Annotated in this window: 99 protein-coding genes; 60 read left to right on the top strand and 39 right to left on the bottom strand. The window is 69.3% G+C overall.

Annotated features, from left to right (window positions below; all coding sequences use genetic code 11):
* Positions 1-35 precede the first annotated feature (35 nt).
* Genes ACMXN5_RS49395 through ACMXN5_RS49435 form a run of 9 tightly spaced genes read left to right on the top strand, consistent with a single transcriptional unit; the run spans position 36 to position 8,786 of the window.
* Complete coding sequence (locus ACMXN5_RS49395) at positions 36-1,166, top strand: hypothetical protein (RefSeq protein WP_439681572.1); 1,131 nt, start codon at positions 36-38, stop codon at positions 1,164-1,166.
* Positions 1,150-2,229, top strand: a complete 1,080-nt coding sequence (locus tag ACMXN5_RS49400) for an enolase C-terminal domain-like protein (protein WP_439681573.1) — start codon at positions 1,150-1,152, stop codon at positions 2,227-2,229. Before ACMXN5_RS49395 ends, ACMXN5_RS49400 begins: the two co-directional genes overlap by 17 nt.
* On the top strand, positions 2,229-2,690 hold the full coding sequence (locus ACMXN5_RS49405) for a hypothetical protein (protein ID WP_439681574.1): 462 nt from the start codon (positions 2,229-2,231) through the stop codon (positions 2,688-2,690). The genes ACMXN5_RS49400 and ACMXN5_RS49405 overlap by 1 nt, the downstream gene beginning before the upstream one ends.
* Positions 2,687-3,394, top strand: a complete 708-nt coding sequence (locus ACMXN5_RS49410; protein ID WP_439681575.1) for an HAD hydrolase-like protein — start codon at positions 2,687-2,689, stop codon at positions 3,392-3,394. The genes ACMXN5_RS49405 and ACMXN5_RS49410 overlap by 4 nt, the downstream gene beginning before the upstream one ends.
* Positions 3,391-4,191, top strand: coding sequence for a class I SAM-dependent methyltransferase (locus tag ACMXN5_RS49415; protein ID WP_439681576.1), 801 nt, complete (start codon positions 3,391-3,393; stop codon positions 4,189-4,191). Before ACMXN5_RS49410 ends, ACMXN5_RS49415 begins: the two co-directional genes overlap by 4 nt.
* Before the next feature lie 59 nt (positions 4,192-4,250).
* Entirely contained in the window at positions 4,251-5,138 is an 888-nt protein-coding gene (locus tag ACMXN5_RS49420; protein ID WP_439681577.1) for a phytanoyl-CoA dioxygenase family protein, read from the top strand.
* Positions 5,075-5,725 carry an L-threonylcarbamoyladenylate synthase gene (locus ACMXN5_RS49425; protein ID WP_439681578.1) on the top strand — a complete coding sequence of 217 codons (651 nt, stop codon included), beginning with the start codon at positions 5,075-5,077 and terminating at the stop codon, positions 5,723-5,725. Before ACMXN5_RS49420 ends, ACMXN5_RS49425 begins: the two co-directional genes overlap by 64 nt.
* Before the next feature lie 15 nt (positions 5,726-5,740).
* Positions 5,741-7,858 (top strand): phosphoketolase, encoded by a 2,118-nt coding sequence (locus tag ACMXN5_RS49430; RefSeq protein ID WP_439681579.1) that lies wholly within the window; start codon positions 5,741-5,743, stop codon positions 7,856-7,858.
* 13 nt (positions 7,859-7,871) lie between these two features.
* Positions 7,872-8,786, top strand: a complete 915-nt coding sequence (locus ACMXN5_RS49435; RefSeq protein ID WP_439681580.1) for a phytanoyl-CoA dioxygenase family protein — start codon at positions 7,872-7,874, stop codon at positions 8,784-8,786.
* Positions 8,787-9,035: 249 nt separating this feature from the next.
* On the opposite strand, the gene ACMXN5_RS49440 is transcribed toward ACMXN5_RS49435, so the two are convergent.
* The 9 genes from ACMXN5_RS49440 to ACMXN5_RS49480 form a co-directional block, all read right to left on the bottom strand.
* Positions 9,036-10,178: an NUDIX hydrolase gene (locus tag ACMXN5_RS49440; protein ID WP_439681581.1), complete on the bottom strand. Its 1,143-nt coding sequence runs from the start codon at positions 10,176-10,178 to the stop codon at positions 9,036-9,038.
* A gap of 156 nt (positions 10,179-10,334) precedes the next feature.
* A complete protein-coding gene (locus tag ACMXN5_RS49445) occupies positions 10,335-10,940 on the bottom strand; it encodes an NUDIX hydrolase (protein WP_439681582.1) in 606 nt (201 codons plus the stop codon).
* A gap of 400 nt (positions 10,941-11,340) precedes the next feature.
* Positions 11,341-12,105 (bottom strand): PIG-L deacetylase family protein, encoded by a 765-nt coding sequence (locus ACMXN5_RS49450; RefSeq protein ID WP_439681583.1) that lies wholly within the window; start codon positions 12,103-12,105, stop codon positions 11,341-11,343.
* A gap of 421 nt (positions 12,106-12,526) precedes the next feature.
* Positions 12,527-14,458 (bottom strand): ATP-binding cassette domain-containing protein, encoded by a 1,932-nt coding sequence (locus ACMXN5_RS49455; protein WP_439681584.1) that lies wholly within the window; start codon positions 14,456-14,458, stop codon positions 12,527-12,529.
* 244 nt (positions 14,459-14,702) lie between these two features.
* On the bottom strand, positions 14,703-15,800 hold the full coding sequence (locus ACMXN5_RS49460) for a hypothetical protein (protein ID WP_439681585.1): 1,098 nt from the start codon (positions 15,798-15,800) through the stop codon (positions 14,703-14,705).
* Positions 15,801-15,804: 4 nt separating this feature from the next.
* Positions 15,805-17,859, bottom strand: a complete 2,055-nt coding sequence (fxlM, locus tag ACMXN5_RS49465) for a methyltransferase, FxLD system (RefSeq protein WP_439681586.1) — start codon at positions 17,857-17,859, stop codon at positions 15,805-15,807.
* A 49-nt stretch (positions 17,860-17,908) separates the two neighbouring features.
* Complete coding sequence (locus ACMXN5_RS49470; RefSeq protein ID WP_439681587.1) at positions 17,909-18,958, bottom strand: lanthionine synthetase C family protein; 1,050 nt, start codon at positions 18,956-18,958, stop codon at positions 17,909-17,911.
* Between the two features lie 14 nt (positions 18,959-18,972).
* Positions 18,973-20,928, bottom strand: a complete 1,956-nt coding sequence (locus tag ACMXN5_RS49475; RefSeq protein WP_439681588.1) for a lantibiotic dehydratase family protein — start codon at positions 20,926-20,928, stop codon at positions 18,973-18,975.
* A gap of 163 nt (positions 20,929-21,091) precedes the next feature.
* Complete coding sequence (locus ACMXN5_RS49480) at positions 21,092-21,274, bottom strand: FxLD family lanthipeptide (protein WP_439681589.1); 183 nt, start codon at positions 21,272-21,274, stop codon at positions 21,092-21,094.
* Positions 21,275-21,491: 217 nt separating this feature from the next.
* On the opposite strand from ACMXN5_RS49480, the gene ACMXN5_RS49485 reads away from it, so the two are divergent.
* Positions 21,492-22,829 (top strand): helix-turn-helix domain-containing protein, encoded by a 1,338-nt coding sequence (locus ACMXN5_RS49485; protein WP_439681590.1) that lies wholly within the window; start codon positions 21,492-21,494, stop codon positions 22,827-22,829.
* Here ACMXN5_RS49485 and ACMXN5_RS49490 read toward each other — a convergent pair.
* Positions 22,815-23,447, bottom strand: a complete 633-nt coding sequence (locus ACMXN5_RS49490) for an HAD-IA family hydrolase (protein WP_439681591.1) — start codon at positions 23,445-23,447, stop codon at positions 22,815-22,817. The genes ACMXN5_RS49485 and ACMXN5_RS49490 overlap by 15 nt on opposite strands.
* A 218-nt stretch (positions 23,448-23,665) precedes the next feature.
* On the opposite strand from ACMXN5_RS49490, the gene fxlM (ACMXN5_RS49495) reads away from it, so the two are divergent.
* Complete coding sequence (gene fxlM, locus ACMXN5_RS49495) at positions 23,666-24,919, top strand: methyltransferase, FxLD system (RefSeq protein ID WP_439681592.1); 1,254 nt, start codon at positions 23,666-23,668, stop codon at positions 24,917-24,919.
* On the top strand, positions 24,916-26,016 hold the full coding sequence (locus ACMXN5_RS49500) for a hypothetical protein (RefSeq protein WP_439681593.1): 1,101 nt from the start codon (positions 24,916-24,918) through the stop codon (positions 26,014-26,016). The genes fxlM (ACMXN5_RS49495) and ACMXN5_RS49500 overlap by 4 nt, the downstream gene beginning before the upstream one ends.
* A 122-nt stretch (positions 26,017-26,138) precedes the next feature.
* Here the strand turns inward: ACMXN5_RS49500 and ACMXN5_RS49505 are convergent, their stop codons facing one another.
* On the bottom strand, positions 26,139-26,984 hold the full coding sequence (locus ACMXN5_RS49505; RefSeq protein ID WP_439681594.1) for a 5'-3' exonuclease: 846 nt from the start codon (positions 26,982-26,984) through the stop codon (positions 26,139-26,141).
* Between the two features lie 707 nt (positions 26,985-27,691).
* Here ACMXN5_RS49505 and ACMXN5_RS49510 point away from each other — a divergent pair.
* From ACMXN5_RS49510 to ACMXN5_RS49520, 3 genes are all read left to right on the top strand, one after another.
* Positions 27,692-28,246, top strand: a complete 555-nt coding sequence (locus tag ACMXN5_RS49510; RefSeq protein WP_439681595.1) for a hypothetical protein — start codon at positions 27,692-27,694, stop codon at positions 28,244-28,246.
* 2,827 nt (positions 28,247-31,073) lie between these two features.
* Entirely contained in the window at positions 31,074-32,222 is a 1,149-nt protein-coding gene (locus ACMXN5_RS49515) for a ParA family protein (protein ID WP_439681596.1), read from the top strand.
* The gene (locus tag ACMXN5_RS49520) at positions 32,222-33,280 is read left to right on the top strand and encodes a hypothetical protein (RefSeq protein WP_439681597.1); all 1,059 of its coding nucleotides are present in this window, start codon (positions 32,222-32,224) and stop codon (positions 33,278-33,280) included. Before ACMXN5_RS49515 ends, ACMXN5_RS49520 begins: the two co-directional genes overlap by 1 nt.
* A 720-nt stretch (positions 33,281-34,000) precedes the next feature.
* On the opposite strand, the gene ACMXN5_RS49525 is transcribed toward ACMXN5_RS49520, so the two are convergent.
* The 3 genes from ACMXN5_RS49525 to ACMXN5_RS49535 all read right to left on the bottom strand — a co-directional run bounded on the left by ACMXN5_RS49525 (position 34,001) and on the right by ACMXN5_RS49535 (position 40,103).
* Positions 34,001-36,085: an ATP-binding cassette domain-containing protein gene (locus ACMXN5_RS49525; RefSeq protein WP_439681598.1), complete on the bottom strand. Its 2,085-nt coding sequence runs from the start codon at positions 36,083-36,085 to the stop codon at positions 34,001-34,003.
* Between the two features lie 215 nt (positions 36,086-36,300).
* Complete coding sequence (locus ACMXN5_RS49530; RefSeq protein WP_439681599.1) at positions 36,301-38,619, bottom strand: Helicase associated domain protein; 2,319 nt, start codon at positions 38,617-38,619, stop codon at positions 36,301-36,303.
* On the bottom strand, positions 38,616-40,103 hold the full coding sequence (locus ACMXN5_RS49535; protein ID WP_439681600.1) for a methionyl-tRNA formyltransferase: 1,488 nt from the start codon (positions 40,101-40,103) through the stop codon (positions 38,616-38,618). Before ACMXN5_RS49535 ends, ACMXN5_RS49530 begins: the two co-directional genes overlap by 4 nt.
* A 968-nt stretch (positions 40,104-41,071) precedes the next feature.
* On the opposite strand from ACMXN5_RS49535, the gene ACMXN5_RS49540 reads away from it, so the two are divergent.
* A complete protein-coding gene (locus tag ACMXN5_RS49540) occupies positions 41,072-45,007 on the top strand; it encodes a DEAD/DEAH box helicase (RefSeq protein WP_439681601.1) in 3,936 nt (1,311 codons plus the stop codon).
* Positions 45,004-46,206, top strand: coding sequence for a hypothetical protein (locus tag ACMXN5_RS49545; protein WP_439681602.1), 1,203 nt, complete (start codon positions 45,004-45,006; stop codon positions 46,204-46,206). The genes ACMXN5_RS49540 and ACMXN5_RS49545 overlap by 4 nt, the downstream gene beginning before the upstream one ends.
* Positions 46,207-46,721: 515 nt before the next feature.
* Here the strand turns inward: ACMXN5_RS49545 and ACMXN5_RS49550 are convergent.
* From ACMXN5_RS49550 to ACMXN5_RS49565, 4 genes are all read right to left on the bottom strand, one after another.
* Positions 46,722-47,606: an aminoglycoside phosphotransferase family protein gene (locus ACMXN5_RS49550; RefSeq protein WP_439681603.1), complete on the bottom strand. Its 885-nt coding sequence runs from the start codon at positions 47,604-47,606 to the stop codon at positions 46,722-46,724.
* On the bottom strand, positions 47,603-49,042 hold the full coding sequence (locus ACMXN5_RS49555; RefSeq protein WP_439681604.1) for an XRE family transcriptional regulator: 1,440 nt from the start codon (positions 49,040-49,042) through the stop codon (positions 47,603-47,605). The genes ACMXN5_RS49550 and ACMXN5_RS49555 overlap by 4 nt, the downstream gene beginning before the upstream one ends.
* A 227-nt stretch (positions 49,043-49,269) precedes the next feature.
* Complete coding sequence (locus tag ACMXN5_RS49560) at positions 49,270-49,518, bottom strand: DUF397 domain-containing protein (protein WP_439681605.1); 249 nt, start codon at positions 49,516-49,518, stop codon at positions 49,270-49,272.
* The gene (locus ACMXN5_RS49565; RefSeq protein WP_439681606.1) at positions 49,515-50,393 is read right to left on the bottom strand and encodes a helix-turn-helix domain-containing protein; all 879 of its coding nucleotides are present in this window, start codon (positions 50,391-50,393) and stop codon (positions 49,515-49,517) included. Before ACMXN5_RS49565 ends, ACMXN5_RS49560 begins: the two co-directional genes overlap by 4 nt.
* A 195-nt stretch (positions 50,394-50,588) precedes the next feature.
* Between ACMXN5_RS49565 and ACMXN5_RS49570 the strand changes: the two genes are divergently transcribed.
* The 6 genes from ACMXN5_RS49570 (at position 50,589) to ACMXN5_RS49595 (ending at position 56,427) form a co-directional block, all read left to right on the top strand.
* Positions 50,589-51,857: a helix-turn-helix domain-containing protein gene (locus tag ACMXN5_RS49570; RefSeq protein WP_439681607.1), complete on the top strand. Its 1,269-nt coding sequence runs from the start codon at positions 50,589-50,591 to the stop codon at positions 51,855-51,857.
* On the top strand, positions 51,854-52,351 hold the full coding sequence (locus ACMXN5_RS49575) for a GNAT family N-acetyltransferase (protein ID WP_439681608.1): 498 nt from the start codon (positions 51,854-51,856) through the stop codon (positions 52,349-52,351). Before ACMXN5_RS49570 ends, ACMXN5_RS49575 begins: the two co-directional genes overlap by 4 nt.
* Positions 52,351-53,745 carry a Tat pathway signal protein gene (locus ACMXN5_RS49580; protein WP_439681609.1) on the top strand — a complete coding sequence of 465 codons (1,395 nt, stop codon included), beginning with the start codon at positions 52,351-52,353 and terminating at the stop codon, positions 53,743-53,745. Before ACMXN5_RS49575 ends, ACMXN5_RS49580 begins: the two co-directional genes overlap by 1 nt.
* A gap of 11 nt (positions 53,746-53,756) precedes the next feature.
* On the top strand, positions 53,757-54,248 hold the full coding sequence (locus tag ACMXN5_RS49585; protein WP_439681610.1) for an SAM-dependent methyltransferase: 492 nt from the start codon (positions 53,757-53,759) through the stop codon (positions 54,246-54,248).
* 59 nt (positions 54,249-54,307) lie between these two features.
* Positions 54,308-55,546, top strand: coding sequence for a hypothetical protein (locus ACMXN5_RS49590; protein WP_439681611.1), 1,239 nt, complete (start codon positions 54,308-54,310; stop codon positions 55,544-55,546).
* 182 nt (positions 55,547-55,728) lie between these two features.
* Entirely contained in the window at positions 55,729-56,427 is a 699-nt protein-coding gene (locus tag ACMXN5_RS49595) for a 2'-5' RNA ligase family protein (protein WP_439681612.1), read from the top strand.
* 124 nt (positions 56,428-56,551) lie between these two features.
* On the opposite strand, the gene ACMXN5_RS49600 is transcribed toward ACMXN5_RS49595, so the two are convergent.
* Positions 56,552-57,562: an aldo/keto reductase gene (locus ACMXN5_RS49600; protein ID WP_439681613.1), complete on the bottom strand. Its 1,011-nt coding sequence runs from the start codon at positions 57,560-57,562 to the stop codon at positions 56,552-56,554.
* Between the two features lie 668 nt (positions 57,563-58,230).
* Between ACMXN5_RS49600 and ACMXN5_RS49605 the strand changes: the two genes are divergently transcribed.
* The 12 genes from ACMXN5_RS49605 to ACMXN5_RS49660 all read left to right on the top strand — a co-directional run bounded on the left by ACMXN5_RS49605 (position 58,231) and on the right by ACMXN5_RS49660 (position 67,294).
* Positions 58,231-58,908 carry an ATP-binding protein gene (locus ACMXN5_RS49605; RefSeq protein ID WP_439681614.1) on the top strand — a complete coding sequence of 226 codons (678 nt, stop codon included), beginning with the start codon at positions 58,231-58,233 and terminating at the stop codon, positions 58,906-58,908.
* The gene (locus ACMXN5_RS49610; RefSeq protein WP_439681615.1) at positions 58,905-59,576 is read left to right on the top strand and encodes a hypothetical protein; all 672 of its coding nucleotides are present in this window, start codon (positions 58,905-58,907) and stop codon (positions 59,574-59,576) included. Before ACMXN5_RS49605 ends, ACMXN5_RS49610 begins: the two co-directional genes overlap by 4 nt.
* Before the next feature lie 109 nt (positions 59,577-59,685).
* A complete protein-coding gene (locus ACMXN5_RS49615) occupies positions 59,686-59,892 on the top strand; it encodes a hypothetical protein (RefSeq protein ID WP_439681616.1) in 207 nt (68 codons plus the stop codon).
* 358 nt (positions 59,893-60,250) lie between these two features.
* Positions 60,251-60,622 (top strand): hypothetical protein, encoded by a 372-nt coding sequence (locus ACMXN5_RS49620; RefSeq protein WP_439681617.1) that lies wholly within the window; start codon positions 60,251-60,253, stop codon positions 60,620-60,622.
* Positions 60,623-60,758: 136 nt separating this feature from the next.
* Positions 60,759-61,007, top strand: coding sequence for a hypothetical protein (locus ACMXN5_RS49625; protein ID WP_439681618.1), 249 nt, complete (start codon positions 60,759-60,761; stop codon positions 61,005-61,007).
* Positions 61,008-61,375: 368 nt separating this feature from the next.
* Positions 61,376-61,534 carry a hypothetical protein gene (locus ACMXN5_RS49630; RefSeq protein WP_439681619.1) on the top strand — a complete coding sequence of 53 codons (159 nt, stop codon included), beginning with the start codon at positions 61,376-61,378 and terminating at the stop codon, positions 61,532-61,534.
* A gap of 124 nt (positions 61,535-61,658) precedes the next feature.
* Entirely contained in the window at positions 61,659-62,387 is a 729-nt protein-coding gene (locus tag ACMXN5_RS49635; protein ID WP_439681620.1) for a hypothetical protein, read from the top strand.
* Between the two features lie 172 nt (positions 62,388-62,559).
* On the top strand, positions 62,560-63,432 hold the full coding sequence (locus ACMXN5_RS49640) for a helix-turn-helix domain-containing protein (protein WP_439681621.1): 873 nt from the start codon (positions 62,560-62,562) through the stop codon (positions 63,430-63,432).
* A gap of 267 nt (positions 63,433-63,699) precedes the next feature.
* The gene (locus ACMXN5_RS49645) at positions 63,700-64,752 is read left to right on the top strand and encodes an endonuclease/exonuclease/phosphatase family protein (RefSeq protein ID WP_439681622.1); all 1,053 of its coding nucleotides are present in this window, start codon (positions 63,700-63,702) and stop codon (positions 64,750-64,752) included.
* A complete protein-coding gene (locus ACMXN5_RS49650) occupies positions 64,749-65,585 on the top strand; it encodes an SAM-dependent methyltransferase (RefSeq protein ID WP_439681623.1) in 837 nt (278 codons plus the stop codon). Before ACMXN5_RS49645 ends, ACMXN5_RS49650 begins: the two co-directional genes overlap by 4 nt.
* Before the next feature lie 200 nt (positions 65,586-65,785).
* The gene (locus ACMXN5_RS49655) at positions 65,786-66,196 is read left to right on the top strand and encodes an STAS domain-containing protein (protein WP_439681624.1); all 411 of its coding nucleotides are present in this window, start codon (positions 65,786-65,788) and stop codon (positions 66,194-66,196) included.
* 303 nt (positions 66,197-66,499) lie between these two features.
* Positions 66,500-67,294: a hypothetical protein gene (locus ACMXN5_RS49660; RefSeq protein ID WP_439681625.1), complete on the top strand. Its 795-nt coding sequence runs from the start codon at positions 66,500-66,502 to the stop codon at positions 67,292-67,294.
* Positions 67,295-67,551: 257 nt separating this feature from the next.
* Here the strand turns inward: ACMXN5_RS49660 and ACMXN5_RS49665 are convergent, their stop codons facing one another.
* Complete coding sequence (locus ACMXN5_RS49665) at positions 67,552-68,052, bottom strand: hypothetical protein (RefSeq protein ID WP_439681626.1); 501 nt, start codon at positions 68,050-68,052, stop codon at positions 67,552-67,554.
* Positions 68,053-68,979: 927 nt separating this feature from the next.
* On the opposite strand from ACMXN5_RS49665, the gene ACMXN5_RS49670 reads away from it, so the two are divergent.
* Positions 68,980-69,543: a hypothetical protein gene (locus ACMXN5_RS49670; protein WP_439681627.1), complete on the top strand. Its 564-nt coding sequence runs from the start codon at positions 68,980-68,982 to the stop codon at positions 69,541-69,543.
* Between the two features lie 832 nt (positions 69,544-70,375).
* Here the strand turns inward: ACMXN5_RS49670 and ACMXN5_RS49675 are convergent.
* From ACMXN5_RS49675 to ACMXN5_RS49690, 4 genes are all read right to left on the bottom strand, one after another.
* The gene (locus ACMXN5_RS49675) at positions 70,376-71,383 is read right to left on the bottom strand and encodes a hypothetical protein (RefSeq protein WP_439681628.1); all 1,008 of its coding nucleotides are present in this window, start codon (positions 71,381-71,383) and stop codon (positions 70,376-70,378) included.
* 189 nt (positions 71,384-71,572) lie between these two features.
* The gene (locus ACMXN5_RS49680) at positions 71,573-71,758 is read right to left on the bottom strand and encodes a hypothetical protein (RefSeq protein WP_439681629.1); all 186 of its coding nucleotides are present in this window, start codon (positions 71,756-71,758) and stop codon (positions 71,573-71,575) included.
* A gap of 175 nt (positions 71,759-71,933) precedes the next feature.
* Complete coding sequence (locus tag ACMXN5_RS49685; RefSeq protein WP_439681630.1) at positions 71,934-72,905, bottom strand: hypothetical protein; 972 nt, start codon at positions 72,903-72,905, stop codon at positions 71,934-71,936.
* A gap of 346 nt (positions 72,906-73,251) precedes the next feature.
* Complete coding sequence (locus tag ACMXN5_RS49690; RefSeq protein ID WP_439681631.1) at positions 73,252-73,755, bottom strand: hypothetical protein; 504 nt, start codon at positions 73,753-73,755, stop codon at positions 73,252-73,254.
* Positions 73,756-74,152: 397 nt separating this feature from the next.
* Here ACMXN5_RS49690 and ACMXN5_RS49695 point away from each other — a divergent pair, with 397 nt between their 5' ends.
* Together ACMXN5_RS49695 and ACMXN5_RS49700 are read left to right on the top strand one after the other, a co-directional pair.
* Positions 74,153-74,575, top strand: a complete 423-nt coding sequence (locus tag ACMXN5_RS49695) for a hypothetical protein (RefSeq protein WP_439681632.1) — start codon at positions 74,153-74,155, stop codon at positions 74,573-74,575.
* A gap of 1,153 nt (positions 74,576-75,728) precedes the next feature.
* The gene (locus ACMXN5_RS49700) at positions 75,729-76,112 is read left to right on the top strand and encodes a restriction endonuclease (RefSeq protein ID WP_439681732.1); all 384 of its coding nucleotides are present in this window, start codon (positions 75,729-75,731) and stop codon (positions 76,110-76,112) included.
* A 148-nt stretch (positions 76,113-76,260) separates the two neighbouring features.
* Here the strand turns inward: ACMXN5_RS49700 and dndC are convergent, their stop codons facing one another.
* The 7 genes from dndC to ACMXN5_RS49735 form a co-directional block, all read right to left on the bottom strand.
* Positions 76,261-77,787, bottom strand: a complete 1,527-nt coding sequence (gene dndC, locus ACMXN5_RS49705) for a DNA phosphorothioation system sulfurtransferase DndC (protein WP_439681633.1) — start codon at positions 77,785-77,787, stop codon at positions 76,261-76,263.
* Positions 77,788-77,931: 144 nt separating this feature from the next.
* Positions 77,932-78,453, bottom strand: a complete 522-nt coding sequence (locus tag ACMXN5_RS49710) for a hypothetical protein (protein ID WP_439681634.1) — start codon at positions 78,451-78,453, stop codon at positions 77,932-77,934.
* A 450-nt stretch (positions 78,454-78,903) separates the two neighbouring features.
* Positions 78,904-80,742 (bottom strand): hypothetical protein, encoded by a 1,839-nt coding sequence (locus ACMXN5_RS49715; protein WP_439681635.1) that lies wholly within the window; start codon positions 80,740-80,742, stop codon positions 78,904-78,906.
* Between the two features lie 575 nt (positions 80,743-81,317).
* Positions 81,318-82,109: a hypothetical protein gene (locus ACMXN5_RS49720; RefSeq protein ID WP_439681636.1), complete on the bottom strand. Its 792-nt coding sequence runs from the start codon at positions 82,107-82,109 to the stop codon at positions 81,318-81,320.
* 261 nt (positions 82,110-82,370) lie between these two features.
* A complete protein-coding gene (locus ACMXN5_RS49725) occupies positions 82,371-82,739 on the bottom strand; it encodes a hypothetical protein (RefSeq protein ID WP_439681637.1) in 369 nt (122 codons plus the stop codon).
* 44 nt (positions 82,740-82,783) lie between these two features.
* The gene (locus ACMXN5_RS49730; protein WP_439681638.1) at positions 82,784-83,140 is read right to left on the bottom strand and encodes a hypothetical protein; all 357 of its coding nucleotides are present in this window, start codon (positions 83,138-83,140) and stop codon (positions 82,784-82,786) included.
* 438 nt (positions 83,141-83,578) lie between these two features.
* Positions 83,579-83,764: a hypothetical protein gene (locus ACMXN5_RS49735; protein WP_439681639.1), complete on the bottom strand. Its 186-nt coding sequence runs from the start codon at positions 83,762-83,764 to the stop codon at positions 83,579-83,581.
* Positions 83,765-84,380: 616 nt separating this feature from the next.
* Here ACMXN5_RS49735 and ACMXN5_RS49740 point away from each other — a divergent pair.
* The 14 genes from ACMXN5_RS49740 (at position 84,381) to mihF (ending at position 99,941) form a co-directional block, all read left to right on the top strand.
* Positions 84,381-84,875: an ASCH domain-containing protein gene (locus ACMXN5_RS49740; RefSeq protein ID WP_439681640.1), complete on the top strand. Its 495-nt coding sequence runs from the start codon at positions 84,381-84,383 to the stop codon at positions 84,873-84,875.
* A 744-nt stretch (positions 84,876-85,619) separates the two neighbouring features.
* Positions 85,620-87,686 (top strand): hypothetical protein, encoded by a 2,067-nt coding sequence (locus tag ACMXN5_RS49745; protein ID WP_439681641.1) that lies wholly within the window; start codon positions 85,620-85,622, stop codon positions 87,684-87,686.
* A gap of 1,278 nt (positions 87,687-88,964) precedes the next feature.
* Complete coding sequence (locus ACMXN5_RS49750) at positions 88,965-90,476, top strand: ATP-binding protein (protein WP_439681642.1); 1,512 nt, start codon at positions 88,965-88,967, stop codon at positions 90,474-90,476.
* Positions 90,473-90,982: a roadblock/LC7 domain-containing protein gene (locus tag ACMXN5_RS49755; RefSeq protein WP_439681643.1), complete on the top strand. Its 510-nt coding sequence runs from the start codon at positions 90,473-90,475 to the stop codon at positions 90,980-90,982. Before ACMXN5_RS49750 ends, ACMXN5_RS49755 begins: the two co-directional genes overlap by 4 nt.
* Complete coding sequence (locus ACMXN5_RS49760) at positions 90,979-91,344, top strand: DUF742 domain-containing protein (protein WP_439681644.1); 366 nt, start codon at positions 90,979-90,981, stop codon at positions 91,342-91,344. The genes ACMXN5_RS49755 and ACMXN5_RS49760 overlap by 4 nt, the downstream gene beginning before the upstream one ends.
* Complete coding sequence (locus ACMXN5_RS49765; protein WP_439681645.1) at positions 91,325-91,933, top strand: GTP-binding protein; 609 nt, start codon at positions 91,325-91,327, stop codon at positions 91,931-91,933. Before ACMXN5_RS49760 ends, ACMXN5_RS49765 begins: the two co-directional genes overlap by 20 nt.
* Before the next feature lie 116 nt (positions 91,934-92,049).
* Positions 92,050-93,225, top strand: a complete 1,176-nt coding sequence (locus ACMXN5_RS49770; protein WP_439681646.1) for a cytochrome P450 — start codon at positions 92,050-92,052, stop codon at positions 93,223-93,225.
* 301 nt (positions 93,226-93,526) lie between these two features.
* The gene (locus ACMXN5_RS49775; protein ID WP_439681647.1) at positions 93,527-94,504 is read left to right on the top strand and encodes a cytochrome P450; all 978 of its coding nucleotides are present in this window, start codon (positions 93,527-93,529) and stop codon (positions 94,502-94,504) included.
* A 145-nt stretch (positions 94,505-94,649) separates the two neighbouring features.
* Complete coding sequence (locus ACMXN5_RS49780) at positions 94,650-95,531, top strand: SAM-dependent methyltransferase (protein WP_439681648.1); 882 nt, start codon at positions 94,650-94,652, stop codon at positions 95,529-95,531.
* 553 nt (positions 95,532-96,084) lie between these two features.
* Entirely contained in the window at positions 96,085-96,828 is a 744-nt protein-coding gene (locus tag ACMXN5_RS49785) for a hypothetical protein (protein ID WP_439681649.1), read from the top strand.
* Between the two features lie 249 nt (positions 96,829-97,077).
* Positions 97,078-97,692, top strand: coding sequence for a hypothetical protein (locus ACMXN5_RS49790; protein ID WP_439681650.1), 615 nt, complete (start codon positions 97,078-97,080; stop codon positions 97,690-97,692).
* 339 nt (positions 97,693-98,031) lie between these two features.
* Positions 98,032-98,199 (top strand): hypothetical protein, encoded by a 168-nt coding sequence (locus ACMXN5_RS49795; protein WP_439681651.1) that lies wholly within the window; start codon positions 98,032-98,034, stop codon positions 98,197-98,199.
* A gap of 1,053 nt (positions 98,200-99,252) precedes the next feature.
* Entirely contained in the window at positions 99,253-99,426 is a 174-nt protein-coding gene (locus ACMXN5_RS49800; protein ID WP_439681652.1) for a hypothetical protein, read from the top strand.
* Between the two features lie 200 nt (positions 99,427-99,626).
* Positions 99,627-99,941 carry an integration host factor, actinobacterial type gene (mihF, locus tag ACMXN5_RS49805; protein WP_439681653.1) on the top strand — a complete coding sequence of 105 codons (315 nt, stop codon included), beginning with the start codon at positions 99,627-99,629 and terminating at the stop codon, positions 99,939-99,941.
* Here the strand turns inward: mihF and ACMXN5_RS49810 are convergent.
* Complete coding sequence (locus tag ACMXN5_RS49810) at positions 99,925-100,338, bottom strand: helix-turn-helix domain-containing protein (protein WP_439681654.1); 414 nt, start codon at positions 100,336-100,338, stop codon at positions 99,925-99,927. The genes mihF and ACMXN5_RS49810 overlap by 17 nt on opposite strands.
* Before the next feature lie 45 nt (positions 100,339-100,383).
* Positions 100,384-101,034, bottom strand: coding sequence for a hypothetical protein (locus tag ACMXN5_RS49815; RefSeq protein ID WP_439681655.1), 651 nt, complete (start codon positions 101,032-101,034; stop codon positions 100,384-100,386).
* A gap of 108 nt (positions 101,035-101,142) precedes the next feature.
* On the opposite strand from ACMXN5_RS49815, the gene ACMXN5_RS49820 reads away from it, so the two are divergent.
* Entirely contained in the window at positions 101,143-101,547 is a 405-nt protein-coding gene (locus ACMXN5_RS49820; protein ID WP_439681656.1) for a RapZ C-terminal domain-containing protein, read from the top strand.
* A gap of 560 nt (positions 101,548-102,107) precedes the next feature.
* On the opposite strand, the gene ACMXN5_RS49825 is transcribed toward ACMXN5_RS49820, so the two are convergent.
* The 4 genes from ACMXN5_RS49825 to ACMXN5_RS49840 form a co-directional block, all read right to left on the bottom strand.
* Complete coding sequence (locus ACMXN5_RS49825; RefSeq protein ID WP_439681657.1) at positions 102,108-103,058, bottom strand: ATP-dependent DNA ligase; 951 nt, start codon at positions 103,056-103,058, stop codon at positions 102,108-102,110.
* Between the two features lie 289 nt (positions 103,059-103,347).
* A complete protein-coding gene (locus tag ACMXN5_RS49830) occupies positions 103,348-103,608 on the bottom strand; it encodes a hypothetical protein (protein WP_439681658.1) in 261 nt (86 codons plus the stop codon).
* Positions 103,609-103,970: 362 nt separating this feature from the next.
* Complete coding sequence (locus ACMXN5_RS49835) at positions 103,971-104,525, bottom strand: hypothetical protein (protein WP_439681659.1); 555 nt, start codon at positions 104,523-104,525, stop codon at positions 103,971-103,973.
* On the bottom strand, positions 104,522-105,022 hold the full coding sequence (locus ACMXN5_RS49840) for a hypothetical protein (RefSeq protein ID WP_439681660.1): 501 nt from the start codon (positions 105,020-105,022) through the stop codon (positions 104,522-104,524). The genes ACMXN5_RS49835 and ACMXN5_RS49840 overlap by 4 nt, the downstream gene beginning before the upstream one ends.
* 586 nt (positions 105,023-105,608) lie before the next feature.
* Between ACMXN5_RS49840 and ACMXN5_RS49845 the strand changes: the two genes are divergently transcribed.
* Together ACMXN5_RS49845 and ACMXN5_RS49850 are read left to right on the top strand one after the other, a co-directional pair.
* Positions 105,609-105,797 (top strand): hypothetical protein, encoded by a 189-nt coding sequence (locus ACMXN5_RS49845; protein ID WP_439681661.1) that lies wholly within the window; start codon positions 105,609-105,611, stop codon positions 105,795-105,797.
* A 96-nt stretch (positions 105,798-105,893) separates the two neighbouring features.
* Positions 105,894-106,664, top strand: a complete 771-nt coding sequence (locus ACMXN5_RS49850; protein WP_439681662.1) for a hypothetical protein — start codon at positions 105,894-105,896, stop codon at positions 106,662-106,664.
* A gap of 356 nt (positions 106,665-107,020) precedes the next feature.
* Here ACMXN5_RS49850 and ACMXN5_RS49855 read toward each other — a convergent pair whose 3' ends face one another.
* Both ACMXN5_RS49855 and ACMXN5_RS49860 read right to left on the bottom strand, forming a co-directional pair.
* Complete coding sequence (locus tag ACMXN5_RS49855) at positions 107,021-107,680, bottom strand: hypothetical protein (protein ID WP_439681663.1); 660 nt, start codon at positions 107,678-107,680, stop codon at positions 107,021-107,023.
* A 240-nt stretch (positions 107,681-107,920) separates the two neighbouring features.
* A complete protein-coding gene (locus ACMXN5_RS49860) occupies positions 107,921-109,180 on the bottom strand; it encodes an IS110 family transposase (RefSeq protein ID WP_439681664.1) in 1,260 nt (419 codons plus the stop codon).
* Between the two features lie 223 nt (positions 109,181-109,403).
* Here ACMXN5_RS49860 and ACMXN5_RS49865 point away from each other — a divergent pair, with 223 nt between their 5' ends.
* From ACMXN5_RS49865 to ACMXN5_RS49885, 5 genes are all read left to right on the top strand, one after another.
* Complete coding sequence (locus ACMXN5_RS49865) at positions 109,404-109,829, top strand: hypothetical protein (protein ID WP_439681665.1); 426 nt, start codon at positions 109,404-109,406, stop codon at positions 109,827-109,829.
* Between the two features lie 199 nt (positions 109,830-110,028).
* Positions 110,029-110,511, top strand: coding sequence for a hypothetical protein (locus ACMXN5_RS49870; protein ID WP_439681666.1), 483 nt, complete (start codon positions 110,029-110,031; stop codon positions 110,509-110,511).
* A gap of 279 nt (positions 110,512-110,790) precedes the next feature.
* Positions 110,791-113,223, top strand: coding sequence for a DnaB-like helicase C-terminal domain-containing protein (locus ACMXN5_RS49875; protein ID WP_439681667.1), 2,433 nt, complete (start codon positions 110,791-110,793; stop codon positions 113,221-113,223).
* 54 nt (positions 113,224-113,277) lie between these two features.
* Positions 113,278-113,859, top strand: coding sequence for a transcriptional regulator (locus ACMXN5_RS49880; RefSeq protein ID WP_439681668.1), 582 nt, complete (start codon positions 113,278-113,280; stop codon positions 113,857-113,859).
* Positions 113,860-114,061: 202 nt separating this feature from the next.
* Complete coding sequence (locus ACMXN5_RS49885) at positions 114,062-114,547, top strand: WapI family immunity protein (protein WP_439681669.1); 486 nt, start codon at positions 114,062-114,064, stop codon at positions 114,545-114,547.
* Positions 114,548-115,343: the final 796 nt, after the last annotated feature.

The following is a 115,343-nucleotide window of genomic DNA, read 5'->3' on the forward strand; positions in this document are numbered from 1 at the left end:
GGCGCCCCGGTGTCGACGACGGATGGGTTGCCGCCGTGACCGATGTCGACCACGCGCCAACAGTGCGATCCGCGCCGGGTCCCCTCTCCGGGGCCTGCCGATTACGGGACATCGAACGCGAGGCTCTCGCGCACGACGTCCCGGTCGAGGACGCGCTGTTGATCGCCGTCAACCTGTTCGGGATCTCGTCCGAACACCGCGACCGCCACCGCGCCCGGGTGATGCTGCGTCTGGTCCGCAGCCCCGGATACGCCTGGCAGGTGATCGTTCCGCTCAATCGGCCCGCGTCGCCGTTTCGCCTGCACGGGAGTGACCTGGTCGTAGACGGGCGAACCGTTGCGTACGTGGAGGGGATCGACGCCGACGAGGCCGTCGGGGGCTATTTCCGTGACGGCGGCCGCGCCGTCACGCTGAATCCGAACGCGCGCAGTCGTTGCACCGGATGCGCGTTCTGCCCGAACACCCTCGAGGCGGCAGCCGACCCCCGACTGGCCGAGGACCGCGGCCTGGACCAGCTCCTGGCCGCGCTGACCGCCCAACACCCGCGCCGAGATCTGTCCGAACTCGCCGAAGTCACCGTCTCCACTGGTTGCTTCGAACGCGAGGACCTCGCGGTGGCGCACCTGCTCGCGCTGCGCGGCGCGCTCACCCGTGCCCGGGTCGACGCCCGCATCGGCTTCCTGACCTCCGTGCTGCGCAGCGACGAGGCGTTCGCCACGCTCGCCGCCGCGGTGGCCCCGTTCGTGCTGCGCCTGACCAGTGAATGCTTCACCCGGCGCGCGGTGATGCTGAAGTCGACCAAGGCCGACCTGCGCCCCGGGGACATGCCGGGCCTGCTGGCCCGCGCCCGGACCCGCGGCCTGGACACCTCCTACACCTACATCGTGGGCCTGGACCCGCTGCCCGACCTCGCGCGAGGCATCGAGCGCATGCGCGACCACGTCACGGCATTCCCGAACTTCCAGGTCTTCCAGGCCCACAACGTGCTGATGGCCGGGCTGCGCACCGCCGGCGCCCAGTCCCTGGGCTACTACCTCACCGCGCGTGCGCACATCGAACGCGCCATGGCGCCCACCGGGCTGCGCCCGATCGCCTGGGAGTGCTATCGGCCCCTGTGGTACTTCACGTTCGCGGGAGAGGACCTCCTCGGTGTCGCAGTGCCTTGAGGGGGGAGCGGCGGGGCTCACGGTCGAGAGCGTCGACGTCGTGGGGCTGGGGCCCGGTCCCTTCGCGCCCGGTGACGGGCGCTTCGCGGTCGTGGCCCGGGCCGGTGGTCTGCGCGGCTGTTACGGACCCGTGGACGAGATGGTGGCCGCGCTGGTCGCGGCCCGCGTGGGTGGACTGGCCGTCGGGCGGCGCGTCGACGACCACGCGGGGACGCGGGCCGTGATGCTGCGCGCGTTGGGGCCCCACGCGCGCGGGTTGGGGGAATGCGCGGTGGGAGCAGTGGATTGCGCGCTGTGGGACCTGCACGGGCAGGCCGCCGGCGTGCCGGTGGCTCGGCTGCTGTGCCGTGAACCGGCGTCCGAGGTCCCGGCGTACGCCTCGTGGCTGTCCCTGGACACCGCCGCGGTCGACGCCTGCGATCGGGTCCGCGAGCTCGGCGGCAGGGGGTTCGCCTTCACCAAGTGGGGCCTGCGCCGCGGACGCGAGGCCCGCGGCGCGGAGCTGGCCGAACGCGCCGCCCGGCTGGCGTGCTGGGCGGGTGGCGCGGTCGCGGTCGACGCGCTGGGCACCTGGGACATCGCGTTCACCGACGCGTTCGCGCGCGCGAGCGGCCCGCGATCGGTGCTCTGGGTCGAGGACCCGCTCGCCGAGACTGACACCCGCGAGTACGCGGAACTGTCCCGACGGGCGTCGCTCTCGGGGGTCGGATTGGCCTTCGGCGAGCGTGTGACCTCGCCCGACCACGCCCGGCGCCTGCTCGCGGTGTGTCCGCCGGCGGCCTTCACGTTCGATGTGCTCTGGTGCGGCGGCATCACCGCGGCGATGGAACTGGTGGAGGCCGCCCGCCGTTTCGCCGTTCCCGTCTACCCGCACGGCCGAGCGCTCGTTCCCGGCCTGCACGTGGCCGCCGCGTGTGCCGACGTCGTGCGCGCGGTCGAGTACCAAGTGGCGTGGGAACCCCACCGTCAGGCGTCGTTCACGCACACCTTCGTCCCCGACCACGGCTCGATCCGCATTCCCGACCGGCCCGGCCTGGGCCTGATCCCACACGAGGAGCGGTGATGGCGCGCACACCGGTGGACCTGGACGTGAGCGGCGCATGGCGGCCCGGCCCCGGCGGCGAGGAACAGTTCGTGCTCACCCGACGCCTGACCGGGCGGGATACGTACCTGTCCGGGATGCTCGCCCTTGCGGGCACCCCGGCGATGCCCGTGCGCGTCCTGACCCTGGACGACGTCACCGTCCTGGTTCCCGACCCCGTTCCGGAGCCGACGGTCACCGGGGCCCCCGCCCCCGCGGCGCCGGAGCCCGTACGGGAAGGTGTCCTGCGGCTGCGGGCCGCGGGTCGGCCGGCCCCGGTTCCCGTCGACCTGGCCGAAGCCGCGGAGGCCGCCGGCCTCGACTGGGCCTCGCGGGACCCGATCGAGGTGCGACACCTGCTGGCGTTCCTGGCCGAGGCCCGCGGGGAACCGGTGCGCCGCGAACGCATCCGCGTGATCGTCGAATCGTTGACCCGCCCATGAGCAAGCCCCCTCCCGATACCGCTCGGGCCGGGCGGGCGCCGTGCCGGCTGGTCAGCCTGGACGTGGGCTGGACCCTGGGCGCGCCGCGCGGCCCGAGCCTGACCCGGCGACTGGTGGCCATGTCCGTCCTCCCGCAGGCCGAGGCCAAACGCATCGTGCAGCGACACCTGCACGTCGCCGACCCCACGCAGGCCGTCGTCGGTGCGATGTGCGCGCAACTGGGCATCGACCCGGCCCGGTTCCCCCGCGACCACACGCCTCCGGAGTTCGCGTGGTGGCCCGGGGCACGCGAAGCCGTGGCCGCGATCGCGGCGCGGGCACCGGTGGTCACCATGTCCAACGTGTGCCGACACGACGAGGAGTCGGCGATGTCGGTGACCGACGCCCTGGGTCCCCACCTGAGCGCCCATCACCCGTCCTGGCGGTTGGGATTCGCCAAACCGGACCCGCGCGCGCTGGCCGCCGTGGCCGCGCTGCACCACGTCGCGCCCGGCGAGCTGATCCACGTCGGCGACAGCCTCGACTACGACGTCGCCGGCGCCTTGGGAGCCGGCGCCCGAGCCGTGTGGATCACCCGATCCCGCCCCCGATACACGACGGGACTGCCCGACACCGTCACCGTCGTGCCCGATCTGGGCGCGGCCGTGGAGCACGTGCTCCACGAAATCGCCCACTCCCTACCCGGCAAGGAGCCACCCCGGTGACCACGTTCTCCGGCACCGCCGCCCACTACCGCGCCCACCGGCCCGGAATCCCCGACCGAGCCGCGGAACTCCTGACCGCCGCGGCGGCCGAACTCCCCGCACCGCGCACCCTTTTGGACCTGGGTACCGGCACCGGGCAGGTCCCCGCCGCGCTGCACGAATCGTTCGCGCGGATCGATCTCGTCGAAGCCGACGCCGACATGCTCGCCGAAGCCGAGGCCGACCTGCGGCCGCGCCTGCGACCGGGCACCGCCCTCCACGGCCATCACACCCGCGCGGAGGACTTCACCGCCCCGAACGCGTCCTGGCGAGCCGACCTGGTGACCGCCGCCCGCGCGTTCCACTGGATGGACCAGGACCTTGTCCTGGGCGTCCTCGACGGGTGCACGTCGCCGCGCGCCACCGTCGCGATCATGGGCGACGGCAGCCTGTGGACCGCGCGCACCGCCTGGACCGACGCCCTGCGCGCCCTCATCCAGGAATACCTCGGCGAACAACGCCGCGCTGGCACCGGCGCGACATACGCCGCCCCCGGCCGCCCGTACGCCGAGGTCCTGCGCGAATCGGCGTTCTCCGCCGTCGAGGAACACCACATCCCCATCGTCCGCACCTGGACCCCCGACCACGTCGTCGGCTACCTCTATTCGACGTCGTTCGCCAACCGCGCCCTGTTCGCCGACCGCGCCGCGGACTTCGAACGCGATGCCCACACCCTCCTCGCCGACCACGCCGCCCGCGGCGAGGGCCTGACCGAGCACGCCTCCTTCCAACTCCTGCTCGCCCGCCGCCCGCACTGACGACCACCCGCGCGCCCCGCACGCCGCGGGGCGCGCGGACACCCCGCAGGGAGGACCCCTTGGCGCACCGCAGCGCGCTCACCGACGACGACCGGAACACCTTCGCCCGGGACGGTGTCCTGGTGTGCCGCGCCCACGCGGACCGCCGCCTCGTGGACCGGGCCGCGCGCCTGGTCGACGCCTGGTACCGGAACACGATCACACCGGACCTCGACCCCGATCGACTCGTCGCCTACACCAACCGCACCTTCGCCCCGGAACTCGCCGACCACCGCGACCTGATCGCCCTCTACACCGACACCGGCCTCGCCGACCTCGCCGCACAACTCCTGCACCCCGCCGCCCCGTTGCCCGTCACCACGGCCCAGGTCCAGATCCGCGTCCCGCGGCGGACGGCGGCCCCGGCCGGGTCGCTCCCGCGGCAGCCGACCAAGGCCATGCACGTCGACGGCATCGCCTGCCCCCACCTGGACCCGGCCGAACTGCGCACCTTCACCCTGCTCGTCGGCGTCCTGCTCACCCCGGTCACGGCTGCCGACGGCGGAGCCCTGCACTACATTCCTGGAGGCCACCTGCGCATGGCCCACTGGTTCGCCCACGAACGCGCACCCGGCGAAGGCGCCCAGACACCACCCGACATCGCGTCCCGCACCGGCACGCCGCTGCTCGGCGCGCCCGGCGACGTCGTCCTGATGCACCACCTCGTCCCGCACCGCGTCGACACCAACCACACCCCCCTCCCGCGGCCGATCGTGTACTTCCGCGTCACCCACCCCGACCACCACGCCCACGTGGCCGACGCGCTGCGCGACCCCTGGCTGGAATACCCCACCCTCCGCGCCCACGCCGCCCGACACGCCACCCCCGACGAACGGAGCCACGCGTGCACGTCCTGGCCCCCGACGACCTCGACACCGCCACCGACCACCTCGCCGCCGGCCGGATAGTCGCCGTCCCCACACCCCGCTGGTACATGCTGTGCGCGCTCGCCGCCGACCCCGTCGCGTGCGCGGACATCGGCACCCTCAAACGCCGACCGCCCGACAAGCCCCTGCTCCTGGTGATCGGCCAACCCGCCCAGGCACGGGAGCGCTTCGACCTCGGGCCCGACGCGCACGCCCTGATCCTGCACCTGTGGCCGGGCGAACTCTTCCTGCGCCTGCCCTGGACCCACCCCGGCACCGCCCCGGCCGCCATCGGCTCCCCCGCCCTCGTGTCCTGCCCCACCGGCGTTCTCGGCGCCCTCGCCACGCGCGTGGGCGCGCCCCTGGCCGCAGCCGTCGCCTCGATATCGACTCCGTCGGCCGGCCCCGACGACCTGCCCGCCCTCACCGTCACCGCCGTCGCCGCCCTCGCCACCCAAGCCCATGCCGGCCACGTGATCGGCGCGGTCCTCGACGGAGGAATCTGCCCGCAGGGCCGTCACGCCACCATCGTGGACTGCCCCCGCGGCGCACACGCCCACCTTCTGCGCGAAGGGACCGTCCACCCCCGCGCCGTCGCCGCCGCCCTGCACCACCCCGCCCACCGGTGAGGAGCAACCCGCCACATGCATCCCGACACCGCGATACCCCAGTGGAGCCGGATCGCCGCCGCCGCACGCGAAAGCACCCCCGACGCCGCCGTCAACGGGGTCCGCGACGCCCTGGACTACCTGTGCCTGGCCCAGCTCTACCTGCGCGACAACCCGCGTACGCAGCGCCCCTTGACCCGCGAGGACATCAAACCCGCCCCCTCCGGACACTGGGGCGTGTGCCCCCCGGTCAACGCGGTCCTCGCCGCCCTGGGCCCACTACAGCGCGCCACCCACGCCCCGCATCGCATCGACGTCCTCCACGGAGCCGGACACGCCGCGCCCTCCGCCCTCGCCCACTCCTACCTCACCGGCCGCCTCGGCACCGCCCACCCCGCCCTGACCCGATCCGCCCACGGACTGCACACCCTGGTCACCGGCTTCCCCCACCCGGACCTGGGCACCGAGATCACCCCCCTCATCCCCGGACACCTCCACACCGGCGGACAGCTCGGACCGGCCCTGGCCATCGCCCAGGGCACCGTCCTGGACGCACCCCACCGCCTGGCCGTCGTCCTCATCGGCGACGGCGAATGCGAGACCGGCGCCACCGCCGCCGCCTGGCTCGGCCGCCGCGCACTCCACGACACCGGCACCCACGGCACCGTCCTACCCGTCGTCCTGCTCAACGGCCAACGCATGGGCGGCCCCAGCCTCCTCGCGGGACTCACCCGCGACGAACTCGACGCCTACTTCACCGGCCTTGGCCACCACCCGGTCCACACCGACGCCACCCACACCCCACAGCTGCGCGACGCCCTCGACCGCGCCCTCGAACTCGCCCGCCCTCTCCACGCAACCGGGCCCACCAGCGTCCTGATCGTCACCCTCCCCAAGGGTCACGGCGCACCCCACACCGTCGACGGCCACCGCATCGCCGGCACCCCCGCCGTCCACAAGACGCCGCTGCCCAATCCCCGCGACAACCCGGAACAACTCCACGCTCTCACCCGCTGGTTGGCCGGCTACCGCCCGACCGAAATCCTCACCCCTGACGGCCACCCCGCCCCCGCCCTGGGCCCCGCCCTGCCGACACCACCGATCGACGACGAACCCCTCCCGGCGCCGCGCGGCTGCATCGCCACCGGCGTCCACGCCGCCCACAGCGCACGTTCACTCCCCGACGTCCTCGACGACCGCGCCGCACAGGGGCCCTTCCGCGTGTTCAGCCCCGACGAACTCGCCTCCAACCGACTGACCCACGAGCACGGCCGAATCCCCGACTGGGCATGCGAAATCCTCAACGAGGAGCTGTGCCACGCCTGGGCCCAGGGCTACACCGAAACCGGCCGCCATGCCCTCGTCGCCACCTACGAGGCGTTCGCGCCCGTCAACACCAGCCTGCTCGTCCAACAACTCAAACACCGCGCCGTGCGCCGCCACGCCGGGCTCCCCGCCCTGCCCTCCATCGTGTATCTGCTCACCAGTCTCGGCTGGCACAACACGTTCACGCACCAAAACCCCGGACTGGTCACCACCGCCCTGGCCACAGGCGACCCCACCGTCCACGTCCTCACCCCGGCCGACCCCGACCGCGCCGCAGCCAACCTCACCATCGCACTGCGCAAGCTCGACCGCTGCACCCTCCTCGTCACCGGCAAACACCCCCTGACCCGACACCCCACCGACACCCTCGAAACCGAACTCCGCCACGGCATCGCCCGCTGGCCCCACCTGTCCGACCCCGGCGAACCCGACCTCGTCCTGGCCTCCGCCGGCGACCTCCCCGCCCACCAACTCACCGCCCTGGCCGGCGCCGTACACCACTCACACCCCCACGCGCGGGTGCGATACCTCCACATCAACGACCTGACCGTCCTCGGCGAGGCCGGAACCCGCCCCCTCGCCCTCGCGGACGACGACACGTTCACCGACCTGTTCACCACCCACGCGCCGATCGTGCTCGCCACCACCGGCAACACCGCGGACATCCACGCCCTCCTGGGACGCCGCCACCCGGGCCCACGCCTGCACGTCCGCGGCTACAACGACCCAGGACGCCCGACCACCACGCGGGAACTCGCCCGCCACAGCGGCCTCGACATCGAATCCCTCACCCGACTCGTCACGGAACTGCTCGACAGAGCCCAGTAGAAGGAGCCCGCCGATGACCGACACCGCACAGCTCTCCTCTCGCACGACCACCCCGGCGCGGCCACCCACCCAGGAGGCCCTCGACGAGTTCGACCACGGCGGTTTCGTCGTCCTGCGTGACGCCTACGACGCCCGCGACCGCGCGGACATGCTCGCGGCCGCCCGTCGCCTCCTCGCCTCCGACCTCACCCGAGGACGAGACCGGGGCGGAGACGGCAAGGACGGCTTCCGCGGATGCCTCACCCTCGACGACACCTTCCTGCCCCTCCTGGCCAACCCGCGCACCCTGCCGACGGTCACGGCACTCCTGAGCCCGAACATCCACCTCCTGTCCGCACACCTCATCGCCCTGCCCTTCGGACCGCCGCGCACCATCCGCATCCCCGAACGCACCGGATGGCACCGCGACATGTACGGCGTCACCGACGACCTCGGCGCCGACAACACACCCCGCCTCGCCGTCAAGGTCGCCCACTACCTCACCCCACCCAACCCGCACTGCGGCATCACGATGTTCCTCCCCGGCAGCCACCGCCTCGCCCGGCCGCCGACAATCCCGCCCGGCGAGATCGACCCACCCGACGCGGTCACCCCATCCCTAAGGCCGTGTGACGCCGTCGTGTTCGAGAACCGCACCTGGCACGCCGGGGGCGTCAACCTCTCCCCCGCCCCCCGCATCGCCGTGATGATGCAATACGGCTACCGCTGGCTCCAATGCATCGACGACCCCGTCCCCGACGCCCTCACGCGCCCCGACCTGACCGCCGTCGAACGGCAACTCCTGGGCACCCCCGACCGCAACCCCGACGGCTCCCTGGCAAAGGGAACCGGCAGCGCACCCCTCCGACAATGGTGGAATCACCTGCACTCACAGAACTCGCCCCAACGACCCACGCCCAATCCCACCGCGCCCGCCACGCAAACCTGAACGGCCGCCACCCCGAACGGAATGCGCTCGACGGCCGTCGCCCGCAGGCCGTACGCGTGGGCGAGCCTGCCCGCCACGGCGTCCTCGACCCGACCGGCGGCATCATCGCGCACTGTCACCGCCGTAGAGTAGCGGCCGCCATCCCGTCGAACCCGCCACAAAGGGCGCAGATCCTGGACTGCTTCCCCGAGTCCCCCGACGGGCCCGGCGGACGGTCCGGGACCAGGGTCCCGGACCGACAGCCCGGTGTCATCGTGGCGGCCCGACCTCCCGCCGCGGCAGGCCTCCGTCGCGCGGGACCTCGGCCACGGACCTGTCCCCCGCGATCGGGACACCGAGTAGTTCGTGCGCGCGGCGTTGCGCGGATCGTGCCTCCCGTAGGCCGTCCCGGCCCCAGCCCAGAAGGTCGACGGCGGTCGCCGGGTCCACCAGGAGCCGGCGCCATTCCCGGTCCGTCGCCGGATCCGGCCGGGACGGCGCGAGGCGGGCGAGGCGGGCGGCGTACCGGGCCCGGGCAACGGGTTCGCCGCCGTGGACCAGCGCGTCGTGGTCGTAGAGGTAGCCGATGTAGGCGCTCGCGCCCAGCGCGGCGCCGGCCTCCTCGTGCGCCTCGCGGGTCAACGTCACCAGGGCGTCGGCGTCGGAGTCCTCGGTGCCGCCGCCCGGTAGTGCGAGCAGGCCCTGGTCCGCGACCAGGAGCACCCGGCCGTCGTCGGCGAACAGCCATCCCGATGACTGCGCGAGGCGCAGCGAACCGGGCACGGGCTCGTCCGGGTGCCAGATCCACGGGCGGCCCATGCGCGGCGCCGCTCGAAGGCCGAGTTCGCGGCGCAGGGGCTCGTTCCCGTGGTCGCCGGCGCGGATCGGGGCCAGGCGTTGCGCGGCGTGGCCGTCGTCGTGGACGGTGTCGTGGGGTTCCTGGAGGTGTAGGGCGTAGGGGGCTCCTTCGCGGATGGCGTCCAGGGCGACGCGGGTGTAGGCGACGAGGTCGTGGGGAAGGTCGTCCGGGTCCGCCCAGACGAGTTGGTCGTGTTTGTGGGGTTCGGCGTTGCGTACGGTGTCCACGTCGCCGGGGTGGCGGGCGCCGGGCCATCCCTCCGCGGTGAAAAACCAGCCGATGCGCAACGGCCCCTGTGGTGGGCGGTGTTGCAGGACCAGGTCGCAGCGGAGCATGGCGGGGTGCAGGGCCACGCCGGTCTCTTCGCCGACTTCGCGGACGGCCGCAGTGACGACGTCCTCGCCGGGTTCGACCTTGCCGGAGGGCAGGCACAACAGACCGGGTGCGTACGGCGAGGTTCGGCTTCGGCGTAGGAGCAACAGTTTCGGTCCACGGCGCAGCAGTACGTGCACGTCTACCGGGCATCCGGCTTCGGGGGGTGCGGCCGATTCCATATGGAAACCCTTCGTGGAGTTCGTTGTGTCGTGCGGTGGTCGTCTCGCGGGACCGGTGGAGCCCTCCGGGGTGGGTTGTCTGTGCGACGGTCGACGCGGGCGGTGGTGCGCTGACTCCGGCGACGCGGTCCTTGGCTGCCGGGTGGGTTCGCGCACCTACGCGCGGGCGATAGCGGCAAGGAGTTTGCGGGTGAAGCGGTGCATGTGTGGATCGAGGGTGTGCTGCGGTTCGGCGAGGACCCGAAGGGGCGACAACCATCTGATCGCGTCGAACTCTCCTTCGTCGAAGGAGGTGATCTCTTCCGTGGTGCCGCGTAGCACGAACCACAGGCACACGTCGATGTGTGTTCCCTCGCCGCGCGTGCGCGTGACCGTCACGAAGAACGGATTCCGGTCGCCGTCGCGTGCCGGGGCGGCTTGGATGTGCAGTTCCTCGCGGCATTCACGCACGACCGCCTCCCATGGGTCTTCCCCGGGTTCGACGTGGCCGCCCGCGGGGAGCCACAGGCCGGCCTTGCGATGGGCCCCCAGCAGGAGTTCCTCACGGCGTTGGTCGAAGACCACGAAGTAGACGACCAGATGCTTCGGCGGAACGTCGGGTTTCCGTGTCCGGTACAGCGGTTCCGTGCCGGCGGCCCACCGCGTCGCCGTGGCGAGGTGTCCGCGCTCCTGCTCGTCCCAGGGACGCACCCCGTCCAGCAGTCTCGTCAACCTTTCCCGGGCCGAAGACTCCGCAGTATTCGTGACATCACTGGTGGTCATGGTCGGACGATGTCACGGCGTTGTGACATCGTCGGTTGTTCCGGACGCGGATGCCTGTCGCACGGTCGATGCCGGGTGCTCGGCGGGCAGTCAGCGTGGCGTGCTTGCCCGAAAGAGTGAGGAATCGTGTTTCCTACAAGGCTCTGCTCGGCCCGTTCAAGGAAACCCAAGCGGTGCAGACCGGCGGAGGCGTCTGCGGGCCGAGCGGGAGGCTGCCGGGCCCCCGATGGGAATGTAGGGGCGACCGGCGGACCAGCCGTGCCGGAAGCCCTGAAGTGGAGTTCGGAATGGCTCGTCCAGGACGGAGCTTGCGGGCGTTGTCGAGGGCCTTGGGGTCGGTGATGTGACCCCGGGCACCGCGTTCATCCCCTCGGGTGTCCCGGCTCGGGCCGAGCGAGGATCATGCCGTCGGCTCGGGTGGCGTGGGCGTGGTTGCGACCCGGGTGTAGTACTCGGTGGAGATGATCCGGTTGCGGACGTCGGCCGGGAGGCGGGACAGGATGCCGGGCAGGGCGCGTTCCCGGGCCACTTCGCTGTGGTGCGCGAGGATGGCGCGCCACTTCGGCTCCAGCCAAGGCCGCACGTCGATGGCGGTGACGTGCTCGTCCGGCACGCTGAGGACCGTCTTGCGGACTCGGGTCAGCAGTGGGCCCAGCTCCGCGACGCCGGAATGGGGGTGGGTGGCCAGGTGGACGGCGCCTGGCTGCCAGGGGGCTCCCGCTTCGGGGTAGAGGTGTTCGAGCCCTGCGGCGTGTGCGGCGACAAGGGTTGCGCGGTGGGTGTGGACGTGGTCCGGGTGACCGGTGAGTTGGCCGTACGCGTCGTGGGTGACGACGATGTCGGGTCGGAACTCGCGTACCTGCCGGACGATCAGCGCCGTGACCTCGTCGAGCGGGGCATCGAGCAACCGCGCCCGTCCGGGGGCCGATTCGGGGATCCGGGCGTCGGCGTAGCCGAGCATGCGTGGCTCGCCGGCTCCGAGCATCCGGACGGAGTCGGCGAGTTCGTCGGCTCGTCGGCTGTCCGGCGACCAGGTGGCGGTGACGACGGCGGTGCGCGCGCCCGAGGCGGCGTGCCGGGCGAGGAGGCCGCCGGCGAGCAGCGCTTCGTCATCGGGGTGCGCGAAGACGGCGAGCACGCTCGGCAGGGACGGAGGCGCGGTCATGGCGGTGGCTCTTCCTCACGAATCGGGTCGGGTCGGGGTGCGGACGCGCCGGGTGGCACGTTGCGGTCGGTGTCTCAGGTCGGCTCCGGCCGTCGGCGGACAGGGCGACGTCGCCCTGTCCGCCGACGGCCGGCGTCCTCGGGTGTGATCGGCACACGCGGAGTGCAGAACCTATATTTCATGTAGGTTCCACGGCTCGACGGACAATCGGACGCTCCTGAGCTGCGATGTTCGGAGGGTGGGCGGCACCATCAGGGCCAGGCTCCTTCGCTCGATCACGAGCAATCAGCCGAGCTGGACTACGAATCGGTGGACAGTCAGCGGGAGAAGCCGCAGGCCGGGTGATCCGTTGCCCACCGTTTCGCGGAATTGCCCATCCGGTGTCCATCTCGAACGAACGGTGTCCCTCGGAGCTCGGAACCTACATTTCGGAACGGTAGGCGTCCCGGTCCTGCTGTAGGCGCCACAAATCCCGCATCAGTCCGGGCTGATTGACCAAGGCATGAAAGGTGTCGGACTGCACCACGCGGCCCTTGTCCATGACGACCACGCGGTCGGCGATCGAGGTGTTCGCGAGGTTATGGGTCACCAGGACGACGGCCCGGTCGCTGGCCAGATCCCGCAGACCGGTAAAGATCCGGTGCTCGGCTCGCGCATCGAGGTCGGAGGTCGGTTCGTCCATGACCAACAGTCCGGCGTCGCGATGTACGGCTCTGGCCACGGCGATGCGCTGCCACTGTCCCGGGGACAGGGCCACGCCTCCCCACCACTCCCGGGCCAGGAGGGTGCCCAGCCCCGAACGCAGCGTTCCGATCACGTCGTCGGCGCCGCCGGCGTGGGCCGCCGCGAGCACGGCCGCATCGCCCTCCGCGCGTGGTTGGCCCAAGGTGATGTTCTCCCGTGCGGTCATGGGCCAGCGGGCGAAGTCCTGCGGGACCACCGAGGTCTGTTTCCACATCGCCTGCGGATCCAGGTCGGCGACGCTGACCCCGTCCCAGGTGACGACACCTGTGGTGGGCAGGTTGAGGCCCGAAAGCAGTTTCATCAGGGTCGACTTGCCCGATCCGTTCTCGCCGACCACGGCCACGATCTCGCCCCGGCGGACCTCGAAGTCGACGCCGCGCAGGGTATCCCGGTCGGCCTCGGGGTAGCGGAAGACGACGTTCCTCAGCGCGATGTGCTGCGGTCGCGCCGGGACAATGTCACCGCGGTCCAGGCGTTGGCCAGCGGCCTCGGTGACGAACCGCTCCCAGTCGTCGAGGTACAGGCCGGTGCGCAGCAGGTCGCGTCCGTAGCCGACCAAGCCCTGCAACCCGGTTCCCGCCGACCGCAGGGCGAAGATCGCCGTTCCGGCGGACGCCGCCGAGATCCGCCCGGTCCCCAGCAACAGCAACACCGCGCCCCACAGCACCGAGGACGCCAGCCCCGTGGCGACGGCGCCCACCACGGCGATCTTCGCGCGCTCCCAGGTCGCCCGGTTGCTGGTGTCCTCCACCCGCACCGCACTGGCCTTGTACTTGTCCAGGAGGTAGGGGGCCAGGGTATCGGTGCGCACCTGGTCGGCCTGCTCCTTGGCGATCAGGTGCCACCGCAACATGGACATCACCCGGCGGTCCTTGTGGGTGGCCACCACCGCCAGGTACGTCACGCGCTCGCCCCGGATCGAGGCCACCGCCTGGGGCACCGCCGCCAACAGCAGCAGCGGCAGCAACAGCGGGTACAGGCTGGCCAGGACCACGGCCGCAGCAATCAACGTGGCCAGGGAGGAGATGTAGTTCTGGGACTGCCCGATCATCTCCCGGCTGACGTCCACGCCCCGCTCGGCGGAGTCGAAGCGGTCGTTGAAGCCCGGGTGGTCGTAGGCGGCCTGCTCGGCGTTGGTCGCCGCCTCGAGCATCTTGTACTCAGCCTCGCGGCAGATCCGCGGCGAAAGGCGGTTGGACAGGCCCTGGATGATGATGCCCAGCAACGCCCGCAAGCCAGCGGTGGCGGCCAGCACCGACACCGCCGGGACCGCCGCGCCCAGCCGCCCGGGGTCGTGTGCGGTCTCGATGAGTACGGAGAACGCGGCCGTGGTGGCGAACAACCCCAGCGCCGCGGACACCCCGGACACGAGCTGACAGGCCAGCAGCCATACGACCGCCTTGCGGTCGACCTCCCACGCCAGGGCGAAGGTTCTGCGGATCAGCGACGGGAGGCGGCGGGCCATGCTGCGGCCGGTCAGCAACTCGGCCAACTCCAGGCTGTCACCACCCGGGTGATCGAACACCGGCCTCTCCTCGGCGGTGTCCTTCGGGCCCGACTCCTCGGCCTCGCCGTCCTTACCGTGCACCTTGCGGGCGGTCTCCGTCACGCTCTGGCTCCTCCTTCGAGACGATGCCCGGTTCGAGACCGACGTTCCCGGCTCGCCCCGTCTGGGTCGTGCGTGGTGCGGTGATTCAGGTGCGGAACAGAGCCCGGGGGCGCCCGCGTTCGACCGGTTCCGGATCGCCGTGCGCGCAGTCGTACCGGATCCTGGAGACGGCGTCTCGTGTGGCCTGAGCGGTCGGGAGGTCCGAAACGTCTGCGGTGTCGTGTGGATGGTTGGCCACCGAGGGTCACAGATGCCGGCGGAGTGCGGCTTCGGCCTTGTCGACGGCTTCGGTGAGGGCTTGCGTGTGGGTTGTGGAGAGATTCCCGGCATCGAGCCCTGATGCGGTGAGCACGGCGTCGAGTTTCCGTGTCTGGTCACCGGTCAGGAGGGAGCGTGTCGGGTGGTGGTTCAGGACGTCGCGAGCGGCGTAGGCATCGAGGGCGGCCACGTCGACGACAGCGTCCCGCACGAGGGCGGCGTCGTGACTCGTCCGGTCGCGGCTCAGGTCGAGTGCGGTCAGCCCGGCTCGGGCCTGGAACGCCGCAGTCGTCGGATCGGGCGGGGCGATTACCGCGAGCGTTCCCCGCAGGGCAAGGTCCAGTTCCGGCTGCCGGGTTGGTGGGGTCCGGGGCCGACAGTGGACGCGCAGGAGAGCCGCGATGGCGTTCTCCCACGGTTCTGTGGGGACGGTGGACTCGATCATGACGTGGGCCTGCCGATCGAGGCCGCGTTCCATCAACGACATGATCATGATCTGGCGGCCGTCGAGCAGCCGGTTGCCGACGCCACGGTGCGCGGCCATGGTTTCGGCGGCCTCGGTCCAGCGGCCGATCCGCGCCAGGGCCCTGGCGCCGTCGATGAGGACGGTCACCCACAGTTCCTCGCAGATCTTCCGATGGTCCGCGTCCGTGCCGATCAACACCGACAGGTCGACCTCGTGGTCGCGGATTTCGGTTGTTACGCGCCGCTGGGCGGCGCGGTACAGCCGTCTGAGTACCTCATAGGCGCCTTCGCCGTCGCCTTCGCGGATCAGCAGTCGGGAGATGTTGACCAGGGGCATGAGCGCCATCACGGCGATGTCCCCGGTGAGGCTTCCGGCTTCGGCAAAGGCCCGGTGCTGCCTCCAACACAGTCGGGCGGCCAGGTCGGGCATCCCGACGTCGGAGGCGATCAGCGCGGCGTAGTTGAGGACTCCGCAGGCGCGAGCCACCAGATCACGGTGGCTCGCGCCCGCAGGCTCGACGGGCAGCGCGGTGAGGTGGATGATGCGTTCGGCCAGCGGTAGCCCGGGTGCCTTGGGCCGGCGCACCAGGGGGATGCGGTCGGCTATCGCGGGGATCATCGGCTCAGCTCCTGCGTGGCCAGTCGACGACGAGGCGGCTGTGGCTCTTGTCGATGACGAAGCGCGGTTCGGCGGCCGTCAGTTGGGCGCGGACGTCGCCGACGGCCATGCGGAAGCCGGGTGCTGGCGCGTTGTTGCCCCAGCCGCGGTCCCACTCACCGATCTCGCCTGCTACCCGGTCGGCGAGCGCGGCGGCGCGCGACCCGTGGCCGATGACGCCGATCTCCCAGAACCTGCCCTGCTCGTCCTCGCCTTCGCGCACGGTCAGGTAGGCCAGGGTGTCGCCGTCGAGCGCGGCCATGGAGCCCCAACCGAAGTGCGGGGTGAAGCCGGGGCGAGATCCGGGCATGCGGGACAGGCCGTTGGGCAGCACCGACGCCAGGTACAGGTACAGCCACTCCCACGGGTCGCCCTGACGGAACTTCACGCCGGAGTAGACCTTGGCCTGCGGCCGGTCCAGGACGGTGCGGATCGCTTCTCGGTCCACGTCCTGTTCGCTGAAGGTCTCCAGGCGCACAGTCCCCTCACCTGACATGGGCACGAGGGTGTAGACGTCGTCGCAGACGCCCTTGCGCAGCGGCACGAACGTCGCCATCTCGCACGAGACGGTCGTCCACGTCCGACCGTCGCGTTCGAAGGCGAAGCTGCGGGAGATGCTGCCGCGGATGCGCATCGGCAGGACCAGGCGTCCTTGGGGGGCGAGCTGGTCGAGGATCCGCACAGGAACGTCGCCCGCGCCGACGGTGAACTGGATGCGGTCGAAGGGGGCGTGTTCGGGCAAGCCGGCGGCGCCGTCGGCCAGGACGACACTCACGTTCGAAGCCCCGGCCTGCGCCAGGTTCTTGCGGGCGCAGTCGACGAGGTCCTGGTCGACGTCCACGGTCCACACGTGGCCGCCAGGGGCCACGAGCTGCCCGAGCAGGCGGGCGTTGTAGCCGGTGGCGGCCCCGGCTTCCAGGATCTTGTGGCCGGGCTCGGCACCCAGCTGCTCCAGCTGGGTGGCGACGATCGAGGGCGCGGAGATGCAGGAGATCATCTCGCCGCTGTCGTCGTGCTTGATGGACACGGCGTCGTCGACGTAGGCGGCCTGAAGGTCGACGCCGGGGAGGAACCGGTGGCGCTCGGTGTCCCGGAAGGCGGCGATGACTTCGGGGGTACGCAGGTGACCGCCGTCGACGAGGCGGGTCACGAGCGCTTCGCGCAGTTCGTCGGGGTCGGTGGCGGGGGTCAGGGTGGTCTCCATGCGAGTGAGGGTAGGGGCCGGGTGGGTGGGCCGGAGGGCGGACACGTCGGCCGCCTCCTTTTCGGCGAAGGCGACTTCGCGGCCCAGCCATGCGGTGGCGGCCTGCTCGTCGACAGGTACGCCGGCGCGGTTGAAGGCGAAGACGGCGTGGTGGGCGAGTACCGCGCGCAGGCCCCGCGTCAATCGCCCGTCGGCTGCCAGCCGCCTCAACTGGTGTCCGGCCTCCTCGAATGCGGCGACGCGCTCGCCCCAGTCGGGCTCGGCGTCCGGTCGCCGGGCGGCATCGGCGTTCGTCAGACGCCGCATGGCCGCGAGCGCTCGCTCGCGCGATGGGCTTGTGGGCGGGTCGACGGGTGGCCGCAGGGAGCCGAACCTGACCCAGACGTCGCCGATCTCGAACGGGTCCAGGCCGGTCGCCCGGTTCATGGCCGAGATCAGCAGGACACAGCGTTCCCGGGCCCCTGGGTTGCCGGTGGCGGCCAGGGCGGCACGGCTGTCCGCGCAGAAGACGTCGTGGGCGATGTCCATGCCTTCCGGGCCGCCGAACGCCTCGGTCTCCGGCTCGTAGACCCCGCCGACCCAGCCGCCTACCAGTCGGTCGGCGACGAGGCCGTCCAGGAGGTCGGCCGCGGAGCGCTCGGTGCGCAGCCGCAGCCCGGCGTCCTTGCGCAGGAAGTGGAACCGCTGATCGTGCAGCGCGCACGACAGCGCCCGGGCGGCCTCCGGGCTCACCCCGGCACTGCCCGGGAACGACACGCTGGCATGCCACCAGTCCCTCTCGGCGGTGATCGGAAGGTCCTCGTCGTCGGCGTTCATGGTTATGGGCGCTCCTTGTCGGTGGGGTTGGGTCGGTTGACGGGCGGGGTCAGGTGATCAGCAGGGCGCGGGTCCAGCCCGTGGTGTACGTGCCGTCCAGCGCCAGTTGCGCGCCGGCCCGGCCCTCCATGAATCCGGGCTTGGACAGCCGGTCCAGGCCGGCAGCCAGGCGCTTCTTCTGGCCTTCGATGAGCGGGGTGAACCGGTCCGGAGCGGGACTGTCGTGGGCGACGGCTCGGGCGACGGTCAGCAAGCCGGCCCAGCCGTGGCACAGCGAGGCATCGGTGATCCGGCCCAGACGGGCCGGGTCGGCCAGGACCCGTAGGACGGTGTCCTCTGCCGCGAGTCGGCGGACCGGGTCGTTCAGGGCGATCGCGGCCAGTTGCCGGGCGCGGGCGATGCCGAGCTCTCCGTAGCACCAGGACGGGCGCGCGGGCTCGGGCGGTTCACGGGCGGACAGCTGGTCGCGGATGGTCCAGTAGCGGCAGCCGTACCTGTCCAGCCAGCGCGCGAACACCTCGATGGCGTCGCACTGTCCCGGCACCTGGACGCCGTGCCGGACGGCGAGGGACAGCACCGCCAAGGGGCCGGAAATGCCGTGCGCGACACCATTGTTACTGTGTCCGCCCTCCATCTCCTCGTCGGCGGGCCCGGTATTCGACCACCATCCCGGCAGCTCCGGGCCGTCGATGCGGATCGGCCGTGACAGGGAGACCAGGTAGGCCAGCACCTCCTCCAGCAGCGGCGGGGCACTGTCGCGGGTGAGCAGGAGCGCGCCGAGCCCGGTCAAGCCCCGGATGAGGTCGAACTCCGCGAGATGCGGCGGCGCTCCGGAAGCCTGCCGCCGGCGTGCTGCGGCCAGTCGGGTGGCCACGATGCGGTCGACGGCGCCTCGTACGTCACGGTCGGCGCGCCGGGCACGGCCGAGCACGAACTCCAGCGCCGGGGCGCCGTGGAACAATGACGCGTTGCCTCCGGCGCTGACGCCGCCTGCGACCGCCCGCGTCAGGCTGTTTCGCGCGGACGCGAGGTCACCGCGCTCGATGTGCAGCAGCGCCACCCCGACCGCGCCCTCGGACAGGTCCTGCGTCCTGGGCAAGGTCGCCGTCGCCTTCATGGGCGGGCTCGCAACGGGACGACGATGCTGTGGGCACGCCCGGCGATCCAGCCGTCGGCATCCGGCGGCGGCGCGTCGTGCAGGACCGCCACGCCGGTCGGGGCGGCGGCCAGATGGGTACGCAGCAGGTCCAGGTGCATGTCCTGGTGCAGGTCGAGCGGCAGTTGCTGGTCGTCCTGGGCCAGGAGCACGCGGTGGGGCACGCCGAACCGGCCCATCCAGGCGTGCAGTTTTCCGGCCCATTCGTCCGGTGTCGCGGTGGGGCCGGGCAGTGTCCGGGCCGGCAACTTCCATCGGGCGGCCACCAGGATCGAACGCCGGTAGTGCAGTGCGGGGGTGAAGGGGAGGGTCCAGGCCGCACCCCAGTCGAACCAGGTGACCTGCGGGGCTCCGGCGCGGCTGATCTCGGCGAGGAACCGGGCCAGGGGTGGGGTGTAGTTGTTCCACAGGAAGTTGATCGCGGTCGGCGCGAGCAACTCCAGGTGCGTCCCGGTGGCGGCCTCGGCCAGATAGAGGCGGCCGTCGCGGACACCGACGGCCAGATCGGACGGGAACAACGCCTTTTCCCCTTGGTGGCGAAACTCTCCGACGCTGACCAGTCGGGGCAGCACCTGCGGGGAGCGTGTGAGCAGGTCGGCCGGGACGCGGCTGGCGTGGAAGGACAACTGGGCCAGCTCGGCGTCGGGTTCGACCGTGGGCAGGCCAGCATACGTCGAGCCGGTGTGCGGGAACAGGTGCCAGAACCGGCCCGTCATCGACCCGGCCGCGCGGGAGACGGTGGCCACCCGAAGACGGAAGTTCCCGCGGTCCAGAGCCCTCGTCGAGCCGGCCTGGACCTGCGCACACAGTTCGAGGTGGGGCGGGGTGATCGTGGGTTTGCCCGCTGCGGCCTCCAACTGCTCGATCATCGCGCCGGACAGGACCACCGATCTGCTGCCCTCGACGGCCGCGGTGCCGGCCAGTTCCAGAAGCAGGCGGTCCCGGTGGGTCATCGGGCGGGGTGGCTCGGCCACCCGGCCGAATCCCTTGGGAAAGCCCAATCCCCTCGCGGCATCCGTCACCAGCTCCAGCGCCACCTCGACGCCCTCACCGTAACGGTCGGCGAACTGCTCGGCGTAGCGGCGCCATGCCAAGCTCCCCGTCGGAAACCTGGCGAGCCGGGTCAGGACCGTCGCGGCAGTCTCTGCCTCCGTCACCACCGCCTTCGGCAGCCGCACCGTGGCGTCCAGCCGCAGATCCGGCGCCGCCGCACTGCAGCGGGTGTCCTCGCGCAGGTCGGGCGGCAGGGGGTCAGTTGGATCGACGACGGTGGCGGGCGCGCGCAGCGACGACCGCAGCAGCCGAACCCGCAGGAGCTGCGCGAGCAGCCGGGCCCGATGGCGTTCGTCCGTGTCCGGGAACTCGGCGGCGAGCTTGTCCGCCAGAGCCGAGTACCGGATCGGTGACCGGGCCGCGTCGAGCACCAGCGCGACCGCGGGCGTCAGCGCGAGCGAGAACTCCGAGGCGCCCTCGGATGGGACGTAGACGCGGTCGCTCCGCCGACGGGCCAGGTTGTTGACGCAGACGTCGACGTCGGCCATCTTCACGGCGTCCGCCTCCCGGGCGTTGATTGCCGCGTCCAGCGCCACCGGGTCCGGCCGGGCAACAGCCTGGTGTCGATCCCCGACACATACCTCGGCCATGTTGCCGAACTCGACCGGCGCGACACCCGCGAACAGGCCGAACGGGGTGGAGCGGTGCGTGTACCTGATCGCGTACCGGGCGGTGGCCAGGGCCGCCCGGCGTGCCCGGCGTACCTTCGTCGACTGTCCGTCGAGGATCGCCCGGACCCGGCGGTCCAGATCCGGGCTGGCGCCGGACACCGCCTGCCGGAAAGTGTCGTCGGCCCACACCGTGCCCAGCCACGAACGCCAGTGTTCGAGCGGAGCTCCGGGCCCCGGCCAGGGCGGCATGTCCGGCCCTGTGAGGTTTACCGCAGCGCGCAGCATCCCTTCGCCGGCACCCCGGTACAGGCTGTGTCGTAAGCGCGTCATCACCCACACTCCGTTCGCGGAGAAGCGGGGCGCGGGCCGGACGGAGCCGCCCGTCCGACCCACACCACCGGGTCGACCTGGGCTACGAGGTGGTGCAGGCGCTCGGGCAGGAACTCCCGCAATTGTCACCGGTGCTGCACATCAGCACGGTCTCGGTCGCCGGCGTGTTCTCGATGATGGTGATGTCGAGCCGGAACGGGTCGTCCGCGTCGTCGACGTCGTCCTGGTGCGGCTCGACGCTCGGCGCGATGGTCTGCGTGCTCATCTGTCTGCTCCTGATCCTTGCCGGAGGAACCCTGACGTGGACGCGTGGCCCGCGACTTGGAGCCGCCGCGGGGCCTGGCATCGCCGGGCGTGGACCTCCACGGCGTCCGGCGACGGACTCGGGACCCGGCCGCGAACGCGCGGTCGGCGGATGGGCGAAACCCCTCGCTTTATGTCCCGAGTCGAGCACACACCGCCATCGGACTCGGGACAATGGCGTGGTCCGATCCAGCACCGATCCCAAGCAGGGGAGGCTGTTCCCGATGTCCGATCAGCTCCGCGACGATATGCGGGAGGCGCGCAAGGCATCGGGCATGGTTTGGGCGAGGCTCGCGCGTGAGGCGGGGTTCGGCGAGGCGTACCTGCGCAACGTGGAGAACGGGAACCGGTCCGTGACCGTCGCCGTCGCCGCCGCCTACGACAGGGTGCTGCACACCGGCGGCACCTTTGCGGCGGCGCTGCACGAAACCGGTTCGACGATCGGCAAGGACGTGCCGTGGGACCAGCCCGGGAGCCTGACGGTTCTCGCCGAACTGTTGAATGGAAGCAGCGTGGATCGTAGAGGTTTCCTCTCGGCGGGGGCGGCGCTCTCCGTCTCGGCGAGCAACTGGTCCAAAGCCCTGGAATCGATCCGGACACCCGGGACGCCTGCTCCCCTCTCCGACGGCCCGGCTCTGTTGGCCCATGTGGACGGCCGACTTGATCACCTCAGGCATCTCGATGACGAACTCGGCAGCGGCGAGGTGTATCGACTGGCCTGCGGCGAGCTGTCCCTGATCGTTAGGCTGATCAAGTCGGGTCGCTACGACGGTCCGACCGTGGCCCACTTGCATTCGACGGCGTCCGAAGCGGCTCGGCAGGTGGCGTGGAGCGCGTTCGACCAGGGCAGGCCCGGCATCGCCCAGCGCTTCTTCGACGGCTCCCTCCGAGCCTCCGCCGAGGCCCGGGATCCGATCAGCGGCGCGTACGCCCTGTCGTTCGCCGCGATCCAGTGCTACTCCACTCCCGGGCAGGCGGGCAGGGCGATATCGCTCCTGGAGACGGCGCAAGAACAGGTGCGGCGGAAGGCGACTCCGCGCATGCACGCCATGCTGGCTGCCCGCACCGCTCGCGCGCTGTCGAAGACCGGAGCGATGAAGGAGTGCGCTCACCAACTCGACGTCTCTCGCGCGGCGCTGGACAAGGGAAGACACGACGACGACCCCAAGACCCTCTACTGGGTGGACTACGGCGAGATCGAAATGATCGCCGGCTCGGCCGCCTTGCAACTCGGCGACCCGGCCGAGGCGGTACGCCGCTTTGAGGCCGCCATGAGAGCGTCGTACCCCGGCGACGACGAATACCCGCGAACCCACGCGATCTACCTCGCCCGCGCCGGCGAAGCGCATCTCGCCATGCACGACCTGGATGCTGCGGTCGCCAACGCACGCCACGCGGCCCGATGCCTCGGCTCGGTGGATTCCGCACGCTCGGCCTCCGAGTTGAAGGGGCTTCGCGAGAAGTTGGCGACGCATACCTCACACGCAGGCGTACGCGAGTTCCTACAGGTCGGGTAGACCGAGCACTCCACGCAGACGGGCGGCCACGACCTTCTCGTCCAGCGCCAGGAGCGGTGTGATGCCGAGCCTGTAGGCGGCAGCGAGATTCTCCTCGCTGTCATCGACGAACAGGCACCGTTCGGCTGACACACCGAGCCTGCCGAGCACCAGGCGAAAGATCGCGGGATCGGGCTTGCGCACTCCGTGCTCGGCAGAGAAAACAACTTCGTCGAATGTGTTGTGCAGGTCGAACCCCGCGTAGGGATCGTACGGTTCCCGCCCGAGACTGTTCGACAACACCGCGGTTTTGATCCCGGCGGCCCGAGCCTGCCGCGCCACGTTGAGCACCTGGTGGGCCGGGAAGGCATCGTGGAGATAGCGCTCCATCAGGTTCTCGGGTGCGACGCCCATCAGGGTGGCGAACCCGCCGTTCCAGTCGGTCTGGGTAATCGCACCGAGTTCGAGCTGGCGGAACAGTTCCTGCCCTCGCGGATCGGCCCAGGCACGAAGGAAAGTTCCCCGCGCGAGTTTCTCCCGGTCCTCGAAGTACGAGATCACCTCGACCATATTGAAGGTCAGGACGCCGAAGAAGTCGAAGATCAAGCCGCCGTACTTGGGCTCCGTAGATGTCGCCATCCCCAAAGCCTACGATCTGCAGGGGAGTTGCAGCACCGCCCCTACGCACGTGGCCCTCGGTCCGCGACAGCGCCCGGGCCGGACACTGCACGCCGGCGGCCACGTGATCCTGATGGCGTTGGACCCCGGATCCGGCCGCCGATGCGGAACCATCCACCGCGTTCCCGCGCACCGACCGCGCCCCAGGGGAGAGCCCCGACCCCGCTAGGGTCCGTGAAATGATGAACACGCTCGGTGACACACCGGTTGTCTCCGCCTCCGCGACCACCCTGCGCCACCGCCTCGCCGACCGCCTGCGCGACCAGGGCACCGCCCACACCACCGCCGTCCACGACGCCCTGCGCACCGTGCCCCGACACCTGTTCGTGCCCGGCGTCCCCCTGGAGGACGCGTACACCGACGAAGCCGTCTACACCAAAGAGAAGGACGGCGTCTCGCTGAGCGCGGCCTCGCAACCGACGATCGTCGCCACCATGCTCGAACAACTCGCCGTCGAACCCGGCCACCACGTCCTCGAAGTGGGGGCCGGAACCGGCTACAACGCGGCGCTCCTGGCCGCGATCGCCGGCCCCGACGGACACGTCACCACAATCGACGTGGACGAGGACCTCGTCGACGGCGCCCGGACCCACCTCGACGCCGCCGGGGTCACCGGCGTCGACGTCATCCTGGGCGACGGCGCCCTCGGACACCCCAAATCCGCACCGTACGACCGCGTGGAGGCAACCGTCGGCGCCTACGAAGTCCCCACGGCCTGGCTGGACCAACTCGCCCCCGACGGGCGCCTGCTCGTCCCCCTGCGCCTGGCTGGCGCCGCCTCCCGCACCATCGTCTTCGAACGCGCCTCCGGCGCCTGGGTCGACCACGGCAGCGAAATGGCGACCTTCATGCCGCTGCGCGGCGGCATCGGCGACGACTCCCGCACCGTCGTCGACCTCACCGGCACCGGCGAGGTCACCCTCCAAACCCACCGGGACAACCAACCCCACACCGACCCCACCACCCTGATCGGCATCCTCGAGAGCCCCCGCCACAGCAATTGGACCGGCGTGACCTTCGGCTCCGGGGAATCGTTCGAATGGCTGGACCTGTGGCTGGCCTGCGCCCTGCCCAACCCGATCATGCGCATGAACGTCAAGGCCACAGCCCGCAAACGCGGCCTGGTCTTCCCCATGTTCCCCGTCGCCGCCATGGCCACCACCCGCGACGGCACTCTCGCCTACCTCACCATCCGCACCGCCGACCCCGTCGAGGACGCCCCCCGCTACGAAGTCGGCGTCATCGCCCACGGCCCCGACGCCGACGACCTCGCCGCCACCTTCGCCGCACACATCCGCACCTGGGACCACGACGGATTCCGCACCCGCACCGTCCGCTTCGCCCTCGAGGACCACCCCGCACCCGCGAACCCCGCCCACGGACGCTTCGTCCTCGCCCGCCCCGACCACCCCGTCACCGTCACCTGGCAATGACCATGGACGCCACCGGGCCCACCGCGCGCCGCTTCCCCCTCGTCCCCAGACCACGCCCCGCCTGCCGGCCCCTGCCCCAGCGTGTCGCGGAACTGACCGAGACCGCCCGGGAAGCGGCCCGCACCGGCGACCGCGAGGAGGCATCCGCCGTCCACAACCTCGCCGCCCTCCTCGCCTCCGACTGCGGCCTGCCCGACCTCGCCCGGCAGTGGTGCCACCGCCACGCACACCTGTACCTGCGCGCCCGACCCCTGAGCGCGCAGGCCGTCCGCCAGGCACTCGAACCGCTGATCAACCTCGCCCGACTGCGAATCCGCGCTGGCGACGGCCTCGGCGCCTGCGCGTTCGTCGACACCCTCCACACCGCGGTGGTCACCCGCAGCGACACCACCGTCGACGGCATCCACATCCCCGCGACGCACATGGCCACCACCCGCGACGAACACCGCGAGATACGACGCTGGCTGTGGGTCGTTCTCCTCGCCACCACCGCCCGCGCCCTCGCCGCCGCCGGACGCTGGGAACAAGCCCACACCCGCCTGCGACTGCACAAAGGCGTGGGCCGGCGCATGCTCGACGGCCGCCAGGTCGCCGTCCTCGCCCACGCCACCACCGGCGACACACCCGGAGCCCTCGAACTCTGCGCCACCACCGTGCCCGGAGACCCGTGGGAACAGGTCGTCACCCTGTATCAGGCCCTCGACCCGCACGCGGCAGGCCTGACCGTCTTCCACTGCCGCCTCGGTCTGAGCGTCATCGACGCACTCACCGCGCACGGCCATCCCCAGGCCCGTGCCCTCAGCCTCGAACTGATCCACCGCACCACCACGAACCCCGACGGATACGCCGTCCGCGACCTCCTCGCACACCCCACCTGCGGCGCGCTCCTGACCACAGCCCAGACACGGCAACTCACCGCACTGGCCCACTCCCACGGACTCGGCACCGGCACCCTCCCCACCGTCCTGCACACTGAAATCGACACCGCCCTGGCGATTACGGAGGCAGTGATCACGAACTCCGTCGACCACGATGCGCCCGCACCTGTCCGCCGCAGCCTCGAAGCGACGATGAACGCGACGGCACGACCCACCTGAGCCGACGGTGCCCCGCACGGTGCGTCGGCCGGCCCATGTCGGGACGCTCCGAGTTCCGCCACCCGGTTTCGGTCGGATGATCGTGCCGATCAGGCCCGGAGCGCCGCCGTGCACGGACCCGCTCACCAGAGCTCGAGAGTCTCCAGGATGTCCGCCGGTCGCGGCAGCGGTACTGAGGAGCGCCCGATGGGCAGGAACGGCAGCGCGACGTCGGTTCGCATGCGTACCAGGCCGCGGACGATCAACGCCCGGTCGAGGCCGGCCGAGACGAGCTCGCCGACGCGGCCGGTGAGGCGGCCGGACTCTGTGAGGTCTTCCAAGCTGAGGCCACCGGCCAGGAGCCGGCGGGCGGTCACCGGTCCGATCCCGCGAATGCCCGGCAGGTTGTCCGACTTATCGCCGAGGAGGGCGACCAGATCGGCCCAGCGATGCGGCGAGACGCCGTACCGTGCGGTGATTTCGGGGGGGCCGATCAACCTCGATCCAGACTTTATGGCGGTATTGAGGATTCTCACCGACGCCGCGGCGAGCTGGTAGAAGTCGCGGTCGCCAGACATGATCCGCACCGAACGGCCGTCGGTGGTGCGCGTGACTGCGGTCGCGATCACGTCGTCACCCTCGGCGTCGTCGATCTCGATCCACCGCACATTCAGTTCATCCAAGCCCCGCTGGATGTCCGGGAGGGATGCGATCGGAGCGAGCGCGGATGCGTCGGTCGGGCGCTGGGCCTTGTAGCCCTGGTCGATCTCGCGGCGGCCAGCCACACCGCGTTCCCCGTCGAAAACCACCACGATCTCCGGCGACTGCACGAACTCGTCACGGACGGCAACCCGCAGCAAGGCGAAGAACCCGAAGACGCCGGTGAGGTCCCGCCGCTTGTCGCGACTGGTAATCCGGGCCGGAAATCCGAAGAATGATCGAAATAGCAGATGATGGCCGTCGACCAAGAGCAGAGGGACTTCGGACACTGGGACCTCCACCAGACCAAGCCCATGACCGCTGGGCGGGCGGGTGGGTCGATAGTCCCGGCGTAGCGGGTGGTACGCGACCCCCAACAGACCAACAGCCTATCGAAGACCGTAACCGTCGACGCGCGTTTCACACCGGGACGCGCCGCTCGGGCCCGCAACCCGCAGGGCCCGGGATGGCCTCGAGCAACCGCCCAGATGTCCCGATCGGGACGTAGGCGGCGCGTGCGAACGGCCCGATCCGGGGGGATTCGGGCCGCTCGGTGGGCCACGCGGACGGGTGGGGGGGTGTCCGACGCGGCTCTGGTACGGAACGCTATCGCGCACCGCCAGCATCGGGCTTGAGGTCTTCTTGCGCCGCCGCCGGGCGTGGCGCGGAAGGCGGTGGCGGAGCGGATGCCCAGGGGTCGCCGGGTTGCGGCGCTGGCGTGGCGCCACCAGGTGCCGATCGCGTCGGCTTGGTCCCGGGAGGCGGGAACGTCGCGAACAACCACCGCCCCCAGAAGGATTGCCCCACAACCCCGACCCCGCGAAGTGAAACGAATACGACGCCCCTTCGGCTCCGGAATCGCACCAGCCCACCTAGGGCAGTCGGGCCGCCAATCAACCCCGGCCCCCGCAAGCCGACGCACAGAACCCCCCTGATGTGGCGCCACACCCAGGATGGCCACCTCCACTCCCCCGCCCGCGCCGCCTACGCTGACCCGATGCCCGACTCCCGGATCGTTCCCGCCATGTACCGGACCGCCGAAACCGACCACCCAGCCATCGACCGGTGGTGCTCCACTGTCCTGTCCGGCCAAAGCGCCCGCCTCCTGCTCCTGGGGCCGCACTGGTCCGGAAAATCCCACACCGCCTACGCGGCGCTGCGCCGCCTCCTCGCGGCGGGATACGCCAGCGAGAACATCACCGTGCATCAAGCCCTCGATCTGGGACGCACCTACGAACCGACCCTGATCGACAACACCACCGCAGTCACCCTGCTCGACGACACCACCCTCAGCGTTGACCTCGTCCGCGAAGCCAAGGGACCACTTGCTCCGGACCCCGTCGACGTCCAGGCCATGATGGCCTTGGAGGCGGGGGCGCTCGCCGATGCGGTCGCACGGCTGACCGTGCTCCCCCACCGTTCCTGGATGGTGATCGCCTCCACCCTCCAGCGACTCGCGGAGACGGTGGGGCAAGAAACCACCGATCGAATCATCGCCGTCGCCGAACAAGCCGAACTCCTCCAGCGTCCCCTCCCGACAGCGAACTGGTGACCTTCGACCAGCAACCCACGTCCGCCGTAGGCCGGTTCGGAACACAGCCTCAACTCTTCGCTACGCCGCGTGCACATCTGTGTCACAACATGTCGCGTCCGTATGCGGTGGACTCGGGACGCGTCTGGTCCCACCCCGGTACGGCCCGGAGCATCCCCCAGGCCCGAGCCAGTCCTCCCGGAGCGCCCCAGGAGCTTCTGCGGCTTCCAGAAGGGCCCGCTCCTCGCGACACTCCGCGCACACTCCGTCCGAACGCAGGCCCCGGACCGCCCGGTCGCAGTCGTCACACGTATCGAACGGTGCTCGGGCCACTGGCGGACGAGCCAGCGCGTTGGGCTGATCGGTCGTACGGGCTCGGTTCACAGTTCGTCGGGCAATGCCAAACCGAACGTCCGCGTCGGCTCGCTGATCCTCATCCCGCCGGGCACAGTTGCGGCAGTCGTACCGGTCGTCGAGGCCGAACGTGGGCAGCCACAGACGGCCGTCTTCGCAGTTCGGATCTTCGCAGCCACGTCGCGGCAGCCCACGTCCCCGAAACCAACCCAAGGGGCTGTGCACTGTCCCCTCCTGAGTCCGCCATCGGTTCGCCAAGCGGGCGAACACCCGGTTGGCATCACCGACTTCCGCTACCGCACGATCTACGAGTCCAGCAGCAACAAGGCGCTGCCCGATACTCATCCGGGCCGCCAGGGGTCCGACTTGCGCGAATGCTCGTGTCGCTGTGGCGGAGATGGTGATGCCGCGGTCTGCAATGGTCGTGGGTCGAGTTTGCGGGGGTTCCGCCGAAGGCGCACTCAAGGCAGAACTCCGGTGGGTGCACACGCGGTTATCCACAGGTGAGCCGCTTCTACTTACGTCACACGCCCTACGGGCGGCACCCCCCGGAGGAGCTGCGGGCTGTAGGTGAGTAGTGGTGTCTTCCATTGTCGCGAGGGGGGTCCTATCACCCATCGCACCCGAGGTCCCCTCACCCTCCGGACTCGACACCTCGATTACCTTGCCGTCGTCCGAGTTGTCCACAGCCGTGGGGAGCCCCAAGGGGACGAACACGCACCGGCCCTGCTTGCCCACCCGGTGGTCCACTCGCACCAGTCCCCAACGCTCCAGATCGGACACGATCGCGCGCGCGGCTCGCTCGCTGATCGGCGTTCCCATCCGACGACCCGACTGATGCCACAACCCGCTTGCCAACTCCCCGTATGTCAGAGGCAATCGCCGCCGTTGAGCATGGGTGATGTAGAGGTAGGCGCGCACATGCCGCGGGGGCATCGCTCCCAGCAGTCCCACCTCGATCGGGACGCCCAGCTCTCCCGCAGCCATCGGTTGGACCAGGCGAACTGCAGAAGTGCCAGTCCCACCATGCAAAGTTCGACGGCGGATCGCCAACTCGTCAGCAACCACCAACTGGCGCTGGGCGGCATACATCGCCGATGTGGGCTTTTCCACGCGGCGTCCGTCAGGAAGGAGGACCAACTTGGTGCCCAGCCCCAGGTATCGCGCGATCGTGACGAGTTGCGCGACACAACCTCGGTTTCGGCCACCTAGATGGTCGATCTTGGTCCGGAGGACCACCGCGAGGTCGTTGAACCGTCCGGGGGCAGCGAGCACCCGGACGGGAACCCACACGAGACAGTGACGTACAGACTCGGGCATCAACGGATCGACTCCGCGGAACTCGCGGCTTGCATGCTGGTGGCGCAGCAACGCGGTTACTTCAGGGCCTAGACCCTCGGGAGATGGAGGTTCATGGTCTTCGGGCAGCACAAGGCTCGCCGCAGGCGTGACAGGTATGATCTGCTCCAAGAGCGAGAGCTGAGATTTGGCAAACGCGAACCAACCGCTCGGCACTGTCAAGGGAGCAGAGCGGTGTTCCGATTCGGCACTGTGCTCTAGGCGCCGCCTCCTTCTCGTGGGGCGGGAAGCCAGACTCTGGCGGAAGGTGCGGTCGGGACCCACTCCCGGCCTTGCACCTTCCGCCGACGGTCCGTCGTTGAGCCTCGGCGAAGCCCGAAAGCGCGACCGGACTCTGCCGACCATACGGTCGAGTACCACAGGCGATTTGTCGCTGTGCAGCGGATCTCGCAGTGCCCGATCAATACCGAGGTCCGCATCGAGTCAACGTTCTGAAGGGCTCTACTTGCCAGCCCGGGCTCTTTACCGGTGGCTGGGGCTTTGGCCCGCCCCAGGTCTGCGAGCCCACCCGAGAAGCTATGGGCGAGCACGATGGGCCGGGGCACGTGTCGAGTCTGGTGACGACATTCCTCCATTGCGGACACGTACCTCCTTCAGATCTCGATTAGTTCCGCATGGCCGGACGATTAAGACCAAGGAATCAGTAGTTCCATGGTCGATCGTTCGTCAAGAATGCGCTGGTTCAGTGTTTGGGAGCCTTCAATGAACACACCCAACCTAATGCGACGTCACCCTAGCACCTCGCTGACCTGCACAGCTGCCCGATTTGACGCGCGGCGTGGCGGAGGGTCGAGCATTTTGGGCGATGGCGAAAATGAGAGCCGAAATGTTCTTTGTGAGTTCAGAATTCCAAGCCCGCAGTGAGTAGTGGATAAGCGAACGGCGGCATCGCGAGTCGAACTCGACAGCGTTTTCTCGCCTGATTTTGCTGATTCCCCAGCCGTTTTTTCGAGCGAACTCCTGGGACGATCCAGTCAGCGGACGCTACGTCGGGCTCGGTCGCTGTGAACGCGTTCCCGGGAGCCCTTCCAGGTGCTCAAATGTGCCAAAAGCACCCATTTGGCCTAATAAGCTCTCTGGTTATTTGCGCGCGGCGCGGCCTGTCTGGTGCCGATCGTCTGGTAATTTGCGCTGCATGAGCAACGGAGACACGAGCGTTTCGCGCGAAAAACTCTTGGTCAGCCTTACACCCGACATGCGTCGTGCCCTTCGCATCCGAGCTGCGGAGCGTGGGATCGACATCCAGACGGCGACAGCCCATGCGCTGGACTTCTGGTACGCGAACCCCAATGCGACATCCGTCCCGATCAAGGGCGCCAAGTCCTGGGGCGTCTTCCTGCCCGCTGGCGGCCCAGCCCGCTTCGACAGGGAGTGCGAGCAGCGGGGACTGACCAAGGTGCAGGCGATGGCGCAAGCGGTTACTGGCTGGTTGGAAAGCCATCCCTCCCCCGCTCAGCGTCTGCTGTCTCAACCGATCAAGCGAATTCTGGTGGCCCTGCAGAAGGGCGGCGTCGGCAAATCCTTCGTTGCGGCTGGTCTTGCCCAGGCCTTCGCCGAGATGGGCTTGAGGGTTCTGCTGATCGACTACGACCCCCAAGGGCACATGACGCGGCGCCTCGGCTATCAGCCGCTGTCAGCCGACCATGACAACTCGTTGCTCCAGCACATGCTTGGCAAGGGGCGCAAGCACATCCGACGGATTCTCATCGACGTTGCTGGTGAACGGTTCGACGGTCGGTTGCATCTCCTGCCAGCTTGTACCGATGCCTTCCTCTTCGACGCTGTAATGAGTTCGATGCGCCACGGACGGGAGGAGTCACTGGCCCGAGCCCTCGAGCCGATCGAGCGGGACTACGACGTCGTCGTCATCGACGGTCCCCCGAGCCTTGGTCTGTCCATGGACATCGCCATGCACTATGTGCACCGCCGCGAAGGCGAACTCGCTGAGCGCTCAGGCGTGATCATGCCCGTGTGGGCGGACACTCCGAGCTTCGAGGCCTACGACCTGTTCAATGGTCAACGCCACGACCTGATGAAGGGAACCCGTGTCGAGATCGATGAACTCGGATTCGTCATCAACCACTTCGACACGCGCCGCGGAGCCTCACCCCAGAAGAAGAAGGACGAGTGGGAGCTGCGCGCGGCCCCTGGCGTTCTCGCGGTCTTCAATGACCTCAAGGAGCAACGCGAGGCCACGGACAGACATGAGCCCTTGTTCGTGTACGCCCCCGATTGCGAATTGACCAACGGCCTCCGCAGCCTGGCGAAGGAGTTGGCTGCCTGATGGTGAGCAAGAAGGACGCCGTCCCTCCCTACGTACCGACAGAGCCATCAAGTGGTGGCCCCTCGCGGAACGCCCTTCTCGATCGCTACAACCTCGGTACACAAGTCGAGTCGGAGGCCGCCCCCCTCAACTCGGAAGCTGATGCAGAGCAGGAAATGCGCGAGTGGGAGGCGGAACAAGCGCGCAGGCTCGCAGCACCAGAGCAGGCAACACCGACCCGCGCGCAGGGGACCCAGGTGCCGGCCACTCGAACGGCCAGCGACATCGAAGTCGCTGAGGACCACGACAGCTTCGGCGTTACGCGTCTACCCACTCACGCGGACGAACACGGCTACGTGGCTATTCCGCGCTTCACTCCTCCAACGAGCGAAGTTCCCAGCGAGCGCCTCGAGCAGTACCTGCAAGGGATTGGGCAGGTCGAGTACGCGGCCAAGTCGAACGAGCAACGGGTTCAACAGCAGCGACTCCTCACCCTCGGCCAGTACATCCTGGGTATGAAAGAGGAGCGCATCTGGGAGGCGGGCGGCTATGAGACGCTCGGTGACCTCCTCCTAGAGAACTTCGGGATTCGGAAGGACTATGCAAACAAGGTCGTGCGGGCGCTTCCAGTCATCAGGGCACTGGAAGACGTCACCACGGTGGACCTGAAGGAGCGGCAACTCCGGGTCTTGGTGCCAGTGCATGCGGTCCACGGCGACGAAGGCGTCCGCAAGGTATGGGATGAAGCAAGCCGCCGAGGAAAATTCACACAGAGGACTCTTGAGCAAGCTGTGAGTTTTCTCGGATACGGACCCCCGACCCCCATCACCACCGCTGCTGCGAAGCGTGAATTGGAAGCCCCCGTCAATGCAGGTACGGAACCAGCGCGTCCTGCCGCAGGGGAGGGGGAGGTACAAACGCGAGTGTTCGCCCCGCGGATCGTCGAGGTCTGCACCTCGATCCGCGAACTCCGGACAACTAACGAGGAGCAGGCGATGCTGGAGCTCAAAGAGATCTGGGCCGCCGTCGATGGGCTGCGGCGGGAACTGGGCGTCGATTTCGACCCAGAGGCACTTTGAGGAAAAGGCGACGTTGCCGACTATCGTCAAACTGACGAAAAGCGGATACCACGGTATCCGCTTTTCGTCAGTTTGACGTTAAGCCCATGTGGTCGATGGCTTCCATCGCGAAGCTGTCATTCGCGGCGTGATGCTAGCGGACTCCGGGGAGCGGCAGCAGGAGCTCGAACTTATGCGACTTTCGGACAGGCTCATCCAAGTCCGATCGGTCGTCTACGGCGCGCCCGTGAACAGCTCGACTCCTACTGCAATTCGGGGCAAATATTACCATTCTGCCATCGTGGGCCTGCTGCCCAGCCACGACGCGCCTGGAGTTACGCCGGTTTTTCGGGACAACTCGTGTCGCGCTGTCGGGCTGTGAAGCGCGCTGGCGCTCGACGCGGAGGAAGTACTTTCTAATCCCGCGCTATGGACCGGCGAGTTGTGACTGTCCACTGGTCCTGCTGTCAGCCCGGGTGCCTGCCCAAGGAACCACCCGCGGTTGCCATCCGCTCTGGCTACTGGCGGAGCAGGTCGTCGGTGCTCTCGTCCATGCCACTGCGGCAGTATGGTGCCCCATCCGCCTTGGGTGAAGTGCGAGTGGAGTCTGAGGAATGAGCTCGCCGGTATGTCGACGGACAGTCGGCGATCGGTATGTCCGTGGCCACCGTCTACGTCGAGACCACGCGGGAGCATGCCCCAGGGGCAGGCCTCGTCAGGTCGGTGCGCTGGATGAGCTGCTCAGGTTGAGGGCTTCTCGCTTACGGGTAGCTGGCCATCGTTTGTGTGTGCTGCATCGGTCGTGGGCGTGGTGTCGTATTGCTCGGCCTGCATGCGGTACATGGCGGCGTAGCGCCCCTCGTGGGCGAGGAGTTCCCGGTGGCTGCCGTGCTCGACGAGGGTGCCGTGGTCGAGGACGTAGATGTGGTCGGCGAGTCGGGTACTGGCGAGGCGATGGGTGATGAGGATGATCGTGTGCCCGTCGTCGGCGAGTGCGCGGATTCGTTCGAACGCGGCGATCTCGGCTCGGGCGTCGAGGGCGGACGTCGGTTCGTCGGCGATGATCAGGTCGGCGTCGCGGTAGACGCCGCGGCCGAGGAGGATGCGTTGCCACTGGCCGCCGGACAGGGCGACCCCGCCGATGTAGGAGCGGTCCAGCAAGGTGTTCCACTTCTTGGGCAGTTCGTCGATCACGTGGTCGGCCTCGGCGTATCGGGCGGCGGCCTCCAGGGCCGCGTCCGGGCCCGGCTCCGGGTGTTCCGCGTTGGCGGCGGTCCGGCCGCGCGGGCCGGGTATCGTCGTGGTGCCGGGGCATGCGGTGTCGTCGGTGAGGGTGGGGCGGCCGACGCGGATGTTGGCGGCGGCGGTGAAGGGCCATTCGGTGAACGATTGGGAGATCAGGGCGACACGGGCGAAGAGTTGGTCGCGGTCCAGGGTGGTGTCGTCGATGCCGTCCCAGCGGATGTGTCCCGATTGTGGCCGGTACAGTCCGGCGATGATCTTTGCCAGGGTGGTCTTGCCGGAGCCGTTCTCGCCGACGAGTGCGATGATCTGTCCGCGTTTGATGGTCAGTGAGACGGCGTCGACGGCGGGTTTGTCCCGGTCGGGGTAGGTGTAGGTGACGTTGTCGACGTGGATCTCGTCGGGGAACGCTTCCACGGGCAGGCCGCCGCGAGGGATGGCGTGTTCGTCCGCGAGCGCGCAGGTCCGTTCGAGGTCCTGGACGAACAGCGACTGTTTGTACGTGTATTGGACCTGTTCGACGAGGCGGGTGAGTGCGCCGGTGCCGGTGCGGATCGCCAGGACTGCGGTGCCGGACGCGGCCAGTCCGGTGCGGCCGGTCCAGGTCAGCCACCCCAGCACGACGTAGGTCGCGCCGGTCGCCAGGGCCGCGAGCGCGGCCGACAGCAGCCCGGTGACGGCTTCGGCGCGGGCGAGTCGGCTCTCCTCGGCCTCGCTTGCCGCGGCCATCCGTTTGTAGTGCCCCACCAGGTAGTCGCCGACGCCGTGTACGCGGATCTCGGGCCCCGAGCCGATGTGCCGCAGATGCCAGCCGACTTCGCCCTGCTGCCGGTTGTGATCGATCCACTGCTGGACGGAGGTGTAGCGGCGCCGTGCGTCACGGACCGCCCGCCAGGCCTGCGGCACCGTGATCAGCGCGAGGAGGGGGAGCAGCACCGGGTGCAGCACGGCGAGTACCGTTCCGGCCGCGGCGAGCGAGATCAACGCGTTGGCGATGCCGATCGTGTAGGAGATCATGCGCCGCGAGGCGTCCGTGCCCCAGTTCGCCGACTGCAAGAGCCGTTTGAAATCGCCGTCCTCCAGGGTGGCCATCTCCACCCTGGCGGTCTTGCTCAGTAGAGAGGTTTCCGCGGCGCGTTCGAGTTTGGGTTCCAGGCGCCCGGACGCGGTGGTGGACACGGCCTGCAGCAGCGAGATGACGATGCCGGACGCTGCGAGCGCCATCAGCGCGGGCAGCGCGGCGCGCACCCGGTCCGGGGTGGCGCCGGCGGCGAACAACCGCACCAGGACCTGGTTGGTGGCCAGCAGGCTGAACGCGCCGGCCAGACCGCGCCCGAGCTCGGCGAGGCTGACGGCCGACAGCGCCCGGGGGTCGGTGCGCCACGCCAGGCGTACCGACGCGGCGACGAGCCGGGGCAATTGCCGGAACGTGCCGAGCAGGGACAGTTGCAGGTGCGCGTTCTGGTGTGCGAAGGCGCCATGGTCATAGACGAGCCTGCCGCCGAACAGCTCCCTACCGCTGGCCGCGCCGCGGGCGATCGTTTCGGCGGCCCGGTCACGACGTCGCCGGCCTGTGCGGGTCACCGCCTCCACCACGCAGGCGTTGGCGCGTCGAGGTTGAAGGGGCCTTGATGCACGGGTGCCTCCGAGAAGGAAAGGTGAAGCGAGCCGGGAACTGCCGGTGTTGCGGTCGGTGGCGTGCGGACGTGAATCGGTGGACGACGGCCGGCTCGGCGCCGGACCAACCGTGGGTACCCGAGGTTGGTCCTTCACGTGCCTTTGTGGCGGCGAAGGGCCGCTCATCGTGCCGCGTCGTCCTTGATGGTGAATTCGACACCGAGGGCGAGCAGTTGGCGATATCGAGCTTCGGAGAGCCTGCCCTTGCGATAGTCCGTGCGGCGAATGGTCAGCCATTGCCCCAGGCGGAGCGGGACGGGGCCGGGTACGACGTGTCGGCGGGGTACCCGTGCGTGTCCGTGAAGGCTTCGAAACGTCTTGAGGGCCTCGAGGTGCAGTTGGTAGCGGTACTCCAACGCGCTCCACACGAACCCGACGGTGTCGAGCCTGGCTCGCTGTTCGTTGGTGAGCCGGTCGGGATGCATGCGGTAGGTGCTGACGGTTTGGCCGATGGGCCGCCCGTCTCGGGTGGCATCCTGAGGCACGTCGAGATGGCCGTGTTCCTCCTTGAAGGCCGCCAAATCCCTGCAGAACTGCTCCCAGTCGTGCGCAGCGGTGTCCCATACGAACCCTTCTGCGGTCAGGACAGCGACCTTCTCCGGGGGCACCTCGCCTCGCACATGGGACACACGCAGGAATTTCGCGATTTGGCCAAGTTTGTAAGGTTCCTCATTGGGTTTGTGGACCGTGTAGTTGTTCGGGATGCGGAGATGGCCGTGAAGCCGTTCGAACGCGCGCAGTTCCTCGACGAGTCGGTGAAGCTTCAGCGCCGGCACCGACCAGATCATGCCGAGGGCCTCCATCTGGTCGACCCGCTCGGGGGCCAGGGTGCCCTTGGCGTGGAACTGGCGCAGATGGCCGATCCATGTCGCCAGGGGGTCGGTGTGGGGGACCGCGAGGTGGCCCTCGCGCGCGTGGAAGGCCGCCGCGCGCCCGACGTTCTCCTCCCAGGAGCTGGTGGTCATGCGCACGGTGCGCACCGAGACGGCATCGGCGAAGCCGGGCGGTACGGGGATCCCGGTGACGGAGAGCCAACTTGGAAGTTGGCCTGGTGATTGTTGCAGGCCCGGGCCTGCGGAGGTTTCCCCCATGGCGCGGCGGGCCTGTTCCAACTGACGCGCCAGATCCTCGTCGTGGGCGGCCAGCGCCCGCACGGTCTGCCAGACCGGACCGAATCGGCCAGACGCGAGGGCGCTTTCAGGATCCTCGTCCGGATCGAGAAGGACGGGAACCACGATGGACGCGGTCTTGGGCCGCGTGCGGTCGGTGCGGCGCAGGGCGCGTCCGACGGCCTGGATGGTGTCGATGGTGCTGCGAGGATCCAGGAAGCAGACCGCGTCGATGGCCGGCACGTCGACGCCCTCGGACAGCACACGCGCGTTGGTGACGACAACGAGGCCTTCGTCGTCCGAGCCCAGTCGATCCAGCACAGCCCGGCGCGTCTTTCCGTCCTGCTTGCCGTGGACGTGGCCCGACCACAGGGCCGAGGGGCGTTCGGCGGGGTCCAGAAGCGACATCGCATCGGGCAGCATCGTGCTGAACCAGCGGGCGTCGGCGACCCGCCGGTGGAAGGTGATCATGCGGCGGATGTCGTGTGTGCGCGCCGCGCGCAGCACGGCCACCTGTGCGGCCAGGGCGGGTGCCGAGACGGCCGCGTTCCCTACCCGGAGATAGGGGTTGTCCCGCCCCATGAGGGCGCGGACCTCGTCGCTGGTGACGACCGCGATCACCAGGCGGTATGACGCGAGAAGGCCGAGCTGGTGGATGGCGGTGGAGAACGCCAGGCGGTGGGCCACCGGGCCGAAGACACGTTCGTCCGACATGCTCACGACATCGTCCTGGTCGCTGACCACCACGCGCGGGGTCGCGGTCAGATACAGGCGACGCCGTGCGCGGACGATGGAGTCGTCGTGCACGGCCGCCCAGGGCCTGCCAGGGACGCCGGCGGTTCGGTGGGCCTCGTCGATCACGGCGATGTCGGCGGCGGCGAGCCCGTATCGTGCATGCGCTTCCGCCAGGACGGGGAGGCTGTGGTAAGTGCAGGCGAGGGTCACCGGGCCCGGTTCGGCCACGAGCCGGGCCAGTTGTGCGGGATCTGTCGTGACGGCCGCACCGCGGACGGCCAGCTCGCCGCGGTCACGGGCGAGGACCTCGCGGTCGGAGCAGACCGCCACGACCCGCCCCAGAGCCGCATCGCCGAGGTGCTCGCGCCACTCCCGTATCGTCTGCCCGATCAGTTCCAGCGTCGGGACCATCACGAGGGCGTGTCCCGCGCCGGCGTGGGCCACCAGATGCGCGACCTCGCCCCCGACGCGGGTCTTACCGGTACCGCAGGCCATCACCGCCGTGGTCCTGTCGTTCTCCGCCAGGACTTTGAGGATCTTGTCGACGGCCTCCCTCTGGTGGGGAAACAGTCGGCGGTCGGCGAGTGCTCGTGTCATTGCTCTTCTCTGGTGTCTCCGGCCAAGGGCGCGGCACCCTGGTGCCGTGCCCTCGACGTGTCGTGTGCGGGGCGCCGGTCGGAAGTCTCGCGGCATGTCTCGGATGGGGTGGGTACGGCATGGTCCGCCTCCGACAGCAGCCCCAGGGCATACGCGGTGGCAACGGCGGCTGCGGGGCCGGCCGACTCCAGGGCGGAGCACGCGTCGTCGAGGGCGTTCGTGAACTCCTCCGGCGACATCTCCAACGCCTCGGCGGCCCGGTGCTCGGGAAGGCCCCTCGCGCAGGCGACCAGGGCGCGGACCTGATCGGGCGTCAAGGGCCCACGACTTCGGCGTAGGTTCGTCAGGGCCGTCAACGAGGTGGGGGTGAGAACGGGAGGGTCCAGTCCCAGTCGGCGCGCGGTGTGCGCGGCCGCCAGGCTGGCGATCCCCCGGAGGCGGATCGGGCTCTCCACCAGTCCCAGCCGGGCCACGGCCGCGACGACGACGTCGTACACGGCCCCGGCGAGGTCGTCGACGACGGCGAGGGCGTCCACCGAGCCTTCCCGCGTCGTCCAGGCCCGCGGCGGGGCCGTCACGTCGACACCTTCCTCCGCAGCGTCTGTGCCCGGTGACGGATTCAGGAACGGACAGGCATCGGGGGCCGCGTCGAGGACGGCTCGCGTGATCCACAGCGGCCCGTCCCCACAGTCGAGCCTTGCTCCGTATCCGGGTCGCAGACTGGTGCGGCCGACGAAGGCGTCCACGCCGTTGAGGACGGTCGAGGGTCCGGCCAGTCCGAGGTACCGATGGCACCGGGCGAGGTTGTGCAGCGTCTCCCGGGACCCGGCCGGATCGACGACGTCGAACGTGTCGTCCTCGTCCGGGAGTCCCGAGTGTGTCGCTGAGGACTCGTCCTGGGGTGTCCCGGACTCGCCCTCGGCGACGGACTCGAGCGCGCCGGCCAGGATGTCCTCGGCGGCGTTCCGCAACTGCTGGTCCACCGCGGTGCGATCGGTGTCCTGCGGCAGGGGGATCGCCTTCTGCGCCAGGATGGGCCCGGTGCCGGTATCGACGTCGTCCGCGTAGTGGACGGTGACCCCGAAGACGGGGTCGCCCGCGCGGATCGCCGCCTCGACCGGACGCGGTCCTCGCCACCGCGGGAGAAGCGAGTCGTGGACGCGCACGACGCCGAGCCGGGGAACCGTCAGGATCTCCTCGGGCAGCGGCCCCGTCCAGCGATACACGACGAGCACGTCGAGGTCGAATCCCCGCAGGGCGTTCGCGATCGACGCGGACGCCACCGGCGCCATCAGGACGACTCCGGGCGGGAGTCCGACGAATGCGGCGGCCAGACGAGACACGCCCGTGCTCGTGTCCTCGTCGGCCGGACCGTGCGGGTCGATGCACGAAACCACCGGCACGTAGCCCGCGTTCAATGCCGCGATGTACAGGATGGAGAAGGTGTCGGCGTCGTTGGCCAACAAACCCGCGCGGGGCAGCAACTTGTACCGTCCAGGAAGTGATCGATGAGGTCGATGAGGTGGCGATCAGAGGCCGACGGCCGTTCGATTTCGTGCCATCGGGAGACCCTGGGTCGCCGAGTCGTTGCCGTACGTATCCGACCGGCTCCACGATTGCGTGCCAAGCGGCGGGACGCCACGCCACGCGACCGCCATGTTGCCGTCATGGTCACGTTGCTCAGGACCGAGAATGGGCAACCGAGGTAACGCGAATGCCCCTGTCGAAACAGACTTAGAGCGCGATTCGGTCGCCTACTTCACGCTCCGTAGGACCATCGCGGGCGGCCGTGAGACAAAGATGGCGGCAAGATGGCGGTGCCAGGCGCGGCGGGGAGTCTGGACGGTGCTGTGTAGCCAGCGCGCGGGTGGGGACCTCATGACGCGTTTGAGCTGGCCGAGGACAGCTCGGAACGTGTGACGGCGCCCGAGTTCCGCCGCCCACGCATCGGTCGACACTGCGCGGTCCTTCTCCGTCAGCGCTATCGGCCCACTCCGGTGTCACACCCGACATCGCGTCGACGACCGTTCCCGAAGCCGGATCCCGGGCGGCCGCCCCGGGAGACCTGTCGCCACCACCCAGTTTGATCATTCCGATGTGCTGACTCGCGATCGATTACTAGCCAGCACGGCCCGTTGATCCGACCGGAATACCAAGCCTATGCAGGGGGATGGCCGAGCAGCGCTGGACCGCTCCGCCCAGGGCCGGCAAGTGGCCTCGACGCGGATCCGTGACAACCCCACCGCGCGTGAGGGCTGCCGTCGGAGCCGGAGCAACGGATCCGCTCGAACCCTCACAGGGCTGCGGCCACACACCGGCAGGTGGTCACCGGTTGAGTTCCGCCACCGTCATCGACTTGCTCTGCGTTGGGGCGCCGAATCCCTCGTGCCACCGGTGGCCGGCCGCGTCCGGGAGACAATGACGTGACGTCACAGACTTCGGGGGTTCGTCGTTGTCCACCACGCACCGCTCACCGCATTTCCCCACGCCGACACTCCTGGCACGGCAACGCACCGCCCCGCCCCCGACAGGCGGTCCCGCGCTGGTGCCGCGCGACGCGGACGCCGACGCGGACTTCCACGGCATGCTCCAACAAGCCCTGGACGGCACGGACATCGAGGCGGTGACGGCGGAGGCAGTCCACCGTGCGGCTGAGGGCCGTCTCGAAGTGCGGGACCTACGGCTGCTCCTGCTGGGCACCTGCGACGATCCGCGCTGGACGCCTGCCCGTCGCGCCGCGCTCGCGGTGGTCGTCGAGAACGTGGCCCTGGCGCCGAGCGTCCTGTCGATGCATGCCCAACTGCACCGGCGACCGGCGGACACCGTCCGCGAGGGATACGTTCCCGGTGCGGTCGAGGCCGCGTTCGCCGCGCAGGCCTCGTCGGTTCCGGGGGAGACGACGGTCACCGGCGGCATCCAGGTCGCCCACACCCGTAAGACCGCGCGCCAGCGGGCCATGGCCAGCCTGCTCGCCCGACTGGCCGACCTTCCCGACCCGATGACGGGCACGGCGCTGGAGACCGAGGACTGGAGCGTCGCCGAACGTCGGACCCTGGTGGCCACGTCCACCGGCGGCCCGCCTGCGGTACGCAACCCCGTGGCGATTCTGCACGAGTTCGCCCAAGCCGACCGGATCGGGAAACCGAACTACCGTGTCGCGGGAGAGGGTTCCCTGCGTTTCCGCGCCGTCGTCACCTGCACCCACCGCGAACGCACCCTCGAGGCGGAGGGCAGCGGCCCGAGCAAGGCGAGCGCGCGCGGTGCGGCCGCGGACGCCATGCTGGCCGTGCTCTCGGCCGCCGCCGACGAACCGATCGACCACCTCGACCGGTCCGAGCCGGTGTCCCACGACGCGCTCGTACACACCACCGCGCCCGCCACGTCGACGCCGGGCCTCGAGACGATGCCCTGGCACACCCGCATGTCACCGACCCTCGATCACGCCCCGTCCGACCCCACGGGGGTGTCGGCCGCGGCCCTGTTCGCGGCCGCGGCCCTGGTGGAGGGCTTCGTGCGCGCCGGCGCCGCCCTGACGCTGCTACCGGATCCGCACCCGGCCCACACACGCATGCTGCTGTTCGACGCCCATGGCAAACCCCTCACACACCCGGGCACGTTGCCCGAGCCGCTGCGCGCGAGCACCCGCGACCTGGTCCTGACCAACCCCACCGGCGGTATGCCACGACGCACCGCGACCACCGGCTGGACCGTGCCGCTGTCCCTCGCCCTGCCCGCCCTGCTCGACGCCGACCGCGAGGAACCCGTCCACGCATCAGTGACCGGGTGGCGGGCCGTCGCCCGCCTGGGCCTGCGCCTGGTGGCCGCCGGGCGGATCCACCCGGCGTTGACGTTCGACGGACTGGACTGCTGGCGCGTGGGACCGATCACCGACGCCGTGCGCGAGGCAATCACCACCGTGGCGTCCGTCCTGCCGCCGCATGCCCACTGCCTCCTCGCCGGTACCAACCCGGTGCGCGTGCCCGCACCGGAAACGATGATCCACGCGTTTCTCGACGCCCTCGCCGACACCATGACGCGCACCGCGGGCACCCACACCGTCATCGGCCCCCGTCCCTGGTCCGGCACCCCCACGCGAGAACCCATACCCGCAGTGTGGCCGTGGGCCGACGCCATCGAGGACGCCCGCAACCCGCACCCCACCTCCGACCTGGTCCTGCGGATCGCCACCCCCGAAGACCCCCGCACGGCATCCCCCACCTGCGCTCTGGTCCTCCACCTCGCCCCGGCCACCCCGCTCACCGACCCGAACGCGGACGGCGCGACGCCCGACGACACGCACGCACCGACGGTGGCTGCGGCGGCGGTGTGGGACGGCACCGCCGCACACCCCGCCCTGACCCCGGCGATGCTGCCCGGCACCCGGCGCGTGCTGCGCCGCGGCGCCCTGCTGTTCCCGCCCCTCGCCTCGCTGGCCGCGCAGCCCACACCGACGCGCGCGACACTCTCCCCGCACGAACTCCTCGAACTCCTCACCGACACCGGCCCATCCCTGGAGCAGGTCGGCATACGCGTCGTGTGGCCACCCACCCTGACCAACGCGCTGCGTACCGGCGTCGTCGTCGGCACCCCCACCTCGACCGCACCCCGCGACCACCGAGCCGGCTCGGGACACCTGTCCCTGGACAAACTCGTCGACCTCCGATGGCGATTCACCCTCGGCGACACCCCGTTGGACGAGTGGGAGACCACTTTGATCGCCGACACCACCCGGCCCCTGATCCACCTACGCGACCGATGGCTGCTCGTCGACCCCACCACCGCGCACCGCGCCCGACACCGCCTCCTGCCGCCGCTGTCCTCCGCGCAGGCACTGACCGCGGCCCTGTCCGGCACCGTCACCATCGACGGCACCACCACCACCTGCGACGCCACCGGCACCCTGGCCGACCTCGTCGACCGACTGCGCCGCGCCCCGCACGCGCTCGACCCCGTCCCCACACCGCCCGCCCTGCGCGCGGACCTGCGCGCCTACCAGAGCCGGGCCCTGTCCTGGCTCGCACACACCACCGAACTGGGGTTCGGCGCGCTGCTCGCCGACGACATGGGCCTGGGCAAGACCATCACCACCATCGCCCTCCACCTCCACCGCCACCGGGGCCCCACCCTCGTGATCTGCCCCGCGTCCCTCGTCGCGAACTGGCACCGCGAGATCTCCCGCTTCGCCCCCACCACCCGAGTTCACCGGCACCACGGACCCCACCGCCGACTCGACGACCCCCACGGCGACACCGTCGTCCTCACCACCTACGGCACCCTGCGCCAGGACACCGACCTCCTGGCCCGACACCACTGGGACCTCGTGATCGCCGACGAGGCCCAACACGTCAAGAACCACGCTTCCGCCACCGCCGCCGCCCTGCGCCGCCTCGACGCCACCGCCCGCGTCGCCGTCACCGGCACACCGGTGGAGAACGACCTCGGCGACCTGTGGTCCCTCCTCGACTGGACCAACCCCGGCCTGTTCGGGACCCGCGCCGCGTTCCTTCGCCGCTACGGCGCGATCGAGAGGAATCCCGACTCCGAGGCCGCGCCTCGACTGGCCGCGCTCATCGCCCCGTTCATGCTGCGCCGCCTCAAGAGCGACCCCGGCATCGCCCCCGAACTCCCGCCCAAGGTGCATCACGAACGCATCGTGGCCCTGACCCCGGAGCAGGTCACCCTGTACGAAGCCGTCGTCGGCGAGACCATGCACCGCATCGAACACAGCATCGGCATCGCCCGACGAGGGCTCGTCGTCGCCCTGCTGCAGGCCCTACGGCAGATCTGCAACACACCCGCCCAGTTCCTCAAGGAAGACATCCACCGGGCGACCGCGGATCCCGACGCCTTCGCGCGTCGCTGCGGCAAACTCGCCACCCTGGAGGACCTGCTGGCCAACTTCCGCGAACGCGCCGAGGCAACCCTCGTGTTCACCGGCTACGTCACGATGGGCCGCCTCCTCGAGGCCCAACTCCGCGCCCGCGGCCGCACCCCGTACTTCCTCCACGGACAAACCCCCACCACGGCCCGTCAAGCCATGGTCGACGCCTTCCAGCACGACCCGGGCCCCGCGCCGGTGTTCATCCTGTCCGTCAAGGCCGGCGGCACCGGACTCAACCTCACCCGCGCCGCACATGTCGTCCACTACGACCGCCCCTGGAACCCCGCCGTCGAGGACCAGGCCACCGACCGCGCCCACCGCCTGGGCCAACACCACGTCGTCAACGTCCACCACCTCACCACCGAAGGCACCGTGGAGGACCACATCGCCGCACTCCTGCACCGCAAACGAGCCCTGGGCGAAGCGGTCCTGCTTTCCGGCGAGAGCGCGCTCGGCGACCTCGACGACCGAGAGCTCAACGCGCTCGTGCAACTGGGGACACGATGACCCCACCCCCCGGACACGGCAAGTCGATGCGGCCCCTGGTCGCCGCGTGGAAGCAGACGTTTCACATGGCCTGCGCCGGATCCCCCCTCTACGCCAAGGGCCTCGCGCTGCACGGCGCGAAAGCCGTGAAACATGTACAGGGCGTCCCCGGCAGAATCCACGCCACCGTCACCACGAAGAAGGGCACCGCCCACCGCGCGCACATCACCCTGCCACTGCTGAGCAACGAACAATGGCAACACCTGGCCGACCGACTCGCGGGCGATCCCCACGCCTCCGCGGACCTGCTCGCGGGCAAGGTCCCCGCGCTCATCGCCGATCCCGGACACGCCGGAGGCGCGACCGTCGTCCCCCTCGCCCAACAACTCGGCTTCGCCTGCAGCTGCTCGCCACAGCGCCGGCGGCTGTGCGACCACAGCGCCGCACTTGGCCACGCCATCGCCGAACACCTGGGCACCTCACCCTCCATCCTGCTGACCGCACGCGGCATGCCCACCCGCAGCCTCGCCGACGTCCTCCGTGCCCGCCTAGCCGCACAACGCCTGCCCCACCTGCCCGCCGACCAGCACGGCACCGTCCGCGCCGACCACACCCACACCCTGTGGGCCAATCGGCTCGATGTCACCGCAACCGAACCCTCGCTCGACGACCCCGCCTTCGTCGCCGCGCCCCTCACGGACCCTCCCGAGCCCGCACCCGCCGCCGACGACCTCGCCCGCATGATCCGAGACGCCGCCAACCACGCCCAAGCCGTCCTCGACTACGACGCGCCCCGGGACCCCCACGATGCCCTGGCCGACACCGTGCGCCTGCTGGCTGGTCCCAACGGCCTCACCCGCCTCACCGAGATCGCCTCCCGCACGGGCCACGCCGAACCCGAACTGCGGAGACTCCTGATCGCGTACCGCCACGCCGGCCCTGCCGGCGTCCACGCGGCACGAGGACCGGCTCCCACGCCACCGGATGTGCTCACCGCCGCGCTGGACACCATCCGGCGAACCGGCCCGGCGTCCCTGGGGGAATTGCGCGTCACGGACGGACGGCTCACCGACACGGGCATCCAGTTGCGGTACGGACTCGACGGACACTGGCACCCGTTCACCCTCTGGAACGAGCAATGGCAACCCCGACCCGGACACTCGCCCGACCCGACCACGGCATACCGGGCCGCCCGCCGGGCCCGTCCCACACGGACCTGACGCCGCCGGTCGAGCGCCGCAGCGACGTGGCCCCGCTCCTCTCGTCCGTTTCAGGTGGCGGGCGGACAAGACGACCGATGCCGCCTGGACTGCGGCACCGAGTCTCCGGGAAATGACACGCAAGTTCGCCCCGTTCCCTCAACCTGACAGGACGCCAACGCGACGGCCCGGGGCAGAACCGAGAGCAGCTGAAGTACCGAACCAGCGGTTCGTACCACGCCTGCCGCGTGACCACGAGGTGCTACCCCTGCGGCGGCCGGCGAGCGCGACGACCCCGCCGTCACGCCGGAGTTCGCCGCCGCCGTGGAGGAGGAGGCGACACGGAGGTGGGGCCTGCGGGCATGGCACACGCAGTTCCCGGTGTGGGAGGCCACGTGCGAATCCGGCGAGGAGCTGTTGCAGCGATCGGTCCCTCTACTGGAGACGGTGGCCATGCCCCACGACCCGTGACCCTGCCTCGGCCTGGGGGTGCGAACCGCGAGTCTCGTTCGAAGCGGCTACCAAGGAGCGCTGGGCTACATGATTCCGATCCAGTGCCATGGCCTGGACCCGTGTCGCCCGCGGAGACAGTCCACCCTGAACTGCGCCTGCTCGTGCCAGGTCGGGTGGCTGGCGGCGTGCTGCGCCGCATAGGTCGTCATGCGCAACTCGCGTGCGGCTGCGAGGGTTTCGTAGCCGTCCCATGTCGTGACGTCGTGGCCGTAGAGGGCGCAGAACTCGGCGTATTCGCCCCGTGAGGCCACGCCGGTGGTTGTTGTGCGTACCGCGGTCGAGACGAGGTCCCACTCCGGTGGCCCTACGGAGAAGCGCTCCAGATCCATCAGGAGTCGCCCGTCGTGGACGCGGACGATGTTGCCCGGCCACGCGTCGCCATGGATCGCCCGTGGCGGCAGGCCGGCGGGTAGGCCGGCGACCCAGCGCTCCGAGAGATCTCGATGGAGGTCGAGGAGCCACTGGCGGTCGTCGTCGGTAAGCGTGGTTGCGGCGGCCAGCCTTTCCGGGATCCGTACGAACGGATCGAGGCGACCGATGTCGAAATCGGGCAGGGGCAGGGCGTGGAGCTCTTTGAGGGCGAGCGCGACGTCCCTGATCGTGCCGGGGGTGTGGGGCGGAGCCTCCTCCCAGAAGGTCACCACCCGACCGGCGTGCTCCAAGGGTTGTTCGACATCCAAGGGGACCACCGCGAGGACGCCGTGGTCGGCAAGCCAGCGGGCGACACGGATCTCCCGCTCGGCGCTCGCGCGTCGGTCGGGCGGAGCCATCCGCACGACAACGCCTGCGGCCAAGCGCCAGATCTGGTTCTCGGCGATGCGTATCGGCCGGGCGTCGCGAGCATCGAGACCGGCCGCGGCGCAGGCCTCCTCAAGGGCCTTGCGGGCGGATTCCGTCGTGTTCGTCATGACTGCAAGGTAGATGTGATCGCTTCCCGGAGGGCGCGAGTCTCGGGCACCTTCGAGTGCCGAACGGCGAATCCGGCGAGTTCGCGAAGGTCCGCAGCCGCTCTGCGGGAGGACAGTGTGCCGCTCATCTCGAGGGCCTCGTGTCCGATCGCCGCCGCCTCCCGCGGGTCGCCCGTGCACATGAGAAGCGAGGCGAGTTTGGTACACGAGATGGTTTTGGAACGGGCGAACCGCGGCTTGTGTTCGAGTACGGCGGTGCGGAAGCGCTCCTGTGCGTTTACCGGGTCGCGACCATCGACTACGACGATGTCGAACAGGGCGTGGGCGGTGTCGCCGTTGTGCTGGGCCTCGTCGTAGTAAGCCATCAACGGATGGGTGTCGTCGGCGCGACCACCGCGGACGAAGGCGTCGTCGGCGGCGCCCACCGCGGCGAAGGTCTCCTGGGCGCGGCCCATCTTTCCGTAGGCCCGAGCCCTGGCGGTATGCAGCATGGCGCGTGCGGTTGCGGGCAGGCGATCCGCGTACTCAAGGCCTCGTTCGGCATGCGTGAGACCGGCGTTCGCATCACCGACCCAGATGGCTTGACGCGCGAGGTATGAGTAGGCCTTCGCCCGCAGGAGCCAGTGATCACCCACCTCGGCACACTCGACGGCGAGACCGAACGCGCTGCGGGCCTGTTCGTGGCGATACATGTCGAACTGGGTGGCGCCGACGACCAGTCCCAGACGGGCGACGGCGGCCAGGAAATCGGAGCGGAGGTGCCCGGGGCAGTCGACGGACAGGAGACCGACTGCCCACCGGAGGCAGTGGGTGGCGAGTAACTCGAGGACTCCGCCGCCGCCGTGGGCGTTGTCCCAGCCGTGGAGCCCGTCGGCGAGGTCCGTGAGTTGGCGGACCTCTCTCGGGGTGATCCGCGAGGGAAGGGACGGGGGAGCGACGGGCGTCAGGAGCGGGCTGAGTTCCAGCGGGCCGAAGGCGGCAAGGCCGCCCGTGGCGCCGGCGGCGAGGAAGGCACGACGTTCCACTTCGGGTCTCCTGGTCGGCGCGGACGGTTCGTCTCCACCCAGGATGCCCGGCGAGCCCGCGCAGTGGACCAGCGCCTTCGAGAGGAGACGCCGCTTATCCGGCCCCGCAACAGGCCTGTTTGCGTCGTCGCGCGTCACCGTGGGTGCATCGGGTGGCGAGTCGAACAGCTCGACAGGTCGGACGCCGAACATGTGCTCAAGGACACGGCGGGTGTGAACGTGCGGCAGGGACTTGATGTCGCCGGCCATCCACCGCTCGAAGCTGCGCCGCGAGACCGTCACGCGTTGAAGGCGGGGCTCACGTTCGCGGCCGGCCAGCGCGTCCCGCGCGACGCGGAACTTCACGTCGAACGTCTCATAGGCGTTCCAGCCCCGGTCCAGAACCAGGGCGCGAAATCGGGTGCTTCGCATCACCGCTCCTACTCGGTGGGACGATCCAGCAGTCCCTCGGGCAACCCACGTATCGCTGTGGTGGTTGCGTTGCCGACGCCACGACAGAGCACGGGCTTTGCCGACCCGCACCCCGGGCGATGCGTGCACGTGGCGACAGCCGTTTTCCGCCCCGTGACCTGCCCGGGGTGAGGCAGTCGCGCTTGCGGTGCGGTCTGCCTCCTCGGGCGTTGGCCACAGGCCGGTTGTCAGATCAAGTGGTCCAGTTCGCCGGCGCGTGCCGCGTCGACCAGGGCCCGGATCTCCTCGCGGGTGTAGACGAGAGGACCCTGGTCCGGGTTCTTGGAGTCGCGCCACACCACGAACTCGCCGCACGAGCCGTACTCGACGCAGTTATCGTTGCCCAGGCTTGCGGACGGCTTGGCCCAGACGACGGATTCGAGGTCGAGCGACGCGGCCGAAGGCTTGGACGCGGAGGTGGGGGCGGGGTTGTTCACGGGGACAGCTCCTTGATCTTCGTTGCGATGTGGGCGCATGTTTCCGCAGGCGGAAGCGCCAAGTCCCAGAGCTGCGCGAAGGCGCTTTCGTAGCTCTTCACCCGCTCGGGGGCCTCGGTGTAGCTGGACTGCGTGAAGTCCTCGTCCCAGGCCAGGCTGGGATAGGGCTCGGCGAAGTCCACGAGCAGAAAGGACCCGTACAGTCCCGGATGGCAACCGACGGCGGTGGGAAGCATACGGAACTCGCAGCCCGGTGCCCCTTCGAGCAGCGATTCGAGTTGACCGCGCACGATCTCCGGCGGTCCCATGGGCCGTGTCAGTGCGCTCTCCTCGATGATCGCGTGGTGGGCGATGCCCGACTCGCGCAGCCGGCGTCGACGGGTGACGCGGACATCGACGAGGGCCTGCACCTGACGTCGGTCCAACTCCGGGCGCAGCGTCCGGATCACGTGTTCCGCGTAGGCGTCGGTCTGAAGCAGCCCCGGGATTACCGCGAGGTCGTAGCCGCGTAGACGCCTGGCGCCGGCCTCGAGGGCGAGCAGGGCCCCGTACTGGGTCTTGCCCACCACGGCGTTGTGTTTTCTCCACCACGGCCGAGTGCGGCTGCGGTCCTCGGAGACCAGAGCCAGGAGGTCCGCGCGGTCGGTGGGACCGGCGTCGTAGGCATCCAGAAGCTTGGCGACGAGTTCCGAGCTGGTGCTGCGAAGACCGCGTTCCACGCGGCTTAGGCTTGAGGGCACGATGCCCGCGTCCCGGGCGGCCTGGTCCTGTTTGATGTCGGCCCGCTCGCGCAACTGCGCCAAGCGAAACCCGAGTTCACGCCGGAACGCCGACGCGGGTACCTCTTTCGGCGTGCTGCCTGAATGAGCGGCCATGGAGATCAGTGTGACGGCTTCTGCCGAGCTCCCACAAGCGAAGCTGGGGCAATGTGTCCAGACGCGTTGCCGGAAATGGCCGAGAACGGCATGCTGATTGTGGTCACCATGTGTACCAGGGGCATAGCGACCTGTGGTTTCGCCCAGGCGGAGCCTCGGCGATTCCGCTGTGCTTCGGCCGAAGGGAGGGAAGCCGTGCGCGAGACACGCTTCCGCCGTGTGATCGTCGAACGCCGGTGGAGCAGCTTCGAGACCTTCGACGTGAAGTTCTCCCTGGCCCGGGACGCGTTGGCCGGAAGGGAACGCGAACCCAGGTTGTGCGAGATCGTGGTTTCACGGCGCACGTTCGAGCGATGGATGGCGGGTGGCGTCAAGACCTTGCCCCAACCGAACACCTGTCGGATCCTCGAACACCTTCTCGGTGTCGCCGCCCAAGACCTGTTCGCGGACGCCGATAGCGGAAAAAGCCTCGCGGACGAACCCGTCGAGGCGGATATCGGAGCACGCAAGCTCCGGCAGGACCTGGAAGGGGCGTTGACCTCCGGACACATGAGCCATGAGGGGCTGGATGCCTGGGAGGAGAGGGTCGCACGACACGGCCGAGAGATGCGCTTCCGGGCCGACCTCGACGTCCAACCCGAACTCCGGCAAGACTTCGCGGAGTTGCTGCTGGCCCTTGATCGCCGTCAGAGCCCTTCGACGACACGCCGGCTGACGAGGATCGCCGCGTGGATGGCCGGATTGATGACTCTGAGCCTCGTCCGGCTGGGCGCGTACGAGCACGCGAGGGCCTGGGCCGGAACCGCCCTGGCCGCCGCCGACGAGACCGACGACGATGCGGTCCGCGCCTGGGTACTGGCGCAGAACGCGTACGGACTCTTCTACTCCGGCGACCTCGCCGGCGCCGCGGACGAGGCACGGCACGCCCGGAAGGCCACCCGAGGAGTCGGTGTGGGAGCGGCACTTGCCGCCCCGCTGGAGGCCCGAGCCTACGCGGCACGCGGCGACCACGAACAGGCCGCGTCCGCGCTCGCCCGAGCGGAGGACGCCCTTGCCGGATTGACCACCGAGCAACTCGTGGACTCCGCTCTGGGATACACGGAGGCCCAGCTGCGCTTTCACCAGGGCAACGCCTGGACACATCTCGGCGTGGTCGAACGTGCGCTGGAGGCCCAGGGCCGGGCTTTGGAACTCTTGCCCGAGGGCGAGTTGCTGGACCGCGCGCTCGTCCGGGTCGACACCGCGATGTGCCTGCAACACGTGGGACGGACCGCCGAGGCGGCGGACGCTCTGGCGACGGTGATCGAGGAACTGCCGCCGAGTCATCGCCCGGGCATCGTGGTGACGCGGGCCCGCGAGGTGGCCGGACTGCTTCCCGATTCGCGCTGTGCTCCGCAGCGCGTGCGCGACGTCCGAGACATCCTCGCCGACCTGCCGCTTTCGGCACCGGGAGCCTCCACGTGACGAGCATCCTCGTTCGCGACACCACCCGGGCCGACGTTGACGTGATCACCGCGCTCGTGGACGAGATCGAGGATCACTACGGCGGAACAGCCGCAGATTGCGCACCCGAGCGGACCGAGCGGCTGTGCGCGCTGTTGTTCGGCGACCATCCGGTCGGGTTCGTAATGTTGGCGATTCACGACGGCGACGTTGCGGGAATGGCCTCGTACTCGTTTCTGTGGCCTGCGGCCGGAGACACCAGCTCGTTGTACCTCAAGGAACTGTACGTGCGTGCGGGCCATCGACGGCGCGGTGTGGCACGCGCCCTGATGAGCCGGATCGAGGAGGTGGCCCGGCATCGGGGGTGTTCCCGGGTGGAGTGGACCACCGAACGGGACAACATCGCCGCCCGGGCGTTCTACGCCTCGCTCGACGCCGCGCAACTCCCCGACAAGGTGCTCTACCGCCGCGACATCGACGCGACGTCGACAAGAGGGATCGAAGGAGACCGGTGATGCGCCCCAATCTTCTCCGCGACCTCGTCCGCGAACGCGGCTGGAATTCGTTCGACACGTTCGACGTCAAGTTCTGCGTCGCGCGTGACGCGCTCGCCGGCCGCGAGCGGGAACCGCGCCTGCACAGGGTCAGTGTGTCTCGGCGCAGCTTCGAACGATGGATGGCCGGCGAGACCGTGCCCCACACCCACGCCCGTCGCGTGTTGGAGTACATGTTCGGCCGCACGGCCGCGGAACTGTTCGGGCCTCCGGGTGAGAGCGACCCGACCGCCTTCCCTTCCCGTCCGGCGCGACACCGTCCTACGGATACGGTGGCCGCGATCAGGGATCTGGGAGAACAGGACTTGGACATGCGTCGCAGGAGTGCCCTTTCGACCGCCGCCTACTCCCTCGCGGCCATTGCGGTACCTGTTGCCCGCGACACGGACAGAAGTCGATCCTCCGGTTCGGGGCAAGAGACCAGGACACGCACGGTGGGCCGACGCGACCTTGACGCGGTGCGCGAGATGGTCGCCATGTTCTCGCGGATAGACCAACGTCGCGGAGGTGGCCACGCACGCGGCTCGGTCGTTCAGTACCTGGTGGCCGACGTGAGTCCCTGTCTCGAAGGACGCTTCGCCGACGACGAGGTCCGGCAGGCGATGTTCTCCTCCGCCGCCGAACTCGCCTATTTATCGGGGTGGATGGCCTTCGACAACGCCGAACACGCCGTCGCGCAAAACTACTTCGACATCGCCGTCAAGCTGGCCGTCGAAGCCGACGACGACCCCATGACCGGCCACGTCCTGCGCGCGATGGCCCACCAGGCCGTCGACCTCGGCCACCGCCGCCACGCCCTCGACCTCGCCGCCGCCTCCGTCGACGGACCCCGCTACGCCCGGGCCGCGCCACGCGAGCGCGCCCTCTTGGGTGTGGTCCACGCCCGGGCCCTGGCCGCCACCGATCAACCCAAGGCAGCGGCCGCGGCCTTGCTGCGCGCGGAGAACGACCTGGACGCCGCCGTCCCCGACGGGGAACCCGACCGCGTGTTCTTCTTCGCCGAAGCCGGCTTGGCCCACGAAACCGCCTGCACGCTGCGTGACATCGGCGACCTCACCGGCGCCGTGCACCAGTTTCGACGCAGTGTCCGCACCCGGAAGGCGACCGCCTTCACGCGCACCCATGCCGTGACGCTCGGATATCTCGGCGCCGTCCAGGCCCGCCGGGACTCCGTCGAGGAGGCGTGTGCCACCTGGTCGCAGGCCCTGGACGCGATGGACGGCCTCCATTCCGCGCGCGCCCGCCGCACGGCCGTTGACATGCGTGGAGCACTGACTCCCCACCGCGGCCGCGGTATGCGGTTCGCGGACGAGGTGGATGCCCGCGCGGCCGCCTACCTGACCCAGACCATCTGAAGGAGTAGTCCATGGAGCAGGAATTCACCGTTGCCCCCGTCGCCCATGTCGTCGGGGGCCGTGTCGAACCTACCGACGACTACTGGGGCGACACCCGAGCCATCGTCCGCATCACGCCCGACTACCCCCGCGACGCCACCGAGGGACTGACCGACTTCTCCCACCTGGAAATCGTCTTCCGCTTCCATCTCACCGACCCCAGCGACCTGCACCCGGGCGCGCGGCGACCCCGCGACAATCCCGACTGGCCCCCGGTGGGGATCTTCGGCCACCGCAACATGCGCCGCCGCAACTGGCTGGGCATTTCCCGCTGCCGACTGCTCTCCGTCGACGGACTGGACCTGCATGTCGAAGGCCTCGACGCCGTCGAAGGCACACCCGTCCTCGACATCAAGCCCTGGTTCGAGGAGATGGGACCCCGCGGGAAGACCCACCAACCCGCCTGGCCGACCGAGATGCTGACCGACTACTACGCCGCTGCGGATTCGGACCGCTCGCCGTGACGAGCACTTCCATCCCGGGTCCGTCGGCCGGTGCGTGACGCACCAGGAAAGGAACAGCCGTGCGCAGCACGCTTTTTCGTGCTCTGGTGCTCGAGCGCGGCTGGAGTCTGTACTCCACCTTCGACGTAAAGTTTGCGCTGGCCCGCGACGCGCTGGCCGCGCGCGAGCGCGAGCCGGCGCTGCATCGGGTGACGGTGTCCAAGCGGACCTTCGAACGATGGTTGGCCGGGGACCTCAGGTCACTGCCCCACGCGCACACACGCCGCGTCCTGGAACACATGCTCGGACGACCGGCGCCCGAACTCTTCGCGCCCACGGCCGACGCCCCGACCACCGCCGGCACCCCCGTTCCCGCTCTGCTGCTCATGGCCACCGCATCCATCGACGACATCGTCCGCCGCTACGAGACACAGGGCCCGCTGCAACTCGTCGGCGAGACCCGACTGCTGCGCCGCATGCTGCGCACGCTCGGACCGGCACGCCTCGAGGCCGATCCCGACCTGGCGCGACTGGCCGCGCGCGCGGCAGGGCTCCTGGCGTACATGGCCGTCAACACCGGCGCCTCGCACGTGGCCGACGCCTTCTGCGCCGAGGCGCTGTCGTTGGCCGAGGGGATCGGGGACACCGAGACCTGCATGTGGGCGTGGGCCACGCGCTCCTTCGGTCTGTACTACTGCGGTCGATACGAGGAGGCGGACGCCGCGGCCGCCGCCGGCGTCGCGTTGTCCCCGGACCACCCGCAGGCGATCCGACTCCTGGTCAACGGCCGCGCCCGGGCCCTGGCCCGCTTGGGGCGCGGCCGCGAAACGGAGGCCGTGATCGGACGCGCGCTCGATCTGTCGGACCGGCAGGCCGCCCTCCCCGGTGGGATCAGTTCGTGCATCGACTTCGCGCCCTACAGCCCGGCCCGCACGCTCGCCAACGCAGTCACCGCGCATCTGTCCCTTGGACACCTGGACAGAGTCCTCGACTATGCCGATCAAATCGACGACCTCGTCACACGATCCGACTCCGACTGGACGAAGGCGCTGGTGAGCCTGGATGTGGCCACCGCGCTGTTGGGCGGACGCCCACCGCAGGTCGAGCACGCCATGGCTTTGGGACGTGCCGCCCTGAGTGCCGCCGGCGCGGCACCGATCAGTTCCGTGTGGCTACGAGCGAACGAGTTGGGCCGACAGGCCGACCGCTGGCACACTGTTTCCGCCGTGCGGGACTACGCCGACGACCTCGCCGCGCGCACGTTTCCGGTCTCCACGCCGTGGTCGGACCGATCCTCACAGGAGACCGGCGGCCGATGAGGGCTACCGGTGACTCGAGACGAGGACTCGTCGCAGGACCCTCGAATTCGTCCCCGGTTCGACGTCGAGAGGCAGTGACGGCGGCGGCCTGCGGGGCCCACCCGCTAGGCTCCTGGCGGGGCGACCGCCGCTCCGGCGTCGGTGTAGCCGTGCTGTTCAGGACGACCGGATCAGGAGCGAGCGTGACGACGAGCCTGCGGTCGGACCCGACGACGTTTCCGGTCGACCCACCCCCGAGCCTGCTCGATGCGAAGGTGATCGCCGAGCACGACTGGGGCGCCTTTCGTGCCGTGTCGACCATGGTCGACCACTGGGACCGTCCCGGATGGAACGGTGGACGTGCCTACTACTGGATGCTCACCTTCGCCCACGAGGAAGCCTTGATCCACGAGGCTCTCACCTGCCAGGCCGTCGTTGCGGACCCGTTCCTGGATCCGGTGCCCTCCGAGGGGCTGCACATCACCTTGAACAAGGTCGCAGACGCGGCGGACACCAACCCAGTCTTCCTGGCGCAGCTCGTCGATCGCGTTCGTGGGCAGACTCCGGACACCTTCGAGTTGTCGGTGGGCCCCCTGGCCGGGTCCCAAGGCTCGCTTCGCTACAGCGTCGCCCCCTGGGGACCGGTGATCGACCTACACGCGGTCCTGGCCGGGGCCGGAGCACCCGCGGGAGGTCCCACCGCGCTTCTGCGCCCCCACCTGGGCATCGCTTACTCGAATCGCGCCCGACCTGCGGCCGAGGTGATCGAGCAGGTGGCGCTCCTGCGCGGGCGGCCGCGCGTCGCGGTGCGCGTCGACGGTGTGGACCTGGTGGAACTCAGGCGTGAACGCGCCGCCTACCGCTGGGACGTGGTCGCACGAGTGCCACTGTGCGGCACGTGAGCCGCAACCCGACACCTTCGGGCGGCGTGCCGTCGTAGACCCCGCCGCGCGCCGTCTACGAGGACGCTTGCGGGTACTCCAGGGTTCGGATCCGGCGCCCGTGGAGGCGAACCGCGCAAGGGAGTCAGGCCATCGGGCCGACGGGAGCCACGGACAACGCGGCTCGCATTTCTCGGTACGTTTCATCGACGAAGTCGGCCTCGGCGTCGTCCAGTTCGCGGACCGCATGATGATTGCCGACGATTTGTTCGGCGGAGGTGAACCCGACCAGGACCGCCGCGTGGTCGGCCTGCTGTAGGCAGTACTGCAGAGCGACGCGGGCCAGATCACCGGGCTTGTCGCCGAAGCGGTCCCGCAACCGGCGCAGGCCCGGCTCCATCGCCGCGAGTCCGGCCGCGGTGAACCATCGCTCATGGCTGCGACTGTCACCGGGACCGAAGGAAGGCGGACGAGCGGGATCGTACTTCCCGGTCAACACGCCTTGGCCCAACGGCTCGTGGAGGAGGAGGCCGACGCCGTGCCGGGCGGTGAAGGCGAATGTATCCTCGCCGTCCACGGAGGTGGCGGGGCACAGGCCGTTGAAACGAAGCGAGACGACGTCCGGCCGGATGACCCGAAACAGACGTGCGAATCGCAGGCCGGCGGCGTGCGGGTTCGGGGCGAAGGGATCGGGGCCGCGCATGGCGATCGCTCGCACGTGGCCGTCCTCGCGCAGCGCGCGCATCTGCGCGAGGCTCTCGCCCAAGTGGTCGTCGTCGATCCCGAAATTGTCGTGATCGAAACAGTAGACGTCGAGGTAGTCGGTCCGTAGGTTCTCCAAGGTCTGCTCGAACTGTCGTCGCACTACGGTGCCGGCGAAGCCGTGCACGGATGAACCGCGTACCCAGCCGACCCGGCCGATGATTCTCAGATCCTCCCGCCGATACTCGCGAACAACCTTCCCGAGCAGGCGCTCCGCGTGCCCGTACCCGAATACGTCCCCCACGTCGAACAAGTTCGCGCCGCGCTCGATCGCCGCGTGCAGACCCTCGATCGAACGTGAGGAGTCGACCTGCGCCCAACCCAGAGCCCGGTGGTCGACGGCGGCGGGCCCGCCGATGGCGCGACAACCCACCGCCAACGGCCAGGCGGACATGGCGGACGACAGGTGCCGAGCCGCGCTCGCCGAAAGCCGCGGGCGGCATACGCGATCCGCAGGGCGAACCCGTCCCGGGGCCGTCCACGGCTCCGGTGGGTTCTCGGACATCGTCGACAACGTTGTTCTCCCTCACGTCGTGCGCCACCGGCGACGCCACGCCGGAATCTGTGCGAGGCGTCGGGGCACACGTTCACCTTGGCGACGGCAAGGGCCACTCCTCCACGCGAGGGGACCGCCATCTTGCCGTCATCATCACGCGAAGACGCCAGCGGATATGACAACTGAGAGTGACACACCTCAACATCATGCCCGCTATGGGAGTTAAGTCTGGTGAGATTTGTGGTCATCTCGCTCTTTCGGGTAGCCCGCACCACAGGCGAGATGGCGGCGAGATGGCGGTGCCACGACGTGGAGCCCCGGACCTGGAACCGCAATTGTGGAGGTGTGCGGATCACCGACGCCTCGCTTTCGGCGGCCGGCGGGGGACCGTCCCGGGTTCGTTCACGCATCCGATCGCGACAACCCTCCGCGCACCAACCCGGCCGCCCGCGCGGTCGATGGAGTTGCAGTGTTCGCCACCGCCGTTCAACGCCCGACCCGACCCCACCCCCCACACCGCCCGCGACAGAGGCGGACGAACGCGGCCCCGAGGAGGTCGAATTGCCGTGTCCGATAGCCCTTTCGACACCACGAACTGGACCCGAGACATGGCCACCTTCGAAGACGTGCCGAGCCTGCGTCACGAACTGGTGTCCTGGCTGGCCGGATTGGGAGTGGACGCCGACACCCGGTACGCCGTGGGCCTGGCGGCCGGCGAGATCCTGGCCAACGCACTCAAGCACGGCGGCGTCGAAGGCGGCCGCCTCCGCCTGAGTGCGTACCGCGTCGGCTCGCAGGTGCGCTTCCAGGTCTGGGACAACACTACGACCGAGCCTCGTGTGCTTGATGCCGGCGACGGATGGGAATCCGGCCGGGGCATGGGCATGGTGGACGCGCTCGAGGGCGCCTGGGGCGCGCAACAGGACGGCGTCGGCAAGGCCGTCTACTGGCAGACCGCGGACTACGCCCGCACCGAACGCCTGGCGCTGCGCCGGAGCGTCCGCACCCCGGAGACGCAGGCCAGCGTCGAGAGTTCGACGCGCCCCGGCTCGGGTCCGTCCGGATCCGTCGACTTCCGGCTCGCGCCTCCTTGGACGAAGGGTGGCCGGGAGGGCGGGCGCGGCGTGGCCGGTCCGTGTCGGCAGACCGCCGTGCGAGCGGGCCGCGTCGGTGCAGCGGCGGGTCCGGCGAGCACCGGACGCCACTGGTCCGTCCGTCTTCCTGTCCTGGAGCGCTCGACATGATCGTCTCGGCCCCGTTCATACCCGCCTCTCCGGTTGTCGCGCGGATGGTGGCGATCGAAGGCCCGCGTGGCGTCGGCAAGACGACGATCGCCACCCACCTGCGCGTGGTGCTGGGCTGCGGCGGGTTCACCGCCGACCCCGACCCGATCCCGGAATCGGGTTCCCCAACCGGTGGCTGGCGGGGCGCCTTCGAGGCGCGGGTGCGTCGGCTGCGGTTGGCGTCGGACATGTGCGACCGACCGGAGAACGCCCCCGTGTTCGTCGTCGACGGCTACATCCGCACGGCCTGCTCGACCCACGCCGACCAGCATGATCGGCCGACGTGCAGTGTCGAGCGTCTCCTGATCGACCACCGCCCGTTGCTGCGGACGCCGCTCACCATCTGCCTTACGGCGAGCGTCGAGACCCTGGCCCGGAGGCTGCGCGAGAAGGAGCTCGCTGGACCGGAGGATCTGACGCTGGCCGCCGACCCGGACCGGCTGGGTCGCATGGTCGAGTACCACGGCCCGTACGGACCAAGCCCGGCTCCGGGCACGGTCGTCCACACCGAGGACAGGACGCCCGACGAGGTGCTGAAAGAGGTCCTGACGGTACTCGCACGCCACCGCGTACTTACGCGCGCCGCGGCGCCCGACGACGTCCCTGCGCCTTTGCCCAGCCTGGTGTGAGGGGGCGCGACCGATGAGGGCCGCGTTTCGAGACGGAGCTTCGCTCCCAGGTGCCCAACGATTCCTCCGGTCGCACATCGCCGGCCCCGTGGACAGGAAACCCGAAAGCATGAGCAGCAATGCCACCGGAGAGGCGAGTCGATTGGTTGCCCGCTTGGTGTACGGCCCGAAGGATGTCGCGCGCTCGCACGGATCCGAAGAACTGAGTCCGCAAGCAGTGGCGGACCTCCTCGGTGGCTTGAAGGAGCGATCGGACGTGAGCCCGGCCGAGCCCGTGCGTCACGAGGTCGTCGGGGCACGGGAGACGCCCGACTGACGAACGCGATTGGACTGCCCCGAACCACGGTGGCGAGAACCACTTCTCGGTTGTCCCACCGATCGGACACCCCGACGTGAGCTGCTCCCTCAAGGACCGGGCCTTGAGGTCGAGCCGCTTCGGCGGGGCAACCGGGCTCGTCAACGACGACGGGCCCATGCGGTGGTGGCGCCGCGGCGAATCGGCGCCCCGGTGCCACCACCGTCCCAACAGACCGACTCGGGAACCAATGGCCTCGGCCTGGTTCGCCTGGAGCGGCGACTCGAAAGGATTGGAAGGTGCGGGGCAACAGAAACGGGACGCACAACGTGCCTCACGAGGCGATCGCTGCGCGGACCGTGGGTACCGAGGTGGTTTCGTGACGACCGCGAACGACGTGACCGCGTTGTTGACGGCTCCCGCTTGCGACCCGGGCGCTCGGGTGTCGGTGACTGTCCGGGTCGGCGGCACCGGAGCGGTGGTGATGACCCGTGAGGAGACTCCGCCGGGGGACACGGTGGGCCGCGTGCGGCTGGTACTACTCGACACCCCGAACGAATGCGCCGTGGCCGTCGTGGCGTGCGACGACGCGCAGATGGGCGATCTCGGAGAAGCCCTGTGGAACCTCGCCCGGGAACGCTTCGGTCTCGACTCGCGCACGTTCGACGCTCTAGTGGCGGACGTGACCGGCGACGACTATGCAGTTGCGGACACCGCTCCCGAACCGTGTACATCGGGAACCGGCGCGTGACGAGCTGCCACGCCATCCGGCGCGATTGCAGCCGTCCGCCAGCCACACATCAACACGATCTCGTTCGCGTCAACCGTTTCGACTGCCCGGGGGCCCTGCCGTGTCTCATCTCCTTGTACCCGAACGCTGCGTCGCCGTGGGCACGACCCACGGGGGCGTCGTCCGCTTTGTCGTCCACGGCGTGCCCGGACAGGCGCCCCGGATCGTGTTCGACCTGAGCGCCTACGCCACGGCGGCGGTGATGCGGCGCGTGTCACTGGTGCAGGAACGCGCCTCGAATCCCCGGGATTTCGTGCCCCTGGTCCTGGACCCGATGAACCCGATCCCGGACCCCTTGCTGTTCCCCACGACCGCGCCGACGGGCCACACACGCGGTGGAGCGTGAGCGTAGTGCCGGGACGGCTGCCAAGGCGGACCAGGAACTGCCGGGTGGCGGCCGCAGCCCCGGCCCATTCGAACTTCCGACCTTCGACCGTCGACGTACGCGAGAGGATGCCTTCTCCCCTTGGGCGCGCTCGCGGGGCGTCGACGAGGTGGGCGCGCCAGCTCTCCATGGCGCCGGTTGCTCACCTCCGCGCGGGTACGGTGCCCGGGGCGCCGCGCTCCTCGCGGCAGGGCCGGCATGCGCGTGGCGACCATCGTGGAGGGCGCTCCACGATGGCCATGGACCCCTTGTGGGACCGGCACGGTGGCATCGTCGTCGACGTGAGTTTGCCTATGTCGTCTCCCCCCGGCGACCGCACGCTGACCCCCTTGCGCGCTCTGAGGCACATCGGCCTGCGGCCGGGCGATGCCCTGATCCTCGCCTCCGACGTGCCGCGTGGCTTCTCCAACAACGCCGGTGAACGACCCCTGCACGTCCTACACCTGGGCTACCGACACCTCCGTCCCATCGCCCCCGCCGGACCGTAGGACAACCGCACTCCGTGGGTGCCTACCGCTCGACCGAGGCAGGAACGTCCCGTTCGCCCGAGCCACCCAACCTCGGGCCGTCCGCCGATCATCCCGTCTGTCACCACTCGCCCCAGGAGGGTTCGTGCATACGCCCGACTCGCCCGTCGCCCGTTCCCGGCGAGCGCCCGACTCGGCCCGGACGGCCGCCGACCCGGACGGCGACCGGACTCGTGTGTTGTGGACCGGGCGGGTCCTGCCCTGTCCTCGGCCGCGGGTCGGGGCGCCCGTGATCCTGGTCGAAGGCCCATTCGGCGTCGACACGGACGCGATCGCCCGGGCCCTGCGCTCGCGCACGGGCGGCGTCGTCCGGCCAGGAGCGCAGCCGCCCGCCCACACACCCGACGACTCCCGGCGGGGACTGCCCGCCCGGGCCGTGGAACTCAACGCGCGGATGCGGGCGGCTCGTACACAGGCGGACGCCGGCACCACGATCATCCTCATCCACGGCGTGCTCGCGCTGGCGGTGGACCACGCGGCCGGGAGCCGGCGCGCTCGGCGCCCCAGCCTCGCCGACACGCTGCGCCGGTTGCGCGCCGACGCACTCGTCCCGGACATCACCATCCACTTGGACATCGCCGCCCGCCGGCTGCGCGAGTGCTCGGCCGCAGTCGACGACCCCACGCTCACCGCCCATCCCGAGGCTGCGGATCGGATCGTGCGTGCACATCGCCTGTGGCGGGCCCGCGACGCCCAGGCCGTCGCGGTTCTGTCCCTGCACGACGCGTCCGACGTCGTCGTCGACCGCCTGATCGACGACCTCCTCAACGAGCATGACCTCGCCGTCCCGAGCTGCGCTGGCGCAACCCCTTGATGAACACCGGCGACGCGCTCGCGCGAACACGCACTCAGGCATCGACTCCCGGCTCCCAGACCGACGAGTGGACCCCGGCCGCACCCTCCCGGCCTCGGAACCCGCAAGAACGCGACCTCACCGACCCCCACAGCGCGATCCCACAAGGCACGCACGTCGGTTCGAGGCTGTCGTGACCGCCCCGACACGGCCGTCACCGGCCGCAGTGGTGCTGGGTGCCGTCCTGCGGGCGCTGCGCGTCGAAAGCGGGATGAAGCAACAGGACGCCGCTCACGTCATCCGCGGATCCGCAGCCAAGATCAGCCGGCTCGAACGCGGCGAAAGCCCACCACGCTCAAAGGACGTCGAGGACCTCGTCCGCGCCTATCGCGTCCACGACCCTGCGGCCGTCGTCGTCGTGGGGAAGCTGCTCGACGAGTCCCGCCCCTGCCCATGGCCCGGCCGATACGCCGACATCCTGCCCGGATGGCGCGAACGCCTGACCGCCGTCGAAATCCTCGCCGACCACATTCGCGTGTACGCCGCGCACACCGTTCCCGCGCTCCTGCGCACGCCGGCCTACGAGCGGGCACTGAGCACCCATCCCCCACACCCCGAACGCCACGAGCCGGATCCGCTGGCACTGCGTGTCCCGCCGCGACACGCCATTCTCGACCGGGAGCCGGACATCGTGCTGACCGCCCTCATCGACGAGCGAGTCCTCGACGGTGTCGTCGGCGACGCCACGGTCGTGGCGCACCAACTGCGATCCCTCTCCACCGCCACCCACCGTCCACGTACGCACATACGCACCGTGCCTCACTTGCTGCCCCCGGCTCCGACGTCGTCGTTCGCGTACCTGCATTTTCCCACTGGATCCGATCTGACCTGCCTCGAACACGAGTGGGGAGCGGTCTACCTCGACGACACCGAGCCGCACCGCCACATCCTGGACGGCCTCGCCCTCACCGCACACGGACACAGCGATACCCGCCGCCGCCTGGCCGCTGGCCACCGCGACAGCACCGTCCGCACCCTTGGCGGCGCCCGACCCGTACGCCGCTGACCCGACACCCTGGCGCGCCGCCGCGCCGTCAGCGGCGAGCGACGCCGGGCCCGAACACCCGCGACCGAACCGGACTCGACCGGAGGCCCCCCGTTGCCCCCGTACCCCCCACCGCGCCCCTGCGGCGGTCCCGCCGAGAAACAGGCCCCGAACGGCTTCGCCCTGGTCGACAGACCACTGCCCGGGATCCGTGACTTGGTTTACGCGTTCGCCCCGGCCCTCCCGCGTCGCCCGGGACATCAACGGTTCCTCACGTGCATCACCGCAGTGCGCCCGCGCTCGCGTCCCAAGCCCGCCAGCGCTGGAAGGCCTGCCAACGGCACGACATTCGGAAGGTCGGCCCCACGCACCGTAATCCCGGACCCCGCCGACCCGCGTGTTCCAGGCACCGCAACCGTCACGCCCGACACCAGACGGTCCGACGCCACGACCACGCGCAGGCGCCAGGAACGCACCACCGTTGCCGGTGCCCCGTCCACGGACGGTCTGATCTACGCCACCTACAACATTTTGGACGGCGCGTGGGACCCGGGCCGATACGCCGACGTCCTGGCTGTCCTCCACGATCTCGACGCCGACGTCATCGGACTCCAGGAAGCCAAGTCGTGGGACGCCGACGGCTTCGCCCGCGTCTGCGACACCGCCGAACTCCTCGGCATGCACGCCCTGTTCGCACCGTCGGCCAGCCACGACTGCCACCTGATCATCTTCTACCGCACGAACCGACTACGGCTGACGTCCTGGACAGCGGACGCCGCCTGCGGCAAGTTCCACCACACACTGCAACGCGCCACCTTCGTGATCCGTGCGAGCGGCGAGAGCCTCACCGTCCTCAACACACACCTCGACCCGTTCTCCCCGGACGGACGCGCCAAGGAAGCAGCGTGGCTCACCGGCTATGCCCAGGCAGGGACGGCGTGCGTCCTGCTCGGCGACCTCAACACGATCGGCGCCCACGACGACGAACCGAACTGGGACGAGTTCCCGCGACACCTGCACTCAAGACACCGCATCGACCTCCCCGGCGGCGGCTTCGGCGACGCAGACCGACGCGCGATCCGCAAACTCCACGACGCCGGGTTCGTCGACCCCTACCGAAGGCTGAACACCCTTCCACCGCCCACCGTCGGCCACTGGGACGACCGCGAACCCGACCTCCACCGCAGCGACCACACCCTGGTGTCCTCCTTCCTGGCGCCCCGCATCCGCGACTGCGGTGTCGTGACCACCGAACGCGCCAAGCGCGCCTCGGACCACCTGCCGGCGTGGATACGCGTCGCCGACCGCGCCCCAACCCCGGCCACAGGCGCCGCCCCGTGAACACCCCGCCCGCCCAACCCCGGGACAACCCGGCGATGTTGCGGCACGGCATCGACCGACACACCGCGACCGATGCGCGCGTATGGGACTGGCTACTCGGCGGCATCGACCACTACGCAGCCGACCGGCGCGCCGCCGACGCGCTGCTCGAACTCGCCCCCAACGCCCACGTCGTCGCCCTCCAACACCGCGCGTTCCGGGCCCGTGCCGTCCGCACGCTGGTCGACGAACACAACATCGACCAATTCCTCGACCTCGGCGGAGGAATCCCCGACCCACTCGACCCCCGCACGATCGCCGACCACCTGCCCTCCACGAGCCGCTACCTGCACGTGGACCACGACCCCCACGCACACGCCCACGCCCGCACCCTCCTCGACGAGGACACACACACCGACGCACTCCACGCGGACATGACCGACCTCCACACCGTCCTCGACCACCCCGCCGCCCGCCGCGTCCTCGCCGCCGACCGACCCACCGGCGTCCTGCTCACCGCCGCACTGCACGGCCTGACCGACGACACCGACGTCACCACGCTCCTGCGCCGCCTGCACGAACGACTCGCCCCACACAGCCTGATCGTCCTCAGCCACCTCGTCGCCGACGACGACCACGACCGCACCCTCCTCACCGACCACATGCGCCAAGCCACCGACGACCGCTGGGGACGCGTACGCACCCGCGCCGAAATCGATGCGTTCCTGGACGGATACGCCCTCCTCGATCCCGGCCTGGTTGACGTCGCCCAATGGCGCCCCGACCCTGACCGCGGATTCCTGCGCAACACCCACGAGTGCGTCATGTACGGCGGCATCGCCCGCCTGAGCTGACCATCCAGCAGGCGCCTCGGACAACCACGCCCTCGTAGCCGTCTCGCGCTACCACCACATCCGTGCCGGCAAAGAATGCCCACGCACCTGCACGGGCCCGCACACACCTCGCCCGAGCCGCCGCCCTCGACCGGCGGCGCGACCGATCACCGAACCAGCGAGACACCCGACCGCCAGCCTCGAACCCAGGAGATCGCATCGTGGAACCGGACACCAGGACGTGGACTAGTCATTGGGGCCACGGCGTCGTCACCATGACCGTCCGTCGGCACGACGACCACACCATCGTCGAGGTGAGCGGCGACCTGGACCCCTACCAGGAATGCACCCTGACCGAGGAACTCACGAGGCTGACCGCAGAGGGGTATGGCGACCTGATTGTCGACCTGACGTGCGTCGACTTCCTGGACCCTGTTTCGATGGGGGGCCTGTGCCGCGTGCAAGGGCACCTGCAATCGCAGGGGCGAGCGCTGCGGGTCGTCACCCGCGAGGGCGGGCTCGTTCTCAAGATCCTCCGCGACACGGGCATGTCCAAAGCATTCGACATCCACACCGACGGTGCCGCAGCCCTGACGGTGGCGCCCCGCGGCGGATCCCATGTTCGCGCGTAGGAAACCGAGCGACGACGCACGGACCGCTTGCCCAACCGGGAACGGCTCCGGCGTCGCTCGGCACCACCCGGGCTCGAGGCAGTCGGCCGCCCGCGCATCTACCTACTTGGATGCCCACTCCGCGAACCGGCCCTACCTGGATTGGGCGCGGTGACGGAACACACCCCTGGTTGCACAAGCACACGCCGCCGTCCTTCGAGCCGACGACGATCGCGCACCTGACGAGCTCAATTGCCCTTACCCAAACCATCGAGACCGGGCCACTCCCGACGGAGAACAATCGTGAACCAGCCCACTGGGTCAATGCCACCCGCGCAACGAACACCCGCGGCCGACCGCTCCACGATCGGCGACGCGTCCTACTCGGACCGGTTCCTCGAACACGCCGACCTCAAGGCGATGACCCCGCTCCACGTCGGACCCGACCGAGCACGACTCCTTCTGTTGCTGGCTCCCGAGCGGCCCCCTGCTCCGGGCGACCAAGTCCTCGCCGATACGCCGTGGGGCACGGTCACCTGGCGAGCCTCCGACGGCGACATGGCCGGTACGGCGCACACCGCCGCGCGACGTGACGATGTCATCACCGTCGTCTGTCTGAGCAGCCGTGGAACCCGAGCCGGCGTCGTTGGTCTCGCGCTCTGCGCGGGTCACCGGTTGGCCTACGACGCGCACCGCGCCGAATGCGAACCTTATGTCCCGATCATGGGAGTGGTCCCGTCCACCGACGAGCACCCCGTCTCCCACCTGCCGCACTTCCTTACCGTACGTTCCCCAACCGACTCCCTGACCGACCACGTCGTGTGGCGCACGATGACCGACGAGCAGCGAGAAAGGGAGTTCGGAGCGGCTCGGTCCGGTCCGCTCACCCGCGTGCTCGCCGAGATGGCCAAGACATTGCCCTGGGCCCGGGCACTCGCCCGCGAGCGCCGCCTCGACAGGTACAGCAGTCACGCCGAGCAGGTCTACGCACACCTCGCCGGCGCCGCCCTCAACGTCCGTCACGTGCTGGAACGACCCCAGCTGTACGCGGCCGTGTGCGCAGACCTGGACCTCGCCGCCCCGCCGATGCCGACACGCATGTTCGACACGGGTCCCTAAAGCCATCACTGTTCACGGGACGACGCGGCACTCCACCTTCTCCTGCCGACGCTCGGACGGAGAGCGGGCATACGCGCCGAACATGCAGACAGAATTGGGCATTTGCGGTTTTCACTCCACCCTGAAGGCTCGGGATTCGGCGGCCAGGCCTCGGGAAATCGTTCGGTGGTCGTGGCGCGGACGCGACGAGGAGTTCGTTCATCGTGCCTGCCCGGGCGGTGAACTCTGGGCAACGGCGCACTGGTCGGCGCACGTGGTCAGGGACGGTCGCGTATCCACGCAAGGAATCGGCTGGCTCTCGCCTGGTCCATCGTCACGACCAGGCTCGGGCCAGGGTGGCGTCGCACGCTGACCGTGCGGGGGTGCGCGTCCGCCTCCGGCCATTCGGCGACCAGTCCCAGCAGCCGGTGGGACGCCGCACCGGATGCTTCCATTACGAGCATGACCGCCGGTGCAGCTTCATCGACGTCGACGTCGACGTGGCAACCGACGGCCACCGCGCGGATCTTGTCGACGAGATCGGGAAAATCCGGGATCGTCCGACCGAAGCGAACGGCACTCGCCCGTGTCTGTTCCTGGTGGCCGACGAAGGCTTCGAGCAGCTCCCGGGCCGCGAGGCGTGTTGTGGAAGTGGTGATGTCCTCCAAGGTGTGCGCGGTCTTGCGCGCCCTGCCTTCGTGGGCGGGGGGAGCAAGACGGCTACCGCGCGCTCCCCCCTTGTCGTCGACCAAGGTCAGGAGCATGAGGTTGGCGAGCATTCGGCACCTGATGAACCAACCGTTGGGCATGGTGGGTGGGGTTGCGGGCATCGGGGCTCCCATCTGGGGGCGGACGAAAGTCGGCGCGAGCACGATGGTGACGATGCGCGAGCGTCAGTTTCATGGGCGGCCGGCCGCTGCACGGTTTTCGACGAACGGGAACGCGATCAGTGCGAGGGTGTCTGCGGCGAGTGTCTGAGCGGCGGCGCCAGGCTCGTAGAGCCGCATGCTCCAGTGCCAAGGTCGCGAACGACACACCGAGGCGAGCAGGGCCCAACGGGTGCTCGGCCCGCACCGGATCGTGGTCGACTGGGGGCGTTCCCCTGCGGGGAAACGACCACCAGCCTCGGCTGGCCGCGACCAACAATACAGCATGGATGAGATTTATAAAATCTACTTCCATGTGCAACGGTTCGCCTGCGGCGATCGGGATGCGCGGACGGACGGATGGAGTGCCGTCCCCGATCGCCCGCCCGCGCAGCGTGTCGATCCAACCACACGACTCGAAAATGCGTGCGATCGGACTGATGGATCCAGCGTGGCGGCCGACATCGCTGTGGCGGACACACTGCTCGAGATGGGGCCAGAACGGGATTTGCCGACCCGCGTGCCCGCCATGACAAGTTTGTACGTTCGATGCGGTGCGTGGTCCACACAGGAGAACTCGGGACCGGTCGGATCACGATGAGCGCTGCTTGGAGGCTGCCCGGCCGGGGCGGATCGCCCTTTCCCGCGGCCAGCGCCGCAGCGTTGCCGGCGAAAGGGGTGTGGGAGAACTCGACTCCGCACCCCGTTCGATGTCACACGGCCGGTCCTGGCGACACCTCTATCAGTGTCCGCACGCACACCATCGAGGAGTTGCCCGAAATGAACGAAGCAGCCCCCGGCGGGCAGGTTCCGCCACTCGTTCACACCACCGTCCTGGAGATGCCCGGCGGAGCCGTCCACGCCGACGGCGTGCTCTTCGTGCCGCAAGGCGGCAGAGGCGGCCCCCTCGCGCATGCGCTGCGGACGCCACGTCAAAGTGCGTCACGGTCGGGGCATCGGGTCCGAGTCAGCGTCGCGCGGCCGGACGGCGCAGTTCACACCATCGTGGTCGAACCCGATGGTCACGTCGTCGTCATGGCCTGGCATCGACCTCGACCCGAGACCGGCCCGGCCGATCCGCGGGCCACTCCCACCGTGGCGGAACAGAACGAACTCGCAGCCACCGCCACAGCCCTCGAATTCCAGGCCCTCGCGGAACGATTCCGGAACGATGCGCGGGCAAGTCATCTGTTCGGTCTGGCCGCCGCCACCCTCAACCATCTCGGATCACCGCCTCTGCAGGTCGCCCGGGTGCTCGACCACGGTCTCGGAACGTGGCTGCGGTCCTCGACCCCGGACCCCCAGACCGGCTATACGCTCGCGCACCTCCTGGTTCGGGTCGCTCCGGACCGCACACTCTCTCTGGTTGCTGTACTCGGTCGCCTCGCGTCACTCGCCGGATGAGGGCAACCCGAAGCGCTCAAGCCTTCCACGTGCGCCGGAGCCCCCGACGACATCAACCCGCCTGCCGCGACGTCAAGACGCAGAACCTTCTCCAGCTCGGGCACGTACGGCGAACGGCTTTGAGGGAAGAGGAAAGCGAGGCTGCTGGTGGGGGTCCCAGCCGTATTGGTGGGCCTTGTCCGCCCGAACGACGACCACACGTGTACCACCGGGCCCCGAAGGTCCGAGAAGGTATTCGTAACACAACTCCCCCCTGTGGTGCCGGCCGCGCACAGGCACGGTGCCGAGCCGGCACAGCCACCACGCAGCCTCGTTCATGGTGCGCGCGCGACGAAGGACTCCGTCGACCGAGTCGCACACCAACCAGGGCATGTGTGCGGCCGGAGTGCAGTAGGTGGCCCTGACGTCGGACAGGTGGAAGTAGGACTGCGACCGCGCGTTCGCATCGTGCGCGTCCTTCACGACCCAGCCGTTGATGCGAGCCGTTCGACCGCCCATGGGGTTGTCGGCGTATGTGGGCAGTACGCGGTATCGCCCGTCCGAAGTCCGATAGCCGTGGCCGTCCGGGTCACGCTGCAACGTGCAGGGGTAGATGGGTCGATGCACCGTTTGCCTGTCGGGCACGGCGTCCTCCGAGGTCGGGTCGGGACGGCGAAGGCATTGTGCGGCCCCTCGAAACGGTCGTGGTCAGGACACGGCTCGTGCGGTTGCCGCATCATCCGATTCGTCGCCACGCCTTCCTGAACGCGGGAATCGGATCGCACGGTCGCCGGGCACGCGGGCGGTGCGACGTCGGCGTCCCGCGCGGGCGCTGCACGAGGGTGTGGCGGGTTCAGTCGGACGGCACGAAGTACACCTCGCAGTGCCGGTCGGCGTGGCCGAAGAACAAGAGCACCGTCTCCTCGTCGCTCAGCCCGTCGGGGTCGGCCGGGGCGGACTCGTCGACTTCGACGAGGTCGCTCCAGTTCGCGCGGGCGTACGCCGCGAGCACTTCCCGAGCGGCCGATTCGGTGAGGTGGTCACTCGTCTGCCTGTGGGTCGCCCCGCCACCGTCCACGACGATCTTGCAGACCCACTTGCCCCCGGCCGGGGAAGCGTCGCTGCGCCGTGTGGGGGCCGGGCCGGAGAGCGGGACGCAGTCGATGACGTGGGCGTGGTGGACGGTGTCGTCGTCCAGGAGCAGTGTGACCGTCGGGATGCGCTCGTGGTGGAAGGGTCGGGACAGGTACGCGTTGACGACGGTGCCCGTGCGTTCATACGTGGCGCCGTGGACGTATACCAGGGCCGTCACCCGCACGCCGTCCGCGAAGACCGGATCGGGGTCGGGGTCGGCCCCCTCCGGACCCAGGACCGGCGAGAACAGTTCCCAGTCTCCGTCGGGGAAGGTCATCAGGATCCGGCCGTCGCCGAAGTCGGCCACGTCGGTGCCGAACCAGCGGTCGCGCATGTGCGCAGCGATCGCCTTCGCTGGCTTGGGGCCGTCGTCCGACCAATTGCCCCGGGCACAGCTGATACGGCCGTTCCGCGAACGGGTGAGTCGATAGGAGTCTGCGGTGAGCAGACTCGCGAGCCGCGCGAGGATGTCGTCGGTCGACGTAGGCCGGGTTCCGGCGGCGACGGCGCGGCCGGCTCGCGTGACGTGCGGGGCGAATTCTCCGGTGGTGTCGCCGGCGGCCTCGGCCTGGGCTCGGGTCCGGCCATGCGGGTCCAGGTCACGAACCCATCCGTTGGCCGCGAGCGAGCGCACGGTCGACGGCGCGGTGTCGTCGGGGATTCTCCCGGCGGCGTGTTCGCTCGCGAGCCGGATCTGTCGTGCCTGAACGGGGGTGGGCTTGGTCAAGGGAGTCCCTCCGTGAAGGTGGGGTCGGCGCGTCCCCGGAGTGCTTCCCGAGGACAACGACGAGCGGTGGTGGCGGCTGTAGTCGGGGCGTGGGCTCGCACCGGGCCATACAGGAACCGGAAGCGCGAGCCGCCTCCGAATACCTCTTTATAGTACCGAATAATTGACAATTATACAATGATTGCGTGGTCATGTGCCCCGCTCGCATTCCGAGGTGTCCGTCGTCGGCCGTCCGCCGATGCGCTCGATGAGGCATCGCAGCCCGGCTGCCTTGTCCTCGGAAAGCGGCTCGCTCACCACCGCCCTCACATGGGACGCTCCGAGGCTGCCGGCCTGCATCAGTTCCTCGGAGTCGTCCTCGCCTTCCGTCTCCACCGCAGGAGAGTTCGGGAATGGACCACACATGTGTCGCTCCGGGTTGGCCCGGCGGACCCGGGCCCGTCGATGTGCTTCGTTGGTGTGTCGTGCTCGCGCGAGCAACCGGTCGTCGAGGAGCAACTTCCCGGCTGTCCCGACCCGGTCGCCGGGAACGAGGAGGCCCGCCGTGCTGTCACTCGTCCTCCGTGATTTCGTCCCACACGTACACCGGGCCCCGCAGCCTGCGGACGGGCTTGCCCTTGGGGCCGTTGTAGTGCTTCCTGATGATGCGTTCGCCGTGAGTGCAGCCACCGGACGCGTGGGCCCACGTGTTCAGGCAGCGGTTCGGACTGCGGTACGGCGGCACCTCCCAACGGAATTCGGTGCGCGGCGGCCGGCGGCCCTGACCGGCCTGCCGATCCTTCTCGGTGGCGTCCGCGGGCGGTCGCATTGCGGTTCGCAACCGTACGACCCGCACGTCACCGTCGGACGTGACGCCTGCGCGCCGGTCCCTGCGTCGTCCGGCGCGGTCACGGGGGACCACCTCGGTCTCGGTCCACGCGTGTCGGCCGGTCTGTGACATCAACTGCCAGGCCGTGTAGACGGTTTGTGCCCACCGTCCGGTCGTTCCCAGAGGGGATCCCTGGGCGGGGAAGCTGGTGCCCAGGAGCAGAACGGTCTCGTTGTCCCAGGTCAGTTGGGGTCTCCCAGGCGTTCGGAGCGAGGCGAGTACCTGGCTCGAGGTGGTTCGCCCGCCGAGCGGGTCGAGGACGACCGTGTCCGGGGCCAGGGCACCGTAGGCCGCGCCGCACGCCGTGTAGAAGGTGATCCATATGCCCTGGCGGCCGGGCTCGATCAGCCGCCAGCCGTGTTCCGTGTTGGCGAGCCAGTCCGTGGGCACATTCGCTCCGAGAACCGGCTCGGCCGTCCACAACGACCACGAGACCGCCACGATGGGTGTGTGTACGGCGCGGGCTTCGTCGTCCGATATCCCGAGATCTCCGGGCGTGATCTCGTACGAGCCGATCGGTGATTCGAAGACCATCAATCCGCTCGGGGAGGGGAGGCGTCCGGCATCGATCGCCTCCGTCGGCGGCGTCGAGGCGGCGGCTACCGCGGCAGCCGTGGTCTCCTCGTCCACCTGGTAGATCCGGGCGTCAGCCAAGCGCTGCGATTCCTGACCGCAGAGCGCGAACGCCGCCGCCACGGCCGGGTCGCGCGCTTCGGGGACGTAGGGAAACAGAGACGTCCGTACGTTCGTGAGGGAGCATGCCATCGAGAGGAGTCCGATGTCAGTTCGATTGAACTCTTCCATCTCGTGGCGCCACTCGGCGAGTTGCCGGGACTCCGGGAGCGTCCAGGACCAACGGTCGGGCACCCGGAGAAGACTGGTTGCGAGCATGATGCCTTCGTGTTCGTGAGGTGGGTGGTGCCTTCCGTGTGGGTGCGCTGTCGCCGGCTGCCCGCCGTGTGCCCGAGCCGCACGGGAGCGATGCGACGGAGGAGGCCGCCTAATCGCGCCGGAGCGCGTCGACGATCGTGAAGGCACCATGGGTGACGTGCGGAGCGGCGGCCCTGGCGATGTCGATCGCGGTTGCCTCGTCGTAGCGGTGGGCGCCCTGGCACGCGGCCACCCGCTTGTGGGCCACCAGGTCGTCGGGACCATAGCAGTGGGAACCGGTGCCGACCGTCCACAACCGATCTGCGTGGCGACGGACGTGGATCGCGAAAAACTCTTCGTTGGGGTCGCCGGGCTTGACCGCGTACACGGCGAAGCTCGTGGGCTGCACGGTGGTGGGCAGCGGCTCGAAGTCCTCGCCGGTGTTGTTACGAAGCTGACCGATCCGCATCTTCAGGACCTGAGTGGGAGTTGCCTGGTCCAAGGGCACGTACTGTCCGGTGAGACATTCGGTGCAGCCACACCCGGCGGGGTCGATCGCGGTGGGAACGGTGGGCATCATTCCTGTCTCCGGGAAGAGCGCGCCATTCACCGGGCTGCCGCTCGCGGCGCGCATGACCGGGCCAACTTCAGCCGTGACGCCCAGGCCGTCTGTGGGGAACCGAGAGCGCCCCGCCGAGTAGAACCATGTTGGCGAGTGCAGTCGACCGACGACCCCCTTGCGACATACGTGGGTCGTCAGGGAGTGCGTCCTGGATGAGTCGCCGGCCTCGGCGAGACCGACTGCGCTCAATCAGGATACATAAAAGATGAGAATTATGAAACCGGGCGCGAACGAGTTGCCGGCGACTCCGTGTCGCCAAAGGCGTCGACCAGAAAGGTGATCGTCGGTGATGGCGAATACACGGGTGCCCGAGGTGCCGACATCCGATCCGTATCGTCAGCTATCTGTCCAAGAGAGGATCGCCGTCCGCTGTAGCCACGAGGCCCTTCTGCTGTGGTCAAATGGATCCATGACGACGTTTCCGCAGGGCGACCCCGCCTCTGCCGCGAACGGTCCCTTCTCCGGGTCCGAGTGGCAGTTCGACCCGCAGCGTACGTGGGACAACGGGGTGGCTCTGTTGGAGAACGAGGAGTGCGTCATCCGGATGCACGGAGTCCGTGGTATCGAGCGCGCCGTGCGATATGAGAATGCGCGCGAGGACGACGCGGTTCGTGTTCTGACCGCGTTCGTTGCCAGGCACCGACGGTGGTGGCGGTTTGATGACGAAGCCGTCCGCGCGGCCCGGCGCGTGCTCCGCGGTGGCACCGCCGACAGGCCTTGGTGGTCCCGCCAACTCCGGGATCTCACAGCCATGGAGAGGTCGCTCGCGGTTGCGCTCGTGGTGATTCCGGTCGTGATCGCCGTCATCGCCATCGTCGACCTCTTTCGGTAGGGCGCATCCGGCCGGCAACACCGGTCGTGATCGCGGAACGAGGGCAGACACTCCGGCAAGCGCGTTTTCGTGACGCGCCTTCGGGCGGCCCTGCCCGACCAGGCGCACCGACGAGCTCTTGCCGTTGGGCATCGACTACAGCAATGACGACGCGGTGCTTCGTCTCGGCGCGGGGGCGGCCCGGCGGACTGCGCCGGTCACGAACTGCGGGTCCAGGGCGGCGCGTGCCTGCGATCAAGTCCCGAATGACGGCTGGGTCGCCGATGGATCGAGCAAACGACGTCTATCGCTGACGGTGCGGGGCGCACCGACGTGTACGACTTCGGCCTGACTGCGATCGTCTCGGTGAACCGGCGCGCGAAGAAGTTTCGCGTATGGCAAGGCGTGCGCGGATCGTACCCTGCAGGTTGGGTGTTCCGAGTGCCGCACCATTCGTCATTGGCTGTGTGAGCGCCCGCGCTCGAGGGCCGGGGGCGGTACGTGTCGACCGCGACACGTTGCGGAAGCGCCCGTTGCAGGTGAGGGGCGTGGGCACGGGCCGAACGCCGATCGCGGTCTCGCTCGTTAGTGGGTCTTCACGGGTTCGGCCGCACATCTCGCGATAGAGCTCCCGACGCCGCGCCTTCGAGCAGGTCGGGTGCGCCGCCTCACGCTCACCCGCGATGTTGCAGTGCCGTAACTCCGCTGACCGGATGTCACACGGATCTCCCCTCGGACACCTCTAAGGGAAGTTGGTCCGACTCCAGGAGCGCATCGTGTCTCTCATCTCAACCCCGGCTTCTCTGAAACCGACTCCGTGGCCACGCGACGTCTGGTCTGCCCTCGTCCACCTGAGGAGCACCCTGTGACCCGCCGGACGAAGACCAGGAGGCGTCGCACCGTTAGGCGGCGTCCTTCGCTGCAGGAAAGATTGCTAGTACCCGGTTGTCTCGCGGTCTTCGGCCTAGGCTTGCTCGTCGGAGAGTGGCTCGTCGCGCATGTATGGGTCGTTGCTTCGAGCGTGGGCGCCGCGGCAATGGTCGCCTTGTGGTTCGCCTGGAGACGACGAGCGCGTGCGGTCCTGGAACGCACGCGCATGCGTGGCCTGCGTACCCAGCTGACAGAGATCGACGGACTACATCACCGTGCGTTCGAAATCCTCGTTCGCGACCTCATGCGTCGAGACGGCTTCCGGGCAGAGCAACTCGGCGGCGCTGGCGATGACGCCTGCGACGTGCGCGCCGTGGATCCGCAGGGTCGCGTCTGGGCTGTCCAGTGCAAGCACCGTCGCGAAGGACTGGCCGGCGCAGCGACGGGCACTCCGGTCCTCCAGCAGGTGAACGGGACGGCGCGCCCGGTGCACGGCGCGGACTTCGCCCTCGTGGTCACCAACGGCCGGTTCACGTCGAACGCCGTTACCTGGGGCGGAAAGCACGGAATCCACCTGGTCGACCGGCACCGACTGGGAACTTGGGCCTCCGGCGACGAGCCGCTGTGGTCGCTGGTGCGAGTCCCTGCCCCACGTCTTCGCCGCGGCCGTCGACATTCCACTCCCTGACGCGACCGGCCCCCAGCGGATCCGAGGTGCGTGACACCGACGAGAACTCCACGAAGTCCACCACGCCCGGCTCCGCTGGGGTTCCCGTCCGGGCGGATGCGAGTTCCCCAATGCGTGCTCGACGACCCACCGACACACCGGACACGGACTAGCCGGTCGGCGGTTCATTACCGCGCGCGGACTCCGCGTCAAGTGGCTCAAGAGGTACGACGTCTGCGTATGGTTCGGCGCGATCGAGAGCGAACCCGAGGGCTTCTTCCTCGTCCGCGAAGGCATATTTCGTGATGGTTCCCTCCAATGCCTTCAGCAGCCCCGCGCGCCGCGTCGAGGTCCGGAATCGGCGCTCGATACCGAGAAGTTCACGCAAAAGGAGGAACTGCTGTTCGTCCCCGTCGCAAACTTCCCACAGGACGGCCACGGCATCCACGTCACCGCCCAGCGTCTGACCCAACGGATGGCTCGGGAACTCGCTGCCGGCGGCCTTCTCATAGATGCCAGGCAGAGAGTCCTCGAACTCGTACTTCTCGAACACCCAGAGTCGGCGGATCTCGTGCAACTCCGCGAGTGTCACGAGTTCCACGTCGCGCACGTACTCGGGCCCGTGGGCACGGATCCACGTTTGGGCCTCCAGGAGCCGGCGAAGCCAATCCTCCCGAGCCGCCTGAGTGTACGGGCCGTGGACGAGCCGACCGCGGTGAAGCATGAGGCTGCCATTGGAACGGCGGAAGTCACGCAGATGACGATCATCCTCGACGTCCAAGGCATTGCGCAGGCTCAACAGGGGCAGCATCCAGCTCTTTTCCTCGTCGTTCCTGATCATGGCCTGCATGGACCGGTCCTGGGTGACCATTGTGCAAGTCCAGCAACCGAAGCGACTGCTCCCGCAAGATGGAGTCGTGCTGTCCACGACAAGGGGGCACTCGGCATCGGGTGAGGCGCCCTGGTACAGGGTCAGCAAATCCTTGTTACTGAACTCCCAGGGATTCGCGTATTGCATCAGCAAGACCCAGACGTCGTCGTTGCTCAGCATCTCGATGGGGCTGTACACGAGCGAGTTCGGCAATGATCCGTGAGGGCTGAGTCGATCACGCACGCGTCGCCTCTCGTGCCGTTCCATGGCGCGTGCTCGCGTTGCGCTTTCCGATTTGCGAGTGCCCAATACCAGAATCGCCTGCCCGTGAGCATTCACGACCGTGCGGATGAACGCATCTGAAGGCCTGATCTTCAAACGATCGGTACACCAGCGAAATTTGGGCCGCGGCGCCGCGTATCCGCGGCCGATGAGGCAGACCCAGAAGGTATCGCCGAGTGCGGGAGTGAGTCGGTGGGGCTGGATCGGCAGATCCTGCTTCTCCGCTGCAGCGGTCATGGCCTGCAAGGAGTTGTTTACCCAGGCCGCTACGACCGGGTTTTCGACGCCCGTATCGGTCGTGATCACGTGCACGGTCTTGGTCCGTTGATCCGGCGGCAGGCCCGCGACAGCCATCCAGACCAGCATCAGTACAAGCGTGGAATCTTTGCCGCCGCTGTATCCGACGACCCACGGGACGGAATCCGCGCCATACAACTCGCGGATTTCCTCCAGGAGGTGGTCGACGAATTGTTGAAGAGTGCGTCCGCCGAAAGGATCGGTGCGTGTCGGCCCCAAGAGGAGAAGAGGCTTGCGAGAGGGCATGGTGAACCTCGTTGACGCCGTGGTTGTCGGCGGCAGGGATGCGTGAGCGGACCCGGGCTCCGGGGAAGCGCCGCTCCGGGCCCCCGAGTCACGATGGTCGGGGCCTGACGACTGTCCGTTAGGTGCCCGTCGGCCCGGGTGTTGTCAGTCTCGGGTGGTGGGATCGAAGCCCGCACGCAGAAGTTCGGTCGTCAAGGCGTCGGGCATGAGGCAGAGTTCGGCGCCTGGGCCGGGTGTGCCTCGACGGAGTTGAGCGGAGCGGCACACGAGCGGTACGCCGCTTGTCAGGGCGCCCACGACCACCCAGGAGGCGCCAAGGTCGTCGACGTACACCGCCTCCGACGCGCGCGCAGACGCGGCGGTCGGCTCGTCCGAATTCGTCCGGTCCTGGTGTACGTCGTGACTGGACGGACCGAGCAGGATCCCTCCGGGGCCGGCGGTCGGGTCGACCGGATTCAACGGTCCATGTGCGTCGACGATGTGTGCCAACTCCGGGGGAGGCGAGTCCCATCTGGGGAGCGACCGCATCAACGCGAGCGCCGCCGCCGGTTCGAATACGATGCTGACCGGAGCCTCCTCCGGGTTCGTGGCGACGATGGTGAGATCACCCGCGCCGCGGGCAACGGTCAAACTGGCTTGATCGGAGATGACGATGGAAAAGGTCATACCGATCTCCTTGTCTCGTAGAGATCTTCGCGCGACACACGACCGGGCCGAAGTCCGGTGTGTGACGGCCGTGAATAGTGAGTGAGGTGACGGGCGGCACTCCTCGGGAGAGAGGAGTTCACCCTTGTCGCCTTGCCTTGGTGTGACGCTCCCGCATCGCCGTGATCGGAGTACGTCGGCCGTCCATGCCGGAGACGAAGCCTCAGGCCGTGCGCGGAACTTCGAATTCGGCGGACTTCGTCGAGCCGCCCTCAACTGCACGAGGGGTGTCGACACAATGAGAGTACCACGAAAGTGAGAATTATAGAACCTCTGAGGTTTCGGCTGACGCGCAGCCGTCCTCGTCGACGCGCCGTGATGGGGCCTCCGGAGGTGCCGACCCTCCACAGCCACATTCGAGAAGGACGGCCCGGGCTCGACGACCTCAGGCCACCGAGCCCGGGCGCCGCACTAACGCTCCTGCACGAAGGTCTCGTACCAGGATTCGATCTCGTCGACATCCACGGGGAGGGACGCGACGTGGGCCAGGAGCCGCTCGGACGCCGAACGAGGGTCGCACGCCGCGAGTGCCTCGAGATCGGCTTCGCGCAGGGCAAGGACGCCCGCACGGTGTCGTTCGTCGTCCTGGTGCTCGCCGGCGGCCCGGTCGGCGGCAGCGAGGTAGCACGTTACGTACGGATCCAGAGCCGCGCGGTGAACTGCCAGGTGCCGCCTGTAGGCCGCACCGTCCACGGGCGAGGTGTTCGCCGGTTCGTTCTGGTCCGTGCCGGGAAGACCGGACAACTCGCATACGCGAGCCGAGAACGAGTAGTGGTACTCCACGGGGGCGTCCGGAATATCGGGTTCGAGTTGCCAGTGCCCGTCCGTCGCGCCCGTGCTGACGCTGAAGCGGTAACGCAGGTGCATCAGGACGGCCGCCAGGTGCTCGAAGTCCAGCACCAGATCGTCGTGTGCCGCCAGGATGAGTTCGTGGATGCTCGGATCGACGGAGGTCGGTACGTCTTCGGGCAGGAGAAGTCGCTGCTTCCTGTCATCGCGCTCGTACCGCATCCCTGCACCGGCCTCGATTGCCGCGTGCTCGGCAGCGAGCACCGCAGCGGCTGCCGAGGGAGCGCTCGCCGACTCCCATTCCCGCGCGACCTGTTCGCCGAACGAGGCGGACGACACGAACACCGAGTATCGGCTGGTGTCCCGGTCGGTGCGTACGCGCAGTTCGATCACACCGAGCGGGTGGTCGAGCGTGCGATGCGCTTTCCAGCACCTACTGACGGTGTCCGGCGCCCAGTTCCACGCGTCCGACCTCGGCCGGGTCGCAGCCGCCAGTGCCCAGTTCAGCAGCCGCACCAATGTGAGCTGCCCCTCCGCAGCGAGGTCGAATTCCGCCAGTTCCTCCGGAGTCGGGATCTCGACGTCGTCCAGGAACCCCATGCGACCCAGGACCGAGAGGTCGACGTCGTTGCGGTCCAGGAGCTGCTCCGTGCCGGGCGGCAGAACGGGCTCCGCGTCGCGGGCAGAAGTGGTTGTTTCCTCGTAACGACGGCAGTTCCCGGCCCACCCTCCGTTGTCGAAGACGGACGCGTAGGCCGGATCTGCGAGGACGGCTTCCGCGATTTCGAGCACTCGATGGGCGGCCCGCAGTTCCAGGGGTCCAGAGGACAGTCCGGCCAGGTGGCACAATGCCTGCGCGGCGTTGCCTTCCCACGTCTCGACGCTGCTTACTGCCCGCACCACGGCCGCGTAGGGGTCGGACGACGGTATCTCGAGATACGAGGGCCCCGCGGGCCACAGGTCGAGGGGGACCGACAGCGATGACCAAAGGGGGACGGCACTGGGGCGGCCCGCGGAGGAGTCGAGCAGGTATTGGGATCCGCGGTGTTCGACGATCGTCATATCGATGGTCGGAAGTCCGGTCGCGGCCGGGGCGAGCAGGCCGATCCGGCGCAGCGTTGCCGACAGTTGGGGAGCCAAGCTGCCCAGGCAGGTGCGGGTCCGATCGCTGTCGGTGCCGTCGGTGGCCTCGATCGCTTTCTCGCCCTGGGACGCCCTGGCGATGAGGCCACGGGTCGCCACGGCCTGTTCGACGGCTTCGTGCCACGAGGGCTCGTCAACGCGGAAGAGGACGATGCGCATGCCGTTCAGGGTCAGTACGACGTCCTCGTTCCGGGTCGCCCACCGCAAGGCGAGAACGTCTCGTTCGTGCGGTCGGATCGTGGAGGCGAGTGCACGTGCCCAGAACGAAAGCTGATTCGGCGCCAGACGCACGACCAGTTCGTCGGATCTCGGAGTCACGCTGACGATCCCGAATGGCCCGCCCGTGAATGCCGGCCGATGGGAGCCGTAGGTCTCGATGAGAGCTGCGAGGAGTCGGGCTTCCCCCTCCAACTGCGCACGGTGAGGAAGAGGAACCACCTCTCCCGAAGCGTGGAGCTCGCGACGAGAGGTGGGTTCGGTCTCACCGGTGGCCCACCGGCGCAGGTCGAGGGGTTCCATGGCCCAGGGTCGCGGTTCGTGGATGGCGGTGGTGCTGCGGCTGGCAAAAGCCGCCGGTTCGCTGTCGGACAACGGTCCTCCACGTGGGGTGTTCGAGTGTCATTCACTAGAGGTGTCGAAACGACCGTTGGTGTGACAGATATCCGCCCTCTGTTCGTGCTCTCCCCTCTTTCCGGTGCTCCCCGGATCACGGCGAGTCTGAATTGCCCGATCGCCGTCTGCGTTCAGCGCGCGGCAGGCGGTGAGGACCTGTCGAAGGCGCGGGATACGGCGACTGCGGAAGAGGCCGGTCCGCCACGGCAGTGGTGGTGATCATGCGGGCGCGATCGCAGGCCGGTTCTCGAACGCCTTCTTCAGCTCGTCGGGTGTGCCGATCATTTGGGCCCGCAGTCCTTTGGCGACCGTTTTCGTGCAGGTCGCGGAGTGTGCGTTCCGGCGACGATCTCACCCGCGATAGTCTGCGAGGAAGCCGGGAACTCCCGTGGGGAGCTCTCGATTGCACGCGGAGCGATCATGCCTTCGATGGCAGGAGACGGATCGAACAAGGCCATGACTCGGAGGGCGAGTTCGGTGGGTACACCGGTCAACTTCAAGTCGACGTGGGTCGCGGAGCGGTTGAGGCCCACCACGGCGCGGGCAGTGGCGCCGTCACGACTATCCGACCAGTAGCTGTGGGTGCGGTCCGTGTCTTCATGGGCCGGCCGTCCTCCGAGGCCGCACAGGCCGGGAAGGACTTGTGCGATGAGTCGGTTCATCAGAACGCGGGCGCGACGGGCGTGCTCGTCTTTGCGAACCTGCTCCTTTGCCTCGCCGATGGCCGCCAGGTATCCGGGGATGAAGCGCCGGGCGATGTCGAGCGCCATGGCCCGGGCATCTCGGTCCATCGAGACCGTGATCGATGTTTGTCGGTATCCGCAGAAGCCGGAAGGGTAAGCGCCCTCGACCAGGAGGCGTCGCCCCGCCGCGCCCTTTCGGTAGCTCTTCTCATGCCTGACCGACAGCGCGAGGCCATGGAGAGACTGCGTCAGTGTCAAGGAACCGTAGAACCCAGCCGTGTGCGACCAACCACCGCCTGCCACACAGTCCGCGTTGAAGGTGTCGGCGACGGCCGCGCCGAGCGCGTCGAAACGCGCGTGCAAGGCCCTCTTTTCGGGTGACATGTCCAAATTCGGTCTCCGTCTCACGCTGGCCGACTGCGCGCGGGTCGTTGCGTCTCCCCCACCCGGCCGGTGCCCAGGCCCCTGGCAGCATCCAACCCGCCGTTGCCCGCCGGGCTGCTTGGACGGACGGCACAGATGGGTGGACGGGCCTGGGGCTCCGAACCGCAGCGATCGTTTCGGTTCTCGACCGCGCAGTGATCACGCGGCACTCGATTTCGCGGTAGCGAAGCGGGGCCGGGCGCAGTCGCGCCGCCCGGCCCCCGTCGATCACTGCGGGAAGCAACAGGTGAGAGGAATCCCGTCGATCTCGTGGTGGGTTGTGTCCGCCGGCACCCGCCGATGGTCGCGCAGCGTTCGTGTCGAAGCCTCATCGAGGGTAAGCGTGGTGAAGACGCGACGGCTTCGGGGCATGCGTTCGATCACGCCGACGGTGCCCCGGAGCCCGTTGAGGTACTTCGGTTTCATGCCGCCGATGACCACGACGGCTCCGGGCACGACCGCGGCGGCTCGAAGAGCGCCGAGCCCGTCGCGCCGCTGCCGGGCAGCGGCGTGGTATCGCACGAGCTCGGCTTCGGTGGCCTGCTCGGCGAGGTACATGTTGACGGTCTCTGCTGTGACCGCGTCGCTGGTGGTCATCCCGTGCTCCGATCGGGGTCCGTTTGAACTGTGGGCTGGGGGTCTCATTCCGGGAAACAGCAGGTGAGGGAAATGCGGATGTCGCAATGCGAGGCATTCCCGGCCAAGGTCGGCTCCCATGCCTTCGCAACCTTCGCCGATGCGGCGTCGAGCCGGATGATCGCCGTGGGCCGTCCTGCACGTGGCCGGTCGATGCTGTGGACGACCCCTCGGAGGCCGTTCAGATACTTGTTGCGGAGGTGGTCGATCCGGACCGTGAGACCCTCCTCGACAAGGTCGGCTCGGGCCGCAGCGTTGACGACGCTCCGCTGGCGGGCGGTGGCATCGAAACGGGCGAGGTCGTCCTCGCTGGCGGTCGTGAGAATGAATGCGAGAGCGTTTTCGAGGGTGATGGGGGACATGCTTCTTCCCTTCTCGTCCGAATGCGTTCATTGGCGTTTCGGCGTACGGCGCCGGGGTTGGCCGGCTGATCGATCACTGTGCTCTGTTGGCCCGGGCCGTGACCTCTCCGACGGAACGGCCGTGGAGGGTGATGCGGGGGGCTTTCCGTTTCGCGAGTTCGAGCGCGTCATGAAGGTCGAAGCGATGCGCTTCGAGCCAATCGTCCTCCCTCTCAGAGTTCGGTGGCTCGCGATCCCACGAGCCGGTATTGCTCAAGCAGCGAGTCCCGTGCATGACGGCCCACCGATCGTCGCCCCTGTCCTCGACGGCGATCGTGAAGTGCGGGTAACTTCTGTGATCAGGAGCAAGGCAGGACACCTCGTAGCGGCTGACGCGTACGAATGCAGTCGGTGTCTGCCTCACGGGTTCCACGTTGTGGTCGCTCTTGTCGTTTCGGATCACTGGTCTCTCCGCCGATCCTGCACCTGCCAGGTGCGCCGTTCGATCTTGCGTGCGCGCCGTCGACGAAGGCGCTTCGCGGTGCGGCTGAGATCGCCGAAGTAGTAGCCGCAAGTGCAACGCACACGGCGTCGACGACACAGGCCCCTGTTGCCGGGGAGGGTCTTGCCGAGCATCTGGGACATCGTGGCTCCTCCGGATGCCTACGCCTACGCCTACGCCGAGGTAGGGGCCGGTCTGTGGGTTGGGCGGTGACGTTGGTCGGATTGGGCATGAATCCGTCGGGCTGGCTTCATGCCTCTTGATGGTGCTGTCGCTGCGCGACGGTTCGGGAGCCGGGATGGCGTCGACGCGCACCGATTCACTGACCACGACGATACATGAAAAAGAAGCTTTATACAACAAGCGATGCGGTGATTCCGGACCGCCCGGAGGCCTGAAGCTCGGCGACGCTCTGTCTCTGGATGCAGGCCCGGGCCGAACAACCGGGCGACCCAAGGGCGGCCGGGGTGCGCGACATGGCGAGGCGGGATGTGAAAAGTAGGGCTGTGATGATGCTGTATAAAGATGTTATTGCATGCACTCTCAACGCGATGAGTGCGCGCCGCTAGTCCCTGGACGGTCACGCTGAACCGGCGCCGGGCAAGGGCATGTGTCGAGGCACACTTCCGGCGGGACACCGGTGTGACATAGCCTCTGTGCCGGTTGGGATGGTTGACCGGCATCTCGGGTGTCTGCAGACATGGCGCCTTCGGGTCGGTCGCCGCGAGGCTCTGATCCTCGGAACCAAGGGGGAAGAACGTGATCGAGGCCAAGGTACTGTCGGAAGTCATGCGAGCCGCCACTGAGTTGGACGACTGGGGATCTCTCGGATTGTCCGACTCCGGCGACACCTGCGGCGTACACGTCGCGGTGATGCTGCAGCCATTCTTCGGGTACATCCTCGACGGCCGGAAGACCGTTGAGACCCGATTCAGCAAAATGCCGATCGCCCCCTACCTCAGGGTTGCAGAGGGCGACGTCGTCCTCCTCAAGGCTGGCACGGTGCGCGCATCCTTCCGCGCCTCGAGTGTCGAGTTCGTAGAGGTGGACACCAAGGAACAGGCGCGTCTGGCTCGCGACTTCAGCGATGCCATCTGCGCCGACCAGGAGTTCTGGAGAGCCCGCGAGGGCAAGCGCCACGCCACCTTGATCGGAATCGCCGACGTACGCCGGTTGACTCCGATCACGATCTCTAAGAAGGACCGGCGAGGTTGGCTCGTGTTGCGTGAAACGGGCAGGAAGGGACGCCGATGAAGTACGTTGCTAAACGTGCGACCACGAGCCTGCTCGCCCGCCCCAGACGTCGTGAATCAGTGCCCTTGTAGAGGCGCCGAAACGGATCGGCTCCGTGGTGACGAGCCGGCTGCCCTACGCCTGTTCCGACCGGACCGACCTGGTACCTGCGTTGCTGGAGGTGCTGGCCGCGAGATGGCCTGCCCGCTCCAGGCCCCGGCGGCGAGGACGCCCCCGCGTTCCCGGAGGCGCCGCGCCCGGTGGCCGGGTTGCGATCAGTCCCATGCCCAACGGAGTCGCAGATGACCTATGCGCCGCTCGGTGTTCCCGCGTTCGCGAAGAAACGGAAAGCGCGTTCATGACGCGCCGAGCTCACCGCACGTCGTGCGGGCCCGTCCCTAATTCTCAGCGGCGCCTTCCCATCGCCACCCCGCAGCGGCACCGAGGCAGCTACGCGCGACGGGCCGACCGGACGACGCAGCGGGCGGCCTGCTCGCGAAGCGCATGACGGATCGGTCAGGCGTACGTGAGCCCGGCGCGGAGACGTCATGAACGCCGCGTTTCGACCCTCACTTAGTCCTCGCGAGCGACCCCCGCCCGCATGTATATTGAGCATCGGTTGTTACTGCAACCTCCGTCAGTGGGTACGGCCCGGACCCGTTTCCACGTCTACGGCGGGAAGAAGTGGATGCTTCGGCAGTGGACTAACACGCTTTCGTCTGCCGGTACGCCGGTCCGGGGCGTCGTGCCGCAGAAGGATTCGTGATGTCCCTCGACAAGACCGCCCGGCTTCGCGCTGCCTACACCGGCGAGCCTTACAGCGTCGCACTCCAGTGGTATCGCGGTCGGGGTCTGTTCAACGGGCTTGTGCCCGAGGCCCAGGCGCCTCAGCAGCAGATGCTGGAGTCGTGTCTGCTCAGGGCCCTGGCCCGACCTGCCCCATCGGGGCTTTCGCACATCGTCTCGCCGGGGACTGTCTTCGGGTTGACGGGCGTGACGCCTGACGTGGACATGCTCCTTCTGCGACCGGCCGGGGACCTTGTTGCCCAGGTCTTGGCGCGCATTCTCCCCTCGGCGACGACGGCCGCCGCAGTGGTGGGTGTGCCCGGGCTTCGCGCCCAGGTCAGCCCTCGCACCGGCCTGACAGTCGGGCGCATCAGCGAACGCGCGGTGGTCGGCATCCACCTCAGCCGCACCGCAGGCGCGCGGGCGGCCCTCCAGGATCTTGAGATGGCCGCCGAAATTGCCGTCGCTGCGGGACTGACCCCGTTGTGGACCGCCGCGGGGTTCGCCGAGGGCGAGAGTCAGGCGTGGCAGCTGCTTCGCGAGAAGAACGCGGACGCACCGGTGTGGAGTACGGCGCTGCGCAGGATCGGTCTGTTCCTCGACCGGGTACCGGACTGGACTCGACGCGCTCCGACCGCAAACGAGGTCGCGGGGCCCAAGCTGCAGCGGATCCGCGCGCGTCCTGTCGGACCCGGCAGCCGGGTCAAGGGAGTGGTCGCGGTGGTCTCCGGCTCGGGCCAGGGCGGACTGGGCTGTTCGACCACGGCGCTCGCGCTCGCCGGAGCCTTCGCTCGGGGCGGATCGACGGTGGGCGTGCTGGCCGGTCAAGACCCCAACGGGATCCTGGCCACTCGTCGGCGAGCCGTAGTCGCCACGGCCGACGGCTGGTGCGACGTAATGGCAGTCGAAGGCGGAGGCTCCGTCCGCGCCGCTGAGGTGTCCTCGGGGGCGGATGCACGAGAGATGATCCGCCAGGCGCGCGCGATGTTCGACATCGTCATCGCAGATGCCGGCCACGCCCTCCAGCACCCGGAGTGGATCGATTTCGCCGACGTGACGGTGGCCCTGGCTCCCTACAGGAGGGCCATCTGGACAGCCGAAAGACGGCTTATCGATCGCCGCCCCGACCACGTTCGCTTCTTCGCCTGGCTGGACGAGGCGTTCGACCGCTTCAATCGAGACGGCGGCCGTCCGATGGAACCGCTGGAGAAGCTGCTCGCTTTTCTGGACGAGGAGTTCCTCTTCTACGTGAGTGACCGGGAAGAGGACGGGAACCCTGCGGTCTACGACCTGTCCGATCCCCAGGACATCGTCGATTGGTGGTCGACGTACGCCTTGGCGGACGGGATAGGGCCCCGCGAGGAAGACGACGACCCGGACCTGTGGCTGCCCGACGAGGACGAAGTGTCGTACCTCGACCAATGGCGGGCTGATTTTCTCTCGTTCCTGAACGACGAGGGCCTCCGCCGCCACGGTGATGTGTGGGTGCAAGCGAGGACGCGGTGGCCCGCGCACAGCAAGGACCGCAACCTCAAAGAACTTCGACCCGGGGAGCGCCAAGACGCGACGATCTTGCCGGAGTTCGCCATCACTGCAGAAGCTGCCGCGATCGCGACCTGGGGTTCCGAGATGTGGCAGTCGCAGTACCCGGTATGGGAGGCCGCTCGCGAGACCGGCGACGACCTGCTGGGACCGTGGACACACCTGCTGGAGATCGTGGACCTGCCGTACGGTCCGCGGGAGATCGCTGCCCAGCTGCGCCTTGGGATGCGCGACCAGCCCGACAAACCGACCGTCGTAGCCTTGGCGCGGGCTGAGGACATGCTCGGTGCGGATCGACTGACGGCAGTACGTGACGCGCTGATGGACGACGGTTACGGCGGCCTGGTCGTACTTCCCGAACTACGCGCCTTTGCCGGGTTGCTGTACGAAGTCGACCGGCTGGCGGACAGGGCAGGTGAGGCTGCGGGTGTTGCGAACCGCCTCGCACACGTCGTCGTCAAGAACCTCCGCGAGTCCGCCCGCGCGTCGGGCGACTGCGATTGAGTACCGCCCGTCTCGACCAAACGTCTCGGCGAAGTCGACGTGGGACATGAGCCACAGCCATCGCGACGTCTACTGATGCGGCGATCGCTAGCGGTATTGCTCTCGGCACGAACCTACGAAACAAGAAGGGAAACCGTGATGGTGACGAGAATGCTGCGCCGATGGATGGGGACGCTGGCGGGTCGCCAGGACTGGGTGGTGTTCTCATACCGAGACCCGTCCGACGCGTCTGTCGTTCTGCGTCGCGAACGCACCCGACGCGCCGCTCGACGTTGGGTGGCGGAGTACCTCATCGATCTCGACGACAGACCCGTGGCAGTGGCCATCATCCACGTCGACACCGTCCGAGCAGGTCGAGACTTGACGCCGCAGTACCCGTCGCCCTAAGTGCGGTGGCTCGTCCCTTCCGGTCGTATGCACGCACTCTTGCTGCACGAGCAGTGGGGATCGCCTGCGTGCAGGCCTTTGATGGAGCGTACGGAGCCCACGGCTCGCCCGACGGCCGCTCGTCGACAGTGTCGGGACCGCAGATGGCCCGACAACACGCCGCCAACTGCCACGCCGTGAGGGTGGAGGGCAGATACCAGGCAGCGTCGGCGGAGGCCGGCACACGATCTACACCATCCGAGGGTCGGGCGCGGCCGGGCCCGACCATGGATCCAGCCTTTCTGGGACGTCGACGACAACGCTGCTCTCCTCGCGTCGTGCGGGGAGGCCTCGGCCTACAGGTCGCGCTGGGCGACGGCGACGGGTGCTCCTCCAATGAGAGCACCGCCATCTTGCCGTCACCATCTCGCGAAGATGCCAGCAACACGGTGACGGAGAGTGTCAAGCCATCGCATTGTAGGCTCTTTGCACTTTTTGCCCTTCGCGATGCGTGACCATTGTGTTCGATCCTGTGGCGGACGCGCATATGAGATGACGGTGAGATGGCGGTCGCGCGGCGTGGATGCCCGGCCGCCGAAGCGCAATTGTGGAGATGTGCGAATCACCGGCGCCACACATGCGGCCGCGGGGACGTCCCGGATTCGCTCCACCCCAACGAATCCGACGGCGGGCAGCGCGAGGTTGACGTTCACGGCGGAACAGAATTCGTGGAACACGCCACCGTGGTCGTCGCGTTGGCGCGGGCTGTGCACCGGCACCGAGTGCGTGTGCGTGCACCCACGCGGGCCGACTAGGCCGCCTACGGCGCGAGAACTGCCCGATCCGAAGCCGTTGCACCTTCCACCAGCGACCCGCACTCCGCTTCCAGGCTTTCTGAGAAGGACGTTCCTGATGCGTTCCACCCCCCGACACCCGTCGCCCGTCATGCGTGAGCCGTCACCGCCGTTGTGGCCGTGGGGCGCGTGCGTCTTCACCGGCTGCGCCGCGACGGCGGCGGCCGAGAGCTTGGGCGTCACTCCCGTGTTCGGCGCCGTGCTGGGCTGCGCGGTTTCGGCGACCACGGTGGGCATCCCTCTCGGTCTGACTGCGGTCCGCGTGCGCCGGTACTGGCAGGAGCGGTGGGATCGAGGACGGAAGCAGAACGAGGAACTCGCCGAGGCGGCGCGCCTGGCCGAGAGAGCGATGCACCGGCTGGCGGAGGCTAGCCAGCACCTGGTCGAGGAGCGGCTGCGGGTGCTGTTGGACGATCCGCACGCAAGGCGCGGCGACGTCCCCCCGGCACCGGCCGACCCGTGCCCGGCGGAGCCGTGGGCCGGCACAGTGGCAGCGGCCCACGACGCTTTGCTGGACGCGGTGTTCGCCACGCTGGAGCTCGAAAGGGGTCTGCGGGAGAACACGCTGTACGCGTTCCTGGCGTTGGCCGAACGGGTACGCACCCAGGCCCAGACGGGAGTGGACGCGGCCCGCGCGCTGACCCGGCGGGCCACCGACTCGTCGTTGCTGGAGACGCTGATGCGCGACGAGCACGCGTGGGCGCGGGTGGGCCGGACGGCGCAGGGCCTGGAGGTCTTGTGCGGGCGGCGCCCGGGACGTTCCTGGGACCGGCCGATCCTGTTGTCCGAGGTGGTGGGGGCGGCCCAGTCCAGAATCCTCGACTACCGCCGGGTCCGGGTCGTCGGCGGCGAGGACATGGCGGCGCACGGCCTGTACGCGGAGGCCCTGATCCACGCGATCGCGGAACTGTTGGACAACGCGGCCTGGTTCAGCCCGCCGACCTCCACAGTGTGGGTGCGCGTGGAGCGCGGGCACGACGGGGCGAGCGTGGTGATCGAGGACGCCGGCCGGGGCATGGACCCCCAGACGCTGGAGCGCGCGCACCGGGAGGTGAGCCGGGCGGACGCGGACGTCTCCACTCTTGGGGGCGATCCGCGGTTCGGTCTGGCGGTGGTCGGCGCGCTCGCCGCGCGCACCGGGTTCCGAGTGCGATTCTCGGCGCCCGGTGACCACGGCGGGATCCGCACCGTCGTGTGGGTGCCAGGGCGCCTGCTCACCCCACCCGGCGTGCCGAGCGCCACACACCCGACCCGGCCGGTTGCGACCGATCCCCACGCCCGCCCTGAGGTACCCGTGCCCGCGATCGGCGAGAAGACGGCTCCTCCCGTCGTCGCGTCGGCCGTCTTGCCTCAACGCCGACAACGACGCCAGGCCGAGCCTTCGGAGGAGGCACCGACGCACCGTTCCGCGTCGTCAACCACCTCCAAGCCTGCCTCGCTCACCGAAGCCGTGCCCGACCTCGCCGCGCACGAACTCGGCGCGCGGGTCCGCGCACTCGTGGAGGGCGCTCCGATCGCCCCCGGCACCGCCTGCCCCACCCGCCCCGACAGCGAAGGACCGACGCCGTGATTGACCAGACCACCACCGAGCCCGACTTGAACTGGCTCGTCGCCAAGTGTGCGGACGACACCCCAGGGGTGCGCGGGATCGTCGTGTTCAGCGACGACGGCATCAAGACGGCCTGGCACACCGCCACGCCCGCTCTCGCCGAACACCTCGCTGCCGCCTGCACGGGCATGCGCTCCCTGGGCGCCGGCGTCGCCGCACTGGCAGAACTGGGCTCCGTGCGACAGCAGTTCGTCGAGTACGACACGGGGTACCTCTTCCTGATCAGCACCGGCCCCCACGTCCACGCCGCCGTCCTTGCCGATCGCGACGTCGACCCCACCCTGGTCTCTCAGCACTCCCACGCCCTCCTGAGCGGCATCCGCGCCTCTCTGGACGCACGCCGACCCGCATCCGATGCACGCGCCGCAGTCCACCCCGCCCCGGTCGCGGACGGACACCGAGCCGGCCCCGAAGCCCGCCGAGAGCTCGGCCGCGGTCTCGGGAACGAGGGGAACGGCGTGCGGTGAGCACAGCCGACGACCATCCCGTCGCCGACTACGTCGTCACCCGAGGCCGCGCCCACCCCACCCACCGGACACTCACGCTGACCACCCTCCTGCACGCCCCCGTCGTCGACGCCACCGACACCACCACGGCGCGCGCCGAACCCCTGTGCGCGGAACACCGGGCGATCCTGCTCCTGTGCGCGGGCCTGCTCAGCCTCGCCGAAGTCGCAGCCCACCTCGGCCGCGCACCGGCCGTCGTCAAGGTCTTGGTCGGCGACCTGATCGACCGCGACCTGATCATCACCCGCGCACCAGCCCCCCGCGCCTCCGCCCCCGACACCACCGTGATGAAGGCGGTCCTCGATGGCCTCAGACGCCTTTGACCCCCGACCCCTGCCGGGCACCGTCACCACCGTGGTCAAATTCCTGATCGCCGGATCCTTCGGCGTCGGCAAGACCACTCTGGTCGACACCGTCAGCGAGATCCCGCCGCTGCGCACCGAGGAGACCCTGACCACGGCCACCATCGGCGTGGACGACCTCACCGGCCTGCCCGACAAGACCACCACCACCGTGGGCGTCGACTTCGGCCGCCTCACCCTCGCCGACTGGCTCACCCTCTACCTGTTCGGCACCCCCGGACAACAACGCTTCTGGCACCTGTGGGACGACCTCGTGGTCGGCGCCCACGGCATCGTCCTGCTCGTCGACACCCGCCGACTCGACCACAGCTTCGACGCCCTGGAACGCGTCGAAGACACCCAGCTGCCCTTCGTGGTCGCCGTCAACGCGTTCCCCGACACCGCCCACCATCCAAAGTCGGCGCTACGCGAGGCCCTCGACCTGCCCGACCACGTTCCACTGACCACGTGCGACGCCCGCGACCGCGCCGACGCCCGCGACGCGCTGATCACCCTCGCCCACCACATCACCACCACTGCCCCTACCGCCGCCGCAACGGAGCCCAGGTGAACACCCCCCACCCAGCCAACGCCGCACCGCCGCCCGGCTGTCCCGCTCACCGCCCCACTGCGAGCCGCGTTGAATTCGCTCGCGCCACACCCCTGTACGGACCCGCCGTCGACGACATGGACACCCTCTACACCAACCTGCGCACCGACCACGGCCCCGTCGCCCCGGTCCTGCTCGCCCCCGGCATCGGCGCTTGGCTCGTCCTGGGCTACCACCCCCTGACCGAAATGCTCCGCGACAGCCACCGCTTCCCCCGCAGCCCCCTGAACTGGAAAGACCTCACCACCGGCGTCGTCCCCGAGGACTCCGGGCTGCGGCCGATGATGGCCCACCGCCCCCACAACGTCGCCTTCGCCGACGGCACGGAACACCAACGCCTGCGCCGCATCGTCCAGGACAGCCTCACCGCGGTCACCACACCCCGACTGCGCCACGACCTGCGCGCCACCTGCGACCGGGTCGTCGACACCTTCGCGGACCGCGGCCACGCCGACCTGATCGCCGAATACGCCACCGTCGTGCCCTTGCGCGCGTTCGCTCGCCTCTTCGGCCTTCCCCACGGCCAGGACGCCGAGTTCGCCCGCGCCATGCACGCCCTGTTCGACTCCCAAGCCGACTCCCAGGTCGGTGACCGCGCCTTCGAGCAGATCCTGGCCGACCTGCTCCACCACCGCCGAACCCACCCCGCCGACGACCTGACCACCTGGCTCCTGAAATCCGACCTGAACGACGAGGAACTCCTGCCCCAGCTCGTCGTCATCCTCTCCGCCGGCTGCGAAACCCTCGCCAACCTCATCGGCTCCACCCTGCGCCTCAAACTCGTCGACCCCCGCTTCGCCCACTCGCTCACCGGAGGCCGCCGCACCGTCAACGAGGCCATCGACGAAGCCCTCGTCCGCGACCCGCCGCTGAAGATCTTCCCCGGCCGCTACCTCGCCCACGACACCACCCTCGCCGGCCGCACCCTCCGCGCCGGCGACGCACTCCTGCTCGGCATCGGCGGCGCCCACACCGACCCCGCCATCCAACCCACCGACCCCGCCCACGCCCTCGGCCACGGCAACGGCGCCCACCTCGCGTTCGGCGCAGGCCCCCACGCCTGCCCCGCCGTACCCCAGGCCCGCCTCATCGCCGGCATCGCCGTCGGTACCCTCCTCGACCGCCTCCCCGACCTCACCTGCGCCGTCCCACCCGACACACTGCGCCTGCGCACGTCCCCGTGGAGTACCGCACTCGAAGCGCTACCCGCCCGGTTCACTCCGGCTTCGACTGTGGGTAACCCCACCATCTAGTCCCACAGTTCGTGTCCGATCGTCGACCCCACCCGGGAGGCACGCCATCGACACCCCCATCCCACCCCACCCGGCCACCGCGGTTCGCCTGGATCCCGCCGCACACGACCACCACGGCGAGATCCGCCGCCTGCGCGCACACGGCCCCGTTGCACCCGTCCTGCTGCCCGGCGACGTACCCGCCTGGGCCGTACTCGGCCACGACGCCCTGCGCCAGACCCTCACCCACCCGGACATCGTCAAGGACTACCGCGCGTGGAACCTCTGGGGCACCATCCCCGCCGACTGGCCGCTGATCGGCATGGTCAAGGTCGACAACGCCGTCACCGCCGACGGCCCCGAACACACCCGCTTGCGCGCCCCGTTGCGCACCGCGTTCACCCCCCGGCGCATAGCCATCCTCGAGAGCCGCGTCCACACCCTGACCGACCGACTCTTGGACCAGGCCGCGCACCAACCTGGTCCCGTCGACCTGCGCGCCCACCTCGCCGCGCCCCTCCCCATCGCCGTCCTCGGCCACCTCCTCGGCATCCCCGGCCCCGACCTCGAACGTCTGCGACCCCTGGTTGAGAGCATCTTCACCTCCACCGCCGCACCCGACGAGGTCATCGCCACCCAGCAGGCCATCACCCACCAGCTCGAACACCTCGTCACGCTGCGCCGCGACCACCCCGGCGATGACCTGACCACCGACCTGATCGCCCACCACGACCAAGGCACCCTCACTTACGACGAACTCCTCGGGTCGCTATGGCTGACCATCGCCGCCGGCTACGAGACCACCACCGGCCTGCTCGTCAACGCGATCCACGCCCTGCTTACCCACCCCGACCAACGTGCCCTCGCCACCAATACACCCCGCGACGACGACACCGACCCTTGGGCGGCCGTCGTGAACGAGACCCTGCGCTGGAACAGCCCTATCGCGCACTTCCTCATGCGCTACGCCGCCCGGACAGTGTCCCCGGGCGGCATCACCATCCCAGCCGGCGACGCCATCATCGCCTCCTACACGGCCGCCGGCCGCGACCCCTCGGCCTACGGCGCCACCGCCGACCAATTCGACATCACTCGCCGATCCGCCACCCTGCTCTCCTTCGGCCACGGACCGCACTTCTGCCCTGGCGCGCGCCTCGCCCTTCTCCAGGCCCGCATCAGCCTGCGCAGCCTGTTCACCCGATTCCCCCACACGGCCCTCGACACCGCTGCGCCCCCACCACGCCCAGTGCCCTCCCTAGTCGCCAACACCCTGGACAGCCTGCCCGTGCGACTGCGATGACCCGCCCGGTCGCCCGCGCCCATCATTTCGCCGCGCGGCATCCGGATGTGGGTCACCGGTCCCGCCCCGGTCGTCCCCGACGCCGCCGACGAGGCGCGGCGTTCTGCGAAGTCGGCTACCGGCACACCCAGCCCGAGAGGACGCAATGAACGACCACCACGCGCCCGACCACCACCGGCCGTTAACGTCGGGCGTGGACACCACACGGCCGAGCCCGGCCCGCATGTATGACTACTACCTGGACGGCAAGAACCACTATTCGGTCGATCGTGAGGCCGCCGAGAGGATCCTGGGGGAGACGCCGAACGTCCGCGAGGCGGCGCGGGAGAACCGAGCCTTCCTGCAACGGGCCGTGCGGGCTCTCGCGAACCTGGGCATCGACCAGTTCGTCGACCTCGGCGCTGGCCTGCCCACCGAGGGCAACGTCCACGATGTCGCCCAGGCGGTGAACCCGGGCGCGCGGGTGGTCTACGTCGACAACGACCCGGTGGTCCTGGCCCACGGGCGCGCGCTGTTGGCGGGCCGCGGAAACACGACGACGGTGATCATGGGGGATATGCGCCAACCGAAGCTCATCCTCGAACACCCCGACACGAGGGCGCTGATCGACTTCGGCCGTCCCGTCGCCGTGCTGTTTGTCGCCACGCTGCATTTCGTGCCGGACGACGAGGAACCGCACGACATGGTGCGCGCGTACCGCGAGGCATTGGCCCCAGGCAGCCACCTGGTGATCTCACACGCCACCACCCAAGGGCCCTCCGCCGACCATGTCGACACGGTCGTGGGCGCGTACGAGAAGGCCACCGCTCAGGTGACCGTGCGGTCGAAGGACGAGATCGCCGCGTTCTTCGACGGATTCGAACTCGTGGACCCGGGCCTGACCCGCCCCGGGCTGTGGCGCCCGGACGGGGAACAGGCCGCGCACACAGACTGGCTCTTCGCCGGCGTGGGGCGACTCTGCCGTCGGAGGGACCGAGCGGCCCCGGGAGCAGCGTCCTCCGAACGGCGCCGTGACCGCGGGCGATAGCCGCACGCTTCGCCAACGCCGGATCCCTTGCGCGGGATGCGACGGTCACCGGCAATGCGCGCGACGACATCGGACAGAGCGCCCGAATGAACGACACCCTGTTGAGCGCGCTGCTCGCGAAGGTGCGTCCTGGGCAGCTACCGGGTGGTGACCGGGTCTCCCGTGGACGAGGCGGGGGGACCAGTGCCCCGTGAGTGCGCAACTCGACGCTCGTCGTCGTGGGCAACGACGGTGGCACTGCTCCCTGACCGACACCACTTTCGGCAGGGAGGACGACGAGCTCGGCCGCGGACTGCACATCGGGGCCGCTACGAGCAGCCGCTTCAGCGCGACCCGCCACCCAGCCGCACTATCGCGTGGGCTGCCCACCCCGGTGAACCCCGGACCACCGAACGCGCCCACCCGACACGGCGCACGCCCTCGCCTGGCCGTGCGGGCCACAACCTCGAGCCCACGTTCTATCGCGACCGGTGCGGGCGGCGACCGGCAGTACAGCCGTGACCGCCCCCGCCCGTATACCGAGTCCCGAAATCCCCACACCATGGAGTACCGCGTGACCGCGTACGAGCCCGGCGACGACGCCACAGTCGTCACCCGAGGCGTGCTCACCCTGACCCTCGATACGGCCCTCGACGACGAGGACGCCTACAACGCAGCCCATCTTCTCCACCCCGAAGTCCGGCTCGCACACCGCGAATGGCTCAACGACGACGCGCGATCGGGTACGGCCCGCGTGCAATGGATGGTCCCGGGCGTCATGCGCGACCGCGACGAGGCCACCTGGCGCGAGAGCGTGCCTGCCATGCTGGGACTCTTGGAAGAGGCGGCCCACACAGAAGCGATCGGCGACCATGAGAACGATCCGGCTACCCGGGGGAATTTCTCGTACCGCGTCGCGCCCTTGGCCATCCCTGCCCTCGCTGATGCCTGCGCGCGCTGGACTCCCCCTCGAACGCTGGCACTGGTCACCGACGCGAACAGCCTCGTCACCACCGACCAGGGCCTGTGGTTCACCCGAGTTTTTGCACCGCTGTCCAGCGTCCCGCTGGGCTACAACCTCGGCGCCTACCTGGCGACCGTGTTCCCCACCTCTGCCGAGGCTCTGGGCGACGACGTGCTCGTGCCGGCGCTTACGTCCTACTGGGCTGCCGTCGACCACGCGCTCAATGCCCGCCCGCCCGCCAAATACTGCGTATGCGGGCGTGCTCCGGCCGAGCACGAGCCCACCCTGGAACAGCTGCGCCGATACGCCGCGATCGCCGCCGGAGCGTACGCGCCGGTGATCGCCGAACTCTAATCGACCGACGACCCTCTCCCTTGAGGACGGGGCCGGAGCCCATCGCCCCTACCCCCGTCACACGACTCTCACCACGCCGCGGGTGGTCCTTCGACCACAGCGAGGAGGCGCACTGCGGGCGGTGAACGCGATGGCGCACCCCCAACGATGTCTGCGCCCGACGTGGGCACCTCGGGACCAACACCCTGGGTCTGACTCCGCCCAGCCCAGGCTCCTTCGACAAACCTCCTCTCCCCTCGGAGCGCAGCGGTGACCACCATCGACCTCGCACAGCCCGCGACCGAAACTTCGCGCCGACTCGCGGGCACCTGGCGCGTGTTACCCCGCGACGACAGCCCATTCGCCGGGTGGTGCCTGCACATGTTCGGGGCGACCAGCACCGCAGAGAGCGCCGCGACGTGTCTGAGCGCGGTCCTCCACGCCGAACTGGACGGCGAGGGAACGCTGCACCCCGCCGAGACGATCGCCTCCGAAACACACCGAGCGAGGGAGAGGACTGCGACCTCGCGCTTCGACGAAAGGTTCCACGCCCTCGTCGGCACCATCATCGATCGAGGTCGTGCCGATGCGGAGAAACGCGTCGCGCTTTTGCTGTGCCGCTACACCGGCGACGCAGAGGCCTGTGCGCCGCACTACGGCGACTACATCGCCGTGTGGGTACTCGCGCCCACCGACCTGCCGAAATTCGAGAACCTCATCTCTTTCGTCTGCGAACTGATCCACCGGTCACCGGCGGTGACCCGTATCCCAGGCACCATGCCGCCGCACGTGTTCGCGGTCGAAGAATTCGCTCGCCGCCGGTTCCCCCAAGCGTCGCCGACTTGCTTCTGCCGCCTTCTTCCTTACCGCCTGGACCACGCATGAACGACATTCCACGCGCTGCGCAGCAGGCGCCGTCGTTGGATACCCAATCCCGGTGTTCCATAGCAAACTCAACAAAGCCATCGCTTCCCCGCGAGCGTCCAACGCCACTGACGACCAACTCGGCGAGCAATCAGCCTCCCGCGCCTATGGCTGGAGGCACCCGCCTAGTTCTCCTCCGCGACAGAGCGACGCCGTGACTTAGCCGGAGCCGTCTGCTGCGTCGCCGACCTGAAGAAGCTGCGATGTTCCCGATCCCCTCTCAGGGCATGCTTGGAGGCTGTACCTCGAATGGCTGCGCCGAGGTCGAGGAACCGCCGCTTGCGGGAGGACGCTTGAGGTATGGCACGAGAGACCCCCATGGACCACGAGGCAGCTGACCGAATCTTCGAGGCCGCGCAGCGTGACCCGGAGAGTGACACCGCCACGAGCGGGTTCGACGAGCGCGCCCAGGATGAGGCCGACCGGAATGACCGGGACGACGATCTCTGCTGGAGCGACGAGGACTGAGACCCTGCTCATCGCGCGCGCCGTTGTGCGACAGTTCGACACGCGCTCGAAGCGGGGAGCATTTCCCGGCTCGGAGATACCTGCCCCGGAGCGGCATGGGTGAGGCGGATCCGCATAGACGAAGGGTGTGCGGGGCGCGACGCACCGAACGCGGCCGAACCCCCGTGCGGGCCGCGTCCGGTACGTCGATCCGGCCCGCCGACTGGGGGGTGTGTCGGCGGGCCGATCTAAGCCGTCGGACCCGATTGGGAGGGCAAGGTCTCCGACGGCCGTGTCATGACGTTACCGATCCCCACCGACACTGGTCGGGAGGCCCGCGAGTCACGCCTGGCGAACAACGATGGCCAGCGCATCTTTCTGATGTACACCCCTCGGCGACGTACCGAGCAATCTCGCACGCCACCACGAGGTGGTTTCGCACGCTTCGTCGGACTGCTCGATGCCCGTCAGCGTAGAAGACGATCAAGACGAGTGGTTCCGTCACCACACCTGTCGCATCCGCCACAAAGCCCGGGACCGTTCCTGGGTCGCAAAACTCCAATCGCGCACTCGTAGCGCCCCGGACGCGGAGCGACCCGAGCGACCGACGATCCGAATTCTTCTCACAGATGGTCGGGGAAGAGCGTGTGGTGTTCCGTGCACGTGGTCCCGCCGTGCGTGGGGCGATCCCGCGAGCGAGGGCGGCGGTCGACCACGACCACGATCATGGTGGAGAAGGCAACGGGCGCCGTGATTCCACCGCGTGAACCCTCGTTTCCTGGTCGGGGGAGGGCGATGCGGACCACGCGTCGATGGCGCGGTCGTACGACGTGGTCCTCGACGCCTGCACCACGTGTCGGCAAGCGCTGCTGGACCGGTTCGCGATGGACCCGGCGACCACGGCCGTGCTGGTGCTGTGGGTGTGCACTGGCGGTCGGCGAGACGTTCGGCGACATCCCGAGGGCCGCGTGACGCAAGAGCACGATCCGCTTGGGACGCGCTCTAAGACCTGGTCCCGGCGTACGTCGACGCATCGCGCGGCGAGTACCCCGCGATCGTGCGCGATGCGCGGACATGAGCCCTCGGCGGCGCCGCGCTGCGGCAAGCGACGCGGTCGACACGATCATCGGCCTCGACGCGTACGCCGCGCCGGCCGCCCAACCCGAACCGGTCGATCCCCGGGACGACATCCTCATGTTCGACGACGGCACCACCTTCCACGTATTCCTTCCACACCCCACGGCTTGACGGCACCCGTCGCTCGTGCGCCCACTCGCCATGCGTCCCGTCGACTCGGAACCGCCGACCCCGGCTGCGCCGAGCGTCCTCGTCGACGTCCCCCGATGACGCCCACTCCGTCGTCTTCATCCGGAAAGCCGCTGGTCCAAGCCACGAAGCTGAGGCCATGATGGGCCCGTTCCGGATGAGACGACACGAAGGAGTACCCGATGACCGTGCCGAAGATCGGTCTCGAAGAGCGACGGGCGGCTCTTGCGAAGGCCGCTGCGGTCCGCAGGGAACGAGCCGAGGTGAAGGAGGGCCTCAAACAGGGCAGGTTGTCCCTGAGCGAGGTACTGGCCACCGACACTCTGGCGGTCCGCAAGATGCCGGTTCGCGCGCTGCTCGAATCCCTGCCCGACATCGGGAAGGTGCGTGCCGACAAGCTCCTTGCCGAATTGGAGATTTCCACCCGTCGTCGGGTCCGCGGCCTCGGAGCACAGCAGCGTGAGCGACTTCTGGACCGTTTCACCCCTCAGGGCTGACCGGCACCGGAGGACCGTCCCACACGACGTATCCGATCTCGGAGAGCGCCCCCGACGCAGCCTCGGCGGGCAACACCGGTGTGGGGACGACGGGTTGTTCTATCGGGCCTCGACCGGCATCCGAGCCGTCGGGCAGGGCCCGAACGACCGCGCCGTCCAGGGCGACGGCTGGCTCGGTGACCCGGGTTCCGCCGGGAGCGATGACGATCAGCTCCCGCCGGTCGTTCCGGACATCGATCTCTGCCGCGAACGGATCGTGGCCGTCGACGGTCGTTCGGCGACGGGCTCGAGCGACACCGCGGGTACGCATCTCCACGCCCGCCTCGACCAGCAGCCGATGCACTGAGCCGTATCCGCGCCCCACGTCTGCGGCGATTTCATCAGCCGGGTCCGCCACCCGCCGGTTCCCGGCGTTGTCGTGCCCGTGGTGGACCGTGTGGGGCTAGCCGCCCGAGGGGATTTCCGAGTCGCCGGAGTGGAGTTCGGTGATCAGGGTCCGCAGCGCGGCGGTGAAATCTGCCAGGTCGCGGCCGGGGCGGAGCAACTCGCGCACCTCGGCATCATGGAGGACGCGGCGGACGGTTTCCGGCATCGTGGTCGGGTCGGACCGCAACTCGGTGTGAAGGCGCCGGTGTTCCTCGGCGATATTCCTCATGTCGGTGAGTCGATCGTCGAACGCGGCCAGGAGGCGCTCCTGGAGTGCCCCGGTCTCGTAGTCCTGCTGTTGTAGGTCCACGACGTCGCGCAGAGTCTCGATGCAGTACCAGAACTCGTACGCGAGGTGGTGGTCGAGCCGGCCGAGGTCCACGAGGTCGGCGACGGGTAGCGCGGAGGTCCACGCCTCCATGTAGACCCCATGCAGGGTGCCGAGACGAGCACGGCCGTACGGCTGCCCGGGAGCCGGCTCGTAACCCAGAACACCCAGTGAGTTCTTCCACACCGCCCGAGTGCCGAGGGCCTCGACGGCGCGTTCCCTGCGCTTTCCCTTGAGCTGGCCAAGTGCATCCCGGTCGACGTCCGGGGCCAGGAGCCACCATGTGTCGATATCGAGGGCATCGGCATATGTAGGGCTCAGTGTGGCCGGGTCGTACACCTGGATACCCCTGTTCCTCTGCGCGAACGGGCCTTGGGACGACCGGGCCCGGTGGTGGCATCAGGCAACAGCTGTTGCCGCTGGCGGGGGACACGCGAAGGTTAGTCCATGTCTCTCGTTCAGGTGCTCATCACGACTGTCGGTACCGGTCACGACGATGCGATCGATCGGATCGGCCCCGGTCTCTACTACCATCTCGGTCACCTGCGCGACCCCCACGTCGACCCGGCGATGCGCCGGCGCACCGGGCTGGATGCCACCGTCCGGGACCACGTGCTCCGCACCCCGGGCGCCGCGGCCACGGTGACCCGGATCGTGGACGAAACCATCGCGCTGGTGCGCGTCGCCGAGGTCCGACGGCGGCTCGTCCGGATCACGCTCGCGTGCATCGGTGGCAGACACCGATCGGTGGTAGTAGCCGAATGTGTCGCCGAGCGATTGCGGGCCACGGGTGTCGAGGTCGAGGTCGACCACGCGCACATCGACCGGCCCATTCTCGCACCCACCACCTGACCGAAGACCCGGTGCCGCCGGTCGCGTCTGTCCGGGCCGAAGCGAGGGCACGTCACGTTCGGCGACGACCCCGGAGGGTGGTTGCCGCCCGGCCGACCGCGCTGTCCCCTGCGCCCGCGAACCGGCACCGTGTGTCCCCGACGCGTGCAACGATGAAGCGGACCGCGCCGGCCCGTCGACCGTCACCTGGACGTCCGACATGCCGTGCGACGAGAGGGAACTCCGTGGACGAGCATCCGTTGGACATCGCCGACATGCCGCCTTCCGTCGTGGCCAACACCCGAGGGGGAGGGGGCAAGACGCGTCGCGCGATGGTGTTCCCAGGAGGACGAGAATCGCGGGACCTCCAGCTGCTGGGGCAGCTCTGTGTGGCCGCCGAAGTGCATGGCTACGAGGTCGTGGTCATTGACTCGTCACCTTCTCCGTTCCAAGCACCCGCCGAGAGCGATCCCCGGTGACGGGAATGCGCGAACGATTTCCCTGAGCCGTGGTCATCGGCTCCGGACGCCCGAGCGACGTCGCCCCGTCGGTGTCTCGAAGAGGGGCCCGGACCGGCCACATCAATCCAATCGCGTTAGGTCCGGACGTAGCCTTTGCCACACCGGATGACGCACCCGGCCTGCCCGCGTCCAGGCTCCCACGGTGATTTCCGCGACCAGACGGGGATGGACCCACCGCGCATCCGGGACCTCGACAGGACCGGTGAACGGACTGGTGTCGCGGGCCAGGACACCCAGGTATCCGGCGAGTTCGCGGCGCTCACGTTCCGACACGCCGGAGCCGACGGAGCCGAGATAACGCAGCCCCTCGGGGGTATCGCGGCCGACCAGGACCGAGCCGGGCAGATCCCGCAGCGAGCCGCGGCCGGGCCGCCAGCCGCCGATGACCACGTCCACCGTCTCGACCGCCTTGACCTTCCGCCACGCGGCAGAGCGGACACCCGGCTCGTAGCCGGAATGGATGCGCTTCGCGAGCAGACCCTCCCCGCCCGCCGCCACCACCGCCTCCCACGCCCGCGCGGCGTGGCCGACGACGTGCGCGGGGACCCGCACATGCCCGCCGCGCAGGGCGAGTCGGGCCAGGATTTCGCGGCGCTCCAGGTACGGGACATCCAACAGGGAGCGGCCGTCGAGCCACATCACGTCGAACAGCATCAATGTCACCGGCGTCACCCGGGCCAGGGCCGCGGCCCGCCGCGCGTCGGACACCCCCATCCGGGCCTGAAGGAGACCGAAATCCGGGCGGCCGCCCGCGCCGACGGCGACGATCTCCCCGTCCAGAACCGCGGCACGGGTGCCGAAGTCCCGCGCATCCTCGACGAGTTCGGGATACGCGACGCTCACGTCGGTGCCCCGCCGGGATGTCACGCGAACCGTGCCGTCCTCAAGAACGGAGATCACGGCCCGTGCCCCGTCGAATTTTTCCTCGAAGGCCCAACCGTCCTCCTGCCCGAGGCCGGGCAGGACCCCTGGGGTGGCGAGCATGGGGGCGATCGTCGGCGCGGTGGGCATGACCAGGAGGATCGACCGGGCGAGGACGGGATACACCCCGGTTCGGGCCGTGTCCCTCTCGAGGCGCAGTGGGTCGGGTCGGGCGGGAACGGTGATCCACGGACGGAAAACGGTTCCGGTGTCGTGACCGGCGCGGGAGCGTCGTTTCCGCCGGCGACATCCTGCGCGGAGGCGGTTCCCACGCCGATCGGACCGAGGGCGTCCGACCGAGGACGTCGGCACCGACCGTGCTCGGGATGTCGGTGGGGTCGGGTGACCGGCGGGCACCATGCCGGCTCCCGCAGTGGGTTCAGGGTGTGGTGCCGCTCAGTTGCGAGGCGTGGCCCCAGGACGCCGACACCACGAACGCGTGCCCCGACACGGGACTCTCCTCGTCCAGATGCAGCCTCCCGCGCGTGCCTTTGGCCATCACCGGCCCGTCGTCGACTACCGCCGTCCAGGCGTGGGACACGGCATCGGGCCCGTCAGGCCAATCGAACAGGTCGACGACCACCTCCGCCTCACGGCCGTCCCGCACCTCGAGGTATCCATGCACACCAACTCTGTCCATATGGTGATTATGTTATGAGATCGAATTATTGCCCAGTATGTAGATGTTTGTAGGCATCAGGGACAAATCGGGTGACGGTCGACGTCGGCGTCGCACCGGCCAGCGGCGACCGCGTCCGGCCCCGGCGGCTGCCGGGGTGGCAGGACACCCGCGCCCAGGAAGGCACAAGACCACCACGACGGGCGCAACAAGCATTCCACTACGGACGGGGCCGCCGTGACGAGCACACCCAGGCGCATCCGAACCCGCCGCGGCGGTCCGGCCCGCAGTGGTGCCACTCCCGGGCTCACGGTATGCGGTTCAGACAGTTGCCCCGCTCGTCTCGCCTGTGGGGGCGCGCCGAGCAGGATTGCACGCCGTGCTCACTCACCACTGGGGCGAAGCGAAGCATCGGAAGGTCCCTGCTGCGCTGCCACCTCGCGCAGGGCCCCGGCGGTGAGCGCGAGTACACCGGCGATGGCCCGCTGATCGTCGCGGAGTTCGTAGACGATGCCGAGCATCCGCTCCCGGCCCGCGACACCGTGCGGGACCTGCTCGAGCACCCGTTGCACGGTTTCCCGGGCCCGGCCGGTGGCGGCCACCTGCTCCTCGACGTTGGCCAGTTCCTCGTCGAGCGCCCCGCCGAACAGGGACCGTTGTTCCTCGGCGACGGTCAGCACGGTGAGGGCGTCGGCGTCCTCGGGCATCAGGTGGTCAAGGTCCGGGACGCCGCCGGGGGTGCGCAGGTGGTCCGGACAGTCCTCGAACACGACGACGGCCAGGCAGAACTGGGCTACGTGGAGCATGTGGAAGGGCGAGAACTCCTCGGCGTGCGCCGCCAGGACGGGCAGGCCGGACAGCAGCGTGGCGCCGGGTCGGGACTGGGCTGCGACATAGTCGGCGGCGCGCCGCTGCACGATCGACCAGTAGGGGTTCACCGGCAGTCCCCGTTCCAGTCCCGGGCGTCGTGGTCGTCACCCGGGCCCGCGCCGTCGTCGTACCGGTACTTGTCCTCGTACGGGTCGTCCGGTTCGCGAGCCTCGGCCGCCATGTCCTCCCAGTACGCGGCTTCGCTCTCGGCCTCGTACGCCTCACGTTCCGCGGGGGTGAGCGCCGCCAGCCGCTGCGCCTCCTCGATCCGACGGGCCTCGTCGGCGGCCCGGTGGTATCCCTCCCAGATGCGCGAGGGCAGGTGGGGGTCGGAAGAGCACCAGGACCAGCTACCCTCGTGCCCGGCGGGCCGCGCGCAGCGCCCGGGTTCGATGGGGTGGGCCATGCCCGCGCAGACCCGGACGAGTTCCGTCGACGGCTGCCGCAGCGGCGTTGCACGGCTCTCGCGGCGCAGCTCACGGAGGACGTCGGGGTATCGACGGCCGGTTGCTCGGGCGATCCGTCGAGCCGTGCGCTTGAGGTGATCACTACCAGTTCTGGTCACGTTCGTCTCCACGGCGGGATCCCACGCTCCCCGCCGGACGCGGCCGTGTGCGTAGCCGGACGGACGGATTTCTCGGGTCATGAAGCTGCGCGGGATCCGACTTCGATCCTTGTCCGACGGCGCCGCCCGGGCGCGGCGTGGGCGCGGAGCGACAGCGGAAGCGGCGGTTCGCGGCATGCCGCTTCGATCGGAATCACCCTAGCGGGTGGGGCCGACACCGTAGCGTCGGCGACGCAGCTCCGTACCCTCGCTGTCGGATGCAACACCGGTGGTGTCGCCGATAACCGAACCTGCCCCGTCCGCAGGCGGCTCACGGCGGTTCGACACGCACGTCGTCGCCTGGGAGTCACGGCGCCCGTAACTCCCGGACGAAGGTGCGCGCCATGTCGTACACCTTCCTCCGACGCGATGCCGCGACGAAGGACTTCGCCCTCTATGGGTAGGCGGGCGGTCTCCGTGCCGCCTCACTGCTCGGCGCATGAGCGGGCGCGGGGCGGTCGAGCGGGAGGTTGCCCAGGGCTCCGCGGGGGACGATCCGGCCTAGCGTGTTTGGGGCGCCGTCGGAGATGATGCAACGAAATCATGAGTGCTGGCCGCTGAGGCGGCGGTCAAGCCGCAGTCCGGGATCGTCCGGGTGGTCCGGTTCGGGCAGGGTGATGATCTTTCGATTGACGTGCCCAAGTCCGCGTGGGGCGGAAAGCGCAGGGTTCCGTCGGAATGCGGCGCGCTGTCGGATGCTGCCAGCAGTATGCGAATCCAGGCCGACGCGGGGTGACCTGCCGTAGACCGCACGAAGCTGGCAACGCGTTGTTGAGTGGTGTGCCATGCTTCGTCGAGTCGACATGTACCGGGCGTTGTAGCCCGGTCTTCATTGCGCCGCCGATCGACGCGGCACTTCGGGTTTGCCGAAATCACAATGGAGACTTCCATGTTCGATTCCCGTGTTCCTTCCGCCGAAGCCGTCATGCGAACCGCGCGCAACGCCGCGTTCGCGCGGTCCATCGGGCCGGCGGTCATCGCCCGCGCGGTTCGACAGGGTCAGGACGCGGCCGTCATCGCCGCCGGCCTGGGCCTGACGCAGACCCTCGACGCGCTGGTGGACGAGTGGCGCCGGACCGGCCATCACGCCTACATCCGGGCCGTCGCGGACACGCTACGCTGCCGAGACTCCGGGATCCTGCGGCGCACGGAAATGCGCGGCTACGCCGACGACCAGTACGACGACCAGTACGGAGTAAGCACCGAAGTGCCCGGTGGCCTCGTGTCCTTGCATTGGCCTTCCGACAGCGTCACGCCCCAAGAGATCGAGTTCGTGTGGAACAGCCCGCGGTCGTGGCCCCACACGGGATGGACGTACCGCATCGTCGCCGCCGAAAGCCGACTCGTTTACGAGTCGGGGCAGATCGGTGAGGCCACACATCCGGTGCCTCAAGATCTGTACCGGGCCGCGACCGACCTGTACGAGGGTCGTCGGGACGATCCCGGTAGGGACGTCCCAGGGCTGTGGGCACAGACTTCGGCGTACGACGAACTGCCTCGGTACAGCCTCGCGGAAGCTGCGGAGATCAAAGCGGACTGGCCTGTCGGAACGGCGGCCGGACAGTTCAAGCCACGGTGCGCCGACCGAATGGCCGACTCGTAGGCGCTGCCGGACACGGAGAGCGCGGGGGGCGGCTGTCGTGGCTTGCAAGCGCCCCACCTGCGCTGAAGCGGGTGCCCCCGAACAACGCGGTCGACCCGGAGGAACCCCTCCGGGTCGACCACCGCCGAACACGTTGTGTCGCTTGGATTCTCGGCGTTCTACGGACAGAACACCGCCATTCGAGCCGCATACCCGCGAACGCGGGGACAACCATGCGAGACATGGACACGAGAGATTCCACAAAGGTGCGGACACCCCCACCTGCGTGGGGACTTCTCGGAGGCTCGTTCACCCGTTGGGGTCTCCTCGCTGAGGATCTCCGGTGGGTCACCCCCACAGTGTGGGGAAGTGTGCTTTCACCGTAGCGGGCGGCTCTGACATCTCGCCCGCTCGGCAGGCCCAGCCGCGTCGCGGCGGCGGAGCTCGTCGCGCAGCGCCCGCAGATGGGTGTGCAGGCCGGGGATGACGACGTGCGGTACTCCCGCTGCCTGGCGGGCGCGCTCGACTTCGTAGTCGGTGATCGCGGCCAGGCGCTCGCAACTGGTGGCCGGGCCGATGTCGTGTTCTGCGAGGAACTCGTCCCGGCCGGTGGCGGCGATCCAGTCGGAGGGGTCGTGGACCTGCAAGAGGTCGCGGTGGTCGGCTTGGTCGTCCCATTGGGCGCAGCGGGCCAGGATCGAGGCGTCGGCATCCGCGGCGGCGGTGTTGAGGCGGATGCAAAACACGGAGCCGTCCCAAATGCGTTCGGCGCCGTTCACGATGTTCTGGGCGTCCTGGGCGATGTCGTAGAGGAGCTGGTTGACGGCGTCCCCGCAGAGGAGGGGTATCGACCACTGTCGGCGGAAGCCGTGGGCCACTTGCGGGGAGTGGGTGTCGTTCGCCAGATCGACGCCCACGGACAGGTGCCCGGTCTCGACGTCGAGCTGCATGTGTGCGGGCCGGGGTCGGTCTTCAGTGACAGGCCGGTAGTAGATCTCGTCGATGCGGTTGCAGTAGGCGATGCTCAGGATCGGCACGATCGGTTCCTTCGTGTCTCGGGCGGGGGCGGTGGGGAGCTGCCGGCGGCGCCACTCCCGCGAAAGGGCTCTCGGCCCGGGATGCTTCTGGGCTTGTCCGCCGGCTGCTCTCCGCCGCCCCCGCGCGGGGGTTGTCGGGCGGAGGGTCGTCGAGTGGGTCGAGCGCGGCCGGGGGGCCACTCCCACTTAAGGGCTCGGTGGCCCGGGGTGATCCTGGGCCTGTCCCCGGCCGCGGTCGGCTTACTCGACGCCGTCGGCGGGCGGGTCGTCCTCGGGTGGTGGTGGCCCCCACATGGCTTCCTCGTTGTAGAGGGTGTGGTGGGTGAGGCAGTGGTGCAGGCCGTTGACGTAGCGCACGGCGATGCGGCGCAGAGCGGCGGCGTTGGTGTCGCCCAGGGCGCGGCGTTCGTCGTATCGAGCACGGACGCCGGGGCTGTTGGTGAGGGCGATCCACGTGACCAGGTGCAGCGTGGACTTGAGGACGTTGTTGGCCTGGCGTCGGAAGAAGACACGGCGGCTGGTGCCGCTGCTGACGGTGACAGGACGCACACCGGCCCACGTCCCCAGGTCCCGAGCGGTTCGGAATCGGCCGAGGTCGTCGCCGATCTCGCCTAGGAGGCGGGCGCCGATGATGGGCCCAACGCCGGGGAAGCTGGAGTAGATCCAGGCATGTGGGTGGGCTTGGTACGCGGTGGTCGTTTGTTGTTCGAGGTAGTCGACTTCGGCGCAGGCCGCGTCGAGGGTGCGCAGCAGGCTTTCGAGACGGATTCCCATCGCGCGGGAGACGGCGTGGGGCCGGTGGAGCGCCTCTTGCGCGAACAGCACTTGGAAGTACTCGGCTTGGTTGCCGGCGTTGCGTCCGGGGTGTCCCTTCGCGAGGGCGGTGGCGAGGCGTTTGCGGCTGAGTTTGCGGGCCCTTGAAGGGGTCAGGGCCAGGGACATCGCGATGCGGGCGCGGGGGTGGTGGAAGCCGAATTTGCGGCCGATCTCGACGAGCGCGGGATGGTACTCGGCGACGTGGCTGCCGATCTGCTGCTCGACGAACGAGCGGGATCGGATTGCGGAGCGGTGAGCGCGGGCCAGGACGGCGATGGCCTTGACCTGGTCGGAGTTATCGGGGACGGGCCGTAGGCGGTGTCCGTCGCGTTGGATAATCCTCGCCAGGTCGGCTGAGTCCCCCCGGTCCGACTTTCGGCGGGTGTTGGACAACGATTTGCGGTAGCGGGCGGCCATCGTCGGGTTGATCGGTACGACCGGTTGCCCGGCCTTGACGAGGGCCTCGACGAGCAGGCCGTCGGCGCGTTCGATGCCGATGGGGATGCTGCGCCGTTGGCGGCGAACCGATCGCAGGACGTCCAGGATCGCGGCCACGCCGGCGGGGCTGTGTTCGACGGTGGCGTGAGCCACTACGACGCCGTCCCGGTCCACCACGGCGATGTCGTGCGTGTCCTTGGCCCAGTCGATCCCGGCCCAGTACGTGGGTCCGACCTTCTTGGTCACGGTGGCGAAGTCCTTTCCGGCCAGCCGGGGCCTGGATCTGTTGTGGGTGTCGGGGGCGGAGGTGCGCTATCTCGGCCTGGGACTCGTGGTCCGGGATCGCTTTCAGGCATGGCTCCGCCCCCGTCCGCCGGCACCGAAATCCCGACGGAATAGAACGTAGACTTTCTATCGGTGGGGTCCGACAACAGGTCGCCCCGCAACGCGAGATGATGAGGAGCACACGGTGATCGATCCGGGGGATCCCTGGGAGGAGACGGACGAAATGCGCAGCGGCGGTGACGAACCACCCGTCCGCTACGTGGAGTCCGGTGCGTGGCCGGACGTCGTCCTTCGCCCGGACGCGCCTTTGAGCGCGTACGCCGGGCTGATCTTGGCGCGGCGGCTGGCCACGGCGCTCGAAGCCGTTGGCTGGAAGGCCAACGGGGTGGCGGTGCGAGCCGGTCTTTCGGCGCCGGCGGTCCGCGACATCATCCACGGTAAGAAGGCGGTCACGTTGCCGACGCTCATCCGCCTGGAAGGCGCGCTTCAGGCCCGGCTGTATCCCACTGACCTGGTCAACGTGTCGGCGGTGGACCTGTACGGCGTCGACCTGGAGGCGCGCTTCCCCACGACCGAGGGCTTGTTCCCCGCAGGGCAGCCCGGGTCCTGACTTGCCGGCCCGCGGGCAAGGGCGACGGCGGAGTGTGCGTCTAGCGTGCTCGAGCGTGTTCTCCGGGCGTTCGAACCACGGGGACCGATCCACTGAGTCGTCAATCTTCGAGGGCACGACCTCAAAGTTCGGCCCGCACGGCACAGAAATCGGAAGTGTTGATTCCGGATAGCAGGATTCGACATCCATAATCGGACGTATGTACGACAATCGCGAGGGTTCGGAGGCCACGCCGGCGTGGGAGCGTCCGGGGCGATTCGCCCGCGTCCTCGCCGAGAAGGGAACCGGCACCGCCGGGGCGAAGCCTCGAGGCAGAGCCGGTGTCGCCCCGCCCGGGTGGCCGTCGATTGTCCGTCCGCCGGGCGTCGAAGGCTGGGAGGACACAGCCACGACCTGGCTGCTGGATCTGTGTCCACCGGGGTATCGGGTCCACGACGTCCTGATCAGGCATCCGCTGCTCCTGGCGAGGATGGCCCGTCAGCACGTGTCGGCAGCGCTCGCGGCGGCCCGGCACGGGTACGGCACCGCGCGTGACGAACTTGCGCCCGCCGTCTCTGCCGCCGTCCTGGAGGAGTTGTTGCGGATGTACGAGCACGAAGGTGCGCGGGTGGCGGCGACGGAGCGCGCGGTCCTATTGGTGGAGGAGGCACTGGGCGGGGAGCGGTGGGAGCCTCGCCTGTGACCGGACGGCGCGATCCGGAGGAGAGCCGTCTTGCGGCCGAGAGGGTGATAGCGAAGAGGTCGACCGTAGAGCCGCGCGAGCCAACACGAAGCCAGGGCGAGCGTTCGCGATAGTCCGCAAGACGGCCAGGCACAAACTCGACCGACCAGATCTCAACCCCGGCGAGCAGCTGCCACGGCACCTGGGAGTCCACCCGGCCAGCCCGTTAAGTTGGCAGATTTTCGAGTAGGAAAACGGTAGGATTCAAGGGTGCCGACGCTTCGAGGAAAGGCCGAGAGTGTGAGCGAAGAGGTGCACTCGTCGGCCGCGGCCTTCTCCGGCTCGGTTCCCGCGACCGGGCTTGGCATAGAGGACGTACGGAGGCGGTGGGCGCGGGTGGTGGCCGAGGCCGCCGAAGGCGCCCGGATCGTGATCCACGCCCCACACGGCGTGCGGGCCGTCTTGGCCCCGCCCTCCCAGGACGTGAACGCCGGGCAGGGGAAGTTCCCGACGTTCACGATGACCGACGCCCGGCAGAATCTGGGCAGGCTCGTGCGCGCTGCGGCGGAGGGAACTCCCCAACTGTTGCTGCGCTACCGCACCGTCTATGCCCAGATCACCCACCTTGCCGCTGCGCCGACCCCCGCGGTTGTGCCAGCGCCCACGGCCGAGAACAGTCCGCAGTCGACGTCCGTCTCGCTTCCAGACGCCCACGACACCCCCACGGCCACCACCGCGTTGGCCGTGTCGGGGGCGGTGGTGCCCGCGGGCGGTCGTCGGGTGGCGGGGTTCGCGACGGCGTCGGCCGAGGCGACCACCGCCCGCCGACGGGCGACTTCTTTCGGCCCGACCGCCCTGGACGAGGCCACGGGCGGAGGCGCGCTGCCCGGCCGCCTGGTCGTGGTGGTCGGCACGCCCGGCGCGGGCGCCGGTCTGCTGGCGGCAGGCGCAGTGCTGTCCGCGACCCTCGCTCCGGCCGAGGATGCCGCTGCGCCGAATGCGGTGCTCTCGTGTACGCCTGGCCGCCCCCGCGCCGACGTTGCCGCCCGATTGACAGCCGCTGCCGCCGGAGTGGACCATCGGCGGTTGCGCGCGGGGACCCTCACCGAGACGGAACGCGAAACCGCCGACGCGGCGTCAGCCCGCCTGGCCGCCGGAGGGCTCCTCCTCGACGACGGTGCCGACTTGACCCTGGGCCTGTTGCGGGAGACAGCCGCTGACATCGCGGGCCTGCGCCTGATCGCCGTGGATTCGCTCAACAGCCTCCTTCCCGCCGCCGCGCGCGCCGAGCCGGCCTCGGCTATCCGGGAGGGTGTGACCGTGTTGCGCCGCTTGGCGGTGGACCTGGACGTGCCGGTGGTGGCTGTGTGGGAAACCGGAGTGGGCGAACAGCCCGAGGTTGCCGCAGCGTTTGCGGAGGCCGACACCGTGATCCACTTGACGCGCGAGGGCGAACTGGCGCTGGCGGTTGTATCCGAGCGCGACCTGGGACCGGTTGCCGAGGTCGCGCTGCGCGCCGACCTGGCCCACGTCCGCTACACCGACACCCCCACCGCCGCGCCCACCCAGACCGAGCCGGGCGCAGCCGCAGCGCCCTCCGCAGCCCTCGCCCCCGATTCCGCAACCGGCACCCCAGCGACCATGCCCACCTCGACGCTCGAACCCGGTCCCACTGCACGGCGATCCCCCCACGCGCCCTCCGCGCGGACGCCGACCGCCGCGTCAAAGGCGCCTCGGGTCGTCGCGGACACCGACCAGGATCCCTTGCCCGGGGCGATCGCTGGCGCCGTACAAGAGGAACTCGCCGCAGCCGGAGGGGACGTCGAGGCCGCGGCGCAGGCGCTGTCCAAGCGCGCGATCCCGGACGTGATGAAACTGTTCGACCTCTCCCGGACCGGTGCCCGCTACGAACACACCAGCTATCCGCCGCTGCCGGACCTGTTCCGCAAGCCCTCACAGAAGGAACCGGACCAGATCTGGGAGGCCCGCCCGAAGTGGCGCAACAAGGGCCTGTCCCCGGGGGACCGCGAGGTCACCGCCCTGGACATGAACGCCGCCTACCTGTCCGCGATGAAGGCCCACCTGCCGATCGGCCCGCTCGAGCACCGCGCGGGCCCGGACCTGGACGATTACGACGGGCCGAACGGACGCAAACGCCGCCGCGCTGGCGTCTACCTCGTCGACCCACCCAGCTGGGACCACGACACCCTGCCCAACCCGCTCGGCGACCGCGACGAACCCGGCCCGCTGTGGATCACCGACCCCACCTTGCGCCTGCTCCTGCGGTGCGCCTCACCCACCCACGGCAACCTGTGCGAGGAACCACGCATCCTCGAATCGTGGACGGCGCCAGCCACCGAGAACCTCCTCGAGCGGCTGCGGACCGCGTTGCGCGACGCCCGCGACACCGCGATCGCCGACGGGGACGACGTCACCCTGGACTACGTGAAGGTCATGTACGCCAAGTTCGTCTCCACGATGGGCGGCTCGTCCGCCAACCGACTTATGAAACGCCCGGATTGGATGCACATCATCCGCTCCCAGGCGTTCTCCAACCTGTGGACGAAAGCCTTCAAGGCCCGCGAGGCCGGGCTGACGCTGGTACGGATGATGGGCACCGACGAACTCCACCTCGCTGGCGACTGGCGCACCGTGTTCACCGAGGGCCGCAGCGTCGCCGAAGTGAAGATCAAGGACACTTACACCCTGCGAACGGACGAGAAGGCGACCTGATTCCCGCCGCCTTTCCACCCCGGCCCCGCCCCGCACGAGAGGACCCAACCCCGCATGCCGTACCGCTCCCTGGAGCCCGGCAAATACGGGATGCGCGGCACCCGCGCTTCTGCCCTGGCCGCGCAGCGCCTGGACGAACTCGCCGACGGCGTCACCTCGCCCGTAGACACTGAACGCGGCCTCGCCGCACGCCTGCGCTACCTCACCGCATCCGCCGCCGGCTACACCGCCATGGGCACTGCGGGGATTTCCGTCACCCCCCGCACCCTGGCCTCCTGGCTCGCCGAGGACCGGACACCGAACCGCGCGAACCTGCGCCGGATCGATTCCGCATATCGCGACCTGCGCCGGCGCAACGTGGCCCGTTCGCTGACCCGCCGCCTGAACAACGCCGGGCGCGGTACCCGGGTGGAATTGCATCCGCACGACCAGTCCGGGGTGCGCGAGCCACACCGGCGGGCGGGGGTAGCGAGCCATCGCAGCGTCAACGTCCGCCGCTGGGACGCGATCGTGCGTGCCTGGGCCGCCGGGGACGAACACGCCCTCGACGAGCTGTGGACCGACGAGGTGTTGGCCGATCTCGGCTCGGACTGGGGCGGCTTCGAGTTCGCTTCGGGAGTCGGGTTCGCAGCCTGACCTGTTGTAGCGTCTCAGAATTCGTGTCATCTTCTTGAGCCAAAGCACGATAGATGCCACCAAGGCAGGCTTGTTGTCACCAAGATGCTGGCATTTTTGTCCTTTGACACGGAAGTCAGCCCGGGTCGGCGCTCGTCCTGTGGCGACTGGGTTAGACGGCAAACAGTTCGTCCCGTCGGCCGGCGCGTGACATCCTGGCGCGGTGCTCTTGAGTGATCATGAAAGCAGTGTCGAACTCCGGCCGGTGCGCTATCAGTTCGCCACGGTCCGGGGTGACCCGTACGACGACAACTGGCTGGTCATCGATGGCACGGTGACGACTCCCGAGGGCAGTTGGTCCTTCGCCGATCCATGTCTGCTTACCGATGAGGCTCGCCAAGTGGCCGCCTGGCTGCGCGCGGTGGCCGGGGGAACCGCGGCTGTGACCGGACCTGATGCCGAAGGTGAGCTGTCCCCGAATAGGTGGTTCCTCGAGCCGCTCCTGGCCTTCAGCCTCGCCGATCGAAGCGAGAGCGGGACGGCGGTGATTCGTATTCATCTGTCCTTGGAGGCAGCACCCCCATGGCAGCAGGGCGATGACGAGGCCGACATCTACCAGTACGTCGTGGGAGTGAGGATGGATACGGCTGCGCTGCTTCACGCAGCCGACCAGTGGGATCTGGCTCTGATTTCGTTCCCTCCCCGCTGATCACCGTCCATGTGCGACAACTTGACGCACAGCTCCGCGCGATCCACCTCAGCAGGGACAGCCGCCTGCTACAGAACCGGGAGGACGGTACTTCGTCTCGTTGCCCGGCGGAGACCCCGCCGTCTGGTCTGGTTCCGGAACGGGTGAGAATCCGCAAGATCAGATTGCGACGCAGAGAGGATCCGCCACCTACGACAGCGACGGGACACCCGGCGCCGGCCATCGGCTGCGATGGCCCCCGCGGGCGGTGACAACAGGACTGCAAACTCGGCGTCGGTGACAACAACGCTGCCTCGTCGGTGACAACCACTCTGCTTCGTGCCGCGTTCAGTCCCAGGTCGACGCGCGCGACGGTGCCACCTATCGTGCGTCGGCACACTTCTCCGGCGCAGTCTCACACCGATGTCATGTCGGACGCCCGTCACACAGGCCAGGGCCGATACGGCGACCACCTCACGGACTGCCTCTCGGACGTCGAGCAGCCCGGCGGTCACTGCCGTGCCCCAATGCGGCACGTCCACGATCCCGGATTCCACGAACACCCGGTGTCCTTCACGATCGACGCCTCCGACCCGACCCAGCATGACCGCCCTGACCCGAGGCCGGGGCCAAATCGCCAGCACGCACCGCACCCGACGACGAGGGCACGCGCCGCCGTTTGAGCGATCGCCGAGTCCACACGGTCGCGGTGCCGATAAATACCCCCACCGGCCGGCCTTGAGAGTCCACATGACGCGGCCGCGGGTTTGGTGGCCTTGGACAGGTCGCCTTGCACTCGCATCTGTGGCTCAAAGGC

The organism is Embleya australiensis, from assembly GCF_051903075.1.
Classification (GTDB): domain Bacteria; phylum Actinomycetota; class Actinomycetes; order Streptomycetales; family Streptomycetaceae; genus Embleya.

What these genes read in the sequence shown, in the direction of transcription:
- ACMXN5_RS49405 (WP_439681574.1), top strand. Translation starts at nt 2,229, where the DNA reads ATGGCGCGCACACCGGTGGACCTGGACGTGAGCGGCGCATGGCGGCCC.
- ACMXN5_RS49410 (WP_439681575.1), top strand. Translation starts at nt 2,687, where the DNA reads ATGAGCAAGCCCCCTCCCGATACCGCTCGGGCCGGGCGGGCGCCGTGC.
- ACMXN5_RS49430 (WP_439681579.1), top strand. Translation starts at nt 5,741, where the DNA reads ATGCATCCCGACACCGCGATACCCCAGTGGAGCCGGATCGCCGCCGCC.
- ACMXN5_RS49435 (WP_439681580.1), top strand. Translation starts at nt 7,872, where the DNA reads ATGACCGACACCGCACAGCTCTCCTCTCGCACGACCACCCCGGCGCGG.
- ACMXN5_RS49440 (WP_439681581.1), bottom strand. Translation starts at nt 10,178, where the DNA reads ATGGAATCGGCCGCACCCCCCGAAGCCGGATGCCCGGTAGACGTGCAC.
- ACMXN5_RS49445 (WP_439681582.1), bottom strand. Translation starts at nt 10,940, where the DNA reads ATGACCACCAGTGATGTCACGAATACTGCGGAGTCTTCGGCCCGGGAA.
- ACMXN5_RS49450 (WP_439681583.1), bottom strand. Translation starts at nt 12,105, where the DNA reads ATGACCGCGCCTCCGTCCCTGCCGAGCGTGCTCGCCGTCTTCGCGCAC.
- ACMXN5_RS49460 (WP_439681585.1), bottom strand. Translation starts at nt 15,800, where the DNA reads ATGATCCCCGCGATAGCCGACCGCATCCCCCTGGTGCGCCGGCCCAAG.
- fxlM (WP_439681586.1), bottom strand. Translation starts at nt 17,859, where the DNA reads ATGAACGCCGACGACGAGGACCTTCCGATCACCGCCGAGAGGGACTGG.
- ACMXN5_RS49475 (WP_439681588.1), bottom strand. Translation starts at nt 20,928, where the DNA reads ATGCCGCCCTGGCCGGGGCCCGGAGCTCCGCTCGAACACTGGCGTTCG.
- ACMXN5_RS49480 (WP_439681589.1), bottom strand. Translation starts at nt 21,274, where the DNA reads ATGAGCACGCAGACCATCGCGCCGAGCGTCGAGCCGCACCAGGACGAC.
- ACMXN5_RS49490 (WP_439681591.1), bottom strand. Translation starts at nt 23,447, where the DNA reads ATGGCGACATCTACGGAGCCCAAGTACGGCGGCTTGATCTTCGACTTC.
- fxlM (WP_439681592.1), top strand. Translation starts at nt 23,666, where the DNA reads ATGATGAACACGCTCGGTGACACACCGGTTGTCTCCGCCTCCGCGACC.
- ACMXN5_RS49500 (WP_439681593.1), top strand. Translation starts at nt 24,916, where the DNA reads ATGACCATGGACGCCACCGGGCCCACCGCGCGCCGCTTCCCCCTCGTC.
- ACMXN5_RS49510 (WP_439681595.1), top strand. Translation starts at nt 27,692, where the DNA reads ATGCCCGACTCCCGGATCGTTCCCGCCATGTACCGGACCGCCGAAACC.
- ACMXN5_RS49515 (WP_439681596.1), top strand. Translation starts at nt 31,074, where the DNA reads ATGAGCAACGGAGACACGAGCGTTTCGCGCGAAAAACTCTTGGTCAGC.
- ACMXN5_RS49520 (WP_439681597.1), top strand. Translation starts at nt 32,222, where the DNA reads ATGGTGAGCAAGAAGGACGCCGTCCCTCCCTACGTACCGACAGAGCCA.
- ACMXN5_RS49530 (WP_439681599.1), bottom strand. Translation starts at nt 38,619, where the DNA reads ATGACACGAGCACTCGCCGACCGCCGACTGTTTCCCCACCAGAGGGAG.
- ACMXN5_RS49545 (WP_439681602.1), top strand. Translation starts at nt 45,004, where the DNA reads ATGACCCCACCCCCCGGACACGGCAAGTCGATGCGGCCCCTGGTCGCC.
- ACMXN5_RS49550 (WP_439681603.1), bottom strand. Translation starts at nt 47,606, where the DNA reads ATGACGAACACGACGGAATCCGCCCGCAAGGCCCTTGAGGAGGCCTGC.
- ACMXN5_RS49555 (WP_439681604.1), bottom strand. Translation starts at nt 49,042, where the DNA reads ATGCGAAGCACCCGATTTCGCGCCCTGGTTCTGGACCGGGGCTGGAAC.
- ACMXN5_RS49565 (WP_439681606.1), bottom strand. Translation starts at nt 50,393, where the DNA reads ATGGCCGCTCATTCAGGCAGCACGCCGAAAGAGGTACCCGCGTCGGCG.
- ACMXN5_RS49580 (WP_439681609.1), top strand. Translation starts at nt 52,351, where the DNA reads ATGCGCCCCAATCTTCTCCGCGACCTCGTCCGCGAACGCGGCTGGAAT.
- ACMXN5_RS49585 (WP_439681610.1), top strand. Translation starts at nt 53,757, where the DNA reads ATGGAGCAGGAATTCACCGTTGCCCCCGTCGCCCATGTCGTCGGGGGC.
- ACMXN5_RS49600 (WP_439681613.1), bottom strand. Translation starts at nt 57,562, where the DNA reads ATGTCCGCCTGGCCGTTGGCGGTGGGTTGTCGCGCCATCGGCGGGCCC.
- ACMXN5_RS49610 (WP_439681615.1), top strand. Translation starts at nt 58,905, where the DNA reads ATGATCGTCTCGGCCCCGTTCATACCCGCCTCTCCGGTTGTCGCGCGG.
- ACMXN5_RS49615 (WP_439681616.1), top strand. Translation starts at nt 59,686, where the DNA reads ATGAGCAGCAATGCCACCGGAGAGGCGAGTCGATTGGTTGCCCGCTTG.
- ACMXN5_RS49660 (WP_439681625.1), top strand. Translation starts at nt 66,500, where the DNA reads ATGCCACCCGCGCAACGAACACCCGCGGCCGACCGCTCCACGATCGGC.
- ACMXN5_RS49665 (WP_439681626.1), bottom strand. Translation starts at nt 68,052, where the DNA reads ATGCTCGCCAACCTCATGCTCCTGACCTTGGTCGACGACAAGGGGGGA.
- ACMXN5_RS49670 (WP_439681627.1), top strand. Translation starts at nt 68,980, where the DNA reads ATGCCCGGCGGAGCCGTCCACGCCGACGGCGTGCTCTTCGTGCCGCAA.
- ACMXN5_RS49690 (WP_439681631.1), bottom strand. Translation starts at nt 73,755, where the DNA reads ATGCGCGCCGCGAGCGGCAGCCCGGTGAATGGCGCGCTCTTCCCGGAG.
- ACMXN5_RS49695 (WP_439681632.1), top strand. Translation starts at nt 74,153, where the DNA reads ATGACGACGTTTCCGCAGGGCGACCCCGCCTCTGCCGCGAACGGTCCC.
- ACMXN5_RS49700 (WP_439681732.1), top strand. Translation starts at nt 75,729, where the DNA reads ATGCGTCGAGACGGCTTCCGGGCAGAGCAACTCGGCGGCGCTGGCGAT.
- dndC (WP_439681633.1), bottom strand. Translation starts at nt 77,787, where the DNA reads ATGCCCTCTCGCAAGCCTCTTCTCCTCTTGGGGCCGACACGCACCGAT.
- ACMXN5_RS49710 (WP_439681634.1), bottom strand. Translation starts at nt 78,453, where the DNA reads ATGACCTTTTCCATCGTCATCTCCGATCAAGCCAGTTTGACCGTTGCC.
- ACMXN5_RS49725 (WP_439681637.1), bottom strand. Translation starts at nt 82,739, where the DNA reads ATGACCACCAGCGACGCGGTCACAGCAGAGACCGTCAACATGTACCTC.
- ACMXN5_RS49730 (WP_439681638.1), bottom strand. Translation starts at nt 83,140, where the DNA reads ATGTCCCCCATCACCCTCGAAAACGCTCTCGCATTCATTCTCACGACC.
- ACMXN5_RS49735 (WP_439681639.1), bottom strand. Translation starts at nt 83,764, where the DNA reads ATGTCCCAGATGCTCGGCAAGACCCTCCCCGGCAACAGGGGCCTGTGT.
- ACMXN5_RS49745 (WP_439681641.1), top strand. Translation starts at nt 85,620, where the DNA reads ATGTCCCTCGACAAGACCGCCCGGCTTCGCGCTGCCTACACCGGCGAG.
- ACMXN5_RS49750 (WP_439681642.1), top strand. Translation starts at nt 88,965, where the DNA reads ATGCGTTCCACCCCCCGACACCCGTCGCCCGTCATGCGTGAGCCGTCA.
- ACMXN5_RS49765 (WP_439681645.1), top strand. Translation starts at nt 91,325, where the DNA reads ATGGCCTCAGACGCCTTTGACCCCCGACCCCTGCCGGGCACCGTCACC.
- ACMXN5_RS49770 (WP_439681646.1), top strand. Translation starts at nt 92,050, where the DNA reads ATGGACACCCTCTACACCAACCTGCGCACCGACCACGGCCCCGTCGCC.
- ACMXN5_RS49775 (WP_439681647.1), top strand. Translation starts at nt 93,527, where the DNA reads ATGGTCAAGGTCGACAACGCCGTCACCGCCGACGGCCCCGAACACACC.
- ACMXN5_RS49780 (WP_439681648.1), top strand. Translation starts at nt 94,650, where the DNA reads ATGAACGACCACCACGCGCCCGACCACCACCGGCCGTTAACGTCGGGC.
- ACMXN5_RS49795 (WP_439681651.1), top strand. Translation starts at nt 98,032, where the DNA reads ATGGCACGAGAGACCCCCATGGACCACGAGGCAGCTGACCGAATCTTC.
- ACMXN5_RS49800 (WP_439681652.1), top strand. Translation starts at nt 99,253, where the DNA reads ATGAGCCCTCGGCGGCGCCGCGCTGCGGCAAGCGACGCGGTCGACACG.
- mihF (WP_439681653.1), top strand. Translation starts at nt 99,627, where the DNA reads ATGACCGTGCCGAAGATCGGTCTCGAAGAGCGACGGGCGGCTCTTGCG.
- ACMXN5_RS49820 (WP_439681656.1), top strand. Translation starts at nt 101,143, where the DNA reads ATGTCTCTCGTTCAGGTGCTCATCACGACTGTCGGTACCGGTCACGAC.
- ACMXN5_RS49825 (WP_439681657.1), bottom strand. Translation starts at nt 103,058, where the DNA reads ATGCCCACCGCGCCGACGATCGCCCCCATGCTCGCCACCCCAGGGGTC.
- ACMXN5_RS49830 (WP_439681658.1), bottom strand. Translation starts at nt 103,608, where the DNA reads ATGGACAGAGTTGGTGTGCATGGATACCTCGAGGTGCGGGACGGCCGT.
- ACMXN5_RS49870 (WP_439681666.1), top strand. Translation starts at nt 110,029, where the DNA reads ATGTACGACAATCGCGAGGGTTCGGAGGCCACGCCGGCGTGGGAGCGT.
- ACMXN5_RS49880 (WP_439681668.1), top strand. Translation starts at nt 113,278, where the DNA reads ATGCCGTACCGCTCCCTGGAGCCCGGCAAATACGGGATGCGCGGCACC.